This window comes from Rhizobium sp. BK313, assembly GCF_014193655.1.
Lineage (GTDB): Bacteria > Pseudomonadota > Alphaproteobacteria > Rhizobiales > Rhizobiaceae > Rhizobium.
Window position 1 is genome coordinate 2,167,427 of sequence record NZ_JACHZQ010000001.1, and the last position, 111,681, is coordinate 2,279,107.

Genomic DNA, 111,681 nt, shown 5'->3' on the forward strand with positions numbered 1-111,681 from the left:
GAACCGTCCGTAGAGGGCATAAATGCTGCCGATCAACGGTATGGCCGTGACAATATCGTTGGTAACTTCCCCCTGCAGGGCCGGCGGAAAATCCACATGGAACCGCGCAAGGATGACGCCGACAACCGCGACGCTCGACCCCCAGACGACGCGGGATTTATACCACGGCTCCTGGTTGGTGGAATGCAGCACGGCGTCTATGACCGGGCCAAGGGCATTGATGATTGCCGGGACCGCGGAGAGATCAGCTTGGACGTTTGGATCTGCAACGGTAGCCGAAACCACCGTTGCCATCTGATCCTTGATCTGAGTTTTTACGTCAGCCATTGGATCGCTCCGCTTTACGCTAAAGGGGCTTGAAGAGCCGCCGACAGCGCCTGGTGGCTCGATTGCAGGGCGGCGCGCTGGGTGTCGGTCAGCGGCTTTTGCAGGAAGACGAGCTGATATAGGGAGGCGATCGCCGGGCCGATATCCTGACCGAGGGCTTCGAGAAGCGACAAGGCGGATACGGCGATTTTGATGTCAGCGAGAATTACGTCGGCGGTAGCCATTATTTTACTCCGTTGTTAGCTGCGATCTGTTCGGCAGCGCTGATTGCGGTCTTGAGGGTGGAATAGGCGGTGGAAATGCCGGTGCACGAAGTCTGGCCGGCGGCCGTGCACGCGTTGAGCTGGTTCTGAACCTCGCCAAGCGCGGTCTCGACGACCTTGTCGGCGTCCTGGAGCTTCTGGACGATCGCCTTCTGAGCGCAGAGGCCATTGGCGTTCGTAACCGTGTCCGAGCCGGTGCAGGCGTTGGTGTCATAGAGAGCACGATAATTCTTGGCCGGCGCCAGGAACACCGTGTCATAGCCAGACATCGCGGTATCGACCGTGGTCTGGTTGATGGTGAAGTCATTGAGCTTTTGAAGCGCGCCGCACGAGGCAAGCGAGATCGTCACGGCGGCGATAGCCACCAGGCTTACAATACGCATGGGTATGTCCTTTGGTTGTGGAGGGGATTAGGCTTCGTTGGTGAGGGTTTTGTAATCGCCCGCTGCCAACGTCATCAGCGGGCCGGTCGGAGGCGCTGAGAATGTGTCCGGCCAGCGCGCACCCTGAAAGCCGGTCTTGGTATGCACTTCGATGCAGATTTCATTGTCCTGATTGCAGCCAAGGCAGACATATCCGCCATTGTACTGCCCAAGGCAGATCGCGACGTGGCCGCCACCATTTCGGGAGAAAACAAGGATCGAACCGACCTGCGGCGTGCACTTCACCCCGAACTTCAGCCAGTTGAGAGCCCATGCCGGATTTTCCGGCAATGGCTGCTTCGGCAGGGAATTGTGGAAGAAGGTCGCCATCCCAATTCCGCACCAGGCGGTGACGGATGGATCGTAGTGCAGCCCGGCGGTTGCGAAGTACGCCATGAGCGCTTTCTTGTCCCGCACTTCCTGCAAACCGACGTGTTTCTTCGCCTCGGAGATCCAAGGTAAATCGGTCATAAGTTTTTTCCTTTTTTTCGGATTTACTTAAGTGTTCGCGGCACCATTGCGCTGGCCGAAATTCCTCGTAAAAAGTCTTCCGCAAACAAAGCATCACTGCGAAATACAGACGAGAAAAGCCTCAAAATTTCAAAATACAGCGCTATAACGGGAGATAAATTCTGTGAATTTTAAGATCGAAGGACTACTCGAATCTGAACAGGCTACGGATATCCCGGCCTATGACGTTGATTCCGCCGAAATAAAACAACTCTTAAAAACCATAATTTCCAAAATTCTAAAGCCAAACTCGTATCGTGGGCCAGATGTGCCGCTAATCCAGTTTAACCAATTTGTTGAATTAGCCAGACGCCAGGATATCCGTATTGAAGGCAAGAAGGTTGTAGACTTCGGATGCGGAGAACCGCGACCCTTCGGTGCTGCAATTTACCACTACCTAGCGGGCGCATCGCGCGTTCTATCCGTCGACCTAGATCCCCTCCGGGACCAAGGCGCTGTATCTGTTGCGGTCCTCGGCACCATCCTTGCTGTACTGCTTGATGAACTGAAATTTGACTTTTCGAGCTTGGACGTCGATGCGCAAACCATCCGTAACCGAGCAGCGAAATTCGATCTCGGGAAGCTCAAAGTTAACGATATTGCGCGCGGCATTCCAGATGCGGTCTGGCTAAGGCAAAGCAGGTATCAGGCATTGCCACAAGAAGAGCGGGAGTTCGATATTCTTGTAGCCAATTCGGTGTTTGAGCACGTTGACGACCTCGGAGATTGTCTTGTCTCTTTCCGAGAGAATATCCGTCCCGGGGGGTGGATTTACTCAGCAATCGATTACAAGGATCATCGAATGTACGCAGGAACGGGGGAAAGCCCGTGGCAGTATTTGATCGATGATTCTGACGTCTCGCCGGGCTACATCAACCGTATTCGTCATACCGAGTTTTTTGAGATGATTGCATCATCTGGCTTTGAAGTCGCGGAATGCATACTTGAAACTAACATGCCGTCCGACACTGAGCGCGAACAGTTTTTGCCTAAGTACAAGGATATGAGCGAGATCGATATTGTGACGACCGGCGCGCGAGTTCTGCTACGAGCGGTATAGGCCGCTCACTTTGAGCAGCCGGGTCTTTCACGCCCGAAATGGAGGTTTTCGCTGCGCATATTATTTTACATCGAGCCGGTGGCATTTCGGTTAGACCCTCTTTTAGTCACACCTTGGCTAGATTGGGTTGCTCGGATTGTGGCCACAAACCCAGGCGTATCGTTTGGATTCGCATCAAGCCAGGTATTGTGTTCTGTATTTTCGAGCCGGCTCGAAACACGCGCCGTTTATCTCTTCAACGTCAGTTCGCGCGACATCTTGGAACCTTATCAGTTTGATCGTCACGAATATGCACAGGACCTATTCGGTTTTCGACCTGGTTATAACGATTCTCTCTGCAATCGCCTGAAAGAGATCGACGCTAGCTTTGAACCCGATATCATCATAAGCTTTACGCAAAACCGATATCTCGAAGCGCTTTTCACTGGCCGCGTACTTTTTTGGGAACTCAGTCCCTTGCCGCGAGTGAATTCATCACTCAGCCTTTTCATGGACCCGTTTGGGCATCAGGTGAATAGTATTCCGAACCTATATAAGGACCGGATAAGAAGCCTTTCGCTATCGGACGAACAACTCGCTGGAATCGGTAATGTTTGGCACGAGAAGATTGTAACCCCCCTGCATTGCCATCCATTGACCCCCGAAATCAAAGAGTGGCTGTCCCCCATTCAATCGACAAAGCAGATCGCCCTTCTCGCTCTACAGCCCCCCGATTGGCCAACCTATGAAGCCGCGTGGAGAAGAAGCGAGATTGACCAAATGATCATGCAGTGCACGTCCGAAATGCCGACTGATTGGGTACTCGTTCCAATATTCCACCCGGACCAGAGCCTTCCAGAGCCATTGTGTAGGGCGATCGAGAGTGATTTTGCGGGTATCAGATTCCCACCCCGCGATCTGTCGTCGGGTAAGAGCGAGCTATTTCTCCCCCATGTTGACGCCGTGATATCTATTTCGTCGTCACTGTCTGTGCAGGGGATATTCCACGGCAAGAAAGTCATAACACTAGGGCAAAGCCAGTTTTCGGCCTTCACCAATGGATCGATATCCAAGCTCGACGAAATCAGCCCATTTCCCTATCCAACAAGCGCGCTGATGCTGGCATTCCTATCCAACAGATATAGCCATCCGCTCGATGCATGCCTGACTGAGCCGAATTATGTCGCGAAGGCCGTTAGGACTCTGGCTGGGAACATCGAAGCCTACTTCGATTTTTCAGAGTGGTCTCCATCTCGACTCGCGCCGTTGCTAGGCCCTGTCAAACCAGGTTGAAATCCCAGGTCACATTTTCTTTGATCGGCTTTGCGGGCGTGCCGCCGGCCAAGATATTTTCGCCAATATTTTTGGTCACCACCGACCGCGCAGCCAAAAATGCTGCCAGACCCCAATGAAACGCCTTTCCTCAAGAAACGCCGGGGCGACTTGCAGATATTTTCTTCAACGCCGATCACTTCAACTGACATTAGGAGGCGCCTAACATGTTGACGGTGACGTGGGTAGTTTTGCCTCCCTCAAGTCCAGATGAAAAGACATAACCACCGTCAGTTGGCTCAAATCCAAAATCCGGGTACATCTTGCGGCAAGGCGTATTAGCCTCAGTCTCTCGGAACTGCGCGGTAATTTTTGTCGCGCCAGTTTGGCTCATTATAAAGTCGATCACGGTGGCGAGAACGGTATTTTCAATTTCCATTCCAAGGACCCGACAACTCATCACATACTGCTGAATTTCGGCACCCTTCACGAAGACGAGTCCAACTGTTCCATATTCCGTGAACTTGTCCTTGACGCTGAAGGAGAACACCTTACCTCCTTCTCCAAAGAAGCTCTTGAAATCCTCGAAGGACCATCTCACGCCTGTCGTGTTGAACTGGTTCGTCTTGTTGACCAGTTCATAGGCGCGTCCGAAAGACGAATGGTCGGTATCCGAAACGGTCCAGATATCGAGCTGGGTATTCAGACCAGCTAGGAACTCTTGTCGCGTCATCTTTGACTTAGCGACTTCGCGTTCGACCTGTGCCTTGAGCATATTCTCTCGGCCGGCCGATTCTTTCGAAAGCTTCACGATATTGGTTTCCGGCGCCCATAGAAGCGTCCGTCGTGTCAGGAACGGGTTAGAACCTATGACCCGTATTCCGGGGATCTGGGAAAGAACAGAGTCTCGCTCCACCGGATTGTCATCTACAAAGACGACGCTCTTTGGTGTGAGCGAAAGCTGCTGCATGGTCTCGCGTATATTCTCAACTTTCGGCAGCCAGTTGACCTTCGGGACAATGAAGTCCTCGTATTTCAGGAAACCTGTATCAACAGCGTTCGCCCATCCAGCCTTGACCAGCTCCTCGTCATTTTTCGATGCGATCGAAACCATGATGCCGCGTCGCTTGAGGTGGTGTACCGCCTCCCAAACACCCATCGGCCAACCATCTGCATATGGCTTTCGTCGATCGGGTTGATAGTGCTCGACCAATTGGCCACGCCACATCGTATTGTCGAGATCGAAGATAACCAGCTTTACCATGTCCATCTGGTGCGCAGTGCGGTAAATCGCCTCGATCTGACGGAAAACCGCCCGGAAAAATTCTTCCGATCGATTCGGATACATTTCCTCGATATCGGGAAGAGGGTCCATGCGCCCCGGCTCTGGAGCAGTCCAGTGAGGCATTCGCTCGTGTCCGGCCCAATCTGGATACACAACCGAGCCGTGCGTGTAGAAATAGAGAATATCGTCAAGAAAATGCATTTTGCCGATTGAGTTGGCGATCATGTCGACGTCAGCAACAAACGCGTTACTGTATGCTTTCACTTTGTCCGTCAGATACCTGTTTAATTCTCGCACCACGTAGGTAATGTCGTCCGGCTCGTTCAAATGCGCGAGGCCAGCGGCCCCCACTCCCTGAGGCACGATGAAGTTTGAGACTATCGTTAGGAGGCCAGTCTGGGCGTTATACGCGAGGGCCTTTTCCAACATCATATCAATGATTTGCTGGCCGTGCCGCAGCCAATCGTGATCAGTAGGGTCGGCTATCCGTACGATACCGTCGCTTAGGATGCTGCGAAGCGGTAGTTGCACGTATTGAAAGCTATATTGCTTGAGGTCTTCTGCCGATTTTTCAGGCAATTCCGCTGCATTATTAAATAGGATGAAATCGAAGGCGGCGCCGGGGAATTCCGTGCCGAACCGCTTGCAATATGCCTCGGACAGGCACGATCCGATAAAGAGCACTTTCCTAAAATCGACCGGCGTCACGTTCAAATCACTAGGGAATAAAAACTCGGAAGTTTGCATCTGGTGAATACCTAACCAAGAAAAATTTGGCGGTATTTAAACGATGCGATGGCAACTCGTCCATATCCAAAAAGGTACGGATGGGTTGCGTTAGCGGCCCACTGGTGTGGTATTGAAGACATCGCAGAGATGAAAATGATGAATTGCCACTCTACCCTCTTGCGAAAATACTCGTTAGGTAGCTAGTAACTCCCTGAAAAATTCTCTTTAAGATAAGTAGCAATTAATTCGAAAATTATCGCGAGGGTTGAAGTGCGTATTCGTGGCCTGTTCAAAGATCGTTCCCGTCCCTCAGCGGGGAAATCCCCCGGAGGTACAACGGAAGTCCCGGAGAGTGAACTAGCACGGGCAATGGCACTCCGCGAACGAGGCGACGTTTGGGGCGCATTCACCATCCTAGCTGCCGAATACAAGAGAAATCCGTCACAAGACATTGCGATCGAGCTTTCCAAGATGATCGGGACGACCACCGATTATGCTGACGTTCTGGCTGCGATGGCTTCAGAGTTCGATAATGCCCATTACTTGCATATCAATTCGGATGTCCGCGGGGCAACGAGCGATGGCGCTACACATTACTTGCTTTACGGTTGGAAGGAAAATCGCCCTCCGTCGCCTTTTTTCGACCCGTATTTTTATCGCCACAAGTACCAGGATCTAGACCCGCGCGTTTTCCTTCTTTCTCATTTCCTCAAGAATGGGAAAGTTGCTGGAACGCCCGCGAACGCGATCAGCGACGAATACTGGTTTGTCCCCACCTCTCCCACATCGGAGGAATGGCGAGACGCTCCGGCGGCGAAACTTTCCGCTAGGACGAAGGCCGTTGTCATCATCCCCGTCTATAAGGGATATGAGGAAACGATGACCTCCGTTTATCAGGCGCTGGTTTCACGACAAAACGATGAATACAGTCTTCTCGTTGTCAACGACAAAGGCCCCGATGAAAAGCTCAATAAGGAATTACAGGCGCTCTCTGATAGAGGCCTTTTCGACTATCATGCGAGCGTGATTAACCGCGGATTTGTTCAGACCTGCAACCACGCGATCAAAGAACTAAGCAATAATCTCGACGTCGTTTTGCTCAATTCTGACGCCTATGTTTTCCCAGGATGGTTTAAGCGGCTCAGTGCCCATGCCAACGATCCGAACGTCGCTACAGTCACTCCTCTTTCGAACAATGCGACAATCTGCAGTTATCCGGTCGTCGACCGCGACAACTTCCTCTCGCTCGAATGCAGCCCCCAAGAGCTGGATGCGTTCGCAAAGAAAGCCAACAAGGGTCTGGCCGTTGAAACCCCTACCGGTGTCGGGTTTTGCTTCTATATGAGCCGCGCCGTCATCAACAAGATTGGCGCGCTGGACGCTGACGCGTTCAAAGTCGGCTATGGCGAAGAAAACGACTTCTGCATGCGGGCTCTAAACCACGGCTACAAGAACCTCATAGCAGGCGACGTCTTCGTTTTTCACACAGGCTCCGTGTCTTTCTCTGCCATAAAAGAAGAAAATTTCAACAAAGGCCAGCGCGCTCTTGAAGGCAAGCACCCAAACTATTCGCCTCTGGTGCGAAGCCACGTCATGGCCGATCCGGAACGGTACATGCGCCGCCAGCTAGACGTAGCCAGGCTTTCTTCCGCGCTCAAGGGTGCCACCGTGTTCGTGACACATGCATGGAGCGGTGGCATTAACACCTACCTCAATCATGAGCGCCGGGAGCTTGACAACCAGAAACTACCCCATGTCACAATCAAGGTTCACAGCGGCTATAAGATCACTGTCGACACCAACTATGGGCTCTTCGTTCCGAATCTGGTCGATATAGATCTCAGAACCGAATTAGGCGTGATCAAAGAGCTGATCGAGTCGATGTCGCCAAAAGAATTCCACGTCAACAGCTTCGCGGGTCTAGACTGGCAATGGCACAAGAAGCTGCTGGAATTCATCCAAAGCAGCGGCAAGCGATACAAGTATGTCTGTCATGACTATTCTTCGATCAGCCACCATTATCAACTGCTTCGGCCAGACAACATCTATAGGCACGCGCCGACCATTGCAGAGCGCCGCGCTTGGTCTACCATGATCGACGGTCGAGATAGCCCTGACGTCTCCGATCCCGATGAGAGACTGGCTGCATACACCGTATTCCTTGAAAACGCTGCAGTGGTGGAAGTCCCGAGCAATGCTGCGAAACGCATTCTCGAGGCAGAATTCCCAAAGGTTGCCTTCAGTATCGTTCCCCACGCCGACCATCTACCCGATGTCCCCATTGCTCAACGGCGCCAGCGTGATGGAAAGATCAGAGTCGCCGTCATCGGTGCAATCGGGCCACATAAGGGAAGCGACGTGTTGGCTTCTCTTGCTGTTGATGCCAGGAACCGAAATCTCGAACTCGAATATGTGCTTGTCGGCTACAGCAATAACGACAACCTGCTTCAATCCTGTGGAATCTCGATCACCGGCCAGTACCGTACCGAAGGAGAGGCCCTAGCTCAGTTGTCCGAACTCAAACCGGATATGGTCCTCATCCCAAGCATCTGGCCTGAGACCTTCTGCTACGCCCTGTCGATGGCGCTGAAACTTAAGATCCCGCCGGTAGTCTTTGACATCGGAGCCCAAGCCGATCGCGTCTCGCCGCTTAGCTGGGGGAAAACTCTCCCCATCAAGCTCGCCTATGATCCTTGCCGTCTGTCAGAGTCCTTGCTACGTCTTGACCTCGACAAAATGTGGCGATCGAGAACGGCCGACCATGCGGCCGATCGGGCAGCGTGATCGCCTCTCAGCAGGGTTTTTTAGGATGGCGGAAAACCGCATTAAAATTTCGGATCAGGATCTGGCTGCCATGATGGCAACTCAGACCGCCATTATGGCGAGACTATGCGACTTGCTGATAAGCAAAAACGTAATGACTCGTGCCGAGATCGCCAACGACCTGCACAAGCTGCTGTCGCATGGTCTTGTCGAAGCTCCGCGAGGAATGGGGCCATTGAAGCATCTTCTTGCATTGATCGACAAATAAGCCAGACGAGCAGGCCCCTCCCGCGCCTCAAATCAACGCCCTTCGCCACGTAATTTTGCGAGCCGCGCTTGAGTGGCGTCGTGGACGATCTGCGGATATTTCATGAGCATCATACCGCGCGCCGCTTCCCGCGACTGATTGATGACTTCCGTGACGACGTCCCGCCGCGTGGTGTCTGGCCACTGCCGATAGTCAGGCGACTTCACGATGGCATCGAGGCGCATTTTGGTCATGCGGCCGGCGATGCGCGTGAAGTCGTCATATTCGCCGTCTGTCAACGGAACGTTCCTGATGCGACGCTCCGGCTGTGACGGATAAATCCCAAGCTTCAACATCGTCTGATTGACAGGATCGTTACTGACCTGGGTCTCGTAGATCGCGGTTATGCCCTTTCCGATCGCGGCGTCACGGTTCGGCATGGGCTCGCCCCAAATATCCCGACGAGGATAAAGCGTCTCCGATAGGCCGGGGATTTTTGCCTTGATCGCATCCATCACCGTGCGCGACTGGCGGGTGTAGGGATCGATCGCGCGGTTCACCTGTGAAATGCCCACTGAATATGGGACGAATGACGACAGGAAGTTGCGGATATATGCCTCGCCATAGCGGCCAGGATCTTCCACGGCCTGCATCAGCTCGGCCGGCCCGCGCATGAAGGATTCATCCAAGACGTTCTGGGTGAACGCGTGCTGAAGACGAGCGGCGGCCTGCAGCATGTCCGCCTGTCCAGCGGCGTGCGCTACTTCGTACATGTCGGCCGAGACGCCCATCAGCATGCCCATGGGGCCAAGACGATGCGTGTCGTACCAGATATTCCCGATCCGGACGGAATGCGCCTGGTTGCCCGCCAAGCGCCACATAGCCGATTCTTTGGGATCGGTCGGGCCGGAGCCGCTAATCAGACCTTCCGCCGCCAGGCTACCGAAGCCGATAGAGAGCGCGGTCCCGACGAGCATACGAGCCTGCGCCCGATCCTGCGCGATGGTTCCATTCTTGCCCGTGAGATCCGCGCGAATTTCAGGCGCAAGAATTCCGACCGGCGTCCGCTGGATAATCGACTGATCGATGACGTTGCCGGCGATGTGCACGAACGGGTCAATGAATTTCAGCAGCGGGAAGCCAAAGACTTCCGTGTTGGTCACGCGGCTGACCGCACGGACGAGCTCGCTGCCATGTCCCATGAGGGTAAGCTGCGTGGCTTCCTTTCGTGCGCCCTCCATCATGTCGGCCGGCGGGTTTTGCCGAATATCGGCTACGCGAGCGTCAAAGTTCGTGCCGCTCAGTCCTTCGCTGGACGCCATACGATACGCGCGGGCGTTCAATTCCATGCTGTAGTTCATGGAACGGAAAAGGGAGTGGATCGCCGCGATGAAGCGACCAGGCAAACGGATGGCCGAACCGACCGGAAGCACCGGAACACCACGGACGGCGAGATCAGGCGTATACCCGAGCGGGCTGTAATGAAGCCCCAAGAGCGGAGAGCCTTCGATGCCGCCTGCTTTCAGGAGCGCGCCGCCGGAAATGATGCCGTCTCGAATGCCCCGCACGAGGCCAAAGGCAGAAGCCATCGCGTCGCCGAAGGTCGCGGCCTCATCCATCATTGCCGGCTGGACAAGCTCACTGCCGGGCTGGAATGGCAATGTGTCAGGCTTTTGCCCTTGAGCGAAATTCTGAAACGCTTGCTTGGCGCCGGGCGGAAGCTTCCGAAGATCTTCACCAGGAAGGAGGGTCGTGACGCCCGTCTTCAACGACTCGATAGAGGCTTTGATCGCCGCCGGCGTGCCAGAGACGAGCCCTTTAAGCTGAGCACCGACTTCACCAAGGCGTACCGTTTCCCCTTCCCGGCCAAACTGACGACGAATGGCGCCGAGCGTAGCGGCCGCGATCGTCTCGGGTCCAGCTTTCTCGAGTGCAAGGATCGTATTGCCGACCATGTACGTGGTGTGGGTCGCCGGGCCTGAAATCAGACCATTGATCCAATATTCCAGCACCATGCGGCCGAAGGAACGCTTCTGAGCATCCCGCATGAATTTGGACACCTTGGCCGGCGTGTCGAGTTGCGCGCCGAGCTTGGCCTCCTGGCGCAACTGGAAGAGCGTCTTGCCCGTTGCAGTCTTGAGGAAAGCGTCGACGCCAGCGGCCTCGTCCTGTCCGGCGATATTCCGAAAGGCGCGGAGCGCGCGGCCAGCTTCCGCAGTGATGCCGGCAACCTGCCCCTGGATCATCTGATGGCGATCCTTGGCCAGCGCATAGGCCATGACATCCTCATCGGTGCCCGTGGCTGCCTTCTTCATGGCGGCGGAAACGTCGGTCGCGGATTGCACGAGAAGCTTGCGGGCAGCGACAATCTGTTCGGCGTTGAACGCCTGGCCGATGCTGCGGCGCTGAAGCTGCTCGAAATCCATACCCAGCGCATCGGCCAAGTCCATGACCTGACCGTCAGTCACCACGCCACGACGATCGCCTATGAAATCGTCGTTCTTGTCGGCTGCATCCCGGATAGCTCGAGCGACATCTTCACTCGTGGTGAGGTTTTCTACTCGGATGTTCCCGGCTTTGTCGAGGAAGGGGGATTGGTCTGGTCCGAAGAGGGTTGTTGGAGAGGGCGCAAGTTCAGACCCAACAGGTTTGCGAGGTACGGATCGCTGTTCGGATCCAGATACGGCGTTTCCTGCTGACCCTGTGGCGGTTCCGCTCCATCCTGGAACGCCAGCGCCTTTTCCCCCAGCCTCATTTCCGCGCGGGATGAGCGGGCCATGTTCCTCGCCACTTGGGCCGCCTGCGGCGAGAGTGTCGGGTCCGCCGCCACCTTCGTCCACTGACCGTAATCCGTCTTCGCTCGGTCCAGCTTCTGCTGAACCGTTAGCTGCGGCTTCTGTGCTGGCTGATCTGAGGGCGTTTTCGAGTTCATTGATAATCTCTGGCGGCTGCTGGGTAATATAAAGCTGTTTTTCGGAATTGATACGGTCAATTGCAGCATCAGCTTCGTGCGGCTCAATCTCTGCTGCGTCTGCCTCATGGATATCAGCAAGCGACGGCTGAGCGGCCCGCTCCGGCGCAAATACCGTCCTCTGCGGTTCCGTCGCAATAAGCCGATCGAAGACATTTCGAATATCTTCGTTGATCGGCTTTCCGAGCCCGCGCAATGTGTCATAGAGCTGCGTCAGCCAGTTCTTGAACTTAGCGAATACGGAAGCGAGTTTCGGCGACGGGGCAACGCCCTCGCGCATATACTGCTCGAAACCACGGGCGAATTTCTCATGTTGTCGGGTTTTAATTCCCTCGGCATCATCGACGCCAAGCCACGAGCGCACCGTCTGTGCGTCGGTCTTGAGATCGGTCGGTGCCAACTCGTGACGGTCGTCCCGCATCAGCTCCTCAAGCCATTGGTGGCCCGTTTCATGGATGAAGGTCGAGGCGTTGGCATCGCGCATCAAAGTGATGACGGGCTTGGCGTCTTCCTTGATATTGATCTTGCCGCGGGCGCGCTGCGCAAGCTCCAATTCCTTCGGCGCCTTCGTCTGGCGTCCCTGGCGGACTTCTGGACCTTCGGTATTATAAAGCTCTTCCGGCGTGCCAAGCGCCCCGCCGAAGCGATCGGCACGGGTCTGATAGCGGGAGGCGAGCAACTGCCCTGCGGCTTCCGCCTCTTCGACAGGTCGACCGGCCTTCACGAGCTTCTGAGCGATGTCATTGGCGATGTAGGCAACCTGCTCTTCCACGGGGCGCGGCGTGGACGCTGGAAGCTCCGTCGTCGGTGTCGTGGCGGCCGTCTCTGGATTTACAGCCGGTGCTTCCGCTTCAGGCGTCACGGCCGGCTCTGCGGCAGGCTGCGCAGCGGCTTCTTCCGGCTGAGCCACTTCAGGCTCAATCCCCTGCCCGGCATATTCAGCAGCACGGCGATATGCTGCGGAAACCTGAGGAGCGAGATCGCGCATTTCATAATCGACGGCCAACATATGTTGCCGTGCCATCTGCAGGTCAGGCGTTTCCTGTGCCCTACCCTCGGCAAAGGCTTGCTGACGATCTTGCAGCGCCTGGTACTGCGATTGGGTGTCCCTGATCTGCGCGCGCAATCTGCGGGCCTCGGCGCCGCCGCTGTAGCCGTTCTGGCTTTCAACGTGGGCATCAAGCTGAGCCTGCAATTCCTGCTGCCTGGTCTGAAGGGCGTCAAACTCTTCCTGCGGCGGATTGTTATATTCGGCAATCCAGTTCCGGAATTCCTCGCGCTGCTGTGATAGCTGGTCGTACCGTGCGAAGGTGTCGGGATCGATACGACGGGCGAGCGAATGCAGATCCGCCTCCGGCTGTTCGCCGATGACGGATTGTTCCGTGCGCGCGGTATCCTGCGCAGTCATCGCGGCGGCCGGGTCCTGATCATGGACGCCGTGGAAAACATCTTCGGTGATGCCGGGTCCCATGACCTTCGTATCTGCGGCTTGCGCAACCGTGGGGCCGCTCTGCTCGACTGGCTCCGCGGCTGCCGGCGCTTCAAGACGAGGTCCGATCGCGGAAAGGACAGGACGCGCGCCTAAGCCAGTCAGTGCCTCGCCAAGTCTTGTCGGCTGATTGAAGACGAGCCCGAAACCGGTCGCCACAGCGATCTTGCGCCAATCGAGATCGCCGCCCTCAACCTTTTCATTGCCGATTTCCATACCGCCCATGGCAGCGCCGCCGAATACACGGGCCGTCATCGGGTTGGCGAGGATGCGTTGCAGGGCGGTCGAGTTCTCCGGGATTGCGCCGCGCGCGAATCCGCCTGGGCGCATCGTAAGTGCATAGGGAGCAATGCCGCCGAGGAAGGACGCAACCGGGTGCTGTTCCTGATCTAGCTTCTGCTGGCGGTCGTCTTGGCCGATGGCCTCGCGCCAGGATTCGGGAAGCTTGGAAAGTGCCCAATCCTGCGCAGCCGAAATAGCGGACGCGCCGCCAATGCCACCGACTGCGCCACCAACGATACCGCCAACAACAGCGCCGGCGGCCGTACCGAGGACCGGGACCGCGCTACCGATCGCAGCACCGGCGCCGCCGCCAACTTCCGCACCGGCGCCAACGGCGGGAAGGCTGCCAAGAGCCGGGGCAATCCCGCGTTCAGCCGCACGGGCAAACGAGCCCATAATGCTCGAGGCTTCGTGCGTGTCAGGCCCGATGGCATCAAACGGATTGCTCGACGCCGTGCTGCTGGGATCTGGCTGGCCGCCGCTCTCATTCCCCCCGATCTGATCGAACGGGTTTACGGACGTGCCATCATCAAGGCTATCTGCCATTAGCGAACGTGACCTATGCTGTTATGTAGAATTGCACCATTTTGACGATCCTCCTTCGATAGGACCTTGACGGGTGGCGGCTTCTCGCCCGCGTCGGTGTGCAACTGCTTTATGATTTCAGACCCTTCGTATCCGGCCTTGCCGAACTTCGAATTGTTGAACATCTGGATATTCTCGGGCGTCGGATTTGTGAGGAGCAGATTGACGGCAGCCGCCCATGCTGGTCGCGGGAATGGTGTTCCGTCCTGCGCCGCCGGCGGCGTCCCGATGATCTGTGTCCAAGCCTGCGGGTTGACATTGGCAGGCGCCGCGGGGATCGGAGCGTTCGGTTGCTCGTTGGCGCCGCCGGATGACTGATCGGTCGCGGCGATTTTATCCTGCGCCATCTGCGTCGGACTGCGCATGCCATCGATCATTTTATCGATGTTGTCTTTCGTCAGAAATTGCCACGGGTCTTTCCCTTGCTTTGTCCAGGCATCATAGGAAGCCATGAACTTCGGGACGAACTGGCTATTAAAGATCGCCTCGCCCTTTGGGTCGCGGATCTTGATCGGGCCCGTATCGTCTTCGAATGAAAGGCGGCTCTTTGCGTAGTTGATGAATGACGCGCGAGAGGTATTGACCGCCTGATCGTCAACGCTCTTCTGCCCCATCTGGAGCGTACGCGTCAGCTCGCTAACGCCAGATAGCGTAAGATCGCCGCCTGGACCGGCGCGCTGCATGAGCTGCACCGGATCGCTGATGCGGTTCGGGTCACCGACCGGCGCGGTTACCTGCTTGAATGCACTCCAGAACCCGGGGCCATAACTCTGCGTGGCTTCCTGCACGTCACTGCCGCTGCCTTTGAGCGCCATCTGATGGAGAGCATCACGCGTGCGCCAATCAAGAGTCGGATCTTGCGCGATGTTCTGGACAATGCCGTTGTAATTTCCGGCCTGCATCTGCTGGACATACTGATCTGCGGCGTGATCGTTCTGGGCTTTCTTCGCGCGTTCGTCAGCCTCCTGAGCGATCTGCTGGGCGGCCAAGGTCTGATTGATATAGGTCAGAGCGTGGGCGCGCGCCTCCGGCGACAGGTCCTTGTTATCCATGACCGTCTGGTACGCATCAGCTTTCAGCGACAACGGCTGAATAGGCTGCTGGGCTGCCGACGATGTTGCGGCCGGGAGTTGCGGCGCCTGATCGGCGGCCGTGCCAGTCGGCGCCCCAGGCAGCGGAGTGACGCCGGACAACGCCAAGAGCTGAACGGTGGAGACATCGGGGGCCGCCGTCGGCGTCACGCCCATGTTGGGAAGCGCGGTACCTTGCGGCGAAGCGCCTGGTACGACGTGGGTGGCGCCCTTGACCCCATTGTATTTGTCCGCCCACATCTGCGTGAACTGAGCCGCGGTCATATCCTCACGGCCACCGTTCTGAATGATGGCATTGGTGCCGACGAGGCTAGCAGCGTTGGCGTTCGGATTGTTGAGGAGTTTCGTCGCGCCGCCCGCGCCCTGCTGGTGAGCAAGGTACAAGTCCGCTCCAGTAGGATCGCGGCCAAGACCAAGGCGAAGCTGTTTGCCATTCTCTACGGCGAGCCGAGCGGCCCCATCAGCGGAAGATTGCAAGTCATTTGGGTTGACGCCCATGTGCGCGGCGGTGGACGGGACGAATTGGAAGTAGCCACGCGCGCCGGCGCTATTCGCGCCGAGATTTCGCCCGCCGCTCTCGATCTGCATCGTCTTTCCCAGGAAGCCAGCCGGCAGGCCATATTGCCCCTCGATGCCCGAAAAGAGTTTGCTTGCGGGCGTTGCGCCGCCGGTAGTCGTCGCGGCCTGGTGCGCGCCCTCGATCGCCTTCGCGCCGGCCTGCTGGCCAATCTGCTGATCAGCTCGAGCACGCAAGGAGTTGGCGACGTTGTCATACAGAATTCCGGCGGTTTCCTTGTTCTGATCAAGGATACCAAGTGCTTTAGCCGGGTCTTTCACGCCGATCGAATTGACCTGGGCAACGAGTGCATCGCGCTTGCCGCCCTCTACCGCGGCATTCCAGACGGGATCGCCTTTCGTCGCGCCCTGCAATTCTGCATTCTTCACGCGGGCGTTGATGAGATCAGACGTTCCATTTGCGACAAGAGTCGGGTTGTCGGCATTGGCCGCGATATGCCCGATCGCAAGCGTCTCAGTATCCTTATTGACCTGACCGTACCAAGCGTTCGCCTGCTGGTCCGAATGCTCCCCGATCTGACCGATCGCCATGGCGCGATACCGGCGCGAGAAGTTATCGAACTGGAGCTGTTGCTCTGGCGTGGTCAGCGTCTTGCGGGTGTTGGCAAGAGCCTCGTCGAGTGCGCTCGATACGGCCGGTCGCTGATCCAGCGCCGCGCGGCCTTTCGTCCCTAGAAAGCCGGTATCGGGCACCATCTGCCCATCTTGGCCCGGGACCATCTTATTAGGATCGCCGTGGAGGAGCTTATTGACCGTATCCTGATAATTGTTCGCCGCATTGTCAGCAGCAGCCTGCCCATAGAAAATGGAAGCCTTGAGCGCGCCCTGGCCGAACTGCTGCAGCCCCTGCGCGATGTCGCCACCGAACTGGCCCGCATTGGTCTGGATGTGCTGATAGTCATCCGGGGCCTGAACCTGCGGCGCGACCTCGGGAATACCACCCTGATATGGAACTTCAGCCATGGATTATGAACTCGCCTGCGCGCCAGTCCACTTGGAACTGATGCTTGAAGCATTGCTGAGAAATGAGCCGGTCGCGCCAATTGCCGCGGCGATCGGAGCCTCGGCGGCCTGCGTCTTGTCGAGCTCGGCCTGCGCCTGGTAATTGGTGGATTGCGTCCGATAGCCATAGGCCGATAGTTCGGCGTTGTGCATAACGGTGTTGGTGTCGAGCTTGCTCTCTTCGCGCTGCGACTGCTGGACATCCACCGCGGAACCACTGTTCACGTCGATACCGTTGGCCGCCTGCGCCGCGATGATGCCGCCGGCGACTTGCGCACCCTTTTCGCTTTCGGCCTGCGCCTGGGCTTCTCCAGCCTCGGTCGCTTGTGTGGCGTTCTGCTCGGCAATCTTTGCGTTGTTCTTTGCGACTTCGGCCTGATAGTTGGCCTGGTTCGCTGAAGCTATGCCGCCGAAAACCGATCCGACGGCCGACGTCGCGGCGCCGACAATTCCTAGTGTGGCCAAGCACATTTAAGCGGCTTCCTCATGATGATAGCCCATGGCAATTGCGAATCCATTCCCGACGGGCACTCTGATGTCTTGACGATTTTCCATGTGCCGCATCAGGACTTGGCGATCTTTCTTCGAGTTCGCCGGGGCGCCCGGGCCATCGTCCGCGACGTGAAAGCCAAGGAAAATTGCAAGCCTCTTTGCGGCCTCGTCGCCTTCAATGATCGTGGTCGCCAGCTCTCGCTTTACGACCATGATTTCGGCAAGCTGCTTTCGCGCTTCCTTGACGATGGCAACCGGGTAGCGGAGCGCTTCATTGGAAAGCGCCAGCCAGACAAAGCCAGTCGGCGAAGCCACGGTACCGATGATCCCGCCGAGACCGGCCAGACGACCTTCGATCATCCACGCCTTGCGGAAACAGGACGCATCGAAGCATCCTCGCATCTGCCGGTGAGTGCCGAGTTGAACCCGCGCGATGGCCTGCTGATGCTCTGTTCTCAGGATGCGGACCATCTGGCCACAATGATATGGCTTCGCTTCCTCGATCGAGAATACCGGCATCAGCGGCCTCCCTGTCTTTGGCGTGGCGCTGCTTGCGTCTCCGGCGTATCTCCACCCAATACTTCAGGAATGAACGCTAAGACATTCATAGGTAACGGAAAATCCTGTTGGATAGCAACCTGTCCTGGTGTCTGGAAACCGCCACTGACCGGGATGCGAATATCTCCGGTAAAGAGAGGTTTTGTGGTACTGTTGTAAGGCCTCTTCGGCGCGCTTGGCGGCGGAATGACATCAGCCATCTGTGACCATGTTGTCGCGATCCGCGCCGGGCTTTGTGTCGAGCCATCCGGTTGATTGGAGCCGATCACCATTCCCTGTGACGCTTCAACCCTCGCGGTTACATCGCCGATCTTCTTTCGCTGGCCCTGGACCGTCGGCTGCCCGACGTCAAGATAGAGGCTTTGCAACTGTGCCTGATATCCAAGCCCTACCGTCGCCGACGTGGCGGCCTCGGGAAGCGTCACGATGCCATTCGCCGGAACGACTGTCGGCGGGATGACATTGCCATCTGCGATCCCCGTCACGGTAGCGCCGGCGAGATGCGTCAACCCGCCGAGGGTAGTGGTGGGTGCGGTCAGCGTCCAATTGCCCGCGGTCTGCGGTTGAATCTGCCCATTGCTATTTGGAAGCAAAACCGTGATCGGCGTCGAAATATCGGCGACGACCTGCGTGGCACTCACAAAGGTTTTGATCGTCGCAATGCCGCCGCCTATGCGAATAACGTTGCCGACATTGCCCGAAGAGAAGATTCCGGCGCTTGCCGTGAACGTCGCGCTATTGTCGAGCAGCAATGTTGCCGAAGCGCCGGAGCCGCTATTCGCCGGGTCGGAGATGACCAAGGCGGGGTAGACGTACCCAGATCCTGCACTGGCAACTGCCGCCCCCACGATCACACCGTTGGTGATCGTGAGATTGACCACAGCGCCAGAGCCTGGGCCGTTGCCATCATCATCGACGACCGTCGCGACAGTGGCGGGGGAATAACCCTCGCCGCCGATGAGACCAGTCACGCCAGAGATGGCACCGAGTCCCGTTGCTGACGAGCTCGTCAAAGTGGCGTTCGGCGTTGGCTGCGTCAGTGACAGGCCGCAATCCACGCACCATGTATCCTCGATCGCGTTCCAGATGCGATCATTCATCCGCTCGATCATGTATGCGGTCTTGCCGGCGATAAATCTCTGGACCCCGACATAGAGCGCGTCGACAGGGGGCTCCGTAACCGAGCACACGGTCTTATAGAGGCCGTAGGTATCATGGCGCGACCAGCCGGCGACTTCCTGCGGCTTGTTATAGGTCAGGCTGAGAAGAACGCCGTCATTCCGAACAGACCACAGGATCTTATAGGGCTCTTCGCACCAAGCATGCTCTCGGATCGTGAAGCCCGTGAATAGCTGTGACGAGTTCTGCGTAAGGTCTTCACCGGTATAGATATTCGTGAAGAAGTTATAGGAAAGGTCGCGGTAGATCGAACCCTTTGCCTGCACATAGATCACGTCATAGTCGATCTTGATCGGCGGGACGGTCGCAGAGCAACCGTTATATGCCTGTGGCTGCGCCTGCTGGTTCGATGGCGTGATGGGCTGCGGATTGAGCGAACTGCCGCCAGCGCCCGTCAACTGCCAGGCAGAAAGGCCGGTCAGGACGACGAGGCCGCCCGGCATACTTATCATGAACTGAATGCCGTTCACTTCCACGGACCAAGGCGTTCCGATGATGGCATCATTCGGGATCGTCGGGATACGGGAGTCGAAATTGCGGAACGATCCCGGTTGAGACATGAAATAAGTGTCGGGCTGGTTCAGCGTATAAGCGTAGACGCGCCTCTCCTGAAAATAGGCGACGACTGCGGGAAACGTCCCGGTCTCGGGGCCGACGATCAGGGTGGCCGTAGCGCCCGATCCCGTGGTGTTGGGAACGATCGTCACCGTGTCGGTCGGAAGGTAGCCTTCACCAGCCTGAACGACGATAAAGCCCGTGACCACGCCGCCTTGAGTGATCGTCTCGATAATGGCGCCGGAACCGGTAGTCGTATTGATGACGGCGCCGGCCGCATCATAACCAGATCCCCCACTGGTGAGATTCAAGCCAATGATCTGCCCGCGGGCGAACGGATTCTTGTGGGTCGGCGGAACTTGCGTGAAGTCCGGCAGGATATTGCTGTCGGTAAAAGAAAGGCCGAAGGAGCGGCCGGCAAAACCAAACAGCGAACCAAGGGGCGGGAAATCCCCAAAGCGCGGCGAGGCTTTGTAGACGTTGTATTCCGTGACGCTCGGCACATAGCTATAAGTGATCGTCACGCTCCCGGCAGATGTGGCGATATCTCCTACAGGGCCAAGTGTTCCAATGTTCGAAGCGATACTTTCCGAACCGTCTTCGGGGCTAATGGCTGTGACGACATATTCGTAGAAGGTATTGGTTCCGTCGCCGCCGACGATCGTTATCGTGGGCGTGCCTGAAGGTGGGGAGATATTCGGGCTGGTATCGAGAGCGGTCAGCGTCCAATTATCATCCGCCAGGCGTGTCAGCTCTTGCGGCGGGTATTCAACGAGTGTCTGCTGATTGACACAGCATAGCGACATGACGTCGGCCGACTGCGTGAACTTCAGATATTCAAGGTCGGCTTCCGAGTAGATCGTCGCCAAAGTGAAGATGCGCGCTGCTGCGCCACCGCCGGTGAAAGCCGGGGCTGCAGTCGTGTCGATGGGATTGCCGTATGCATCGCTCAGAGCAAACGTCGTAGCATTCAGTTCGGTCAGAACAACGATATCGCCGTTGAGCTGCGTCATCCCACCGATGCCTGACAAGGAGACCCAATCGCCCGTGGCATATCCCACAGACGCAACCGTCAGGACTGCGGGGCTCGCCTGCGTTATTCCCACGATGGCTTTGGACGGCTCGACAACATAGGCGCCATTCGATATGACGCGCATGTAGAAGTTGCCGAATTCCAGAGCCAAGCCCTGGTTGATATTGAACTGGAAAGGGATCAGGCGGGGAGGAAATGCGCGGCCTGTCTGCTTGGAGAAGCCGACGAACGCTGTACCGGCGCGCGAATAGGAGCCGCCGCGGTAGCCGACAAACATGTTCCGCATCGTTGACGCGCCGGAATGCGTTCGCGCAAGGTCGACATGTCCGAACAGGCTCGGGGAGACCTCACCAGTGGTGAAGCTCGACTGAATGACTGAGGTTGCCATGTTTAGAAGGTGGCTCCATCAGCCAGCATCAGACCGTCCCAGCCACCGCTAAAGCCGCCACCTCCCCATCCGGCATTGTCGGGGCCATGCCAGCCGGCGCCGCCGCCTACGTTGCGCGTGCGCATCCAATCGACAGCGATATCGGAGGACGAGGTAGATTCGTTGCCGTCGGTGAGACGCGCCTCGGTGATCTTCTGTTTAACGATGGCGATCTGTTGGGCGCGAACCGTCAAACCGAACTTCTTGTCTTTCGCCAACGGAAACGCGATCTCGCTCGCTAGATAGGCGACGAAAGCCGATCGGAAGAGCGGGTCCCAGACGCTCGGGTAGAGCATGAGAGCGGTATAGACGAGCTGCGCGTTCTGGACGTTCGTGAGAATGACGGTGCGGCCGTCAGGGCTGACGCCCTGCGTTTCCCAAAAGATCTGACCGGACTGCGGTGGATAATTGTAATCCGTCGCAATCTGGAAGCGTGCCGGACGGATGCGCTGGCCTGTGAGCGGGAATGTGCCGAGACCGGTCATCAGCGGAGTGCCAGGGATCTGTATATTTTCGGGAGGGGGAGCGGATATCTGCGAGGCCGGATTCCACGGGATGAAGCGGGCCTTCATGCAGTCGATCGGGTACTCGTATTCATAGACCCACGGAACAGGAACCTTCGTCCCGACGTCGGGAGTGTTGCCCGTGGCATCTGCGAGAAGAACGAGATCCGTCGTCTTGCGAGCGAAGGACCAATTGGCCGCGCGCAGAAGCTGGCGCAAGCACTGGCCATAGGCGCGAAGCGTGACTTGAGCCGGACGTGTGCCCTCTTCGAGGTCGCCGAGGGTAAAGTCTATCCCTGCCGCGTCCAGTGCCTGGTTCGCGACATCTTGCGGCAGATAGGCCATTGGGTGCTTATCCCTGTTCTTGCTCGGCGATGATCATGGAGGCGCTTTCGTCCGACGCCTCCAGCTTGGCGGCATCGAGACCGGTCAGGACGGGTGCGAGCCTGCGTCCCAGAGCGCTCGCGAGAACTTCCACAAAGTCAGCTTCCCAATCAGCGGGATCGGTGACTTGGCCCGTATAGGTGAGGATGGCGTTCGGGATATTGCAGAGGATGACTTTGGCGGCCGGCGTCAGGGATTGGTCGTTCTCGACCGAATAGACGTGCGGCTGGGGATCGAATGTCATCGTGAACATGGGCACGGGCTTCACGGCCCGAACCTTGAGGCAATCCGAGGGATAGGCATATTCAAACACCCACGGCGGCGGCGGAAAATCCGAGCTCCATGTCACCGGCGGGAAATATCCGCCCTCCGGCGCCTGTTTCAGGAGGGTCAGGCTGACGTTGCGCTCTGCGAACCCCCAATCATTCTGGCGAAGGACTTCATCGCGGGTCTGCGAATAGATGTCGAGTGCCTTCTTGGAAGCTGCGGAACCGTCGTACAGGTTCCCGATTCGGAGCTTGTATCCGATGCGGACGAGCGCCAGATTGACGACGTCGGCCGGCGACTTGACGGAGGTAACCATTAGCTATCTCTCCCCTCGCCGGCGGACTCGAATGCGCCGCCACTCTCGAGCAAGCCCTGCGATGTCTCGGGCCGCCCGGCGAGCGCCATGGCCATTTCGCTCGCAAGGAGACGAACGACGGCTTCGCGGAACAACGCATCCCAAGAGTTTTCGCTTGGATTGTTGTTGTAGACGGCGGAGGCGGAGGCGAGATCGGTATGAATTACACGCTTCTGCGCACCAGAAACGACAGCATTCGCGACCACCCAAGTGATCGGGAGCGGGTTGTTCGGGTCATCCAAAGAAGGCGGCAGCAGTTGCCAGATCTGCACGCCGTTCGCGGGGTAGACATACTCGAAGGCCCACGGAAAGGGTGCCGGGTTGCCGCTCAGCGCAAGCGCGACGGTATTCCGCGCGAAGTCCCATCCGAATTGACGGCCGACGGTCTGGACGCATGGCGCATAGAGTGCGGCCGCAGCTTTGCCGGACGGGGAGTTGTCGAAGTTCGGCGCCGTCCCAGTGACTGGGGTCTGATTGTTGCCGATCAGTTGGATGGCCTGATTGACGATATCCGTCGAGGAGGTCATGTGGCTCTCCCGATTTAGTACAATTCAATCCAGGCTAGACCATGGGCCGCCGAGAATATCCAAGACCGACCTTGGCTATTTGAGCAGGTGGACGATGTGGGGCCTGTGATTGTGTCGCCACCCGTCACAGCGATCGTAAGGGCGGTGACAGTCTGGGTGCAGGCCAACCGAAAAATCTGCCCGTCTGTTTGACCAGCCGGAAGAGTTACCGTCCCGCCGGCTAGAGTCCCGGATGGCGATAAGATCAGTGAACCTATCCCAACCCCAACCGATATGGAAAAGCCGTTCGTTGGCGATTGAAAGCTATAGGTCGTGTCAGCTTCCACCCCTTTATACTGGATGGGTGCACCAGTCGCCCCAAGGGACACACCGGTATCGCCCCATTGGAGCAGCGGGTTGCCGGCAAAGTCCTGTAGTTGCCCAAATGCAGCGCTCGAGGCAGGTCGCGCAAACAAAATATTTGCCGGGCTCACACCTATTGTCGGATGGAATGAGCCGCTGCCATCCGCCCATTGCAATGTCGTATTGTTTGGGAGAATGAAGCCGTTGGACGAGAAATTCAGGCCGCGGTCGTTGTATGCTGTGGCAGCAGCACGCGCAGAAGTACCGATAGTATTTACTTGTGCAGCTCCGGAAAATGAATTGCCAGTTAGGATCAAATTCGAGAGGTGGGTGGAGCCATCGGCGTCGATTGCAGTTGCCGCATTGTTATCAAAAAGCGAGTTTTGAATGTTGATATTGGCGATGACATCGCTATTTGCGATCGCATTCTGCGAAATGAAGACCGCCGAACCGGCTTGAGCGCCACCGTTTCCTACGAACTTATCGCCGTTGATACTGATCTCGCTCGGCGGAAATCCAACGGATGGAAAATTGCCACCCACGACGTAATCGATGAACACGCCAATCCCCGGTATCGAGGGAGAAAGGCCAGGATTATTGGACCAATTATTTTGCGAAAAAGTATAATGCGTGCCTGTCGCTATAAGCGCGCCGGTTCCGAAATTGGAAACCGACATATTGTGCACGCTGATATTGTCGCTGGCATTATAGGTTATGCCGGTATGATTATTCGCAATGTTCGGTGTGTCTGTGACAAACGACACGCATTTGTTACCGACTTGGCCAGAACCGCTTACGCCGTTTGTGTCAGCACCGTTCGCTGTCCAATCGCTCAAAGTGAAATTTCGCAGATAAGCAAAGTCAGAACACTGCCCAACCGCGTCCATCACAACGTGATCAATCTTGCCATTGACCAGCCAATCACCGGCAAATCCGGCACCTTGGCCGCCGAAATTTCCGGTGAAATGGAGATCATGAACATGAAAATTCACATCGCTGGAAAATCCTATGGCGACGTTTTCGTCACCGGGATTTAGCGCCGAACGCGTTCCTTGGATTGTAAGGCCGCTAACCTCAAAATTCCTGTCCTGGTCGAAATGAAATGCGGTGCTGAGCGCAATCGCCGGATCAATGACGATGGTCGCGCCGGGGCCCGTCATTTTGAAGTTGGATAAATTTTGCACCAGCACGGCGGGCGCGTTGAACGCACAGCACGGCGCGGTAACAGTCGACGCGAAACGATACGTACCCTGAGGCACGATAATTAAGCGATTGCTCGCCATGGCGGCGCGAAAAGCCGGCGCGCTGTCGGCAACGCCCGTCGGGTCAGCTCCAAATTGGGTGACCTTGAATTCCTCGAGTAGCTCGGCGTTCACCGTACGAGGAACGGCCGACGGGCCAGTTTGTGAAAACGTTATCGAGGATGACGGGAAGATCGGGGCGCCGCAATCCTTCAGAAGCGTGCCAGCCGTATTGTTCCAGCAAGCCAGGTCGTTGACTGTGCTGGTGTTCGGCCCGACGATCCCACCGATAACAAAGGGGAAGGTATAAAGGGTGCCGTTGATGTTCATATTCAACGGCTGCACTGCTGCCGACCCAGCCGCACCATAGGCGATCAGACCGCCGCCACCTTGAGCGTTGGGGCTGAAGCAGAGGAAATGATAGCCAGTGGCGTTCGTTGTCGGCGCGTCATAGTCGCAGAGGTTCGTGCCGAATGGGCCCGTGCCAGTGCCGGAAAATGGGGGCGTGCCGGTCCCGCGCGCGGCAAGCCCGAGTTCGCTCAGCCCTACGCCAGCTGGACCGCCGCCGGCCGGCCCACTATCCTGGACAATCGGCTGCGAAGAGCCTGCCCCGACATACATCGGAGCATGACCGGGTGTCCAAGGTCCACCCTGAAGGATTGCCTGCTGAGCAAGGGCGAAGCACGGGAACGCCACCATCGCGAGGATGGCAGCCGCAAGACGCAGCAATTTCATGATTGTGACCTTAAAGGAGGGAAAGAGCCTCAGGCTTCTTCGTTCTCTTCGTCTTCGCTTTCGATCGACATCGATTCGATCTGGATCTCCACACGGCAGGATGAACCATATTCGCCATCCGAAGCGCTGACGCTGGTGATCCGTCCGAGAAAGTGACCGTGAATGATACCGCCGACAAAAGCGTCGGAGGGATCGAGATTGAGCTTGTCGAGCTCGTCACTGCAAAGGCAGATGCGCAGACCATAGGGATAGTCCGGCTTGTCCTTCATCGGGATCGGCATGACGGCGTCCATCTTCTGCTCGTCATCCATCTCCATTGAAACCATGGGCATGACCATGATCAACCCTCCCCGGCGGGAACCTGGGGAGCAGCAGCGGCCGCAGCGCCGGCGCCGGGAGCCGCAGGAGCGTTTCCGCCTGGCTGGCCTTCCTCGGCCATCATCTCGGCTTCCTGCTTGTCGGCAAGCTCCTTGTGGGCTTTCTCATGCCGAGCGGCCATCTTGCGATGTTCCTCGCGGTGATTGCCGTGCAGATCGCGACGCTCGCCCTCGTGAGCCTTGTGCAGGTTCTCACGCTCCTGGCGATGGCGCGAATGGACAGCTTCGCGGCCGCCCTTCTTCTCGGACTTGTCGGACTTGCCGGCCGAATCCTTGTGCTCTTCGGAACCGCCGCGATCGCCAGAGGTGTCTTTCTTCTCGGCGTCCGGACGTTCCTTCGGCTCTTCATCCCGCTTGCCGCGGTCATACAACGGGCTCTTCGCCATCGGTTCAGTCCTTTTTGCTTCTCGGGTGATCATAAAGCGGGGATTTGCGCTTCTTCGACATGCCCATGAGGGTCTGGGCCAGACGGGCTTCCTTGCCCAATGTGCCCTTATCGCCGGCATGTTCCGAAGCAAACTCGCGCGTGGTCTTGCCGGCGCGCTCAGCCTTTTCCTTGAAGACGCCCTTACGGGATTCAGGAACGGCCTTTTGAACCCATTTCTTTTTCTTCTCAGCCATGGACGTTGTCCTTGAGGCCATGTCGGCCATAGAGAGGGTGGACATCAGGAAGAGCGCTTTTTGTCGTAGAGGACGCTGCCGCGCGATTTCTTCTTGGCCGCGTCAGCCTTCGCGAAATCCTGGCCGACGCTCTGAGGAACGCCGGCTTGCTTTGCGAATTTCGGATTGTGGGCAACAGCTTCCATAAAGCGGTGCTGTTTGGGGCTGACGCTCGGCATTACTGCGTCCGAATCCAGCCGGCGAGCGGGGCGTTGTAGTACCAGCAAACGCGGGTATTCGCGACCAATGCGGTGACGGCACCGAGGCCGATCGACGTCAGCATCGTCTGGCCTGTATTGGCGCTGACGGTGATAGCCGTCTGGGTCTGGGTATCTTCGACACAGAAACGTTGGCCATCGCTCGGGGTTGCAGACATTGTGAGCGTGCCGGTCGCCAGCGTGCCCGCCGGGTTCAGGTACAGCAGCGACGTGAAATTCGGAACGGTGATCGCGAAACCGGTGAGCGGGATCTGATACGAATACTGGTCAACACCAGCGATCGAACCGACTGTCGCATAGGTGGATTGCGCCGACGGTGCGCCGCCCTTGATGACCTGCACGAGATCCGACTGGCCGAGAGAGGCCAGCAGCGGAACTGAGATCGTTTGAGCAACCGCCGCCGTGGCGATGCAAAGGGCCGCAATGGCGCCGAGAATGTACTTGAGTTTCATTGTCGTGATCTCCGATCAACCGATGATGACGTATTGGTAGGTCTGGGTATCGCCGGCATTCTGGGCGACGATGTTGAATCCAGTGCCGGGCGACTTCAGAATGACGTAAGGCGTCGGGAACTGAAAATTGCCGCCTAATGCCAAGGTGATGAAAATCATGGAATTTGGCCCGACCGCCGGCTCGGGAACCGACACCACGAACGAACCATTTGCGGCAAACGTGCCGCTGGCGATGGGAAGATAGGCATCGGGGGCAGATCCGTTGTCCATCGGGAGCTTGCCCTGCGTCGGGAAGCCAGGGAGCTTGGTTTGACCGGGCTGAAACGGCATGGGCTTAGCCGATGATCACATAGTTATAGATGCTGGTGTCGAGCGCAGTGCCCGCGACGGTGAAGCCGGTGCCGGGCGTGATTGTCTGGATAGCCGGGATGGCGCCAACCGTGCCGCCCACGGTTTTGAGCGCGAAGGCGATGACAGATCCTGCCGTGACGTTGGCATTGGCCACCACGACGGGCGTGGCGCCGTTCAACGTGACCGTGCCGCCAGCGACCGGCAGCGCCGCGACCTCAGCGCCGCCATTATCAATCGGGATCAGACCCTTGGCCGGGGTGCCCTGGAGAACATTCTGTCCAGTTTGGAAAGTGGTCATCTCGTATCCTTTCGAGATAGGGTTAGGTGTTGGCGATGACGGCCACTTTCTGGCCAGGAACTACCGCGAAGAGCATGGGGAAATTCGCCGGTATTCTCATGTTGACGACGGCTGCAACGGGATTTGCCGCGAAAAGCACCGAACACGCGACGTCAGCGGAAAGCAGAACGAGGCGCGTGTTGGCGCTGAAGGCGTTCGACTGAACCGAACCAGCACCGATTGCTATTGCCTGATCCGCGATCGAGGGCTCGCCCGGTATGGCGGCAATAGTCGTTCCGATTGTCGCCAGTCCTGGAAACTCGCTGATGTAGAGTGTGGCCATGGTGGGAGATCCTTATGCGGTCTGACGGGCAGGCCGGGCGACTGTGCCGAGGATGTTGGTCTCGACGAACTGGCCCGGTGCATCGCGGTGCTTGACGCGAAGGCCGCCATCAATCTGGCCATTGCCAACGCTTTGCGGTTCGGCCGGACCATTCGAGCGACGGGCCGGCGGCCGGCCATGAACGACGACGCCGCCGGTGGTGACGTAAAGCGGGCTATCTTCGATGACCTTTTCAGAGGTGCCGATCGACGCCATGAAAGCGGAATAGATACCGTCGGCCACTTCGTTGACCGGCTTCATCGCTTCGTTCGGAACGCCGGGGTAATCGATGACGGTCGGGCGTGCGACATGATCGGCCGTGGTGAACATCGGCTCGATCAACTGCTCATCGATGTAGATCTTGTTGCGAAGCTGGTAGGTCGGGACAATCCCATTCCGGCGCGCTTCGGCGATACGCTGGAACATCAGTTCGCGAGCATCCTCACGGGCCTTGATGACCTGCGGAGCAACCGGCTTGCGGCCGGTGCCCTGGTGCGAGATGTCGGCGATCGACATTGCGAGCGCCTGCATCCAGTTGGTATCCGCTGGCCCCGAGTGGGAGGAGGAGGACTCGGGGCCAGCTTCTTCCCGCATACGTGCGAACTCGGCCAGAAGCCCGTCACGCATATTGGCGAGTGCTTCTGCCGTAGCTTCGGCAAGCGCCTTGCGGAACTCCGGTGTATCGGTGACCGATGCAGTCGGCGCGTCAGATTGCTGTTGCGCGCCCTCATCTTTGAGAGGGACGAACGTGGTATGTCTTTCAGTGCTGGGCTGCATGTGTTTGTTTCTCCGATACTGGCCGCGGGACATTGGTTGCTGGTCCTATCAGGCGACGGTGTAGTTACGAGCCGCGTATTTATTGGCGAGATCGTCGCGAACTGGCGTCGGGATGGCGAAGGCGATCGTGCCGGCCGTGAAGTTCGTGCCGGCGGCCGGCGAGAACAGCAGACGCAGGAAGCGCGCGCGCAGGTTGGCCGGGAATGCCGGAACCCACGGGAAGCGCGCGATGATCTGATTGGCCGTCAGGTTGGCGACTGCCATCGGACCGGTTTCTTCCAGCGTAGTCCACGTACCCGGCTGGTAGCCGCCGGCTGCGCCCTGATCGGGAGCGGCCTGGAAGGCTACGTTGAGGGTTGCGGCGTTGCCGGTGGTGAACGCGGTACCAACTGCCACTTCGAGTTCCGGACGGAAACCGCCGATACCCATGTCGGTGCCAAAGTTGGTCACGTTGCCGATGATGCTCTGCGGAGCCTGGCCGACGCCAAGACCGAGCATATCGATGACGTTGGTCGACGGGATGGCTACACCCGCGCCGCCTACGATGGAGAGAGGTGCCCCAAGCGGGACAAATGCAAGCATTGCGTCGAGACGCATGACGAAATCCTTTCTAGAGTTGGGTCTCGCCTTACGAGACGGTTGCCTCGGTGTTCAGGAGCTGATCCACGACCTTGATCGGGATGCCGCGGTAGCTATCCACGGGCATGCCGGCGTAGTCGTCGATGCGCAGCAGAACGTTGCGATCACGCATGGCCTGCACGTCCATCCAGTGACGGACGGTGCGGTTGCAGTAGAATACCGGGCGGATACCCGGCGACGGATCGTTGACGGCGTCGGTCTTGGTGATGCCGGACGTTCCCTTGCCGAGGGTCGGCGGGAAGAGCATCATCTGCGCCATGCCTGCGAACAGGTCATAGGCGTTCGGACCGGCCAGACCGGCCGTGGTGACGTCGATGTTGGCGAGACGGACGCCATAGCGCCAATCCTGCGGGCAAAGACCCATCTGGTGACGGAACCACGAGGTGTAAGCCTCGAAGCGGTTGCCGAGGGCGTCGAAACCGGGAACGGTGTCGCCCTTGTCTTCCATGGTCAGACCGGCCTTGGAACCGCGCGGGTAAAGACCGAAGATGGTCCGCTCGCCCCAGCAGAGCAGCCACAGCGAAGCGTTGGAGTTACCCGAACCGCCGGCACTGATGACGTTCTGCGCATTCTGGGCGTTGCTCGTGTTCAGCGTATTGTAGAACGGCGAGAAGCCCATGAACTCGGCCGGGGTGATGGTGGTGTTGCCGTAGAAGAGCGTCTGAACCATCGTCTGGCTCATGCCTTCCAGGAAGGCGACGTCCTCGTTTTCACGGAACTGGTCGATGTCGCCGGAGTCTTCCGCAAGCATGCGGTCGATCTGCGAGTAATCTTCCAGCGAGCCGAGCGAAACGCGGGCCTTCGCGGTGGTCGACTTCGCGTAGGGAACGCCCATATTGTACTGGCGCCAAGCGCCGGCAGGAATGGACGTGCGGAACACGAATTCATGGCCGCCGATTTCGTTTGCTTCGATCATCGGCAGATCGTCCCAGACGTCATTGGACTGGGAAAGCTGTTCAGAAATATAGACCTGCTTCTGCGCACCATTGATGCGAGTAGTCAGGTCAGCGAGGGTGGGCCAGGCGCCTGTTGCCAAGGTAGTTCTCCATTTTCAATGGGGTTTAGAAGTGGGTCACCTACTGCCGCCCGAACGCGGGTGATCGTAGATGGCATCGCGGAACCGTCCCTTTGGTGCCTGGCCGTTGCTGGGGGATGGTTTCGGATTCGGTGGCGGCATGCCCGGCTCATCGAAATGACGGGCAGCGCTGTGAAGCATCCGCAGAAAGGCCGGGTGATCCCCTGCCCCTGTGATGCGAAGGAATTCGTCAAAGGCTGGCATATCCTTCTCGGACACGAACATATCGCGCATGCGGGCGATTGCGCCCATGGCGGTCTGATGACCGGCGCCGCCGAGCTGTTCGTCTGCCATGACCTGCTTGCGCCAATCGGCGCGGGTGTCGTTCCAGACCTTCATCTGGTTCTGGGCGACCTGTTCTGCATAGCTCTGCATCGCCGTGGCGTGCATATCGAGCAGCTTTTGGCCGGCTTCCGGTGGAACGCGATGCTCCGCGAGAACGCCCGTATAGGCGCCCATCTTGTCGGAGTCGTCTTTCAGCGCCTCGGGGAGCTTGAATTCATAGGTGATCGGCGGAAGGTCGGCGGCCGGCGTTTCGGCCGGCTTGGCTTCACCCGGCTTTTCTTCCGGTTTGACCTCGGCCGGTTTCGCTTCCGCGCCCGGTTCCGCTGGCTTTTCCTCGGCCGGTTTTGCCTCTTCGGCCTTTACCTCTGGCTTATCCTTAAAGCCTTCGAGCAGGGTCGGAGTTTCATGCGGGTTCGGTTCGGCGGGGGCTGCCGGCGTCTCGACCGCAGGGGCTTCAACTACCGCCTCGGGAGCGGCAACAACGGGGGCTTCGACCGCTGCCGCAGTCGGCTGTTCTGCGCCTGGAATTGCTTCGTCGGCCATGACCTGTCCTATTTCTTTCTGGATGATGCTTGGCCGCCGAACGCGGGGTCATGCTCGTCCTGCATCAGAAACACTCCATCGCGATCGAGGATGGTCCACGATCTAAGCAGCGTCTGGCCGAACTGCTGTTCACCAAGCTTGTACCAAGTGGCTTCGGGCTGCGGGGTCCCGTTGGGACCGCACGCGAAGACTGTTTCGTTGATGTGCGCCGCGCGAAGGATCGACCACATTTCGCGGCGACCGATCGGATCGGCAAAGACGGCCTGCCAAAAAGCTTTCGCCTCGCGCTTGTGGCGGTTTTGCTTCTTCTTCGCCGTCTCTACGGTCTTGCGAGACGATGCGTTCGGCTGTTCCGGCAACGGCTCTTCGGTCCCGTCTTCGAAAGGCGGGATGTCGTCGTCGTCATCTTCCATGATGATCAGTTCGGCAGAAGAATGCCGCCGTCGGATGCACGCCAGCCGACAGGCCGCGTGTCACGATGCGGACCGGGCATGACATCGGGCAGAATCGCGCCGCGCCGGCCGGTTGCTCTGGTTCGAATGTCCTCTGCGTTCGCCTGCGCAACAATGAGTGCCTTGGCCAACAACAGGAAAAGCTTCGCCGGCTGCTTGGCGCGCAACCAGTTCCCTGCCCGCTTATGAGCCTCGGAGACCAGCAGACCGATTTGCAGCCAGCGGCTATCCTCGCGCCAGTGTGCGGCCTGCCGTGATGCGCCCTCGATCAGCTTCAACTCGTTGCGGAGGGTGCTGTATGTCGGGCCCTTCGCTGGCTTGACGGCCAGATCCTCGCAATGCTGGATGGCCTTCTTGAAGTTGTCCGTGAGGCAGTCAAAGATTTCGACTTCGGTGAGGTCGCTCATTGCTTCTTCCCCATTGCGTCGACGGTCATCCGCTGGAGCGGCGACATGATTTGCGAATTAGGACCAATGGCCATGTTCGCCTGTAAGCCATTAATGCTTACGGTAGCACCATTGAGGTTGAGACCGGGCGGAAGCCCGATGAACTGGAATGGCTCCTTGCAATCGGCGCATTCAACATTGATTTCCGCCATGAAGCGACCGGAATCCTCCAATCGCGCCACAGCGACCTGTGCGTTGAAATTGAAATGCTTGCAATTCATTGGAGTGCTCATGCCTGGCCTGCCGGAGTTCCGAGCAACGCGCTCAACGCACTGCCGTTCTGAAGTGGGGTTTCGGAAAGGGTCTTGGCGGCCGTGACGCCTGCCATCGCTGCGCCCGGCGCCTGTGCGGCTGCCTTTGCCTGCTCGCGGGCTTGATCGTGCTGCTCGACTTCCTTATCGGTGAACAGGCATTCGCTCGGGAAGTTGACGAGATCGCCATATTTCTCAAGCGCCTTATCGAGATTCACCTTGCGAAGCGGATCAGGAACGCCGGCGGCCTTGGAAGCGGCCGACAACTCACCAGCGGTGACGAAGAAATCCTTCATGGACACAGAGCCGGCGGCGCGCTGCGCGAGACGCATCAGCGAGACGAACTCGATCTTGAGCGGAATGCCCTTGAGGGACGGAGGCATCGGGTTGAGCATCTTGCGGCGCTCGAGGATGGCCATCACGCGCCGGATGGCAAGCGACAGCTCGTTCTCAACCAGATTGATGACTGGCCCCAGCTTCTGCAGGCGTTCCAGGTCGCGCTTGGTGAGCTCGAGCTCGTTGCGCGGCTGGACGCCCTGCATCTGCGTGATCGCCATGAAGACGTCGACGAAGAGGCACTTCTCGATACGGGCCGAGACTTTCTCAATATCAGCCGTGATGCCATTCAACCATGCCGGCTGCGGCTCGAACAACGGCCAGAAGCCCTTCTTGCCGCCGTCCGTGTTCATGTAGGTGATCATGCCGGGGATGATCGAGGACGGCTCATTCTTGAGCTCGGGATTGGCGCCCATCGGCGGACGCACACCCTTTTCGATGAACTCGGCCTTGCGACGTGTCTCCACCTGGATCTGCTTGGTATCGCCGAGCGCATCCATGCACGGCGAGCGGCCGTAGGGATCATTGCTGACCTTCGACCAGCGCATTGCCATGAACGGCTTTTCGTGAAACCCGCGCTTGCTCAGCGGCTTGTCTGTCTTCTGGCCCTTCAGCCAGTAGATTTCCCGATAGGTGAACTTACCGGGAACAACCTTGACTTCTTCGCCGGTGTCTTCGCGCTTCGAGATCGCAAAGTTGGGCTCGATCGAGTGAGCCACAACGAATTCATTGTCGAGCGATGCGCCGCCGGCCTGCCAAAGCTTGGTGACCTGTGGCGGGCAGTTGTCGGCGCCAAACATCTCGATCAACTGAACGACGGTGAGAACGAACTCACGATAGAGCGTGTCGACCTCGAAGCGCGCGCCAGTCGCGAGATAGTATTCGCCGGCGCACGGCAGATAGACGCGGATGACGTCTTCGAAGTCCTCATAGATGATGAAAGGCGCGGTACCGAAGACGGTCAGATCCTCGAATGCCTGCGCCATCTCGGTATAGAAATTGGACTGCGCGAGAACGGTATAGACGCGCTCCTCGGCGTCTTCGAGCCATTCCTTTGCATCAGCGTCAAGCTCCACGCCTGGCATGGAGATGCCGAACTTCAGCCACGGCCGCGACGGATTGGTGAGACCTGCCCACATACCAGAGGCACATGTCTCGACAGCAAGCGTGCCGGTGGAGTCAACGATCTGGTCATTAATCGGATTGCCACGGCTCATCTTGTTGGCGACGACGAGCCAATGATACCGACGGGGCAGGAAGAACTCAGCCAGTCGGGCCCAATGCGACCACCACGAATAGCGCCATGCACGCAGGAAGCCGAGACGAGCCTCAAGGTGCGAGAACACAGCACCCCATGACCGATCTTCCTTGCCGCGCTGGGCGGTAGTCGTCAGTGGCTGCTCTGCCAGCAATGTCGGCGACATACTGGTGTAGGGAGCGTCGGCGAAAGCGTCAGCCATTCGTTATTGCCCCAGCAATTGCTTTTGCGCCGTCTGCGGCGTCGGTGCGCCCTGCGATGACGACTGCACGGTGTTGCTCACGCCTGCGCCGGCTGCGGCCGCTGCTCGAGCTGCGGCTGCCGATCCAGCATCCTGAACCGATGCATCCGCTTGAGTCGGCGGTGCGGGTGGCGGGGGCGGTGCCGCTGGTGCCTTGGGGGATAGAAAGGACATTTAGACCACCAAAAGTACGATGCCGGCGGCAAAGCCGGAGACGATCGACAGCAGAAAGAAGAGAATGGCTGCGTTGCGCAGCACGTCAGACGGTTCCATGCCGTCCATGAACTGGGACAGGTTCGTCAGGTAGCAGAGCGCGCCGGTGACGAGCGCCAGCTTCCAAGCCCATGCGTTATGCAGTGCAATGCCGGCGGCGAAACAGCCGATGACGTAAATCCAAGCCCACACGGAGCCGATGATGACGTGAAGACGTTGGTTGTCGTTCATGAAACTGGCCTATCTGAACGGATCGTAGCTATCGGACACAGCGCTGTTCAGGCCAGCGCCGGCGAACGGGTCATATTCGAATGTGTGACGCCCGCGGCCGGCCCCCCGGCTCTTCGGAGAGACCGGAAAAGCGAATGTTAGGATGAAGGCGTCAGTATCATCGGGCGAGTAGCCGATCTTAGCCTTCACATCCTCTTTCGGTTCGAGCAGCAACCGATCCTTGCGGATGGAATAGGTCGTGTTGACCAGACCCTGCAGGAGTTCCTCGCTCTCGTGGAGCGCACCACCGCGCTTGATCCAGTCGGCGGCTTCGAAATACATTTCGGCCCGCTTGTTGAAGTAGCGTTCCTTCTTGATCGCATCGCTTGAGAAGTGCACGCCTGTCGGCGCAAACCCCAACACCCCGAGCTGATCAAGCCAGCCCGCACCAAATCCGCCGGTCGCATCCACAAAGCATGCATCAATGCCGTGGGTCTGCCATTCGCGAGAAACGATTCCGGCGCCCTGGATGGAGTTGATGTTGCGATGCTTGATTGACTTAAAGCCTTGAAGCCCTTGGCGTCGGAAGATCACCGACTGGTCATCGCCCATCTGCGCCACGTCGACACCAAGGACTTTCGGCGAGTTCTCGATGTCGTATTCCCGGTAACTGCGAGCGAATGCCGCCCTCACCTCGTCTTCAGAGATCAGTGCGTTGAAGTCAGTGTCGGGAAACTCCCCGAAGATCTTGACCTTCACCCATGGATTATCTCGACCGTATTGCGAGATCATCGCTCGGGCATGCTCGACCGAGACACGAGGCGTTCGCGACGGGCTGTCCGGATCAGCCGTGATTTCGATCAGATGCCACAGCTTATTGATATTGCGCCACGCAGAGTACAGCGGACCGCCGCGCCTTGTCGGGTTCCCAGCCTGCACGATGTGCGCTTCTTTAGGGCTACCGGCAAAGATGCCTTCGCACGTCGGCATGATTGCGTCAGGATAATCACCAGACTCGTCAAGCAACCACATAACGTAGTCAGCGTGAACACCGGCCAGTGCATTACCGATCTGCTCTGCGTTGGCGTCTCGCGCCCATGTGCGGGCTTCGAGCTTCCATGTGGCTTCAGCGTCGTTGTTGTAGATCTTGTTGCCGGTCTTCGTGAACGCCTTCTTCAGCAGAGGAGAGCGATCGTACCAGCGGGCAAGTTCCGTCCACAGGTTGGCGTAAAGGTTTTGACCTGTGATCGACGTGCAAGCGATATAAGGATGCGGCCGAGTGAGCAGAAAGTTCCAACCGAGCCACGCAAGGAGTGCGGTCTTGCCTGGGCCTGCGCATGCCTTCATTGCCAACCGCGGGCAGTTCGGGAACGCCTCAAGCGCTTCTTGCTGCCAGAGGTCTGGCTCGACTTCGAACAGCTCGCGCACCATCGTAACGGGGTGCTCGCGCCACCGCCGTATTTGATCCGATGCGGAATTCATCAGTCGTCTGAATTTTTCATGCTGGACGCGACCAGGGCGGCAAGCGTGTCGCCGATGTCATGTTCCTGCTTGTCACGAAGGCCGAGGTCGCGCGCGATAATGTTGGCGTTCAGCAGATCGGCCGCAGCTCCTTCGAGCTTTTGAGAGTAGATGATATCCTCTACGCGTGTTGTGACTGCGGTATAATCTTCACGCGTTCGATAGGCTTCCCACGTCGAACGATCGATATCGAGGAAAAGGCGCAGCGCGGTAAGCGTCATCGCGCGCATCTTGGGAAGCTTCTCGACGGTCACCGTGCCCTGGAATGCGAATGCCTTCGATTCCCACAATGGGTGTTTTTCAACCCATTCGAAATATTCGCAACAGGCGTTCCAAAGAGCTTCAGGGGTCTCGAAGAGCGGCTTGCGCCCGTGGCTGCTTCGAGCCTTCCAGAACTTATTTCCCTTCGGGGCGGGCATTGAATTACCGGACGCCTGCCGACTTCAGAAGGTCTTCAGCTGCACGAATGACGCGAGCCCATTCTTCCTGATTGGACGGCTCGGATTTCGTGGCGTCCATAACTGCTTGTTTTGCCTGATTGAAGGTTTTCATTTCTGGCCTCATTTGGAAAACTGTTCTGGCTTTGCGGATACAGGGCAGCGAATTTTGATACCGACAGAAAATATATTCTACGGTTTCGGGGGTATGCGCCCCATGGTGATATTCTTCTGGAACCGGATCTCGGGATTACGCCACGTCCAGCATTCGCCAGTCGCGTCGATGGCGCATACCCACTGCAGATCCTGCTCTTCTCCATTATCGATGAGGAAATGAGCTAGTGCGGGGCCTTTAGGGGTATCGAGAGGGATTGATGGGAGGAGACGGAGGATCATTGCTCAGCCTCACTCGCTGACGACCCTCAAGTCGTGGTCAATGCGCCACAGCTTCGCATTGGAAGCTCTGAATAAAGCAGCCACTTGAGGTCCGATAGCATCCATCAGATCCCGAGTATAAGGGCTTACTTTCTCCGTCACCTTCCCGATCCTGCAATGCCTAATGCAGCGGTTGACGGCGTTTTCTATCTCTAGCCGGCGGTCGTCTGTGATGGCGGTGTGGGTCATTGGGCCACGGCATTGATGTTGCGGGACAGGTTCTCGCGAAGCAAATAGCCTTCGAGCGCCCAAATCTTGTTCCGGGCATTCTCTCGGGCGATCTTGCGGCCGATTTCCTGATTGAAGTTCTCAGGAGACGCTGCGGCGCTCTCGCCGGTCACGATGTATCCATTGCGCAGCGTAAGCGCGCAGACGGTCAACGTCGTGCTGGGGAATACGTGGTATTGCTCGGAGACAACCGTATCATCGATCATCTGCGGGTTCAGACGTGTGGCGTTCAAGCCCTTGGCCTGGATCTCGGCTTCAATCTGCTGTTCATCCTTGGACATCTGTCTATCCTTCAATCTGGGCTTCAATCTGGAATCAAAAAGCCCGACCAGCAGTTACGCCGATCGGGCTGGATGAGGCGACTTCCACGTCTCTCCGGGTATAGCGCTCCCGGTGCTTCTCGGCGGGAAGGAACGGCTGGGACCATTCTCCCTTTGCCTTCACGAACCGGCTACAGTCGCCGTGCCCGCCTTCCCGATCTGTGTGAGGCTATTGCCTCGAATTGGTGCCGGCATTCTGTTACGAGGCCGCCGACTGCCCTAGAGCAAATTGCTCAATGGAGACAGCATATAGCTGTTCGCATGCCCCTCATACCGTCTTTGCGGCTCCGAGAGATCGTTGAAGCCTAAGCTTCGAATTGGCTCCAAGGGCCTCGGCGACACCGTATCCTTGGCTTATGGCGCCCCGGTTAAGGGGATAGGCTACACCCGCGTGTAGCTGTCTGGAGCGGCGACCCGGAATCGAACCGGGCTTGTCACCTTGGAAGGGTGATCCCTCACCTTGAGGACCGCAGCGTGTCTCTATGCCGCCTGCTCACGCTCAATGACCATCGAAATGGTCGCGAAGCCTTCCAGATAAACCAGATGCTTCACAATGGGCTCTATCTCTAGCAGGTAGCTCGTTTGCAGATCAGCAAACTCCCGCGGTGTGCGCGGGCGACGGATCGCAATCAAGGCCGTGAGGTCGCCGCTCGGGTTGATGATCGCCTCATACTTGAGGCGCGTCGCCTCGATCAGAGACAGCCACTGTTCGCGCTGCGCTTCGATTTCAACTGGATAGGTCTTGATGATTTGCATCACGCGACCACCACGTTCAATTTTTGAGAAAATCCGCACGCGCCAAAAGCCGGAAGACCGGCTTCAAGTGGCGCACCCCTCGGACGACATTTAGAGCCCCGATGGAACAGGCGGCAAATCAGTTGCGCTGACATTACGCGACGGCCTCGAGATTTTCAAGCGGGATGTCAAGCTCTAGCATGCTATCAAGGGTTTCGATAACAGCTTTTACCTTGCCGCGAGACGACGGCCCGATAACCCTGGCCACCAGGCCGCTGAACGGGCTCTTGCCGCAGATAGTGGCGATCGTATCCTTCGGCAAAATCTGCTCGCGATCCTTGCGGGTGGTCTGGTGAAGTGCCCTGCGGTCCCTCGCCTCGCGCTCGGCGCGGCGTTTATGGATCAAAGCCCGGTTTTCTTCCTCGATCGCTATGAGTGCGGATATATCACGCTCCGGCATCATGTACGGGCCCGAGGAGACAGAGCGACGAAGGAAGCACATGACGCCCTCGACGCGCCTGACGTCTTCGAATTGCTTTCCGAACATGTCGACGAAGGCGTAGCCTACCAGTAGCGGGAAACGGCGCTCTACCCATTTCTTCGTTCGGCTATGCCTAACCTCGTAGTGGACCGTCGGCATGAAGACGCGGAAGCCCTCATTGCGGAGATTGCGTTCGATCACGCATTCAAGCAACCCCGGCGTTCCTTCCGGTGCCTTTGCGTTTCGTTGCGCCCCGGGTGCCGTCCGGATGCAGTACCAAAGTTCTTTCGCCGCCATTTCATTGCCCTCGTTTCAATTAGGTGAAGTCATGTCGGCGAAGCGCCTTGACGACGCCTCTGCCATGCGAGCCTCAATTTTGTTGACCGCGTACAGCACGGTGGTGTGGTCTCGACCTCCGAACATCCGTCCGATCTGCGGGAGGCTAAGATTGAATTTGTGGTATATTTCCCACATCAGGAGATGGCGGATCTCGACGACCCTGTTTCGCCGTCCGGCGCCGACGACGTGGCGAAAGGAGATATCCAGTTCAGCGCACCGGTCTTTGAGATAGGTAAGCGCCGGGTTGACCTGTCGTAGCTGCCACTCGACAACGTGAGCATCGAAATTGAGGCCGCCGAATTCCCAGAGAGGAGCAATTTTTGCTACAAACTGCGGCGCTGGAACGGCCATGGCGGGTTCCAGTTCCTTGCGCTTTGGATGCTTCCCGGCGTGCTCGAATCTCAGCCGGCGCGCGGCCGCTTCTGCGAAAATATCCGCGGCGCTCCCATACTGCTTGACGTTTAGCTGGATGTTCATCGTTTGAAACTCCTCTCGGAACGCTCACGCTCTTGCTGCAAATACTCTTCTCGGGACTGGGTTTTCAGAAGATGGGGGAAGCCGTTTTGCTTGGGAGGCGGCTTCTCCGGAGCCGGAGCTGGTACATCGTTCCAGCGATCTTCCGACAGCCATTTAACGGGATTGCACCACTGGCGATCGTCGGTCTTGGCGGCGTAAGCGATCACCCCGACCATGATCTGGTCGACGCTTGCTCGGTGAATGGCTTTGGAAAACGCCTTCTCAGCCGCAGGCCTGCCGATCTTGCTCGGATAGGCTTCCCAAAATTTTTCGAAATCGGGCGCGCTCGCGTCTTCCGAACGAAGTGAGGAAGATAGGTTATTGGTACTAGGTGGCACGCCCGTATCACTGCATTTGCTGTCCACGTGCAATGCAAGTGCATCGCTTTTGCTTTTCCCATGGCGGACGGATGCTGCAGAACGGCGCTTTTCAATGATCTCGTCCGCCTTCTCAAGCTCGGCATCGATACGCTTGTGCGACCACCCGTCGCCGAAAAGCATGGCGAGAACGTCGCGGCTCTCCTCCCACTGATCAGCGGAAAGCTTGGCTATGCGGGCGATCAGACGTTCATTGTCCGGTAGACCACCGTTCTGCCAGTAGTGCATTATCATGAGCAGGTAGGCACCATGCTCGGCGGCCGTCAGGTGACCGGTGTCGGCAAGATAGTCAGCAATGTGGAGAGGCATCCAGGCGCGGTTGCTCATAGAAATAGCCCCTGCTGCTCATCATACCGCTCGACGGTCTTGACCGATCGGCGGTAGCGTTCGAATGGCGTCTTGCGCCAGATCTGAGGTGAGTTTGCCCAGCGTGCGACATCCCGGAGGAGCTGCTTGTTCCAGTCGAAGCGCGGGAATGGCGAGCGATCAAGGGCGTTGAGCTTCATGTAAGGCTGAACGTGCGGTTCGCCGCCCCAGGCTATGACTTCGCGAATCCGCTCCATGCAGGCTTCGACCGGCTCATTCCCGATCAGGACATAAACCCGCTTCCGACGCGGCGAGACATCGCGCAGCATCTTCATCACGCGCTCGACGTAACCGCGTTCTTGCTGGTCATCGTAGGCAAAGCGCCACGGTCCCTTGTTGATGACGCTCCAACGGTGGAAGCAGTCATCATCGAACGTGCGTGGCTCAAAGCCAGAATTCGCGTCCAACAACTCGACACCTTCGCCGATGTATCGGCTGATGATGAAATCCTGATAGTCTGCCGGCAAGCCGGAGAGATTGTTGTCGCAGAGGATCGGGCGGACCGGGAATTCCGGCAGGAGGGTAAATTCCTTGCCTTCCATCTTTGGGACGATGCAAAACCAGCACCCGACCGGGCAACCGCGACTTGCGATCGTAGCGTTTGGATTATGGCGCGCGACCGCATCCGGCATATCGCCGCCGATCTCAGCTACATCGGCAAGGAAGTGCTTGCGAGTGAAGATTCCCGGCCCACCGGCGCGAACCTTGTAGCCGAGCGATCGCCAGTAGACGGCGCGCTGATAGGCGTCATTGAGCTTCCACGTAAAGGCAACCGACAGATACGCCGTGTCGCCCTCCGTCCACTCCGCCAATCCACCGACCCACTTGCTTTGAAGGCTGCTCATTTGTAGCCCTCGATCTTCACGAGCGGGCCATTGCGCACCACGCCGAAACCCTTCTGCAGCTTGCGCGTCTTGGTGCACCAATCACACATGGGCTCTTCCTGGCCGGGATTGTTGCCGGAGGCGCATGTTTTGATGTAACGGGCCTTTCGGGTCTCGTAGGCGCCACAGACGCAGCGCACGACCCAATTTGTGCCGTTCGACGTGATGTCGACGGCTATCCCTGTGACCTTCAAACGACCGATCGTGGTACCAGTGAGGTCGACGAACGTCGGCATCAGCATTTCGGCGGCCGACGGCGCACGAGCTCGAAGCGGCACATCGGAATGGACTTTGCCATTCGACGGCGTGAAATCGAAGTGCTCGCCGCGACCGGCAACGCGCGCAGCAACCTTGTCGCCGGGGAGAAGAGGCGCGACGGCGTTTAGATCGACTTGGGCGAATCTTGTCATGCGAACCTCCTGCGGATCTCGCGCAGCTCGGCACGAAGGCGGAGATTATTTTGGCGGCGATATTCGGCAGGATCAAAAACCGGACGATGCGCTTTTTCGTACCGCTTGTTCATTGCGGCGTTGATGAGCCGATCAGCCTTGTGGGGCTTGATGCCCATGGCTTCGGCTATCTTTTCAACATCGGGGCCATAGAGGGTGAAGGCTTCTTCGAATTTCATGCTGCCACCTCGAACTTGCCTGTTTCATCACCGAAGTGATCCCAGCCCGGGCGATTGGTGCGGCTGAAAAGCTCAAGGCGACGGGCACGCGGCATCAGGCGCTCGGCGGCGCGGTACGCCTCTTCGGGCTTGCGGGAATGCTCACGAGCCAAGCCCGTGAAACCAGACCGGACAGACTTCGATGTCTTCGGGTTGCCGCGGGTTCCGATCAGGAACGGCTCGCTGCTCGACCGAAGAATATAGCCGGTCCCGAAAGAGATCTTGCCGTGAACCGTGGTCTTTAGCCATGTTCCGGCGGTCTTGTATTCAAAACCCTGCGCCTTCATGACCTCGATGGCCTGAGGCAGCATTGGGTTCGTCGCCCACATCCAATGCACCGCGTTTTCGGCACACAGGTCTAGGACCGGTAGATCCTTGATTTCAGCCAGCGACATGACCTTGTATTGAGCCTGCGCCGACTTCGCTTCGCCCTTGCTTGAGCGAAGTGCGAACTCCCATGCGAAGTCTGACATGATGAAGTCGTAGGTGTGAGGCTGGAGGTCACCCCATGGCCAGTTAAAGAGGATCATGTCGGTCTCCGAATTTTCAGGATGCCGGTCGGAACGTTCGTGCCGACTTCGGAGAAGCTGCCTACAGGGAGGTCGGTCCACTGCCCTTCGAGCTCTTTATGGTCGTAGTGGGCTGTCGCCGGCAGGATCGACACGAGCGTCCCGCCGGGCTTTAGGAATTTCAGAGCATGGCGGACATGCTTGACGTAGTGCCGGCCGTAGAATGGCGGGTTCATGATGACGAAATCGAACTCCGGCCGAGCCGGCTGCTCTAGGAAGTTGCCGGTCAAGACTGAATGGCCCTTCGCTCTCGCCTCGGCGGCGCGACCGGCGTGCACCTCAATCCCGAACGGCCTGCAGCCCCTCGCCCGTAGCTCGTCCAGGATACGCCCATCGCCGCAGGAAGGCTCAAGCACACGATATGCTGGCGCTTCCGATCGGCTGTAGTCTCTCGGCATGTAGATGCCGGCGACATCCATCGCCTTGGCAATGACCTCAGGCGGCGACCAGTAGAACTGCAAATCCTTCGAAACCGCCGTGCTCGTCTGAGGCTTGGCGTCTTCCTCCTCGGCGTCGGGCAGCACCTCGCCGTAGAACTCCGCTAGAGCTCGGTTGATGTCGAGAAGTGCAGTCGGGCTGAAGAATATGTGAGCGTTGCCGTTTGAGAACTTGCGAACAGTCAAGCCGCGGTTCGGCGGGGTGACAACCTCATCCTTGCCGCCGCGGTATTTTTTCAGCTCACGGCCATCGAGTACGGCATCTTGGCCGGCCCGGTGGCAAGCTTCGATCTCCGCAATTTCCTCGTATTCTATTTGTGGATCACCACGGTAGGCAGCGAGAGCGTTGGCGATGTCTCGGAACTTGTCTCGCCCATATCCACTATATTCGCCCCAGTGGACGATAACCCGCTTGGGAAGGCCTTTAACGCCGATCTTCACCTTGGAGTGCGACTTGTAGGCGGGGTCCAGGTCCGCGAACACCTCCGCCAGGCCGCGCAGGATATGGTAGCGCGGGCGCATGAGGTAGTCGCCGAACGTCGCCTTGGCATTGTCGAAGGTCAGTTCAGGCGGCTGCTCAAGAGTCCGCTCGAAAAGCTTCTTATCCTTTGCGCTAGCGATGCGATCGATCTGGAGGCGGTCATAGATTGCCTTCCATCCCGACTTGAGGAGATTGGACCGTAGCTCGCGAGCGGATAAGTGCGGGCGATGTCTGGTGACCGGCGCCACATACTTGCCTTGCACACTCGCGGCGAGCTCTAGCTGACTGAATGCAGCTTCAAAAGAAGTTATCGCGTCATCGATCGCTGCGTTCTTCTCTTCGTACTCGTCAACGAGATCGAGTACCGTGCGTTGGGTGACGAGTTGGTTCATGCCGCCTGCCCTCTCCGCTCGAGAGCCTTCACATAGGCCGCCTTGATCTCCTCAAACCGAGCGATGTCGTACTCTTTGGTCGCGATCTCGCCTTCAGCACGGGGCTTTTTCGAGCCCTTCCCATGGTCATCAAGCCAGGTCATGGCGCTGGCAATGCGGCGGTCGAGCCATGCGATCATTTCAGATGGGTCTGTCATTGCTCGTCCTTCAATTCCGGACATACCCACTCAGCCAGGCCGGCGGCCTTATCCCTGAGCCACATCGCGATCGAGTGCCGCCGATCGAAGCTTAGCCATCTGACGAAGATGCTCGGTCTTGGCTTTGTATTCGGCATGCTCGTCCCTCGCCCTACGGAGTGCTTCTGCTGTTTCGAAAAGCTCAACCATTTGGAAATGCTGCACGGTTTTGCTTTCATGGTAGCGCCATGCTTTCAGGCGCTGCTCTGTCCATTGATTTTCAGGATCTTCGCGATGGGGAAACCGCTGGCGAAGTTCCCGGCAAGCAGCACGGAACATTTCGCCGATATGGCGCTTTGCTCCGATCTGCTCGATTAGGAAATTTGCTGTGGCTACATCAGACATTTTCTTTGCATTTCCCTGTATTAGTTTTTCTGAATCTCCGGAAAACTTTTCGGTCACTTCGAAATCCTTTCGGTTCATCTTGCTCTTGTTGAAGGAGCCTACAGATGAGCCACGGATCGAAGTTCGATGATCGCGACCAAGGAAAAGACCCGGCAAGGTCTTCGCCCTTGGTCGCCGGCCCGCCGCCTGGGCAAACCGTAATTCCATTTCGCAGAGCCGCAGCAACGCCGCAGCCCGGCTCTGCTGCAGCCGGCAATCCCTCCGCCAGGGAGCCGGCTGCCCTTTCATTCGAAAGTCTCGGAACCGCTACTCAAGCCGTCGTCATGCGACTGGCGAATAAGAGGCTCCGGATCAAAGTGCTGGCCTCGACCTCTCGGGAGGAGGAGGAAGACGATCGAGGCCAGCCTTGAGCGCGTGGAGCTTGGGAGGAGACGCGCTCAATCGAAATCAAAATTCCTCGCGCAGAAATTCGTCCTCGATGGAACGAATGTGGAAATGACGAAGGTCGCCCTCAGCCGCGCCACGCTCTTCCGGGCTGGCAGCGGCTTTCCTGATTTTTGAGATGGCGAAAACGCCAGCAAAGAAGAAAAGGCCGGTGAGAAGTGCGATCAGAAAACAAGCGCCAGATAAGCTCATTCCGCTGCCTCCAGTTCACGAATTGCTCTCAGGCACGTGGCGCAATGCTTCGAGCCATATCCGCCGCAGCGCTCCTCGCCCGGGTGCTGACAATGAGGGCGCAGCAGATAAGCGGCCGGGGGTTTACTGACGGGGTCCCCGGCCTGTGCGGCGGTCGACGGTTGAGCGGTTACATGGTCGCCTCCTGTGTTGGCGGCGGCGCGATCTCGTTCTACCGCCGCATCGCGGTCGGTCTCGCGCTCGACGCTAGGGGCAACGGCTTCGCCTTGAGTGGCCGTTGCAATGGGGGCGGACGACGACGGTTCAACGCCAGCGGCGTTCGCAAGTCGGGCGCTGCCCTTCACTTCAGCGATTGCGTCGTCATCCGATTGGGAATTGGGTGCCGGGGAATCGTCGCCCCGGCTCGACCTACTCGCATCTCCCGTCACGCTGTCGGCTGCCACTTCATTGGCCTGCCCTGTCGCGCCGTTGTCGCCGGATGCTTTCGCTTGGAATTCTTCCGCAGCCTCTTCGCGCTCGGTCATGATATCGACGGCGGCGATCAGCGCGGCGCGACCGGCTTCGGTCTGCATGCCGTCGACAACCTGCTTGGCGAGGCGCCGGCTGATGTCGTCCTTCGGTTTGCCGCCTCGCGCACGTGCACGTGTGAGGAGCGAAACGTAATCGTCGATGCGCTCGCCGCGCTGCTCGCGCTTCGTCTTGGACTTTTCGTCGAGACGCATCTCGGCAATAGCGCCTTTCAGGGCCGCGACCTCGGCGGAAACGGAAGCGCCGTTCCATCCAAGACCCTTCAGCTCTTCGCGCAGGTCGGCATAGATCTGCTTCAGATCATCGGCGGCCTGCTGACGCATGTCTTCGGCCTCATTGATGAGGCGAGCCGTGCGGGAGGCGATTTCGTCGGGGATGGTGTGAGCGTCATCGGTCATGACCTACGCCTCCCCCCGAATTTTTCTGGCGATAGCAAGCTGAACGCTTTTGGCGCCGACGGGCAGATCATCGCCCTCAGCAAAAGCTCGCTGAAAGTCGAAACTCTTGGCATTGCCCTCAGCGATCACCGCGCAGCGCTCGCGCTCGGCGAGGATGACCTTGGAAATCTCGGCAACGTAGATGTCTCTAACCGTTTTGTTGCCGCTCCTGGTCCGCTCGATTATCTCGACGGTGATGGCTCTGTGTGCGCTCTCAAGAACTGCTTCCGCCGCAACGCGAACGTCTTCGGGGATGATCTGGCCGTCGGCGCTCATGCTGCGTTCTCCGACCTAGGAAGGAAATCTTCCGCAGCCAATTCGACGCCGTTCTCTCTCGCCGCAGCCAATAGAACCGGTACGTGCTTGAACGGAATAATGCCGCCTGTCCCGCCGGATTTCTTATCGCGCGCCCAATTGGACACGCGTGTGCGATGGACGCCGGCAATGGCGGCTACTTTGTTCGGACCGCCCAAGCGGTCAATGATTGTGCGTGCAGGTTCCATGCAAAGTACTGTAGCTATTTTGGCTACAAATGCAAGAGGGGTGTAGCGATATTGGAAACTGATTTGTTGCTACGAAATCGCTACACTATGTTCATGGTGATAGATTGGGTAAAAAACGCGGTAGACCACAGCGGCTTGTCACAAGCCGAGATAGCCAGGCGCCTTCATAAGCGGTTCGGCTGGAGGGACGATCGCACCATCATCAATAAAATATTAAAAACAAACCGCGGCGTAAAAGCCAAGGAGATGATGGATATATCGGACGTCACCGGATTCCCTCTCCCTGCCGAAGAAATGGAACTGCAGCAGTCCATCCACCTTGTATCGTGGGTAAGTGCTGGTCGGCTTTCGCGGGATGAAGTGGCGGACGAAATCCTTGGCACTCTCACCGTCTCCGATCTGCCGAAAGGTGACTGGATAGCCTTACGTGTCGAGGGCACGTCGATGAACAGAATTTCGCCTCCCGAAAGCATAATTTTCGTCGACCGAAACGATAAAAAACTGGTCAGCAACGCTCTCTATGTCATTGATGACGGTGAAGGAAACGCCACTTACAAGCGTTTCAGGCCGGGGCCGCCCCAGAGATTCGAACCTGTTTCGACTGATATTGCGCACGATCCTATCTATTTCGACAATGAACCGAATGTCATTGGTCGAGTGCGCAGATCTGTCCTGAATATGTGATTTGCCGGCTTTAGGTGGGCGTCAGAAAGTATTTCAGGGCCGCTGAGACCAGCGGACCGACGAGACAGTAATCTCCGTCCCGGTTTGCATCATAGGCAAGCTGCAGCGCCGCAAGCGCGCCGTTCCTGGTTAGCGCCGGCCGGCACCATTTCTCGAGCTTTGCCATTGGGGCTATGTAGGACGTGTCTGCATAGGCGTTTGCCGCTTCGTCCTCTTCCGGTGCATTTGCAAGAAAATCGGCGATCCCCGCTTTGTAGTCATTGATCGCGATTAGAAGTGGCTCGGGTTCCTCATCCGCCATTGGCGCATGGGAAGAATGTACGGATTGATGAATGCAATCCCCGTCTGACATTTTATCCTCCAACTCAAAACACTCGGCTGAATACGGCGTTGAAGGGCTGCAAAACTCCAACTTGCGAAGCCCTCTAATTTTGCGAAAATTCGCGTCTATTTTTTAGAATTATATTAGATTCAATTTTACTCATTTGCTTTAATTCCCCGCAGGTTACGTGAAAAATCTCTTTGGTTTTTACCCGCATATTACATTCCACAAACTGCGTTCGCGCAAGGCGAAAGTGGTGCATCTGTGGTGCATATCAGGCAGTAAATTTTTATGTCATCAGTGCGTTATGTCGAAAGATGATCCACAATTCAATTTGCGGATGCCGTTGACCCTTAGGCGAAAGGTCACGGCCGCAGCCAAGGACAACAATCGGTCCGTCACCGCCGAAATAAATTCCAGGCTGGAATCCACCTTTCTACAAGACGCAGAAAGATCAGAAGTCGGAAGAGTGCGTGCGATCATAGAGAACGCCACTTCGCTGCTGAAGATGCTTGAAAACTCTCGCCGGTCCTAAGCAAAGCCACCCGCCACATTCAGCTCTCTACCCCTACCGGATATCGGCCGACGGCTAACGCCTGTTGAGCTGGATCTGGCTTCGCCTTTTTTTGCATATGATTCGTAGCGATGCAATAAAATGTCGCCGAAATCGCTACAAGCCTATTTACAGCCGTAGCGATTATAGCTACAACATCCTCGTACCAAACACGAACGAGCCGCCCGGCTCTGAAGCGAAGAGGATGAGGGAAATGGCAAGAGGCATCACACAGGTAGACAAGCAGATCGGGGAAACGATCAAGGGTTTCCGTCGTCTGCATGGCTTATCCCAATCGGACTTGGCCGAGAAGCTGGGTGTTACATTCCAGCAGGTTCAGAAATACGAGAAGGGCTTGAACCGGGTTTCGGTCAGCACCTTCATCCTGATTTGCAAGACGCTGAACGTCGAACCGATGGATATCATCGGCAAGTACTTCGGCAACGACGAGGACAGTCAGGCTCCGGCGCTGATTGCGCAAGCCAGGGCAGCCCGTTCCGCTCTCAACCAGATCAAGCAGCTCGTCGACAACGCCTACGCGGCGGCTTGAGCCCGATCGCCTTCGGCATCCGCCCTTCAATGTGGCGGATTTCGAAAGTGATCAGATCCGAGGACGGAACGATGACAACCCTGCAATTCACATTCGAGCAAGTGACAATCCCCCTCTATGGCGAAGGCGCGCTTTTCTACGGCGAAGCCACGCTTGAGAGCGCGAGCGAAGACGACAGCGAGTTTTACGTGTCGTCGGTCCAGCTCGGCAAGAAGGCCACGCTGACGCGCCCGAGCCGGATCAACAGTGCCGATCCAGTTGGCGGCTTCCTCTTCACTGAGATCGTCAAGCAGATCGAGAACGACAAGACGGTTGTCGGCGGTCAAGCCGCTCAGGAATGGGCGTCGGCGGTCGAAGATCAGGCGTTTGAGGCTCGTTCCTATCGCATTCCGGAGGTTTCCCCGACGAGCTCCTACATCATGGAGGCAGCGGAATGACACGCTGCGATCTTCGCTCCTACGGCGAATGCGATTGCCCTGCTGGGATATGCCAGCAGGAGCCCGCCCGGACCGCGCCGGTAATCACCTTCACCGCCAAAGAGCAGTTCTTTGCCATGGCGATGCTCGCCCTCTTCATGACTGCGATCAGCTACGCGGCACTCTCCCGCGCCGAGCGCGTCATCAAAATCCAAGATCAAGACAACCAGGAGGCATACGCTCATGTCAACCGCCGCTGAAAATGTATTGGATTTCTTTCACGGCGAGGCTGTGGCCGATGTCGTGTCGCTCGTAAGCGAAAATCCTGGTTCCGTCCTGACCGACGACAACCTTTATGATCGCTTCCTGGATCACCTGCGCAAGGATATTGCAGCCTTCGTCCCGGATCTGTCGACCGCGACCAGCCGGAAGAAGATCACTTCCGAGGCTTTCCGGATCACGCGTTTCAAGACTGCGATCGACGAGGCCGGGAAAAAGCTGAATGAAGACGCTCGGAAGTCGATCAATGCTATCGACGCCAAGCGACGCACCGTCAAGGCTGATCTGGAAGAGCTGGCAGAAGATGCTCGTCGCCCATTGACACAGTGGGAGAAGCAGGAACAGGCGCGCATCGATTATTGCCTGTCGATCATCAAGCATATCGAAGATTGCGGCAATGGCTTCATCGGTGGCGAACCGCAGCCATACGGCATTCTCTTCCGCGAACTGGAGGAGAAGATCGTCATCAACTCCGAGCTTGGCGAGTTCGAGGAGCAGGCCCGCGTTGCCCATCGTATCGCGACCGACAAATTGAAGGCAGCTTTCGAGGCTCACCAGAAGGCCGAAGCCGACCGGGCCGAGCTCGAAAAGCTTCGCGCCGAAAAGGCGGAACGTGACCGCATCGAAGCCACGCGCGCCGAGCAGGAGCGCATGGCGGCCGAATCCGCTGAACGCGATCGCCGCGAAAAGGAACGGCAGGAACGCGAAGCCGTAGAGCAGAAGGCACGCGAGGAACGTGCAGCTCAAGCCGCTCGCGAACAGGCCGAGCGTGAGGCCAAAGCCGCAATCGAGCGCGCTGAGCGGGAAGCTGCCGCCGCTGTCGAGAAGGCGAATGCCGAGGCCAAGGCCGTCCGTGACGAAGCCGAGCGCCAGGAACGCGAGCGCATGGCAACTGCCAAGCGCGAGCAGGAAGAGCGGGAAGCCCGTGAACGCGACCGCGATCACCGCGGCCGCCTGATGGGCGAAGCCAAGACCGCGCTCATGGCGCAGGGCGCTGGCGAGGCCACGGCCAAGAAAATCGTCCTAGCGATCATCGCCGGCGAAATCCCCAACATCAAAATGGAGTTCTGATCATGAACCAGATCGCGAAAGTGACGGAAGAGCGTCAGGCCGCCCGCTACGATGAGCCAGCCAATCAGGGTGATGGGCTTCTTGGAATAATCGAACGCCTGGCAAGCAACAAAAGCATGGATGTCGACAAGTTCTCGGCAATTGTGAAGATTCGCGCCGACGAACAGGAACGTCTCCGCCGGATCGAGCGCGAAGACCGCGAGGATGCAGCCCGCCGTGAGTGGCTTGCCGCTTTCTCTGCTGTTCAATCTGAAATCGGCCCGATCTTCCGGACCAATGACAACAAACACACCAGGTCAAAATACGCCGATCTGGCAGATATCGAGCGCATTGTCACACCGATCCTGACAAGGCATGGCTTCTCGACGACGTCGGCCCCGATCGCCTGCGATCTTCCAGGTCATATTCGGATGCGTCTTACACTGGGCCACGCCGGCGGCCACGAGAAGGTCTATGAAGATGACTTCCCGTTGGATGCCGCCGGATCTGGCGGGACGGTCAACAAGACCGCGATTCAGGCCAAAGGCAGCACGCAGACCTATGCGCGCCGTTATCTCAAAGCCAGCGCACTTGATCTCGCCTTCATGGACGATCGGGATGGCAACGCGCCGCCGGCGCCAAAGGACGAAAGCAACATCAGTCAGGAGCAGTTGGCGAAGCTTCGCGAAACGATCGACGCTGCTGATGCTGATGTCGAGAAGTTCTGCCGTTTCTTCCGCATTGAGGCGTTGCCGGATCTCCCGGCCAAGGAATTCGATCGCGCAATCTCGATGATCGGCCAGCGGAGGGCGCGCGCATGATCTTGTTCTTTGACACTGAGACCACGGGTTTTTTCCAGGATCGCCTCCCGGTTGATCATCCTGACCAGCCTTATATCGTCCAACTTGCCGCAGAGCTTTGTGAGGATGACGGGAAGCCAATCTCCGGCTTCTCCTTCATCATCGACAACGGCGTTGATATTCCGGCCCAGGCTTCGAACGTTCACGGCATCACGACAGAGCGCGCAGCTCAGTTCGGAATGAGTGCGGTTTCGGCACTGTCGGCGTTCACTCACCTGTACCAGCGCGCTGATCTGGTCTGTGCTCACAATATCAAGTTCGATCGTGGCGTCATCGAAACCGCAATCGCCCGGCATTACGAGCGCATTATGCCGCTTCGCAAACCCCTGTTTTGCACGATGGAAGCGGCAACACCGATCGTCAATCTTCCCCCGACCGAGCGCATGCTCGCTGCAGGCTTTAATAAGCCGAAGGCGCCGAAGCTTGAGGAATGCGTCCGTCACTTCTTCAATGAAGGTCTCGATGGCGCGCACGACGCAATGGTCGACGTTGTCGGCTGCCGTCGCGTCTACTTCCACCTGAAAACCTTGGAGATGGCCGCATGATACAGATTTTCAGCTGCGACCAGAACACGCCAGAATGGTATGCGGCCCGCGCCGGCATCCCGACCGCTTCCGAGTTCCATACTGTCATGGCCTCCGGCCGTGGAGGCGGCGAGAGCAAGACCCGCAAGACATACCTCTACAAGCTCGCCGGCGAGATCATCACCGGCGAGACCGTCGACGGCTACAGCAACGCTCATATGGAGCGTGGCCATGAGATGGAAGACGAGGCCCGCGAGATGTATTCGTTCATCGCGGATGCTGAGGTCCAGCGCATCGGGTTTGTCCGCAACGGTGAAAAGGGCGCGAGTCCTGACGGCCTGATCGGCGATCGTGGAATGTTCGAGGCGAAGTCTAAGCTGCCTCATCTGCTGATCGAATGCCTGATGCGCGACGATTCCCCGCCAGAGCATAAGGCTCAGTGCCAAGGGGCGCTATGGGTGGCCGAACGTGAATGGATCGACATCGTCGTTTACTGGCCGAAGCTCCCCCTGTTCGTGAAGCGAGCATATCGTGATGAGGCCTATATCGCCTCGATCGCCACGGCCGTGAAGCAGTTCAACGAAGAGCTTGCCGAGATCGTAGATAGGGTGCGCCGCTATGGTGCGCCGCCTGTCGCGACAAATCAGAACGTGGCGGCTTGATCATGAGCAAGAAGCCCTCCGAAAACCCACCGATCTACGTCGTCCGCAACGGCGACCGCCTCGTCGGCGAAATGGAAATGGACCGCGATCTTATCCGCCAGTTCCCCGACGGACAGAGAATCCGCGTCGATCTGCGCACCGGCCGCGTTCCGGACCGTCTCCGCTTCTATTGGGCGTTCCTTCGGGAAGTCGTGAAATCGACAGGCTGCGCGCCGACCGAAAAGGCGCTTCATCAGATGGTGAAGCTCCGGACCGGCTTCACCGACGACATCATCATGGGCGGCTTCATCGTCAAGGTTCCGTCCTCGATCGCCTTCGAAAACATGGATGAGCCGACGTTCGGCGAGTTCCTTCGGGAAGCGCTCGCTTTCATCGCATCGGAATTTGGCATCACGCCGGAACAGATCAAGGAGCTTGCAGCATGACCGACGCCGTACGCCTTTTGCCAGGAAGCATGTCGGAAGTGGACGCGCTTACCTGTGATGATCCGATCGCAGCGCTGATCGCGCGTCTGTCCGTCACCGCCGTTCCTGCTGCACTAGCGGATTTCATCAATGCCGAAGCCCAGCGACCGGGCGCGGATGTCAACCATATTCTAATCGGCACCGCAGCTTTCATGGTCCAAATGCACTCAAGTTGCGCCGCTTACATGATTGACGCGCAGCACGTGGATGTCGTTTTGGCTCAATTCCAAGCGGTAGTCGATCGGACATACCGCTCTCACTTCGTCGACAGCGCGAACGAGGTGTCGGCATGAGCAAAACGCGCGCTCTCTTCTGCTGCGGCTGCCAGGGCGACGTATCGGCTCGCCTAACCGACGGCAAGGAAATCTATCCGCGCCGGCCCGACCTCTGGGATCTTCCATTCTGGAAATGCGATGCCTGCGGCAACTTCGTCGGCTGCCATCACAAGACCAACAATCGGACCCGTCCGCTTGGCTGCATTCCGACGCCCGAAATCAAGGAAGCGCGTCGTCATATTCATCGCATCCTTGATCCGATCTGGAAGTCGGGACGTCGTGCTCGCAGCGAGCTCTATTCGATGATCGCCCACGTTATGGACCTGCCAGAATACCATACGGCAGACATCCGCAGCGTCGAGCAGGCGAACGAGATTCTTCGTGTCGTGAGAGAGTTGGAGGTGGCGATATGACCTGCACCTGCGTCGAAACCATCAACGAAAAGCTCAAAGAGCACAACACGCGCCTCACCCAGGCATGGGTTCTTGGTGGCACAACCCATCCTGGCCTCATGCTCCAGACCGATCAGATTGAGACCGGACGAGGCAAGCCGAAGGCCGTCGCAATGTTCCTCACCTATTGTCCGTTCTGCGGGACGAAGTATGCGGCTGATGAGGTGGCGGCATGAGAAAGCCAATCAGCGTCAACATATACGATTCCCATCTCGGCATCTGGCAAGACGACGCGCAGGACGAGACGCTCCGCTCGGAAGTTTACGCCGAGCTGATCCGGCGCATGCGTGGCCGGGGCTGGTCGATCAAACGCGATCCTCGCGTTCATCAGCATCATCGGTGCATCAGTCAAAACTATCGGCTTGGCGCGCGCGGGACGCTTCGGTGCGAAATTGAATTGGCCGGAAGGACGGTCAAGGTTGAGTTCTGGTCGACCACCGCCAAGCAGTACAACCGAAACGGCCGGCGCTACGACTTCGACAAGATAAAGCGTATGGCCAAGCTCGATCGCCTGCGGGTCGAATTGGAGTTTCGCCGCATCATTGCGTGGCTGGAAACCATCTCGCCGATCAAGGTGGAGCGCCGCGACGATCAAGACCTGCCGCCCATGAAGCGCATCGAGAAGGGATATGCAGAGAGCTGGCACAAGGATAAGGAGCTTGGCCGTCCGGTCTGCGACCGAGACTATAACCGGAAATCAGCTGACGGGCTTTTGCTAGAGCATGGCCAAACCGTCTGGTTTCCCGACTATCACGGACGGATTTTGCGCGGGACCGTGTTCTACAACATCAACAACATGTGGTGGGTCGTTGCCGGCGGGCAGCTTTTCAACAAAGGCAGTTTTGAAATCTACTCCGCGATGCCTGCAGATCTTCGCAAAAAGCGAAATGGCCGAAATCGACGCAATCGGCTTGAAGCAGAACTACAGATCGCCGTCCAGCGCATGGACTATCAGCGCGCGCAAGTTCTGAAGATGATCATCTTCGGCACCGAGCAGACTTACATGATCTGGGCTCGGGACAATCAGGCCTATTACCGGTCGCAATATGCCGGATACTCGACCGACACGGCTGGCGCTGGACGATACACCCGCGCGGAAGCCGAGGCCGAATGCCGTCGCGTTCCGCATGAGCTTGAGATGGTCTGCCCAGATGGCACGCACGTCTCCTTTGACAGGAGCGCTGCATGAGCCTCGATGATTTCTACTGCAGCCGCACCGTCAAGGCTATCCGCAAGCCCCACGAATGCGAGCAATGCGGCCGTCAGATTGATGTCGGATCTCCGGCCGAATACGGCGCCGGGAAGTACGACGGCTATTTCTACGCCCGATACCAGCACATTGAATGCCGAGCCGCCGGCATGGCCTACGCAGAAGCAACCGGCCTTTGGGGCGAAGACTTCACCTGGTTCCAGCACGCGGACAGTGATCAGCGCGACGATATCGGCGAGTGGCTGCTCGAGCATCACCCGATCGTCGCCGAGCGCATCAATTACCAACGCGAGGAGGTCTCAGCATGAACTCCGTACACCGGCATCTCACCCGCTATCCCAAAGCCAGAAGAGAAACCATCGAGTTTCTGAACAAGCGCGACCAGACGCTGCAGCAGCTCAAGGCTGAGATATCGGCCACGCGCCGGCGGAAGTTCTTCGACCGGCTGCTATCTTGGATGTGGAGGCGATAATGGCTGAAAATAGCAAGATCGAATGGACCGATCACACTTTCAACCCATGGATCGGCTGCACGAAAGTCTCCCCGGCGTGCGACGGTTGCTATGCCGAAAACCTCATGGCGAACCGATACCACCGCGTGGAGTGGGGGGCCGGAGAAGATCGTCAGCGCACTGGCGCCGCGAACTGGCGCAAGCCCGTCGCATGGAACAAGGAAGCCAAGGCCAGCGGCAAGCGGCCCTTCGTGTTCTGTGCCTCGTTGGCTGATGTGTTCGACAACGAGGTCGATCCAATGTGGCGGGTCGATCTCTTCAACCTGATCACCGCAACGCCGAATCTCATTTGGCTGCTGCTGACTAAGCGCATCGGAAACGTCGTCAAAATGACCGATCCCTTGCGGGGCAATCCCATGCTCCCAACGAATGCCGCGATCGGCGCGACGATCGCCAACCAAGAGGAATATGATCGCGACCGGCTCAAGCTATACGATGTTAAGGGCAGCGTTGGGCCGATGTTCACTTTCGGTAGCTTTGAGCCGCTTCTCGGACGCATCACTCTCGACAAATACGCACCGGATTGGATCATCACCGGCGGCGAGACCGACCAGGGTACTCACAAGGCGCGCGACACCGATCCCGAAAACTTCCGGTACCTGCGTGACCAAAGCCGCGATCTCGGCCGTGCCTTCTTCATGAAGCAGATGACGCGTAAGGCGCCGATCCCGGCCGACCTTCTCGTCCGTCAATATCCGGAGGCAGCATGAGCAACCGTCAGCAACGCCGGGCCAGCCTCGCATTCGAACGCCGAGGACTGAAAGGTGATTGGGGCCTTTGGCGTATCACCGACCTGCCCGACGGCATTCCGGGCGGTAACGGCTGGTGCAGGCAGGTCAAGCGCGCCCAGGCGAATAACCTCTATGTCGTCCTGATCCGGCCCTTCGTCGACGAGCAGGGCAACGAGGTAATCCACCTCGCCATCCGCACGGCCTCAAACCTTGAGCCGCCGTGGCGCGACATGCAGCGCATCAAGAACGAAATCTGTGGGGAGGAATCGACGGCCGTGCAAGTCATGCCGCCGGCCGCCGAGCTCGTCGACGAGGCCGACATGTATCACATGTGGGTGCTGTCCGATCGCCTTCCCTTCACCTTGGCATATCGGAGAGCAGCATGACCGCCTTCCGTATCGCAAATACGAATTTCGATCCGGCGCCAAAGCGCAAGCCGGCGAAGTCCAAGGGGTATTTGTCCTTCATTCATAGCCTGCCGTGCGTAGTCAGCGGCGCCTACGGCGTCGAGGCGGCGCATCTGTCGTCGCCGGCGCTTCACTTCGGCCACTACGGCCGCGGGAAAGGCTCGAAAGCTCCCGACCGCTGGGCCCTTCCTCTGTCGCCAACGCAACACCGTATCCAACACTCCATGAACGAAATGGAATTCTGGCGCCGAGCCGGGATCGATCCGCATATTCTCGCCCTGACGATCTTCGGCCTCTGGTCGGATATGAGCGACGAGGCAGAACCCTTTGCCGCAGCGATCATCAATCAACGCCTGGCGCGCGCCGGACAGCTTCGCGAAAGGGAAATCTGATGCAGATCACGAACGAAATGATTGACGCATTCAAGGAAGCATTTCATCGGGAATATCACGCCCGTCCTGACAATAGCTATGACGACAATATCAAGGCTGGGTTGATCGCCGCTCTTACCGCCGCCCCCGCATCCCCTGCGCGCGAGCCAGAGCCGAAGGTGGAAGACAATCTTCTGTCCTACTACGAGAGACAGATTGCATGGTCCCGTCAGACATTCGGCCCAGCGCTCCGCACCAAAGGGGTAATCGATCACATTCGCAAAGAACTGTGCGAGATCGAACAAGACCCGCATGACCTGTCAGAATGGGTTGATGTGGTCATTTTGGCGATGGACGGTTTCTGGCGGCATGGCGGCAACGCTGCCGACCTGTTCGCGGCCCTCCTGGCAAAGCAGCAAAAGAACATGGCTCGCACTTGGCCAGATTGGCGCACCATGAGCGAAGATCAGGCGATCGAACATGACCGCTCGAATGATGCCACCCTCGCCAGCATGGAGAAGAAGGGATGAACACCGAACCGATGTTCCCGATCCTCAACGACCCTTGTATCAAGGCAATCCCGTGGTCTGCGATCGCACCACATGAGACACAAGCGCTGAATAACCACAGTCAGACGCTTCGCGGTCTTGCGGGCCGTGGCGGGCTGGACATCTACGAGGCATATTACATCATGAAGGATCAGCCTTGGCCGACGCTATGGGCAGGACGGTCACGTGATCGCGATGCAGCTTACCGGGTATCTCTCATGCGCCTTGTTCTCGATTTCGAACGAGCAGACGCCGGCCGCTCTTCCCTTGCTGAGGAGCGGAAGCCATGAGTGACCTGAGACTGGCAATCGGAATAGCCAACAGAGCCCATGCCGGCCAGTTAGACAAAAACGGTGAGCCCTATATCCTTCACCCGCTCCGCGTCATGCTGGCGATGGAGACGGAAGAGGATCGCATTGTAGGCGTCCTGCACGATACAATAGAGGATACCTATGTCACGCCGGAGCTTCTATGGCGTGTTGGATTTTCCCAACGCATCATTGACGCCGTGTTGTCAGTCACGCGGACCAGAGGCGAATCCTATGAAGAATTCATCCTTCGCGCCAAAGCCAATGAAATCGGTCGTCGCGTAAAGCTGGCTGACATCGCCGATAACCTGTCTCCCGATCGGGCTTCCGGACTCAACGCGGAAAGGGAACTGCGATATCGGCGTGCGTGGCTCGTTCTTGCTGAGGGGCGGAAGCCGTGACAGCGTCCGCCCTCCCATATATTTTTCGTTGGAACCGTCAGGACCGCAAAGGCCAGCCCTGCGAAGTCTTGGCGCGCGGCACCATGAATAGTTGCTGCGTCCGGTTTGCCGATGGATACACCATGATCACGAGCCGGAACGCCCTTGCAAAGGCCAAGGAGACGAAATGACGATTCTCGACGAAGCCATATCGCCGGCGATTGCCGTTGCCAAACTTCAAGCCGCAGGCATACAACTTTCAGAACGCACTCTTCGTGAGCGAGCCCGCGCGCTTGGCGCCTGCCGCATTATCGGGAAGGCAATGTTCCTCATGCCTGCCGATCTCGACCTGATTATCAATGCCGCCAAACCGGAGCCGTCACAATGCCAGAACTCTACAAGCGAAAAGGGAGCGACGTCTGGCAATACGATTTCACGGTGGACGGAATCCGATACCGAAAATCTTCTAAAACGAGTGACAAGCGGCTCGCGGAAGACATTGCGATCAAGCACGAAGACAGGGTCCGTCGTGCCGCTGTCCATGGCCAAGAAGCGATCCTAACCTTCCCCGAGGCCGTCGCTGAATATCTGAACGACGGCAAGGATGGACGCTTCACTGCGCCACTCATTCGGCATTTCAGAAAGTGGAAAATAAAGGACATCACCGGTCCAGAGATCCGCAAGGCCGCCAAGATCCTCTACCCGGAGGCTTCACCGGCTACGTGGAACCGACAAGTCATCACGCCGATGCGTGCGATCATAAACCATGTCGCAGAGGCAAAGCGTCTGCAAAAGATTTCGGTCAAGCGGTTCAAGGAAGACAAGAAGAGACGGCCGGCCGGGAATGTCGAATGGTTGAAGGCTTTCAGCAAGACGGCAAAAAAGCTCGACATGCCGGAAACCGCCGCGCTCGCGAGGTTCCTGTTTGAGACTGCCACGCGCGTATCCGAAGCGTGCCGCCTCACCTGGGATGACGTGAACCTGCAGCTCGGGATAGCTTATCTCGAGAAGACGAAGACGACACCGCGCAAGGTGTTTCTGACGCGCGCCATGGTCATCGATCTGGCGAACATCCGGAGCCGAAATCCGGTCCTGGTCTTTGGAGCCGCGAACCGATCTACGGTCAAAAAACGCATCGACAAGGTTATCACGGAAGCTGGACTGGTGCGCCTAACCAGTCACGAATTTGGCCGGCATGGCTTCGCTACCGAGATGATCGTTCGCAATGGCGTGGACGTTGCCACGACCGCAGATCATGGCGGGTGGAAGTCACGCCGGCTGTTGATGGAAACCTATGTGGAGGGGGATGCCGACCGGGAAGTTATCGACCGGGTTTTTGGCAAAAAAGGCGGCGTTTGACACAGCCACGGCACACGCTGTGCCACAAAAGATTTTTCTTGACGGAATATCGCTTGAAAAACAAATGGATGGAATGGAGAGAGAGGAAATTGAAAACTCCCTTAGCAGGGGAGCGCCTTCGACCACTCGGCCACCTCTCCGGTGCGGCCCTGATACGGCCAATCATTTATCGACGCAAGCGCTTTTTCGCCTCCGTGCACGTTCTCCCTGCATTAGGCTACGCGTGCATCCCGCAAGGAAGAACCCGGTAGCTGGCTTGCAGTTCCCTCAAGCCAGCAACTGCTTAAGGTCTGCAGCAGGGTCGGCCAGAATTGCCTTTGTCGGGTTGGTGTCGGTTTCCAGCAGCTTCTTGCCGGTCACATAGGCCTTCGCGTCGTTGATGGCGTCAACGGCGATGAAACGGCCCTTTTTGAAATACCAGACCGAAGCCGATCCCTCACGGGTGCCGGCGCGCAGTAGGGTTTCGTCATAGCCAAGGTTGAAACCGGCGATCTGCAATTTCACATCATATTGATCCGACCAGAACCATGGCTTCGGATCATATGCTTCATTGCCGCCGGCGATGATTCCAGCTGCGGCTTCGGCCTGGTCGACGGCGTTCTGTACAGATTCGAGACGGATACGGCCGCCGTTCCAGGGCAGCTCGGCGCAATCGCCCACGGCGTAGATGGAGGAATCAGAGGTGCGGGCGAACGAATCGACGATAATGCCGTTGCCAACTTCCAGGCCTGCCTCCTTGGCGAGCCGGTCATTCGGGGCAACGCCGATGCCGACGACGACGAAATCAACGTCTATGGTGGACCCGTCTGATAGTTCGGCGGCAACGACATGACCGTTCTTGCCGATGAGTTGCTTGAGGCCGGTCTTTTCGCGGATGACCACGTCATGTTCCCGGTGAATCAATCTAATGATGTCAGCGGTCTCCTTGGCGGCGACGCGCTGAAGGATCCTTTCGGCCATTTCGATGAGCGTGACTTCAAGGCCGCGATGGCGGGCAACTGCGGCCGCTTCGAGGCCGATATAGCCACCCCCGATGATGAGAACACGGCGGCCCGCACGCATTTCGCGGGCGAGCTGATCGGCATCACGCTTGTCACGGGCGAGATAGACGCCCTCGAGAGCGCCGCCCACGGCGGGTGGTAGGCGGCGCGGCGTCGCGCCGGTTGCCAGCGCCAGTATGTCATAGTCCAGCACCGAACCGTCCTGCATGGCAATCTGCTTTGCAGTCCGATCGATCTGCTCGACCCAAGTGGACAAACGGATCTCGACATTGTTGTCGCCGTACCAATGCTCAGGGCGGAACAGCAGGCGGTCGAAGGCCATTTCGCCGAGAAGGTATTTCTTGGTCAGTGGCGGCCGCTGATAGGGGAGGTTTTCCTCCGCGCCAATGATGGTGATCGGCCTCAAATCTCCAAGCGCCCGCAATTTGGCGGCAAGCGCGAAACCGGCCTGTCCGGCCCCGACAATGACCAATCTGCCCGTCACGATCCTTACTCCATTATAATTATAGCGGCTCGTCATCCTGATATAGGACGTCGCCCTCACGGATTTCAGGGGTAACGCCTACCCTTGCAAGCGTCAATCATAGCTGACCTTGCGCCAGAGATCGGGAGAAAATTAGGGCGGAACTCAGGCTGGTATCTCGACCCAGCGGCGCTCATGAAACGATTGCGCCATGGCGTGCACCGACCTTTCGATGCGCAAGCCGTCCACGAAGCTCACAACCGACGCGGCGTCGCCGGAAATGGCGCGGATCAACTCCCGGCATTCGATGATCTTCAGGTCATTGAAGCCGAGCCCATGGCCGGGTGCCGGGATGAACCGGTCATAGGGTCTGTGAGACGGTGCCGCGAGAATCCTGCGAAACCCCTGTTCGGTGCCCCTGCCGTCCGCCTGATAGAGCTCGAATTCGTTCATGCGCTCCTGATCGTATATGATCGAGCCCTTCGACCCGAATATCTGCAGCGCGATGCGGCCCTTGCGGCCCCAAGCGGAACGATTCGCCATCAGAACGGCGGAAATGCCGCCGCCGAGCCGCATCAGCACATTGGCCAGATCGTGATTCTCGACGGCGCGTCGCCCGCCCTCCTTCAAGGGCCGTTCGGCATAGGGCTTCACCATGTCGGTGATAACGGCTTCGACATGGCCGAACAGAAACCAGAGCAGCGACAGCGGATGCACGGCGAAATCGTCGAGTGCGCCATAGCCGCCGGCAAGCTCGCTCTTCCAATAGAAGAAGCCCTCCGGATCGGCCATGAAGTCCTCGTCCATTTCGACACGGACATGATTGACCTCGCCGATCGCGCCTTCGCCGATCAGCGCCTTGATATGCCGCATCACCGGGTTCTGAATATAATTGTAGCCGAGGATAGCGACCTTGCCCGAGGCTTTGGCGGCGCTCAACATGCGTTCGGCGTCGGCATAGGCAGGCGCCATCGGCTTTTCGCACCAGACATGCTTGCCGGCTTCCAACGCTGCGATCGCCATTTCCGGATGGAATTGGTTGGGTGTAGTGACGGAGACGACATCGACCTCGGGATCGGCGATCAATTCACGCCAGTCGGCGGTCGCCTTTTCGAAGCCGAATTCGTCGCCACGCTGTTTTGCCAAGTCGGAATTGGCTTCCGCAAGATGCACGAGGCGCGGCCGTTCGACATCGCCGAAGACGGTCTTGACCGCATTCCAAGCCAGCGCATGGCACTTGCCCATATATCCGGTTCCGATCAATCCTATGCCCAACGGCTTCATATCTACCACCCTCCTCAAGCCTTCTCCCGAAACTCAAATGATTTTTGGAATATTTGGACCGTTTTGACAAGCGGTCTCACCGATCGATCACGGCGCAGAACTGGAGGAATAGAATTTATTCTCGTAAATTCATTAGCTTAAAAATAATCGTGCCGAGTTATTCAAAATCCGTTATCGTGCAAAATATGGAATATTTGTTTCATTAACGGGCATGACGTCGAGAAGGGCGAAGGCATGGACAACGAAATCGAAACGCGAACCAAGGTGCCGCGGGATTTTGAAAGTCTTCGCAGCACCATTATCGAACGCAAGAATTCCATGCCGAAACGTCTGGCCCAGGTCGCGGCTTTCGCGCTCGGCAATCCCGATGAAATCGCCTTCGGGACCACGGCAAGCATCGCCACAGCCGCGGATGTTCAGCCTTCGACGCTCGTGCGTCTCGCCCATCATCTCGGTTATGAGGGTTTCTCCGACCTGCAGAGCATCTTCCGCGAGAGACTGCGCGATCGGACGCTGAGCTATGAGGAGCGGCTGATCACGCTGGAACAATCCGGCATCGAGGATGAAGAGGCCGGCATACTCTCCGGCTTTCTCTCGGCCGCCAGCCAGTCTGTCAATAAACTTGCCGCCACGATCGAGACGGATACGTTTGCCAAGGCGGTGGATGTGCTCGCCGCGGCCGAGACGATCTATCTCATCGCCAAACGCCGTTCCTATCCGTTGACGGCGCATATGACCTACGCTTTTTCCAAACTGAACATCCGCCATCAGATCGTCGCTTCGCCGAACGGCATTGATGGCGAACTTGCCCGTTTTGCCACCGAACGGGACGCGGCGATCGCAGCCAGCTTTTCGCCCTACGCCGCCGACAGCCTGGCGCAGGCACAGGATCTCGCCGCACGCAACGTGCCGGTGATTGCCATTACCGATTCGGCCTTCTCGCCGCTGACGGCCTGCGCCACCCACTGGTTCGAGGTGGCTGAGGCTGACTTTGCCGGCTTCCGCTCACTGTCGGCATCCATGGCACTGATCATGGCCTTCCCCGTCGCCATTGCCGAACGGCGCCGAAAAGATGCGGTCGCAAAATCTCACAAAACCAAAATGGAATAAATATTCCGAATTGACAAAATGACGGAACCAATGTTTCATTGCATTCATGATCGCGGCCAGGGGAGATGGCCGTAAAATCTACCAGAGCCCGGACGAAAATAAAGACGGACCGGCACTTTCAATGACGCATGACCCCATCGAAAATTGAAGAGTTATCGGGATCATGCCTGGACGGGAGGACATCATGGCACACGACAATCCTGGCGCCCAGCCGGAGGCGACACTCGATGTGATCACCATCGGCCGCTCCTCCGTCGATCTCTATGGTCAACAGATTGGCTCACGCCTGGAGGATATTGCCTCCTTTGCCAAATCGGTCGGCGGCTGCCCCGCCAATATCGCCATCGGCACGGCGCGCCTCGGCTTGAGGTCCGGCTTGATCACCCGCGTCGGCGACGAGCAGATGGGCCGTTTCATCCGCGAACAGACGGCACGCGAAGGCGTAGCGACTGAAGGGATTGCCACCGACAAGGAACGGCTGACAGCGCTGGTGTTGCTTGCTGTTGAGGCCGAAGGCGTTTCGCCGATGATCTTCTATCGCACCGATTGCGCCGACATGGCGCTCGACGAAAACGACATCGACGAGAATTTCATCCGATCGTCCCGCGCCGTGCTGGTTTCGGGCACGCATTTTTCCAAGCCGAACACGGAGGCCGCGCAACGCAAGGCGATCCGCATCGCCAAGGCGAACGGCCGCAAGGTGATATTCGATATCGACTATCGGCCGAACCTCTGGGGCCTTGCCGGCCATGCCGAGGGCTTCGAGCGCTATGTGAAATCGGATCGCGTTTCCTCGAAGATGAGGGAGACACTGCCGGATTGCGACCTGATCGTCGGTACTGAGGAGGAGATCATGATCGGCTCGGGAGTCGATAACGTCCTCGGTGCGTTGAAGGAAATCCGCCGCCTTTCTCCGGCAACGATCGTGCTGAAGCGCGGCGCCATGGGCTGCATTGTCTATGACGGGCCGATCTCCGATGACCTCGAAGCCGGCATCGTCGGCCAGGGTTTCCCAATCGAAGTTTTCAACGTGCTCGGCGCAGGCGACGCCTTCATGTCCGGTTTCCTGCGTGGCTACCTGCGCGACGAACCGTTGAAGACCTGCGCCACCTGGGCCAATGCCTGCGGTGCTTTTGCGGTCTCGCGCCTGCTCTGCTCGCCGGAATATCCGACCTGGGCCGAACTCGATTTCTTCCTGAAGACGGGCAGCAAACATCGGGCGCTGCGCAAGGACGAGGCGATCAACCATATCCACTGGGCGACGACACGGAACGGTGAGATCCCGCTGTTGATGGCGCTTGCCATCGACCATCGTTCGCAGCTCGTCAGCGTCGCCGACGAACTGGGCGTTGCCCATGACAGGATCGTTGCCTTCAAACGGCTTGCGGTCGAGGCGGCGGCGCGGGTTTCGGGCGGACGTGCGGGCTATGGCATGCTGATCGACGAGCGCTTCGGTCGTGACGCCTTCTTCGATGCCGCCACCAAGCATTTCTCCTGGATCGGCCGGCCCGTCGAATTGCCGGGCTCGAAGCCGCTCAAATTCGAATTCAGCCAGGATATCGGCTCGCAGCTCGCAGAATGGCCCCTCAACCATTGCATCAAATGCCTCTGCTTCTATCATCCCGACGATCCGAAAGTGTTGAAGGCGGAGCAGCAGGAAAAGCTGCGCAGCCTGTTCGAAGCGGCGCGCAAAGTCGGCCGCGAACTGCTGGTCGAGATCATCGCCGGCAAGAACGGGCCGCTCACCGACGACACGGTCGCAACCGCGATGGAAGAGCTCTATGCGCTCGGCATCAAACCCGACTGGTGGAAGCTGGAACCGCAGGAATCGACCGCGGCCTGGAAAAAAATCGATGCCGTGATCGCCAAAAATGATCCATGGTGCCGGGGTATCGTGCTGCTTGGCCTGGAAGCGCCGGCGGAGGAATTGATCCGTAGCTTCGAAGCCACGCTGGCCGCACCCTCGGTCAAGGGCTTCGCCGTCGGGCGGACGATCTTTTCCGACGCGGCACGCGCCTGGCTATCGGGCGGCATGAATGACGAGGAGGCGATTGCCGATATGGCCGGCCGCTTCCGGCAACTGACCCAGGCGTGGCTGAAAACCCGCGGTCTGGAATAGCCGGCGCATCGCTCCGAAAAGTGGATACCGGTTTTCGGGTAAAGCGATGCGCAAACAATGGACTAAAATGCATTTGGGAGGCGCCCCATGGGCAAGACGATCCGATTGACGATGGCACAGGCCGTCGCACATTTCCTCAAGAAGCAGATGACTGTGATCGATGGCCAAAAGCTGCCGATCTTCGGCGGCGTGTGGGCGATCTTCGGCCACGGCAACGTCGCCGGCATGGGGGAAGCGCTCTATCAGGTTCGCGAGGAGCTTCCGACCTTCCGCGCCCACAACGAACAAGGCATGGCGCATGCCGCGATAGCCTATGCGAAAACCAGCTTCCGCCAGCGTTTCATGGCCTGCACCACATCGATCGGTCCGGGCGCGCTGAACATGGTGACTGCGGCCGGCGTCGCGCATGTCAACCGCATCCCGGTGCTCTTCCTCCCTGGTGATGTCTTCGCCAACCGCGCGCCCGATCCGGTGCTGCAGCAGATCGAGGACTTCGGCGACGGCACAGTCTCGGCCAATGATGCCTTCCGTCCGGTGTCGCGCTACTTCGACCGCATCACCCGCCCCGAGCAGATCATGACGGCGCTGAAGCGCGCCATGCAGGTGTTGACCGAACCACTCGATTGCGGTCCGGTGACGCTGGCGCTTTGCCAGGATGTGCAGGCCGAGGCCTTCGACTATCCGGAAAGCTTCTTCGAGGAGCACGTCTGGACACAACGACGTCCGCAGCCGGATGCGGACGAGCTGGCAAACGCCATCGCACTGATTCGCAAATCCGAAAAGCCGGTGATCGTCGCCGGCGGCGGCGTGCTCTATTCGCGGGCGACGAAGGAGCTTGCTGCTTTCGCGGAAGCACACGGCATTCCCGTCGTTGTCACCCAAGCCGGCAAGTCGGCGATCGACGAGACGCATCCGCTCGCGCTCGGTTCGGTCGGCGTCACCGGAACGTCGGCTGCCAACGCGATTGCTGAGGAGACCGATCTGGTGATTGCCGTCGGCACCCGCTGCCAGGATTTCACCACTGGCTCCTGGGCGCTGTTCAAGAACGAAAAATTGACCATGATCGGCCTCAACATCGCGGCCTATGATGCGCTGAAGCATAATAGTCACCCCTTGGTGACAGATGCGCGCGAGGGACTGAAAGCCTTGTCTGCAGGCCTTTCCGGCTGGAAAGCGCCAGCAGTGCTTGTGGAAAAAGCAACACGAGAAAAGAAGGTCTGGTTGGAGGCTGCCGCCAAGGCGATGGCGACCACCAATGCCGCCCTGCCCTCCGACGCCCAGGTGATCGGCGCCGTCGCCCGCTCGATCGGCGGCGAAAAAAGCATCTTGCTGTGCGCTGCCGGCGGCCTGCCCGGCGAATTGCACAAACTCTGGCCGACGACCGTGCCAGGCAGTTACCACATGGAATACGGCTTCTCCTGCATGGGCTATGAGATCGCCGGCGGGCTCGGCGCGAAGATGGCGCGGCCCGACAAGGAGGTTGTCGTCATGGTCGGCGACGGCTCCTACATGATGCTGAATTCGGAGCTGGCGACCTCGGTCATGCTCGGGCTGAAGCTCACCGTCGTCCTCCTCGACAACAGGGGCTATGGCTGCATCAACCGGCTGCAGATGGCGACCGGCGGTGCCAACTTCAACAATCTCTTGAAGGATGCGCGTCATGAGGTGATGCCGGAGATCGATTTCCGGGCGCATGCCGAAAGCATGGGCGCCGTCGCCGTAAAGGTCGCCTCGATCGCTGAACTGGAACAGGCAATCGAGGCTTCGAAGAAGAACGACCGCACCTCCGTCATCGTCATCGACACCGATCCGCTGATCACGACGGACGAAGGCGGGCATTGGTGGGATGTCGCCGTGCCCGAGGTCAGCCCGCGCGCCGAGGTCAACAAGGCCCGTGCGGACTACGAAGAAGCCCGCGCCGCCCAGCGTCTCGGCTGATCGATTTCTGCCATTTTTCTGGAGGAGCGGGCCTGCTCCTCCAACAATGCTTTTAAGGAGACCATTGATGAAGGCCAAACTCGGCATGTCGCCCATCGCCTGGTGGAATGACGACCTTCCAGAGCTCAGCGACGACGTATCCCTCGAGGAATGCCTGTGCCAGTCGCGCAGTGCCGGCTTCACCGGCATGGAACAAGGCCGGCGTTTCCCCAGCAATCCTGATGAAATGTTGCCAATCCTGCGCGCCGCCGACGTGACGCTCTGTGGCGGCTGGTTCTCCGGTACGCTTGTTAATGAGGAGCTTGCCGCCAACAAGGACCGCATCGCTCCGATGATCGAGCTGTTCAAGGCAGTGAACGCACCCTGCATCGTCTATGGCGAGGTCGGCCGCTCCATCCAGGGCGACCGCTCCAAGCCGCTCGCCACCAAGCCGCGTCTTTCGGATGACGAGATGAAGGCCTATGCCCGCCGCGTCACTCAGTTCGGCGAATGGTGCGCCGAGCAGGGCATGCCGCTCTCCTATCACCATCACATGGCCGCAGTCGTGGAAACCGAGCCGGAACTCGACGCGTTCATGCGCAATTCCGGCGAAGGCATTCCGCTTCTGCTCGATGCGGGTCACCTGGCCTTTGCCGGCGGTGACGTCCTGCGCGCCATCGACAATCACCACGCCCGCATCAACCACGTTCACGTCAAGGATATCCGCAAGCCGGTTGTGGACGGGCTGGATCGTAGCCGACAATCCTTCCTCGACGCGGTGGCGCTTGGCGCGTTCACAGTGCCGGGCGACGGCTCGCTCGATTTCGGTGCCATCGTCCAGCGCCTGGCGAGTTACGGCTATGAAGGCTGGTTCGTCGTCGAGGCCGAACAGGATCCGCGCAAGGCTCCGCCGCAGAAAATGGCCGAGATCGGCCATGCCGAATTGATGCGCGTCATGACCGCAGCTGGCTATACGGTGGAAACTGAAGGTTTTCCTAAGGGATAGAGGCAACCGAAGACCTCTCCCCAAGCAACGGAGGAAGAACGCCCATGCCAAATCTCAAGGTCAAACCTGATGGCTCCCATGGTCGCGTCACCCATGTCACTCCCGGAAACGCCGGCTGGACTTATGTCGGCTTCGACCTTTTCCGGCTGAAACCCGGCGAAACGGCTTCGGCCGAAACCGGCGATCGCGAGGTTTGCCTGGTCTGGGTCAGCGGCAAGGCGAGTGCCAAGGTTGGCGAAAAGGATTTCGGATTGCTTGGTGGCCGCATGAGTCCCTTCGAGGGTGCGCCGCATGCTCTGTATATTCCGGCCGGCTCCAACTGGTCCGTCGTCGCCGAAACTGATCTGGAGCTGGCCGTGTGCTCAGCCCCCGGCGGCGGCTCGCATGAGGCCCGCGCCATTCCGCCCGGCACACATCCGGCGCTGACGCGCGGCAAGGGCACCAATGTCCGTTATGTCAACAACATCATGCCGGAGGATGACGGCGCAGCTCATTCCCTGCTGGTGGTCGAAGTCATCACGCCGGGCGGTCATACGTCGTCCTACCCGCCGCACAAACATGATCAGGACAATTTGCCGAACGAAAGCTTTCTCGAGGAGACCTATTATCATCGCCTGAACCCGCCGCAGGGTTTCGGCTTCCAACGAGTCTACACCGATGATCGCTCGCTGGATGAAGTCATGGTGCTCGAGGACGGCGACGTGACGCTGGTGCCGAAAGGATACCATCCCTGCGCCGCCTGCCATGGCTACGACCTCTATTATCTCAATGTGATGGCCGGTCCGAAACGCGTCTGGAAGTTCTACAACGCGCCAGAACATGAGTGGCTTCTGAAGGCATAAACTCCCAAGAGCATGGCAAGGCCGCGCCTTGATGGCGCGGCCTGTTCATCATGCCGGCAGCAATCCGTATCGCCAGCCGCGGTCTCTGGCATTGCGCGACAATACAAGCCAGGCGAGCACGAACATTCCCGCCTCCGCGAAGACCGGCACCATCCAGATTCCAGTTTCGCCGAAAATGAAGGGCAGCAGGAATGTCAGCGGCAGCGTGAAGAAATAGGGCCGTGCCAGGCCGAAGATCGCCCCCCCCTTCGCATCGCCGATCGACTGGAAATAAGACGACAGCACGATCATCTGCCCGAAGAGGAAATAGGCGCCGACTGTCCATGGCAATATCCGTCCCACCTCCGCAACGATGACGGAATCGCCAACGAAAACGCCCCCCAGACTACCCGCAAACATCTCGACGACCAACTCCACCACGCTGCAGTAGATCAGCGCCGACACCATGGCGATCTGCAGGCTTCGGCTGACACGGGCGGGAAGTGCGGCGCCGTGATTATGACCGGATATCGTCTGCAGGGCGATGCTGAGGCCGAGGAGCGGCAGATAGGCGAAGGTCATCACGCGGGTAATGATTCCATAAGCGCCGACGGTCGCGACATAGTCTCCCTGGTGCCAGATCGACAGGTTGAAGAGGATTGCTGCCGAACTCAGGGATATGCCGATGAAGCCTAGGCTCATCGGCGCACCGAAGGCGACGATCCCGCGCCATTCAGCGATCGGAAATGACGTCGACGGCCTCAGCGCGCCGGGCCGCCGCCAGCGATAGGACAGGATGATCGCCAGGCAAATGAATTGCGCCGCGATCGAACCGGCGGCTGAGCCGATGACACCCCAATGCATCACCGACATCAGCAGCCAGTTGGCCACGATATTGAGGAGTGTCGAGGCAAGCGTCACAACGGTCATGAAGCCGATCTTGCCCTCGCAGCGCAGAGCGTCGACATGCACCGACAACAGGAAGCTGATTGGCGCGAAGCCGACCATGACGCCCATGAAGGCGGCGGCATTGGCGGCAACAGCGGTGTCGCCCGCCGCGCTCGCGACGATGACTTGCCGCCCAGCTGTCCAGTACGCGGCGTTGACCAGGATCACCACCGCCAAGGCCAGGCCATGAGCGGCTGTGAAAACCCGCCTTGCCCCAGCCCGATCTCCGGCTCCCAGACGACGGGCCAGGATGCTCGCCATGCCATTGGAGACCAGGGATTGCAGAGCGATCAGAAGCATGAGCGCCGGAAAAATGAGGCTGACCGCCGAGATGGCATCGGCACCCACATAGATGCCGAGGAAAAAGGCATCGACGACGGCAAAAAGGCCGTTGATGGTTGTGATCAAGATGATCGGCGCGGCGGTGCGGGCAAAGACGCCCGGCAGCCAGCCGCTCAGGAATATGTTGCTTTCGGAATGATTCGTCATGGCAAAATCCACGCAGCATCACGGCCCGCCAGATGACGGCCGCAATCGATTGATGAAAGGATGGATGCTAGATGTCCAGCACCAGATGCGGCACGCCATCGGAGGTCTTGCGCGGTGAAATGCCGTTGACGTCGATCTGGGCGTTGATGCGCTGGCGGAAGGCAGAGAAGCTCTCGAAAGTCACGACATCCACAGGAGTGTCAAAATGGATCGTGATCCTGTAAAGCCCACCGGACTGCTCCGAAAGCGCCAGAACCTTGCCGGTGAAAGGCTGATTCAGATAGCGGCCACGAACTGCGGTCCCAACAGCGACCGGCGCGCTGGGCACCGCATTCGGTTTTGCCGCAAGCACCGATAGGGTGTTCCAGTCGCGCAGCCCGTATTGCTTGGCAAGCAGCTCCAAAGCTGCGCTATGGGCGACATCACCACCGCGCGCGGCCATAGCCTGTCGCAGGCGTTTGGCCTGCTCTTTCAGTTCATTGATGGACGGATAGATCGTCGTCACGGAGTCAGCCTCTCAGAAGGCATGCGTTTACGACTGCAGATCGGGGCTCGCATTACCGCCAGTCAGCATGCGCCAGATGGCTGTGACCATATTCGCAAGGGCTTCACCATGGATTCTCATCCGCGAGCGGCCGGTGCCTCGAACCGGGTTTCCGTATGATCGAAGCCAAAGCCGATGTCAAGACAAGGCGGCGGTGCTGGAAGAAACGCTGTGCAGGCGCAGGCATCGAGGATGGCGGTATCTCGCACCGTCATTCCTCAAGCGGCAAGATAGCGCTCGATCTGATCAACCGGGAAATTCGTCAGGTCCTTGGCAACCTCGGCGACGATGGCCATCTGCGAATGAGCCCCGAGATGGGGCCGCAGGATGCCAAGCGCGCGCGGCGGCGCTACGAGGATGAGGCGGTTGACGCCTTTCTCCTGCACGAGCGCATCGACCTTCGCAGCAATACCCTTCAAAAACTCCGCCGCTGCCTGTTCATGCCATGCCGTTTCTTCCACGGCGCTGCCTCCGAAACCTTCGGCCTGATGCGTGCGCCCCGGTTTGTCTGCGCCGAGTTCCCGATCCGGTGCGTGCGGCTGTTCCATGGTTTCGCGCGTTTGCAAGTCCGGATGCGGGCTGCGATTCGAACTCTCCAGGATCAGCGCCTTTGCGCCGTCGCAAACAACGATCCAGGTTCCTCGTGAAATTTTGATATCGACCATCGTCCCGTCCTCACGCTCCATGTCACGATCAAAACCGTCGACAAAGAGAACGTCTCATGACGCGAAGGGTTCAAAAACTTCATATTTGGCGCGCAATATCGCTCAACCGGCTGAAAAACGCCGATTCGTTAAAATTCGATTGGCGCAGTTGACGCTTACGCAAAATCTCCGTGCAAGGTTCATGCTGTAACCGAGATGAATTCGGCAGCCTCAAACCGGGGAATGACAATGCTTCGCGCAACGCATCTGGCGAAAGTCAAATCCGAAGTCTACGAGCACAGGTGGGAACGGTTCTTCGTTCAGCGGCCGGCCCGTATCATTGCCGTACGCCCATGTCTGACAGGCATTTCGATCCGCAGCGCCGAAATCGTCGACATTTCGCAGGGCGGCGCCAGTTTCATCGTCGGCACGACCGTGGGCCTGCCAACACACTATTATCTGAACATCCTCGGCCTTGCCTATCGCATCGGCTGCGCCGAGATCAATCGGATAGACAACCGCGTCAACGTTCGCTTCATCAACCTGATCGAGCCGGAAACATTGAGACGTGTCGTGCGCGCCGATTTCATGATCGGCAACACCGAGGCGCTTGCAGCGCGCGGCAAGCGGCAATAGGCGTCGGCATCAAGCTTTTCCGCCCTTGCAACGGCCCGCCAAGCGCCTATTGTGCTGCGCCTTGCAACAGAATTCGGGAAAATTAGCCAGAATGTCCGCCTTTTCGCGCTTCACGCCGCTGATCAGCGCCCTTCCCTCCACCGTGCCCTTCGTCGGCCCGGAAGCTCTCGAACGCCAACGCGGTTTGACCGTCAAGGCACGTATCGGTGCCAATGAAAATGGCTTCGGCCCCGCCCCCTCCGTCATCGAGACCATGCGCGAGCAGGCCGGCGATATCTGGAAATACAATGATCCGGAAAATTTCGCGCTGAAAGAAGCGCTCGCCGCGCATCTCGGCGTCAAGCCCGCGAATATCGCCGTCGGCGAAGGCATCGACAGCCTGCTCGGTCTCATCGTGCGCATGGTGGTCGAGCCGGGGGCACCCGTCGTGACCTCGCTCGGCGGCTATCCGACCTTCAATTTCCATGTCGCCGGATTCGGCGGGCGGTTGGTAACCGTACCCTATATCAACGATCGCGAGGATCTCGACGGCCTGCTGCAGGCAGTAAAGCGCGAGAATGCGCCGCTCGTCTATTTCGCCAACCCCGACAACCCGATGGGAAGCTGGTGGGATGCCGACAAGATCGTCGCCTTTGCCCGCGCTCTGCCGGAAAGCTGCCTGCTCGTTCTCGACGAAGCCTATAGCGAGACCGGGCCTGCCAGTTCGTTGCCCGATATCTCTGCGCTGATCGACCTGCCGAACGTGCTGCGCACACGTACCTTCTCCAAGGCTTATGGCCTCGCGGGTGCCCGTGTCGGTTATGCCATCGGCGTGCCGGAAACCGTGCTTGCTTTCGACAAGATCCGCAATCACTTCGGCATGAACCGACTGGCGACGGCGGCCGCACTCGCGGCTCTGAAGGATCAGGCCTACCTTGCCGAAGTCGTGGCTAAAATTCACGCTGCCCGTGAGCATATCGGCATGATCGCCCGTGACAACGGGCTTTCACCGCTTGCCTCCGCGACCAACTTCGTCGCCGTCGATTGCGGGCGCGACGGTGTTTACGCACGCGCCATCGTCGATGGGCTGATCCAGCATGGCGTCTTCATCCGCATGCCAGGTGTAGCGCCGCTCAATCGCTGCATCCGCATCAGCGTCGGTCCCAAGCACGATCTCGATCTTCTGGCCGAGGCACTGCCGAAAGTATTGAAGGCGATCGGCTGAAGCTTGGAAGCAACGAAAAACCGCGCCGGCCTTGTTCCCGGCCGGTCGCGGTTTTCTTGATGTTGACAGCGCGTCTCTCCGCCGTGCTGTCGTTCCCTCTTCCGGGGTTATTGCTTTAGATTAGGCCTAACGCGCTTCAGTGCGTGGTCATCCACTCGCGGGCGGCTCGGAGCGCTGCGGCGAGTTCCATCTTGGTCAGCGTGGCTGCGACGTCGGCGCGAAGCTCGGCGGCGCGGTCGCTGCCCTTGATGGCGGCGATGTTCAACCATTTGTGGGCGGCAACGAGATCGGGCTTGCAACCCCTGCCGGTCGCATAGATCACGCCCAGTTCACAAAGAGCGTCAGCGCTGTTGCCACCCATCATGGCCATTTCGGATGTTGGTATTTCGAAGCGTGCCATCGGTTTAATCCCTGTTTCAGTCTATTCGTTATCGGCCCTGTTTTCCTTCCGGACCTTGCCATCTATCGCGGCTTGATGATCCTTCCGGTCGGCGGGTTTGCCCGCTCGTTTGATGGCTTCACTATCGCAGACGGCTTTCAAAAAACGGCTAAAATGCATGCTTAATTCGATGCAAACAAAGTGCAAATGCTTGGTAAACTTGGGATTTTGTTAAACATCGCTTCCCTTGCAAATTAAGGATTTTTGCGCGAGTTTTACACAATGTTAAGGTTTGGATTTAAACCCTTTGTTCACCACGAAAACAGTCGCTGACAGACGGAACGTTATTTTTCGGTGGGATGAGGGCTGCCGAGAAGCCGGGAAATTCGCACTCACAAGGGGTATTTACCTTTGCATTCGCGCTGGATAATTTCACCTCAATCTCGGCCCCAGCGCCGGAAAACCTTTGGGGGAAGGAAAGATATGATCCGTGTCACCATTCTCGTCGCCGCGCTGGTCTTCAGCGCGAGTGCGGTTTTGGCCGACGAGCCAATCGTCGGCAATTGGAAAACCGGAGAGGGCGATACTGCTGCCATCGCCCCTTGCAGCAGCGGCTACTGCGTGACGCTGAAGACCGGGAAGTATGCCGGCCGGCAGATCGGCAGGATGCAGGGCAAGGGCAGCATCTACTCGGGCGAACTCACCGATCCCGTCGACAACAAGACCTATAACGGGTCCGGCACGGTCAGCGGCAATACCGTAAGAATGCAGGGCTGTGTATTGAAGGTCTTCTGCAAATCGCAGACTTGGACGAAGCTTTAGAAAGTACTTCGCGCGAAGGACGTCGGACCAATCAATACGTTCTTGCCCGGGGAAGATCTTCAGTTCCACGATTTGTCCGCGGTAATCTTTCTGAACGCCGGATGAACCGGTACCTCAGCACCTGTTCAGCCTGACCATGGCAAAACAGTGTCCAGTATAGGGCACGGTAGGGCCAGGAATATGAACACGATCATCATGGCGCGGCGTTTTGGCATCATCATGTTGTTTGCCGCCATCTTTGCGATAACATTTTCGATGGCGGTAGAACATACCGGCCGCAGTGGTGCGCAATCGCATTTCGGTGCAAGCTTCACTTGCCTGCAGACAGGCAGCCCCTATTGCACGACAGTGCAATAATCGGGAACCTTTCACCAATTTATTCGAGAGTCGAACGGCGAAACAGCATAAAAATAGCTGCGAAAATCTCGGATCGTGCCTTGCAACGTCGTTTGCTTGTTAAAGACGACACTCTATAATGGCGCATGAGCAACCGAATCTCTCCTTTTTCACCTCTTGATATTTCTTCACCCAGTCCGTTTCAGCCGCAGAGCTTTGACGATCCTGCCAAGGCTGTCGATGCTCTGACCGAGCTTTACGACCGCAACACGGCGTTTCTGATCGACAGCTTCACCAAGCTCGCCAAGGGTGTGCCGATCACGGCGCGCTACCGCGCCTTCTACCCGCAGGTCAGCATCGAGACGACGAGCTTCGGCCATGTGGACTCGCGTCTTTCCTACGGCCACGTCACCGCGCCCGGCGTCTACACCACCACCATCACCCGCCCGCAGCTCTTCCGGCATTATCTGAAAGAACAGTTGGCGCTGTTGATGCGCAGCCATAATGTGCCGGTGGTCGTGTCGGAATCGACGACGCCGATCCCGCTGCATTTCGCCTTTGGCGAAGGTGCACATGTGGAAGCTTCCGCTGCCGCTTTCGACGACATTCCGCTGCGCGATCTCTTCGATACGCCGGACCTGAACACCACCGACGATGAGATCGCCAATGGCGAATATATTCCGCCGCCGGGCCAGCCCTCGCCGCTCGCGCCGTTTACCGCGCAACGCATCGACTACTCGCTTGCCCGCCTGGCACACTACACCGCAACCAGCGCGTCGCATTTCCAGAACTTCGTACTTTTCACGAACTATCAGTTCTATATCGACGAGTTCGGCAACTGGGCGCGCGACCTGATGGCCAAGGGCGGCGGTGACGGCTACACCGCCTTTGTCGAGCCCGGCAACATCGTCACGCTCGCCGGTTCCAGCCAGCCGGAGGCCGGCGCCAGCCCGCCGCGGCTGCCGCAAATGCCGGCCTACCATCTGAAAAAGAAGGGCCATGCCGGCATCACCATGATCAATATCGGCGTCGGCCCGTCCAACGCCAAGACGATCACAGACCACGTCGCCGTGCTGCGCCCGCATGCCTGGCTGATGCTCGGCCACTGCGCCGGCCTGCGCAACAGCCAGCGGCTCGGCGACTATGTGCTGGCGCATGCCTATATGCGCGAGGATCACGTCCTCGACGACGACCTGCCGGTCTGGGTGCCGATCCCGGCGCTCGCCGAAGTGCAGGTGGCGCTGGAAGCGGCGGTTGCCGAGATTACCGGCTACGAAGGTTTCGAGCTGAAACGCATCATGCGCACCGGCACGGTCGGAACGATCGACAACCGCAACTGGGAACTGCGCGATCAGGCAGGCCCGGTCAAGCGCCTGTCGCAGGCCCGCGCCGTTGCGCTGGACATGGAGTCGGCGACCATTGCCGCCAACGGTTTCCGCTTCCGCGTCCCCTACGGCACATTGCTCTGCGTGTCCGACAAGCCGCTGCACGGCGAACTGAAGCTGCCGGGGATGGCCACCGCCTTCTACCGCACGCAGGTGAACCAGCACCTCCAGATCGGCATCCGCGCCATCCAGAAGCTGGCGGCAATGCCGCCGGAAGCGCTGCACTCGCGCAAGCTGCGCAGTTTCTTCGAAACGGCGTTTCAATAGGAACAAGAGACGCTTTGAAACTGGACACCGAATGCGTTCAGCGGCTCGTCCAGAGTCTCGATTCTGCCCTGACCGTCAGTGGTTTTGCCCGGCTGACGGGCGGTAGCACAGACGTTTTCAGAATCGATCTTTCGGATTCTGATTGTGGGTCGCTGGTCCTCAAGATCTATCCGAATGAGCCCGAATGGGGGCCGTCGAAGGAAGCGGTCGTCGCAGGTTGGCTCCAAGGACTAACGCCGTCGGTTCCGAAGTGGCTGCGTCTTGACGACTCGCGAACCCTGCTGCCACTGCGCTACGCCTTGCTGACGCTGCTGCCCGGCCGTTCGCTGCGCAACTGGATGGCAGCACCGGATATCGAGCAGGCCTATCGGCAGATGGGAGAGCTTCTGTGTCGCATCCATGCGGTGCCCATGCCTGCCTATGGCTACATACACGGCCACGGGGTCGAGAGGCCGATATCCACGAACGCGGATTATATGACGGTGGCGTTCGAAGACGTGTTTCGCCGTTTTCGCGATCTTGGAGGCGACGCCGATCTCGGGCGTCGTCTGCAGCAGCTTGCCGAAAAGAGCTTCGGTCTTCTGGATGAAAGCGATGGTCCGGTCCTCTGCCATGACGATTTCCATCAGGGCAATGTGCTAGCGCGGCGGAACGACGTAGACAGACTTGAGCTCAGCGGGCTCATTGACTTCGGAAATGCACGCGCGGCAGATAAACTCTTCGATCTGGCCAAGGCCCTGTTCTGTTCGGCGCATGAAGACCCCCGCAGCTATCGGCCGATTCTTGAGGGTTACGGCCCAGTCGATCACACAGACACCGAATGTGCGCTCTGGCTCTACATGCTTTTCCATCGGGTCAGCATGTGGTGCTGGCTGACGAAGCTCGGCGTAAATGCAGGGGCAGAAAACGGACCCGGTGACCTTATCCGGGATCTGCGCGAGATGACCGCCGGTGATAGAAAGCGACTCTCGCGAAAATCGTGACGCATGTCGCGCAAAAGTGCGCGGTGGTTTGCGACAACGACATGCGCAAAATCAAGAGTCTGAGGCGCAAAGAGCGAATCCCGGAGATCGCGATGCGATTTGAGTTTCGCGACAAAATCGCTAGCGTTGAGCTCTTCAACTAATTCCTGTCGCAAACCTATTCGCAAAAATCGTAGTTTCGCGACGGGAATTTACCGGAGAACTCAGCGTGACGGCTTTTTTTCGCGGAGTTTAGGAATTATGCAGCCACTGCGATCGCCGTAGTGGCCTGGTCTGAGAACCAGACGTCCCGGAAAATTGCAATTGCACTCTCGTCTGGGTCGCGATCTTTGGTCAGCCAGAGGGAGCGGATGGTTTGTGCGCCAGCTCTATCTGGCGCCTTGAGGCTCTGGAGAGGGTCGCTTGCGCCAATGCATGGAATGAACCAGGCCGGCATCAACGGCCGCGCAGAGAATCCCGTTTGGCCCCGGGTGATCAGCATGGCGAAGGCAACATCCTCGCTCGGGCGCCAGGGAAAGATCATCCGACCGCCTGGACGCAAGGATTCTAGCCAATGCACGGGCGGGACCACCACGCCGGCATTCACATAGATCAGGTCGGATGGTGGCAGCGCCAGCACAGTAGCATCGCCATGTGTAACCGAAACATCTTCGAAGGGAACAAGGTTCTCGTGCGCCCGCCCAGCAAGACGCTCATCGATTTCGAAGGCATGCACGTGGCCATTCGGAAGCGTCAGCATCGAGAGGATCGCGGTGTAGTAGCCGGTACCTGCCCCGATATGGGTTACCACCTCTCCACCCTGCGGATTGACGCTGCCGAGCCAGGCTGCATGCAACATGGGCTCGCCATTGTTGATGCCCTTCGCTCGATCCAGCGCTACCAGCACGTTCTGATTAACATGCACCGGATTGTCACTCGGCGTTTCAATGTAGCGATGCCGATAGGATTTCTTCCAAGGGTGGACGGCGATATGCCAGGGACCGGGACCAAGGAAGGCTTCGCGAGGCACAAGCTCGAAAATGCGTTCGAACCGCTCATCCGGGGAGCCTGTGGCCACCGCCATCATCTGTGCGTGAAACCGACGGACTTCTTCCAGCACGACACCCGATTTCCTCACCATTGAGCATCTCTCCTTCACGATCTTAAAACCACTAGGCCAAGCGAGTGTATCACCTGTTTTCCGTCATTTAGCCGACGCCGCGTCTGGCGCGAGAGCGTGCTGGTTAATTTGGCAAGGACATAAGGGTAGTGTCGCAAAAACGGACATTCTGCGGCAGTCGAGCGCGCAGGATGCTTCACGAAGAGATTTCCAGCAAGGTAAAACGCCTGTCGCAATCGGATTAGGCACCAATCTATGCCTGGATTCTGCATTTCGGTTAAAGGCTGGAGGTCTCTCGCCCCTTATTTTTTTGCCTCCGGCATCGGCCGCATCTGATCGGCGACCGCCACCTGCGGCCGATTGATCATCGGATCTGCCGCCCAGTTGAGGCAAAGGATCAGAACCGCAAAGGCGGCAAAGCCGATCGAGGTACGAAGAACGACCTTGCGAAGCTCGATCGGCTCCATCAGATCCTTCTCCGACAATGTCTTCCTGCACCAATAATTCACCAGAGCTGTTTCCAAGGTGTGCATGTCCGTCTCTCCTTTGGTGATGACGGAACTTGTCGAGCGGCCTCGCCCATTTTCGACAGCGATGAAATTTTTTGTCATGCTGCCGATCTGGATGTCGATTTGCGTGCGGCCCGCTCGTCTATGGCTGTCAGCAAATGGAAAGAGGAAGAGCAGCGATGAAATATCTTTGTCAGGTCTGGTTCGACGGCACGAAGCTCGATGCCATGACGAAAGAGGAAAAGCAGAGACTCGATTCGGATTCGCTTGCCTATGACCGGGATCTCGCCGCAAGCGGGCATATGATTCATGCCGAAGCGCTGCAATCGCCACGCTCAGCAGTGACGGTGCAGGTGCGTAACGGCGAGACGGCGGTGACGGACGGCCCATTCATCGAGACCAAGGAGCATCTTGGCGGCTTCATCCTGATCGATGCCAGGGACCTGAACGACGCGATCCGCGTCGCGGCCGGTATTCCGCTGGCAAAGCTCGGCAGCATCGAGGTGCGGCCGATCTATTCTTTCGGTCCTGAAGTGTAAGGAGGCGACGATGAAATTTCTCTGCCAGGTCTGGTTCGAAACCGCCGAGATCATGACCATCACCGAGGAAGAAGGACGGCGGCTGACGCAAGAATCCATCGACAACGACAACAGGCTGCGCGACAGCGGACATATCGTCGTGGCAAACGCGTTACGGGCGCCGCAGACTGCCAAGACGGTGCGAGTGCGCAAAGGCGACGCCACAGTCACCGACGGTCCGTTTGCCGAAATGAAGGAGCATCTCGGCGGCTTCGTACTGATCGAGGCGAAGGATATCGACGAGGCGACTGCCATCGCCGCCACCTTCCCTGTGGCCCGGTATGGCATGATCGAGGTCCGCGCGGCCTATGACATCCGGTTTCCGAACGAATAGACAAAGAGCAGGAGGACATGGACATGCGGTTTCTATGCTTGATCTACACGTCCGCCGACGTGGACGGCACGCTGACCTCCAGCGAGGTCGATACCCTGATCGCCGAGCATTTCGAATATGACGAAGGCCTAAGACGCAGAGGCACGATGATCCTGTCGGACGCGCTGGAGACGCCCGACAAGGCGATCGTCATCCGCCCGCGCGGGTCGGCGCTTTCCACAACGGATGGCCCATTCGTCGAGACGAAGGAACATCTGGCCGGCTTCTATCTTATCGAGGCTGCCGACATGGCTGGCGCAACCGAAATTGCGCGGCGCATCCCCTCGGCGCGCTATGGTGCGGTCGAAATCCGCCCAGTGCGGATACTGACCCTTCCCGGCACCTGACAGGAGAACAGAAGACGTCCGTGTCGCTGAACGAAACCATCGACGATATCTACCGCAGCCAGTCGCGCCGCGTGCTTGCGACGCTTATCCGCGTGCTCGGCGATTTCGACCGGGCGGAGGAGGCCCTTCACGACGCCTTTGCAGCGGCGGCGCAGCAATGGACGGAAGAGACGATGCCGGCCAATCCCTATGCCTGGCTGGTTTCGACCGGCCGTTTCCGGGCAATCGACCACATCCGCCGGCGAGCGCGTTTCGATGCCTCCGAGGCCGACATCGTCGACAGCCTGTATCCGGAGGGCGAAATGATCGAGTCCGCCGAAAGCGAAGAGATCGAAGACGATATGCTCAGATTGATCTTCACCTGCTGCCACCCGCTCATTCCTGCGGAGGCGCAGATGGCGATGGCTCTGCGTGAGGTCTGCGGCCTGACGACGGAAGAGATCGCCCACGCTTTCCTCATCTCCGCGCCGACCGTCGCCCAGCGTATCGTTCGCGCCAAGAACCGCATTCGCACCGCCCGCATTCCCTATGAGGTTCCAGCAAAGATGGAGTTGCCGGAGCGGCTGGCGCAGGTGCTGCATATCATCTATCTCGTCTTCAACGAAGGCTATTCCGCCTCGTCCGGAGCAGCGATCGTCCGCGCCGACCTCGCCGGCGAAGCCATTCGTCTCGGCCGCCTGCTTCTGAAACTTCTGCCCGACCCGGAGGTTGCCGGACTGCTGGCGATGATGCTCCTGCAGGATTCGCGGCGGCTGGCACGGGCGAGTACATCAGGCGATCTCATCTTGCTTGCGGATCAGGACCGCGGGCTGTGGGACAACAGGAGAATCCGTGAGGGGCTAGCCTTTGCGGCCGAGGCAATGGCCGGTGAAAGCGTTGGCAGCTATGCGCTGCAGGCGGCAATTGCCGCCGAGCATGTGCGCGCGGCAACGGCGGACCAGACGGACTGGCGGCGGATTGTGACACTCTACGATCTGCTGCTGGTCGCACATCCGTCGTCGGTGGTCGAGCTTAACCGGGCGGTGGCGGTTTCGATGTGCGATGGGCCGGCAGCGGCACTTGAGATCGTCGATGGCCTGCTGAGCGAAGACCGGCTGGCTCGATACCATCTGGCTCACGCGGCAAAGGCCGATTTCCTACGGCAGCTCAATCGCAACGATGAATCGCGACAGTCTTACGAGACGGCGCTTTCGCTTTGCCACCAGGCGCCCGAGCAAGCGTACCTGCGCAAGCGACTGGCGGAGCTTGCCGGCAAGACCGGGCGATAGGCCAGATCAGGGCCGCTTTCTGGAGGCCAGCAAGGCAAGTGCCGTCCCTGTCAGAGCCGAAACGACGATCAGAAGATGCGCATTGATGCTTGCCTGCGCCAGGTTGTCGAGCGCGGCTTTTTCTCCCGACGCTCCGAAAGCCATGGCGCCGGCTGTGATCCCTGCCGGATAGGTGCCCACTCCTCCGGGCGCATGCACCGGCAGCACGGAGGAAAGCTCGCCGCCGAGCGCGCCGCCGAAGCTTGCAGACAGCGGCGTGACATTCATCAGGCGAAGCGCCCAGGCGAGCACCAGGACCTTCACCAGCCAATTGACCACGGTCGTCAGCCAGGCGCGAGCAAAGGCGCTGGCATTGGCCGGCAAACCACGCTCCAGCTCATGCACCAACGTCTGCGCCTTCTTCGGCAATGCCTTGGCGGCAAATTTAATCAGCGGCCGGCGCTGGGCGAAACCCGCGACCGGCAAAAGCACGAAAGCAAGCCATGCGACCCAGGCAAGAACGCGGTAGGACGAGGCGAGCGCGAAACCGCTGCCCGCCGCGGCGAGCAGCGCATGCAGGTCCAGCAGCCGCATGACAAACAGCGCCGAGGTGCCGCGCGCCAAGGGAATCCCGAATTCGGAACGCATCAGCACCGGGAAGCTGGTCTCCCCGGTGCGGAAGGGCATCATGATGTTGAGGAGATTGTGAACCTGCGTCACGCGGAAGAGCGCGGTGAAATGGCCGCCGGTCTCCTTCGGGAAATAATCGTAGATGCGCCAGGTGCGCAGGAAGTATGTGCCGGTCAGCAGCGCCAGTGCCAACAGAATGGGCAGGATACCGACTTTGCCCCATTGCGCCAGGATCGAACTCCACCCCCAGAACCACTCGATGAAGGCGGCATAGGCCAGAACGACGGCCAATGTCAGCAGCGTCATGCGATTGCGAATAAACCAGTTCTGTCGGCTGGCAACCATCGGAGTCTTCATGTAGTTAAGGCACCCAATGCGAGCGGAGGCTGATGCCGGACATGTCGCTCGTTCCGTCCGGCAGGATCTGCCGGTCTTTTAGGAGAAAGAAGAGTTGCAGACAACGGCAGAGTCGATCCGCCCCCTGACCGATACAGCAAGTGCCATTGAGCTTTCGCTGGTCGTGCCTGTCTTTAACGAGGAAGAAAGCGTCGGACCGCTGATCGAGCGCATCTGTTCCGCCATGGTGAACTTTACCAAGCGCTGGGAACTAATCCTGATCGACGACGGCAGCACCGATGCCACGCTTGCCAATGCACGCCGCTCACTCGGGCGCGAGGGACTGACGCTACGTATCGTCGAGCTTCAACGCAATTTCGGCCAGACCGCCGCCATGCAGGCCGGCATCGACACCGCCACCGGTCGGCTGATTGCCACCATGGACGGCGACCTGCAGAACGACCCGAAGGATATTCCTTCGATGGTCGAAGAGTTGGAGAGGCGGCAGCTCGACCTGCTCGTCGGCTGGCGCAGGAATCGCCAGGACGGGCTTTTCCTGCGCAAGATTCCCTCCTGGTGCGCAAACTATCTCATCGGCCGCATCACCGGCGTCAAGCTGCACGACTATGGCTGCAGCCTGAAAATCTACCGTGCCTCGATCATCAAGCAGGTGAAGCTGATGGGCGAGATGCATCGCTTCATCCCGGCCTGGGTTGCCGGCGTCGTACCGAGCTCGCGGATCGGCGAAGTGGTCGTCACCCACCATGCGCGCGAGCACGGCACATCGAAATATGGGATTTCACGTACTTTCCGCGTCATTCTCGACCTGCTCTCGGTAATGTTCTTCATGCGCTACAAGGCGCGGCCGGGCCATTTCTTCGGCTCTCTCGGCCTCGGCCTCGGCGCGCTCGCCGGTCTCATCCTGCTATGGCTCTTCGTCGACAAGTTCATCTTCGGCGACGATATCGGCAACAGGCCGCTGTTGCTGGTGGGCGTCGTGCTCCTGCTGTCATCGGTGCAAATGATCACGACAGGCATCTTGGCCGAGATGATCGCGCGCATCTATTATCGCGATGATCTGTCGCCGAACTACATCGTCCGCAAGATCTTCGATCGGGATAATCAGGATGCATAGGCTTCTGGTCCGCCGACCGGATACCATCATCCTCTTGCTTGCCGGATACTTCGTTCTGGAATTTCTGGTGCGGCTCGCCATGCCACATGGCATGCGCTACGACGAGTCCCAGCAGGCGCTTTTCTCGCAATGGCTGACACTCGGCTACGATTCCCAGCCGCCGCTCTACAACTGGGTGCAGGCGCTGGTGGTCTCTGTCTTCGGGCTGTCGCTTGCGACGATTTCTATCGTCAAGAACATCGTGCTGTTCCTGGTTTTCTTCAGCTACTACAAACTGGCGAAACTGGTGCTGTCCGACAAGGTTTTCGCGGCGATCGCCACGCTGTCGTTGCTGACGATACCGCAGCTCTTCTGGGAGGCGCAGCGCGATTTGACGCATACGGTCGCGCAACTGCTGACGATCAATCTCTTCCTCTACGGCGCGATCCGCACGCTCAAGGCGCCGAGTACGGGTTCCTATATATTTACCGGCATCGCGCTCGGTCTCGGCATGCTCTCGAAATACAATTTCGCGCTGCTCGCCGCCGCCGCGGTCGTCGCCGTCCTGATGCATCCACAGGGACGTGCGCGCATCTTTGACCGGCGTTTTCTGCTGACCCTGCTGATCTCCCTATTGATCTTCCTGCCGCACGGGCTGTGGCTAATCCACAATCTCGATCTCGCCTCGGGACGCACGCTGGGGATCATGGAGCAGGATGCGCCGCAAAGCGCCTTTGCCAAGCTGGTGCAAGGACCTTTGGAATTCGTGAAATTAGTCGTCGTCATCTGCGCGCCGACGCTCGTCATATATTCGTTGGTCTTCGGCAAGAGCCTCTTCAAGAACCTGGGGCGATCAAATGAATGGACCCGTTTTTTCGAGGTCCTGTTTGCTGCTATCGCCGTGTTGGTGCTGATCCTGATCGTCGCCATCGGCATGACCGCGCTGCGCGACCGCTGGCTGCTGCCCTTCCTGTTCCTGCTGCCGATCTATGTTTGCCTGAAGATGGAAGTGGCCGGCATCAAGGCCGCGGATTTCGGCAAGCGCTTCTTCTATATCCCGCTGGCGATGATGCTGATCATTCCGGCGCTGCTTTTGGTCCGCGTCACCTTCCCAGCGCTCTTCGGCGCCTATGACCACTACAACACGCCCTACCCCGCCTTCGTGAGCCAGGCCGTGGCGATGGAGGGCAAAAAACCCGGGTTAGTGCTGACGGACAATTGGTTGCCGGCCGGAAATCTGCATTTGCAACTGCCTGACGTGCCGGCCATGTCGCTGTTCTTCGGCAATCTGAAGGCAAACTATCAGTGGAGCGCCGACAAGCCGATCCTCATTGTCTGGCGGCCGGGCAAGAACGACAGCGGCGTGCCGGCGCCATTGGCGAGCTGGTTGCACGATACGCTCGGCCCGCAATATGCGGCGCCGAACATCAAGCTCGCGGACGTTCAGTACATCCACGGCAAGCCCGGCGACATGGCGTCCTTTGCCTATTCCTGGGTCTATCCGAAATAAACGCCGATCACCCGATCTGCGAGAACTGCTGTCCTTTTTCAACGCCGGAATCGTTTATGGACTTGACTGACAAACTGGCGAGCACCTTGCCTGACCCTGCTGATCTTCCGCCATGGCAAGTCAAGAGCTCCACCCATCTGCTTCACGACCGATGGCTGAAAGTCAGAGCCGACGCCTGTGTTACGGCCGAAGGCGTGGAGATTGCCCCCTACTATGTGTTGGAATATCCCGATTGGGTGGAAGTGGTGGCGCTCGATGCGGAGGACAACATCTATCTCGTCCAGCAGTATCGTCACGGTCTGGGCGTTGTCGCGTTAGAGGTGCCGGGCGGTGCAATGGATGCGAGCGACGCAAATCCGATCGAGGCGGCAGCCCGCGAGCTGAGGGAAGAAACCGGCCTCACGGCGTCCGAATGGGAGTATGTCGGCGCCCTTTCACCAAATCCGGCCACCCACTCGAACCTTTCCCACATCGTGCTCGCTCGCAATGTCGAGATATCAGCGAAACCCGCAGACGATCCAACGGAACGCATTCGGCTTATTCGCATACCGATCCGACAGGCCATCAAACTGGCGCTGGAGGGCAAGATGATTCAAACGATTCATGTCGCGGGGCTGACACTAGCTCTGCACAAAGCGGGCAAATGGGATGCGCCATCCCCGGCGGACAAAAGCTGACTAAGCTGTCGTTTCCGCCCACACCGCGTCGAGCGCCAGCCGGGTGATACCCACCATCGCATCCACCTCTTCGTGGCTGATGATCAATGGCGGCGAGGCCAGCATTCGGTCGGCGGTGGCGCGAAGCACGAGACCATTGGTCAAAGCATGATTGCGCACAGCTGAGCCGATCGCATCCGGCTTTTCGAAGCGGCGGCGCGTGGATTTGTCGGCGGCGAGCTGCAAAGCGCCCATCAGGCCGATGCTGACGGCTTCGCCGACCATATCGTGATCGGCCAGGCTGCCCCAGGCCCTGGCGAAATAGGGGCCGATGTCGTCGCGAACGCGCTCGATCAGTCGCTCATCCTCAATGATTCTGAGGTTCGCGAGCGCCGCAGCGGCGCAGACCGGGTGGCCGGAATAGGTGAAGCCGTGGTTGAACTCTCCGACCTCGTTGATCAGCACATCTGCGATGTGGTCGCTGACCAACACGCCGCCGATCGGCAAATAGCCCGAAGACAAGCCCTTGGCGATCGGCGCGAGATCGGGCTCGACACCGAAATGCTGATAGCCGAACCAGGAACCGAGTCTTCCGAAACCGCAGATCACCTCATCGCAGACTAACAGGATGTTTCTCGCCCTGCAGATGCGGCCGATTTCCGGCCAATAGGTCGAGGGTGGAATGATGACGCCGCCCGCCCCCTGCACCGGCTCGGCGATGAAAGCCGCAACATTATCCTCGCCCAGTTCATCGATCTTCTCTTCCAGCTCGCGGGCGACCTTGAGGCCGAACTCTTCCGGAGAAAGATCGCCACCATCGGCGTACCAATAAGGCTGGTTGATATGAACGACGCCAGGGATCGGCAGGTCGCCTTGCTCGTGCATATATTTCATGCCCCCCATGCTGGCGCCGGCGACGGTGGAGCCGTGATAGCCATTCCTGCGGGCAATGACGATCTTCTTCGTCGGCTTGCCCACGGCGCTCCAATAGACGCGGGCCATACGGAACCATGTGTCGTTAGCTTCGGAGCCGGAGTTGGTGAAGAAGACATGATTGAAGTGCGGCCCGGCATGGGCGCAAACCTTCTCCGACAACAACGTGGCCGGCGTCGTCGTCGTGCCGAAGAACGTGTTGTAATAGGGAAGTTCGTTCATTTGCCGGATGGCGGCATCGGCGATTTCCGTTCGCCCATAGCCGATATTGACGCACCAGAGGCCGGCAAAGCCATCGAGATATTTCTTGCCGTTGCTGTCGAAGATGTAGACGCCCTCGCCGCGCTGGATGATCCGGGCGCCGTCAGCGTTCAACTTCTTCATGTCGGCGAACGGATGGAGATGATGAGCGGCGTCGACGGCGGCGAGATTGGAACGGCTGGAAGTGTCGGACATCGTTTGCAGAATCCCTATCGGATTGAAAGGCTGGCCTCGATCGTTTACGACCATGACGTGAGCATCGGGGATTGACAAGGGCATGGCGGCTGACAACGCAACCGAAGGCACGGCACGCATCGAGGTGTTGATATCAGACATGAACGGCCGGCTGCGCGGCAAACAGATACCCATGGAAGCCGAAAAGAAAGTCTGGTCGGGCGCGGTACGCCTACCGACCTCGACGCAATCGCTCGATATCTGGGGCGACGACAATGACGACCTCACCGGCCTTTCGCTGACGATCGGCGATCCCGACGGCACCTGCGTCGCCGATCCACGCACGCTCACGGATATACCCTGGGCGCCGCCAGGATCGAAGCAAGTGCTGGCCACGATGCACGAACTCGACGGCAGCCCCAGTTTTCAGGACCCGCGCGCTATTCTCTCCGCAGTGGTCGATCGCTATAAGGCGCTCGGCTTGACGCCGGTCGTTGCGACCGAACTGGAATTCTACCTTCTCGCCGGCGACTGGCGCGAGCGCGGCCTGCCCTCGCCGCCGCCGGCGCTGATGTATCGCAACGAGCCGAACGGCTACCAGCTCTACGATATGGATGCCGTCGATCTGCTCGGCGATTATCTCGAAACTTTGCGCGCCTATGCCAGAGCGCAGGGCCTGCCGGCGGAGGCGACAACGGCGGAATTCGGCCCAGGGCAGTTCGAAGTCAATCTGCTGCATCGCCCGGACGCGCTCGCAGCCGCCGATGACTGCATTTCCCTGAAACGGATCGCCGAGCAAGCGGCACGCAAGCACGGCCTCAAATCGACCTGCATGGCGAAGCCCTACACCGATCACGCGGGCTCCGGGCTACATGTGCACGCCAGCATTATCGACGATCAAGGCCGCAATATTCTCGACGCGGCGGGCGGAGAGCCAATGAGGCTGAAATCGATCTGTGCTGGTCTGCTGCAGACCCTGCGAGATGCGCAATTGGTCTTTGCGCCCTATGCCAATTCCTATCGCCGGTTCCAGCCGGGCTCGTTCGCGCCGGTCGACCTCACCTGGGGCTATGGCCATCGCGGGACTGCCGTGCGCATCCCCGAAAAGGACGGATCGGGCGCGCGCATCGAGCACCGCGTCGCCGGCGCCGATGCCAATCCGTACCTGATGCTGGCGGCGATCCTCGGAGGTATGTTGCTTGGATTGCAGAACGAACTCGATCCCGGCGAAGAGACTACGCCAAGCCACGCGCCGGCAAATGCGCCACGACTGACGCATGATTTCCTCACTGCCGTCGATCGCTTCCGCGCCTCCCCCTTCATCGCCGATATTTTCGGAGAGCGCTATCAGAAGCTCTACGGCGATACGAAGCACAAGGAAGCGATCCGCTATCTGCGCACGGTGTCAGATTTCGACTACCGCACATATCTGCCGCGCCTTTGACGGATTTCAGACGACCGCGCTGCGGACTGCGTCTTCCTCGGCGGCCCGTGCAGCCGTACCCTGCTTGATCATCACCTTCAGCTCGCCGGCATGAAGTTTGAGTACGATATCGCGCTCCAAGGGCAGCAACTCGCCATCTACGACACAATTCGCCAGGCTGCGCAACTTCGGGAAATGCAGATGCACTTCGCGCGTATGCATGACCATGACATCGGCGTTCTCTTGAAACCGGCCACGCAGCATATCAATGGCGAGCCGCGCCACGCCGAGCGGCCGCAATGGCCTTGCCGTATAGAAGCCAAGTTCGCCGCCGCGCAGATCGTCGGCATAAAGCAGCGTGTTGGGGCCGAAGGGATTGTTGGACACGGAAATTGCCGAGACATGCCGGCGCTCCCGAACTCCCTCGGCTTCGAAATCGACATCGAATTCCGGTGGATTGAAAACGACACCCAAGGCGGCGCGACTGCTGGCCGACAGCTTGCCCAAACGTGAACGATAGGGATAGGCGTCGCGATAGCGCACCATGCGTGCGTGCAGCCCGGCGGAAAACTGATGGATGAACGGCCGGCCATTGGCGCTGCCGATATCCACGTGATCCACCTCGCCTGTCGCGAGCACGTCGAGCACCTGCCAGATGTCGAGCGGTAGCCGAAGCGAGCGTGCAAAGAGGTTCATGGTGCCGGCCGGAATGACGCCGAGTGCGACGCCGTTTTTCCAAGCGACCGCGGCAGCGGCAGAAATCGTTCCATCACCGCCGCCGGCGACGATTCCATCGATATCGTCGCGCCGCGCCGCGCGTTCCATAGCCGCAACGACTTCGTTACCCGACACGACCAAGCCTTCGAAATCATGGCCGGCGTCCCGGAAAACCTGCTCTGCCTTCATTTCGTAAGCGGCCATGTCCGTCGTCTTGAACGTGCCGCCATCGCGATTGAAAAAGCCGATCAGTTTCATCGAGGCTCCCGGTTTTCCCGCTGAATGTGTCTCAAGAAGGATCTGATCCCCGCCTGCTTATTGAGAGATGGCTCCTGCCAAGGCGATTTCAAGCATTGTGAGATCGCCCGCGGCAATCATTGCGGGTGAACAGGTCGAGAGAAGGCCGCCGCAAAGACTTATGCAAGGGGCGATATGCTGCACTGCAAAAAATGCACGCGACAGCGATATCACGCTGATTCATATTATTAATCGGGGCATCTCCGTGCCTTTCCAGTCTTTCATTCCGTATCATGTGCCCGAGGCCTGCATCCCGGTTTTCCCTACCCGGTTTGCCCGCTCCGCGGCACTTTTTGCATGATCGCCGCCAAGGAGTTTTCGTGAGCGATATCGCTGCCGACGTCATCGATTCCCAATCCATCCTCGAAGCGCCGTCGCGCACGGCGATCGCCCTTGTCACGCTGGCGCTTGCAGTCGGCAGCTTCGGCATCGGCACGGGTGAATTCGTCATCATGGGCCTGCTGCCTGAGGTCGCCGATACCTTCGGTGTCACGACTCCGGAAGCGGGCCACGTTATCAGCGCCTATGCGCTCGGCGTCGTTGTCGGCGCACCGATCATCGCCGTTCTCGCCGCGAAGATGGCGCGGCGGACCCTGCTTCTGCTGATGATGGCGATTTTTGCAGCCGGCAATATTTCGAGCGCGATGGCTCCGACCTTCGAAAGTTTTGCAGCTCTGCGTTTCATCACCGGCCTGCCGCACGGCGCCTATTTCGGCGTCGCAGCGCTTGTGGCCGCCTCCATGGTGCCCGTCCATCGCCGCGTGCGTGCTGTCGGCCAAGTCATGCTCGGCCTCACTATTGCCACCCTCATCGGCACGCCAATCGCGACCTTCCTCGGCCAGCTTCTGAACTGGCGCGCGGCCTTCATGATGGTCGGCGGCGTCGGCCTCGTGACCATGCTCCTCATTGCCCTATTCCTGCCAAAGGACAAGGTCGAGGAAGGCGCGAGCATCACCCGCGAGCTGGGCGCGCTTCGCCGCATTCAGGTCTGGCTGACGCTCGGCATCGCCGCGGTCGGCTTCGGGGGCATGTTCTCGATCTTCAGCTACGTGGCAACGACGACAACGCAAGTTGCCGGTTTGGGAACAAGCATGGTGCCGGTCGTACTGGCGCTCTTCGGCATCGGCATGAATGTCGGCAATATTGTCGGCTCGCGCCTGGGCGACCTGTCGCTCAAGGGCACGATCGGCGGCATGATGGTCTTCAACGTTGTCATCATGACGCTGTTTTCGTTGACGGCCGCCAATCCTGTGATGCTGTGCGTCTGCGTCTTCTTGATCGGCTGCGGCTTTGCCGCCTGCCCCGCCGTGCAGACACGTCTGATGGATGTCGCGGCGGATGCGCAGACGCTGGCCGCGGCCTCCAATCATTCGGCCTTCAACATCGCCAATGCGCTCGGCGCCTGGCTTGGCGGTCTGGTGATTTCCTGGGGCTTCACGGCAGCGTCGACGGGCTATGTCGGCGCGGTGCTTTCCGTCTTCGGCCTGATCGTCTTTGGAATATCAGTTGGTTTGGAGCGCAGCGGCCGGAGTGCATGAAGCCGGCAATGGCCGAACTTCCTGCTTGCCGGTATGACAGAAGACATTTTCCTCACCCCAGACCGCCATTGCTTTGATGATCGGCCCAAGGCTGGCGCCAAGTGGCGTCAGCGCGTAGTCGACGCGCGGGGGCACGACCGGGAAAACGGTGCGTGAGACCAGTCCGGACTCTTCGAGCTCGCGTAGCTGTTTCGTCAGCATGCGCTGTGTCACCGCCGGCAGCTTGCGGCGGATTTCGTTGAAACGCAGCGTTCGCTCCATCAGGTGGAACAGGATCACGCCTTTCCATTTGCCATCGAGCAGGCTCAGCGTCGCCTCGACCGGACACCCGGGAAAATTCTTGACCAGCTTGGCGCGCGGTAGCGACATCGACAGTATCCTTTTGGGTACTACGTACAGAATTTGTGCATTCTTGCGTACTTTCAGCATAAGACGCATCTAGGTCCCGTGCAACAAACACTGGAGTTTTCCCATGCGCGCCGTCGCTTACAAGATCCCGCAGCCCATTTCCGCCGAGACGTCGCTTGTTGATATCGACCTGCCGACGCCGGAAGCCAAGGGTCATGATCTCCTTGTCGAAATCAAGGCCGTGTCCGTCAATCCCGTCGACGTCAAAGTCCGTGCCAACGCTGCCCCCACCGAAGGCGAATACAAAGTGCTCGGCTGGGATGCCGCCGGTATTGTCAAGGCAATCGGCTCTGATGTCACCATGTTCAAGCCCGGCGATGAGGTCTTCTACGCCGGCGCCATCAACCGTGGCGGCTCGAACGCCGAGTTTCATCTGGTGGACGAGCGCATCGTCGGCTTAAAGCCGAAAAGCCTCGATTTCGCTGCCGCTGCTGCTTTGCCGCTGACCTCGATCACAGCTTATGAGGCTTTGTTCGACCGCATCAAGGTGCAGGACCCGGTTCCGGGTGCCGCCAACGCCATTCTCATCATCGGCGGCGCCGGCGGCGTCGGTTCGATCGCCATCCAGATCGCCCGCGTGTTGACCGGCCTGACGGTGATCGCTACGGCCTCGCGGCCGGAAACCCAGGCTTGGGTGAAGGAACTCGGCGCCCATCACGTAATAGATCACTCCAAGCCGTTGGCTCCGCAGATCGAAGCTCTCGGCATCGGCGCCCCTGCTTTCATCTTTTCGACCACCAACACCAGCGATCATATTGCGTCGATCGTCGAAGCGATCGCACCGCAAGGCCGTTTCGGACTGATCGATGACCCAAAGGTGCTCGACGTCGCCCCCTTCAAGCGCAAGGCGGTTTCAACCCACTGGGAATTGATGTTCACCCGTCCGCTCTTCAATACGGCTGATATGATCGAACAGCACAAGCTGCTGAACAAAATTGCCGAACTGGTCGATGCCGGCAGAATCCGCACGACGCTGACCGAAACGCTCGGCACGATCAACGCTGCGAATCTGAAAAAGGCGCATGCACTGATCGAGACCGGCAAGATGAAGGGCAAGGTCGTTCTGGCTGGTTTCTGAGCCCATCCATTCCCTTCGTTTGGCCGGGTACATGCCGCCCGGCCAAACTATTTTTGACATTTTTGCAACGGCAATTGCTGCGATGCACAAGCCGTTAGCCACGCAACAAAAAAATACCTGCGACATTATGGCATTAACCACTGGCGCCACTTGACTTTTCACCACTTCGGAGCGACTTCTCCCGACGTGGGGAACAACGTTTTCCATACCGATTAACCGGAGCCATCTTACGATGCCTAGCGACAGTAGTAGTCGATTGCCTTTGCCGTCAGTGGCACTCGTGCTGTAACCGACTCCTGTCGGCTCGCCACGATCTGCCACGACGGCGGATCGACCGGAAAGGCGAGCTATAATGAATATCAACAGCTTCCCCATGCGGGCTGGCAATGCCGCTCGTGCATTCATCAATAACAACCGCGCCGTTACCATTGCAGAACGCGTTGAGTCGCTGAACGCGATCGAGGCGAGCGAAGCTGCACGCATTCTGGCCAAGATGCCGGAGGAACGCGCCGTTCGCATTCTCGACCGGCCGGAACTTCGCAACGCCGCTGCCATTCTCGAGGTCATGACCGATGCAGACGCTGCACGGCTGCTGCACGGCATGTCCAACGACCGCGTGGCCGACATTCTTCTCGAATTGGACGGCGACGCGCGCGCGCGTCTGTTTGCCACCCTTGAGGAGCCGGTTCGTGTTGCGATCCAGGGCTTGATGGGTTATCCGCCGCGCACGGCAGGCGGCATCATGACGACGGAATATGTCAGCGTGTTCGCCAGTTGGACCGTTGCGCAGACGCTCGATCACGTTCGCCAGGTCGAGCGCTCCCGCGAAACTGTTTATGCCATTTATGTGCTGGACGACGACACCCATACGCTGCTGCGTGTCGTGACGCTGCGCCGTCTCATCACCGGCCAGCCCGATGCCTGCATCCTGACGGTGGCACAGAAGGGTGCGCCGGTCACCGCGCCTGCGCTGATGAAACAGGAGGACGTGGCCCGGCTGATTCGCCGCCACGACCTGCTCGCGCTGCCGGTTGTCGACGAAAACGGCCTCATGCTCGGCATCGTGACGGTCGACGACGTCATCGATACGATGATCGCCGATACGACCGAAGCCGCACAGAAATTCGGCGGTATGGAAGCTCTCGGCCAGCCTTACATGAAGATCGGCTTCGCCGGGATGATCCGCAAACGTGCGGGCTGGCTCGCCGCCCTCTTCCTCGGCGAAATGCTGACGGCAAGCGCCATGCAGCATTTCGAGGGCGAGCTGGAGAAGGCAGTCGTGCTGACGCTGTTCATCCCGCTGATCATGAGCTCGGGCGGCAATTCAGGCTCGCAGGCAACCTCGCTGATCATCCGGGCACTGGCGCTCGGCGAGCTCAAGCTTTCCGATTGGTGGCGGGTAGCGTTGCGCGAACTGCCGACGGGCATCGTGCTCGGCTCGATCCTCGGTCTTGTCGGCTTTGCCCGCATCGTGCTCTGGCAAACCATCGGTCTTTTCGACTACGGTCCGCACTGGCAGCTGGTCGGCGTTACGGTCTTCGCCGCCTTGATCGGTATCGTCACCTTCGGCTCCCTCGCCGGCTCCATGCTGCCCTTCATTCTGCAAAAGCTGCGGCTTGATCCCGCCAGCGCATCGGCCCCGTTCGTCGCAACGTTGGTCGACGTCACCGGGCTGGTGATCTACTTCTCGGTTGCGCTGCTGATCCTCAGCGGGACCATGCTTTAAGGACAACGGAATTCCGAAATCGAAGGGGGCCGGCGACGGCCTCTTTTTTTGTTTTCAGGCCGGCTGCGGCAGCTTCAGGACGCCGTTGGTCTTGATGCTGCGGATTGCGAAATTCGATCGCAGATCGACGACCCCGGGGAGGACCAGAAGCTTTTCCGACATTACCTTCTCATAAGCGGCAAGGTCTTCGACGACGACTTCCGCCAGAAAATCCGCAGCGCCCGAAATCAGGTGGCAGGACACGATTTCCGGGATAGCGAGCAACGCCGCCTGCTGCGCCTCTGAATTCTCCTTCGAATGATGGCCCACCTTGAGCTCGACGAAAACTGTCAAGCCGAGACCGGCCTCCTTGCGATCGATATCGGCGCGATAGCCGCGCAGCAGACCGGATTTTTCCAGGTTGCGGATGCGCCTCAAACAGGGTGAGGGCGACAGGTTCACCCGCTCGGCAATCTCGACATTGGTGGCGCGCGCATCCTCCTGCAGGCAGTTGAGGATAGCAATATCGAATTTATCCAGCTTTGGCATTTTTGAAAACCTTCTTCGCCTAGATTGGCAGATAGTTGCTCATAACATGTTCCTTGAGCTATAACTAGCAAGGACATGCCCCGGCCTTCGGCGCTATCTTTTCTTCAACCGGATGATGATCCGGACGGTTCGAAAGGATACGTCGATGACTGCTTTGACCTTCTCCTCCCGCAAGACAATGCCCGCCGCAATCGGCTATGCCGGCGCCATCGTTACGGTCTTGATCTGGGCCAACTGGATTCTTGCTACCCGCCACACGGCGGAGACGCAGATGAGCACGATCGACCTGGGCTTGATCCGCTATGGCATCCCGGCACTGGTGCTTTCCCCCGTCTGGCTGCGCACCGGGTTGTTGCCAAAAGGTGTGCCACTGAAGCTGCTGGCGCTGATGGTCTGCGGCTCAGGCGCGCTTTTCTTCCAACTGACGACTTTTGCCATCCACTCCACGCCCGCTGCGTCGGCCGGTATTCTGCTCGGTGGCTCGATGCCGCTTGCAACGGCGTTGATCGGCGTGCTGCTGTTTCGCGAGCGGCCCGACATCACGCGTTGGCTTGGTCTCGGCGGTATCGTTGCCGGCGTTATCATCCTTTTGGTGCGTAGCCTTTCGGGCACGGAGATTTCCTGGGTCAGCTTCACGCTGTTGCCGCTCGGCGCTTTGCTCTGGGCCGGCTACACCCATGCCTTCCGGCGCTCCGGCCTGAATGCCATCCAGTCAAGCGCTGTCATCGCCATCTGGTCGTTCCTCATACATGTCGGTCTGGCCTTCGTCTTCGGCAGCTCGCTCGCCTCCGTCCCGCTACCGGAAATCGGCCTGCAGGTCGTCAGCCAAGGTCTGCTTTCCGGCCTTGCCGCCACGCTCGCCTATGGCCTCGCTGTCCAGGCCCTCGGCGGCACGCAGGCGGCCGCCTTCACCGCCATCACCCCGGTGCTCGCCACCTTCGGCGGTGGGCTGCTGCTTGGCGAACCGATCGGCGGTGCCGAAGTCGCCGCGGCGGTTGTCACGGGAATGGGCGTCGCGCTTTCGACAGGAGTCTTGTCGAGGAAATGAATGCAGTAGTCAGCAAGGTTAAGTTGAAGGCTGCCGACGGCAGCCTTCCGCAGCGAAGCAACGTTATCTCATGATAATTTGCAGAGAGTCTCAGAATTGCCGTTCTGTTGTAGCCCGTAAATTCCTGCTCAGAACCAACGCGCCATTGCGACCCGTCTCTCGGGGTCCGCGCCATGTTCGATCTCGAACCTGAGAATCTCAGACAATCCCACGGACATCTCGCCCGATTCCAGCACGCGAAACCCAAGTGAAGCGTAGAACGGCGCATTGAAGGGTACAAAGCGATCCGTCGTCAGCGTGACGCCCGATGCGCCACGCATCTGCGCCGTCTCGATTATGGTTTGCATCAGACGCCGCCCGACGCCCTTTCGTTGCCATTGCCTGACGACATCGATCTCAACTACATAGATAGCCCCATCAAGCTCGGTAGCGGCGAGGAATGCCAGGGGGTGATCCAGATCATTCACCGCCACGAGCAGCAGCTTCGCATAGAGCGAATGTTCCAGCTTGTCGCGCGGCACGGTCCTGCCATCATCCTCCACGCCCAGTGCCTGGCGGAGAGTTACGAAGGCATCGATCTCGATCTCCGCCATAAAAACCACGTCAGCGGAACGCGCCAACCGTATCGTATAAAAGTCCCGCGCGATCTCTCCCATGCCCATCACATATTCGGATAGACCGGTCCCTCACCACCCTGAGGCGGCACCCAGTTGATGTTCTGGTTCGGGTCCTTGATGTCACAGGTCTTGCAGTGGACGCAGTTCTGGGCGTTGATGACGAAGGTTTCCTTGCCGTCCTTTTCTACCCATTCGTAGACGCCGGCCGGACAGTAGCGGGTCGACGGACCGGCATAGATGTCGAATTCCGAGCTCTTCTGCAGCGCCATGTCCTTGACCTGGAGGTGGACCGGCTGGTCTTCCTCATGATTGGTGTTCGACAGGAACACCGAGGACAGCCGGTCGAAGGTCAACACGCCATCCGGCTTGGGGTAAGCGATCTTCTTGTGCTGGGCCGCGGGCTCCAGTGAGGCCGCGTCGGTCTTGCCGTGTTTCAGCGTGCCGAATAAGGAGAAGCCGAACAAAGTGTTCATCCACATGTCGAAGCCGCCGAGCACAATGCCGAGGCCGGTGCCGAACTTCGACCAGAGCGGCTTGACGTTGCGGACCTTCTTCAGGTCCTTGCCGATATCGGTTGCGCGCCATTCGTTTTCGATCTCGATCACTTCGTCATTGGCGCGGCCGGTCGCGATCGCCGCGGCGATCTTGTCGGCTGCGAGCATGCCCGAGAGGACCGCATTGTGGCTGCCCTTGATGCGCGGCACATTGACAAAACCGGCCGAACAGCCAATCAGCGCGCCGCCCGGGAAGGAGAGCTTCGGCACCGATTGCCAGCCGCCTTCGGTAATAGCACGGGCGCCATAGGAGATGCGCTTGCCGCCTTCGAATGTGCCGCGAATTGCCGGATGCGTCTTGAACCGCTGGAATTCCTCGAAGGGGTAGAGATAGGGATTCTTGTAATTAAGGTGGATCACGAAGCCCACGGCGACGAGATTGTCCTCGAGGTGATAAAGGAAGGAGCCGCCACCGGTTTTCATTCCAAGCGGCCAGCCGAAGGAATGCTGCACGAGACCCTGCTTATGGTTCTCCGGCTTCACCTGCCAGAGTTCCTTGATGCCGATGCCGAATTTTTGCGGTTCGCGGCCCTTCTGAAGGTCGAACTTGGCGATGAGCTGCTTGGCGAGCGAGCCGCGCACCCCCTCTCCGATCAGTACGTATTTGCCGAGCAACGCCATGCCGCGCGTATAGTTCGGGCCTGGCTCGCCATTGCGCTCGATGCCCATGTCGCCGGTGGCGACGCCGATGACCGCGCCGTCGTCATTATAAAGCACTTCGGTCGCGGCAAAACCGGGATAGATCTCGACGCCCAGCGCCTCGGCCTTTTCGGCGAGCCAGCGACAGACATTGCCAAGTGAGACGATATAGTTGCCATGATTGTTCATCAGCGGCGGCATGAAGGCGTTCGGCAGGCGGACGGAGCCGGCGGGTCCAAGGAACAGGAAATGGTCGTCCGTCACCTCGGTCTTGAAGGGATGCCCCTCCTCTTCGCGCCAGCCGGGCAGCAGGCGATCGATGCCGATCGGATCGACAACCGCGCCTGACAGAATATGCGCTCCGACTTCCGCGCCTTTTTCGAGCACGACGACGGTGAGATCGGGATTGACCTGTTTCAGGCGGATCGCCGCCGACAGACCGGCCGGCCCGGCGCCGACAATCACCACGTCGAATTCCATGCTCTCGCGTTCAGGCAGCTCGCTAGCGTCAGTCATTCACTCTCTCCGATTGACCAGGCTCCGATTGAATTGGGCGCGCGGCCTTGTCCCCTTTGGGCGTCTTCCCCATTTCGGCTATCTCTTGTCAAAACGGGAGAGGATTGTCGAGCCGGGAAGCGACAGTTGATCCTCCAATTCGCACAGCGCAGCCGCGAAGTTAAGTTACTCTTACGTCAACGTCAATAATTGCGCGCATTTCACTCGCTGTTTGTCGGCATTCAACTTTCAAATATGGTTCACAGCACTCTATAGATCCGAATTGAAATATCCGGACAACGCAAAGGATGGACATCATGGATCTCGGCATCAAAGGAAAGCGGGCGCTGGTTCTGGCTTCGTCGAAAGGGCTTGGTCATGGCATAGCGGTGGCACTGGCACGCGAAGGGGCGAATGTCCTGCTTTGCGGCCGCAGCGGCGAGAGGCTCGAATCCAATTGCAAGGCAATCAATGCCGAAGGAAAGGGCCGCGCCGACTGGATCTGGGCCGATCTCAACGACGAAGGCTTCGTGGAAATCGTCAGCAAGGCGGTTGCCGACAAGCTCGGCGGCATCGACATTCTTATTAATAACACTGGCGGACCGACGCAAGGGACATCGGAGGATATGACCGCCGAACGGCTGGAGACCTATTTCCTGTCCATGGTGGCTCGCGTCATCACCCTGACCAACGCCTTGTTGCCGGGCATGAAGGCCCAGGGCTGGGGTCGCATCGTCACCGTCGCATCATCGGGTATCATCGAACCGATCCCCAATCTGGCGCTTTCCAATACGCTGAGACCCGCCCTCGCCGGCTGGAGCAAGACGCTGGCCACAGAAGTTGCCGCCCACGGCATCACCGTGAACATGCTTCTGCCGGGCAGTATCGTCACCGACAGGCTGACCGAGGTCGAAAATACGATCGCGAAACGCACGGGCAAAAGCCCGGAACAACTGCGCGACGAACGGCAGAGGCTCATTCCCGCGGGCCGTTACGGCCGGGTCGAGGAATTTGCGGCAACAGCGGCGTTTCTTTGCAGCGAACCTGCGAGCTATGTCACCGGCTCGATGGTCCGTTGCGATGGCGGTGCTGCGCGTTCGCTCTGAAGGCAAGTATCAGGGTACGAGGAAAGCGGCTTTAAGGGGCGTATTGAACACAATTGCGTGAGAAACGACGGGGCTCCGCACCGAGCCCCAACCCCGTTAATTCAGAATAGCCGGGGTAAAAACCGGCATTGTTGCGCTTTCATTGCATATCGGTGGTCAAAAAATCGCCAATTCGACTATTTGTTGCACTGCAAGAGGAACCGCACCGGCAAAGCTTTCCAAGTGTTAATTTTTCACCCTGTCGAACTGTGTTAAGTTGCTGCAGATTGGCGTTCATAAATTCACGTTATAGGGACAGAATTACCGAACGTTAGCGGTAACGACGATGTGATGTATTGCGGCGACCCCCGTCTTTTTTTGCGACGCAATAAATCCACGTCAATGTCATCGCATTTCCTGCAACTCGCCTCGACCGGTTCTCAAATATGAAGAAATTCTGGCTCTCTCTCGGCCTTCTCGTTGTTGCAGCCCTCGTAGTCTGGGGCTATCGCGACCGTATTCCCTTTGTTTCCGCATTTGTCGACAAGGCTTCCGCCAAAACGGAAGACAATAGCAAGACGGCTAACGCCGGTGGCCAGGGCAAGCGTCAGGTCGGCCCCGTCGCCGTAAAGACGGTCGCCGCTGTCAAAAGCACGCTTCCGATGGACGTCTCGGCGACAGGCTGGGTCGTGCCGATCGATTCAACGACGATCGCCGCGCAGGAAGCTGGGCTGATCACGCAGATCGCCGTCAAGGACGGCGTGACGGTCAAAGCCGGCGATCTAATAGCCAAGCTCGATCCGCGTACAGCGCAGGCTGCCGTCAGCAAGGACCAGGCGAACCTCACGAAAGACCAGGCAAACCTTGCCCAGGCAGAGACCGCGCTGACCCGTGCCAATAGCCTGCTCACGAGCAGTGCCGGCACTCAGGCGACAGCTGACGAAGCGCGCGCGACCCGCGATGCCGCTGTTGCCACTGTCAGCGCGGACCAAGCGCAGCTTGCCTCGGATCAAGTCCTGCTCGGAAACACCGATATACGCGCGCCCTATGACGGCCGCCTCGGCGACGTTCAATTGAGCCTGGGCGCCTATGTCAGCGCCGGCACGCCAATCGTGACGATCAGCAAATATAATCCGGCCTACATCAAGTTCACTATGCAGGAAAACAACCTGCGCGAACTGCAGGAGCAGCTGGCCGCAGGTCCTGTCCAGGTCACCACCGTTCCTCGTTCCGCAAAGGGCAAGCCTCGCACCGGAACGATCACCTTCTACGACAATACGGTCGACCAGGCTTCCGGAACGATCGCCGTGAAGGCAACCTTCGAGAACGCCAACGGCGCCTTGTGGCCGGGACGCTCCGCGAATGTCATGGTTCACTTTGCCGACAACGAGCAACTCGTCGTCGTGCCGACGGTCGCCGTCAGCCCGGGGCCGGACGGCTACATCGCCTTTGTGGTGAAGGACAACAAGGTCAAGATCACGCCGGTGACCATTGCTCGCGCCAACGGCAGCCGCACGGCCGTCGCCACGGGCCTCTCGGTCGGCGACCATGTCGTTGTCGAGGGTCAGTCGCAGCTTAACAACGGCAGCGAGGTCAAGGAACAGTTCAGCGACAATCCGAGCGAGAAGGTCGCCTCGGCCGATGATGGCAAGACCGAAACCATCGCAGTTGGAGCGCAACAATGATCCCAACATTCTGTATCCAGCGACCGGTCGCCACCACGCTTCTCGCCATCGGCGTGGTTCTTGCCGGTCTCGCCGGCTACCGGCTCATCCCTGTCGCGGCGGTGCCGCAGGTGGACTTCCCGACGATCAACGTCTCGGCCCAGCTGACGGGTGCCTCACCGCAGACCATGGCCACCTCGGTCGCCACGCCGCTGATCAAGCAGTTCGAGACGATCCCTGGCATCAGCGAAATTTCCTCGACAAACTCGCTTGGCAATACCAGCATCGTGCTGCAGTTCAACCTCGACCGCAGCATCGACGCCGCCGCCGGTGACGTGCAGGCGGCGATCTCGACTGCGCAGAGGAAACTGCCCAACAACCTGACTACCCCGCCGAGCTACAGGAAGACCAATCCGGCCGATGCGCCGGTCATGCTGATCGCCGTACAGAGCGACACACTGCAACGCAGCAAGCTCGACGATATCGCCGAGAACATCATCGCTCCGTCGATCTCGACCCTGCCGGGCGTCGCCGAAGTGACCGTAAACGGCGCGCAGACCTACGCGGTGCGTATCGACGTCGACCCCGACAAGCTTCTCGATCGCGGCATCGGTATCGACACGGTCAATACGGCCGTCGTCAACGCCAACAACCAGGTCCCGGTCGGCACGTTACAAGACGCCGCTCAGAGCATGACGATCAATGCGGATACGCAACGCGTCAACGCCGACGAGTTTCGCACTCTCGTGATCGCAAATCCCAACGGCAATCCAATTCACCTCGGCGATGTCGCCGACGTCCAGGACAGCGTCGAAAACCAGAATATCGGTAGCTGGTACGATGGCCAGCGGGCGATCATCCTGGCGATTCAGCGCCAGCCCGACGCCAATACCGTCGACGTCGTCGATGCCATCAACAAGACACTGCCGAAGCTGCATGCCGAAATGCCGGCTTCCGTCAAAATGACGGTCATGAACGACTCGGCCCAGCCGATCCGCGAGGCCATTTCCGACGTCAAGTTCACCCTGATGCTGACCATCGGCCTCGTCGTTCTCGTCATCTACCTGTTCACAGGCCATGTGACGGCAACGATCATCCCCGGTCTCGCCGTGCCTCTTTCGCTGATATCAACCTTCGGCATGATGTATGTGCTCGGCTATAGCGTCGACAACATCTCTCTACTCGGATTGACGATCGCGGTCGGACTCGTGGTGGACGACGCAATCGTCATGCTGGAGAACATTCTGCGGCATATGGAAGAAGGCATGCCTGTGCTGCAGGCTGCCATCCAGGGCGCGGCCGAAGTCAGCTATACGATCATCTCCATGTCGATCTCCTTGATCGCCGTGTTCATTCCAATCCTGCTGATGGGCGGCGTCGTTGGCCGCATCTTCAACGAATTCGGCATGGTCGTGGCGATCGCCATCGTCTCCTCGGCCGTGGTCTCGCTGACTGTCACGCCGATGCTTGGCTCGCGCCTCTCCAGCGCCCACAGCCATCCTCCCCTGCCGGTGCGCCTCTTCAACAAGGGCTTCAACTGGACCGAGGTCAATTACGGCAGGGGCGTTGCATGGTGTATTCGCCATCGCTACATCGTGCTTGGAAGCTTCCTTGCCTCGGTGGCGCTCTCGGCCTACCTCTTCGTGACACTGCCGGCCAGCTTCTTCCCGCAGGAAGACATCGGACGCCTGCAGATTTCCACGCGCGCCCGCCAGGATATTTCCTATCCGGCCATGCGTGACCTGCAGAACCAGGCCGCTGCAGCCATCAAGGCGAACCCTGCCGTAGAGCACGTGATGTCGGTCGTCGGCGCCAGCGCCCGCCAGACACTCAACAACGGTACGATCTACGCCCAGCTGAAGGACAAGAAGGATCGCGAACCGCTCGACCAGACGCTGCGCGAAATGCGCGCCGCCGTCGCCAAGATCCCAGGCATTCAGGTCTTCATCAACCCGCAGCAAAGCCTTCGCTTCGGCGGACGCCAGACCGCCAGTCAGTATCAGCTCATCATCCAGGCCCTCAACGCCGATCTGACGAACCAGTGGGCCAACAAGATGTTGCAGGAGATGCGCAAGGATCCGCGCTTCACCGACGTGACCACCGACGCGCAATACAACGCGTTGCAGGCCAATATCGTCGTCGACACGGAGAAGGCCGCCGCCTACGGCATCAACAACAACCTGCTGCGCACGACGCTTGAAGAGGCCTTCAGCGACTTCGCCGCCGCCCAGATCCAGTCGACCGGCGACAGCTATGACGTGATCATCGAATATGATGCGAACCAGCCCTGGGACGACCAGAAGCTGTCGCGCATCCATGTGACGTCTTCGAAGGGCGAGCAGGTTCCATTGTCGGCCTTCGCGCACATCGTACGCAATACTGGGCCGGTGACGATCAACCAGACGGGCCAGCTCGTTTCGACCACCGTGTCCTTCAACCTGCCGGCAGGCGAAGCGCTTGGCGACGCCACCGCCCAGATCGACCAGATCAAGAAGGACATCAATATGCCGGCGGACGTTTTCACGTCCTACGGCGGTACCGCACAGATCTTCCAGCAGTCGCAGGGCAGCACGCCTTACCTGATCCTCGCGGCCGTCCTGACGATCTACGTCGTTCTGGGCGTTCTCTACGAAAGCTTCATCCACCCGCTGACGATCTTGTCGGGTCTGCCGGCCGCCGCCCTCGGCGCCCTGCTCGCCCTCAAGCTCTTCGGCTTCGACCTGTCGATCATCGCGCTCATCGGCTTGCTGATGCTGATCGGTATCGTCAAGAAGAACGCGATCATGATGATCGACGTGGCGCTGGAAACGCTCCGATCCGGCGGCGTGTCGCCGGCGGAAGCGATCCACGAAGCTTGCGTGCGCCGTTTCCGGCCGATCATGATGACGACCTTCTGCGCGCTCCTAGGCGCTCTGCCGATCGCTCTCGGCGGCGGTGCGAGCTCGGAACTGCGCCAGCCGCTGGGTATCGCCGTCGTTGGCGGTCTGGTCGTCTCCCAGGTGCTGACGCTGTTCATCACGCCGGTCATCTTCCTCGAAATGAACCGTCTGAACGACTTCGTCAGTCGGCTCGGGAAGCGCAAGGTACAGCATGCGCACGCGGAAGAAACGCCGACCGCGATCGCGGCCGAATAAGACGCAGCGGGCGCCGAGAGGCGCCCGTTTTACTTTATCCTTTTTCAAGTCTTGCGCTTACAGCTCAGCCATGCCATGACGCGCCCTCTCTGAGACAAGGGCGCGTCTCGCGTTTCCCAAAAGGGGCTTCGCCCCATTCCAAAAAATTTGACAGAAAGGAGTGCGGGCATGGCTCGAGCGCTTGGTTTCGACTTCGGCACAACGAACACGGTTTTGGCGCTTGCCGATGGTCCGGCGACGCAATCAGTCGCCTTCACCAGTGCCGCCGGCACCGCTGACAGCATGCGCACGGCACTGTCCTTCATGAAGGATCCAGGACTCGGCGCTGCAGCATTGAAGGTCGAGGCGGGGCATGCTGCCATCCGGCAGTTCATCGACAACCCGGGCGATTGCCGATTTCTGCAATCGATCAAGACTTTTGCCGCGAGTGCGCTTTTCCAAGGCACGTTGATCTTTGCCAAGCGCCACACGTTCGAGGACCTGATGGAGATCTTCGTGCGCCGGCTGCGCGCCTATGCTGGCGACGGCTGGCCGGCGGATGTCAGCCGCATCGTCGCAGGCAGGCCGGTGCATTTTGCCGGCGCCAATCCGGATGCATCTCTCGCTACGGCACGCTATAACGCGGCGCTATCGCGCTTCGGCTTTCCGGAAATCCATTACGTCTATGAACCGGTCGCGGCTGCATTCTATTTCGCCCAGCATCTGAAAGCGGACGCGACCGTGCTGGTCGCCGATTTCGGCGGCGGCACGACGGACTATTCGCTGATTCGCTTCGAGACCCATGGTGGAAAACTAACGGCGACGCCGATCGGCCATTCCGGCGTCGGCATTGCCGGCGATCACTTCGACTTCCGCATGATCGACAACATCGTCTCGCCGGCGATCGGCAAAGGCAGCTTCTTCAAAAGCTTCGACAAGCTGCTGGAGGTGCCGACTTCCTATTACGCCAATTTCGGCCGCTGGAACCAGCTATCGATCTTCAAGACCTCGCGCGAATATGCCGATCTGAAAAAACTGGTGCGCAGCAGCCTGGAGCCGGAAAAGCTGGAGACCTTTATCGATCTCGTCGAACACGACGAGGGCTATCCGCTTTATCAGGCCGTATCGGCGACGAAGATGGCGCTTTCGGCTGACGATGAGGCCGAATTCAACTTCCCGCCGCTTGGCAAGGCTGGCCGCAAGACCGTGCGCCGCGCCGATTTTGAAAGCTGGATCGCTGACGACCTCGGCCGCATCGAAGGTGCGCTGGACGACGTGCTGGCGACGACTAATACTTCTCCGGAATCCATCGACAAGGTATTCCTCACCGGCGGCACCTCTTTCGTGCCGGCGGTGCGCCGCATCTTCACCGAACGTTTCGGTCAAGAGCGGATCGAAACCGGCGGCGAGTTGCTGTCGATCGCCCATGGTCTTGCCTTGATCGGCGAACGCGACGACATCAGCCAGTGGACGGCATAAGGGTGAAGCACACCCTGCCCTTTCGTTCTCCCGCCGCTTTGGCTAGAGTTCGCCAATGATCTCCGCCAACGATCTCACCCCAGCCGAACTTGCCGCCCTTCTGCATTTTCATGTGGAGGCCGGTGCCGAGTGGCTGCTCGAAGAGGAAGCGGTCGATCGCTTTGCCGAATTCGAGGTGATGAAGGCCACTCGCCAAGGCGCCCGGGCAGTCCAGCCGCGCGTCGAGGTAGCGCCGCCTGCGACACCGCCGGCTGTGCAGGCGGAACGTCGTCAGGCGGCACAGCCGACCGCCTCTGCGATGCCGCCGCGAAACGCACCGGCCATCCCTGACGAGCAAGCTATCGAACAGGCTCGGTTTGCGGCCGAAAGCGCACGGTCTTTGAGCGAACTCAAGACGGCGCTGGAGGCCTTCAACGGCTGCAATCTGAAAAACAGCGCCCGCTCGACAATCTTTGCTAGCGGCACCGCCGAAGGCCGAATCATGGTGATCGGCCCGATGCCGAGCGCCGATGATGACCGCGAAGGCACGCCCTTTGCCGGGCGAACCGGACAGTTACTCGACAAAATGCTGGCCGCCATCGGTTTACAGCGCGACGGCATCCTGCTCACCAATATCATTCCGTGGCGACCACCGGGCAACCGTGCACCCTCTGCGCCGGAAATCGAGATATGCCGTCCCTTCATCGAACGGCAGATCGCGCTCGCAGAGCCGAAGGCCTTGCTGCTGCTTGGCAATTTTACCGCGCGCCACTTCTTTGAAAGCAACGAAACGATTCATGGCCTCCGCGGGCAATGGCGAGAAGTGACGATATCCGGCCGGCCGATATCAGCGATTGCCAGCCTCCATCCGCAGGAATTGCTGACTGCTCCTATCAATAAGCGATTGGCCTGGAACGATCTTTTGATGTTCAAAAGTCGTTTTGACGCCGAGCTTTCAGTCTAATTTTTCATCAATGTTAACGGAAGATGAAATTTGCTATGCGTCCTTTGCATGGCAGCGTTCCAACTGTGCGCATTGCAGAATCAATGCTGCACTGCAATATAGACAGTGTGTCTTGGGAGGAACTTGAAAGGAACCAAGGCCATGACTGCTCGCTTCCGTCCTATCCATTGCGGGTTTGATACCCTGCGCCGCGCCCTTGAACCTGCGCGCGCCACCAACGGCCATCGTAGCCTCGGCATTGCCGCCAATGAGCAGATGACTGCTCGCGGTACCGGGATTTCTGCCCGTGTCGCCCGCCCGACCGCGATATTCGCCGATTTTCGCGAGTGCTGACCAACGGAAAAGCTGAGACAAATCAAAGCTTAGCTTTGCAATTTGTACAAGCCAGGTTTTCCGAATTGTGTATTGATACACCACAAAATCCGCTACAGCATCATGCGTGATTTTGTTTCCAGGGATTGCATCTTGTCTTCAGGCTTGCGTTCATTTTTCACTCTTCTCGACTCCGTGGGGCATATCGGCTCAGCGGTGCGCGCCGCGGAGGAATTCGAGCGCTCCCGCGGCCTGCGCAAGGCTGGCAAGAGCGACCTAAGCCCTACACAGGCAGCGGCTGTGGGCATACCTTTATAAGTTGGGAAAGGGCGGGATCAACGATCCCGCCCTTTTTTGCTTCGGATTTTCATCAGAGATTTTCATGAAGAGCAGCGCCGGGCTTAGCCCGGCGTTTTTTTTGCGCTTCATTATTCTGAAACGGTGCCCGCCTTTACAGACTGCGCCCACGTGAAAGCTTCATCCACAGCAGCGAGTTTCACGGCCTGCCACCGGCAATATTCGTCGAGAAAGTCACGAGACATCCACAGACGTGTCTTCTTCGGTTCGTCATACCAGCCAAGACTGCCGCCATCGGCAGCCTTACGCAATAGACGCTGCAGATGAGTGCGCGACATCATGAACTGCGCGGCGATTGCGCGTGTGTCGATGCGGCCGAGATTGACGCGCCCGTCCGTTTCCATACTCAGATCCACCCGGGAGATGAGATGGTCCATCACCAGGCCGCCCGCCTCCGTCCAGAGAAATAGGCCGACACGCTCCGGCGGCTCGCGCCAGGCGGCCACCTCCAGACAGCGGCGCGCCATACGCGGCTGCGCCAGATCGACCAGCTCTGGATGAGCGGCAAGTGCGGCGGCACGGCCACCATTGTCAAGCAGGTCGAGTGCGGCGAGATTGGCGAGATACCAACTTATCATTGCGGCGTGACTGACCTCGGCCGGCTCGTAGCGGCGTGGACGTCGGACAGCGCCAGCGGCGGGAGCAATGAAGCGATACGTCAGCAGTTCCTCGATATAGCTCAGCACGGTGTTGCGGCTAGCGACGCGGTAATGTGTGATGACATCACGAAGCTTGACAACGGTCAGGCCGGAGCCGGGTACGGTTGGATCGTATTCGAGATGAAGTGCATAGGCAGTTTGGGTCAGAAGCCAGCGCTGTTGTGAAGCCAACAGACGTGCGATCCGCGGTCCACTGTCGTAACGGTCCCGCAGTGCCTCCGCCAAAAAACGCAGAGAGGATATGAATTCGGGATGGCGAACAAGTTGCTCGACGGAAAAGCTCAAGCGGGCCTCCTTATGGCGCCCTTCTAAAATACGAAACGGAAGGAATTGTTCTAAATTTTTTGGATAAATCTGCCGCCACAGACCACAGCCCCGGAATCACATAGCATGCTATAATTGTGTAAAAACACTGCTATCGCAAGAAGTTAAACAAATAATTTAACTTTAAAACCATTCTTTCTCCATCATCTTTTCCCATGACCGGGCGCGACGGCGGGACACAGAATAACCACCCGCGTCACATGCCGTCGCGATTGATCGCGCATCGTTGCTGCGTTAGAGCAAGATGCGCTTTCGCAATCCGCAGCCCCTTCAATCCAATCGACCGGAATCCCGCTCCAATGCTGGCCAGCCTCGTCTCGATCGCCAGTCTGATGTTATCAACGCTGTTGATGATGGTCGGCTATGGCTTGATGAACTTCGTCGTTCCGATCCGCTCTGTGGCGGAAGGCTGGTCGACCTTCACCATTTCGGTGATTGCCACCGGGTACACCTTCGGCTTCACCATATCCTGCATCATCACACCGCGTTTCGTGCAACGGGTGGGACATGTGCGGGTGTTCGGCGCTCTGATCTCGCTGCTCAGCATCGGCATTCTGCTTTGCGCATTGATGGTCGATTGGCGTGCCTGGCTGGTTTTCCGCTGCATCAGCGGCTTCGGTATTGCCGGCGCTTATCTCATCATCGAAAGCTGGCTGAACGAGCGGGTCACCAACGAAAACCGCGCGACTATCTTCTCGGTCTATATGATCACCTGTTTGGTGGGCTCGATCGGCGGGCAATATCTGGTGCCGCTCGGCGACCCCAGCAATACTTCCCTTTTCATTCTCTGCGGCGTCATCTTCGCGCTCGCGATGCTGCCGACGGCCCTGTCGACTGCAAAGTCGCCGACGCCGATCCATCAGGCCAAATTCGACCTTCCGAAGCTTTACCGGCTATCGCCGATCGCCTTCATCGGCTCCCTGCTGTCGGGCGCCCTCTCCGGCACCTGGAGCAGCCTTGGCGGCGTTTATACCCAGAATATCGGCATGAACACGGCGGAGGGCGCGACGCTGCTGGCCTGCGTGCTCGCCGGCGGCGCAGTATCGCAAATGCCGATCGGCCGCATATCGGACCTGATGGACCGCCGCTACGTGATGATCGTTTGCGGCGTTGTCGGCGTCCTTGCCTGCGTCATCATGACGTTGTTCAACGTGCATGCGCAATTGACGCTCTATATCGCCAGCTTCTTCATCGGCACCGTGCTCTATCCGATCTATGCGCTCAATGTCGCTCATGCCAACGACCGCGCGGCGCCCGACGAATATGTCACCATTTCCAGCGGCATCATGCTGCTCTACGGGCTGGGCACGGTGTCCGGCCCGTTGGTCGGCGGCGCGATGATGGAACTCGCCGGCCCGTCCGGCCTTCTCTGGTTCCTGGCTCTCGCCTTCGCATTGTATGCCGGCTATGCCGGTTGGCGCATCGCCATGCGCAAGGCAAACGAGGGGCGCGTCGAAAAAACGGACTTCCAGTCCATACCCCTGCCCGTACGCGGCAGCGAACCCACCGTCCGCCAGCTGCCGTCAACCGCCGACTGATCGGCTCAAAGCTATCGGCCAAGACTTTTTTTGGTCCAAAAACGGTATGGTTACTCCATAGCGGGCCATATTAACCTTTTTAAAACCATAGCATTTCAATTTAATTTCACCGCAGTCAATAATTCCTGCGGTGCAACATGTATTTCCGACAGCCACTTCAGTTTTTACTATTTCCGAGGTTTGCATCCGATGACAGCAGCCCAATCGATGGGACGGAGTCCCCAGCAGCGTGCCGTAACACCGCGCTCTATGCGGGTCGTCACCGACGGCATCGGCAAGGACCTGGAGCGCTTCAGCACCGACAACACCCATGTTGTCAAGCAGATCAAGCTGCTGGCGATCAACGCGCTCATCGAGGCCGCCCGCGCCGGCGAAACCGGCAAGGGCTTCGCGGTGGTCGCCAACGAGGTACAACGCCTGGCGCAGATCGCCACCGATATTGCGAGCAAATTTCAGGATAACGTGCTCGGCCGCATCGGCGTCAGCCGCGACATGGCCGAAGCGCTGGTGGAGGAAATGGAGGGCGTCCGCCTGACCGATCTGGCCCAGACGCTGGTGCAGCTCATCGTCCGCAATCTCTTCGAGCGTACCGCCGATGTCCGGTGGTGGGCGACCGACACGGCACTGTGGGAGGCGCTTCAGGACCCGCAGCCGCAGCGCGTGGCTTTCGCTGCCGAGCGGCTGGGCGTTATCAACCGTTTCTATACGGTCTATCTCGATCTCGTCGTGACCGACATGAAGGGACAGGTCATCGCCTCGGCCAATCCCGCCTACCAGCGCAAGCTCACAGGCGCCAATCTCGCCTCGGACCCCTGGTTCAGGGCGGCGGCCAGCTGCCGGTCGGGCGATGACTATATTGTCGACGAAGTTCAGCCAAGCGAGTTTCACGACCAGCGCAATGTGCTCGTTTATGCCACCGGTATCCGCGAAGGCGGACGATCGGATGGCAAACAGATCGGCACGCTGGGTGTCTATTTCGACTGGCAGAACCAAGGGCAGGCGATCGTCGACAAGGAAGCCAACCTCCCGCCGCAGGTCGCCGAAAAGACTGTGGTGATGCTGCTCGACGGCAAGAGGCGTGTCATTGCCTGCAGCGATCCGAAACTGATGTTCTCGCATTTTGCGCTTGCCAATCCCGAGGGCATGACGCGGGGTAGCTATTACGACAATAACGGCGCCATCGTCGCATACGCCAAGACGCTCGGCTATGAAGACTATGATGGCCTCGGATGGTATGGTGTGGTCGTACAGCAAACGGAAGCCGACGACGCGATCAAGGCGGCCTTCAACCTAAAATGAAACGTGACCTTCTTGATCAAATACTTCCCTCGCCA

At 58.7% G+C, this 111,681-nt stretch carries 124 protein-coding genes and 2 tRNA genes (1 of these 126 running past the window's edge); 58 read left to right on the forward strand and 68 right to left on the reverse strand.

Annotated elements, in window-relative coordinates; translation table 11 throughout:
• The 4 genes in view from FHT86_RS10395 to FHT86_RS10410 are tightly spaced (at most 27 nt apart) and all read right to left on the reverse strand, a layout consistent with a single transcriptional unit that may run on beyond the window.
• Positions 1-327 carry the 5' portion of a hypothetical protein gene (locus FHT86_RS10395; RefSeq protein ID WP_183868582.1) on the reverse strand. It extends 45 nt beyond the left edge of the window, so 327 of the gene's 372 nt are visible here — the first part of the coding sequence; the start codon lies at positions 325-327; its stop codon lies beyond the left edge, outside the window.
• 14 nt (positions 328-341) lie between these two features.
• Positions 342-551: a hypothetical protein gene (locus tag FHT86_RS10400; protein WP_183868584.1), complete on the reverse strand. Its 210-nt coding sequence runs from the start codon at positions 549-551 to the stop codon at positions 342-344.
• The gene (locus tag FHT86_RS10405; RefSeq protein WP_183868585.1) at positions 551-973 is read right to left on the reverse strand and encodes a hypothetical protein; all 423 of its coding nucleotides are present in this window, start codon (positions 971-973) and stop codon (positions 551-553) included. Before FHT86_RS10405 ends, FHT86_RS10400 begins: the two co-directional genes overlap by 1 nt.
• 27 nt (positions 974-1,000) lie before the next feature.
• Positions 1,001-1,483, reverse strand: coding sequence for a CHAP domain-containing protein (locus FHT86_RS10410; protein ID WP_183868587.1), 483 nt, complete (start codon positions 1,481-1,483; stop codon positions 1,001-1,003).
• Between the two features lie 163 nt (positions 1,484-1,646).
• Between FHT86_RS10410 and FHT86_RS10415 the strand changes: the two genes are divergently transcribed.
• Positions 1,647-2,582, forward strand: coding sequence for a class I SAM-dependent methyltransferase (locus FHT86_RS10415; RefSeq protein ID WP_183868590.1), 936 nt, complete (start codon positions 1,647-1,649; stop codon positions 2,580-2,582).
• 138 nt (positions 2,583-2,720) lie between these two features.
• A complete protein-coding gene (locus FHT86_RS10420; protein WP_183868592.1) occupies positions 2,721-3,854 on the forward strand; it encodes a hypothetical protein in 1,134 nt (377 codons plus the stop codon).
• A gap of 190 nt (positions 3,855-4,044) precedes the next feature.
• Here FHT86_RS10420 and FHT86_RS10425 read toward each other — a convergent pair whose 3' ends face one another.
• A complete protein-coding gene (locus FHT86_RS10425) occupies positions 4,045-5,865 on the reverse strand; it encodes an HAD-IIIC family phosphatase (protein ID WP_183868599.1) in 1,821 nt (606 codons plus the stop codon).
• A gap of 351 nt (positions 5,866-6,216) precedes the next feature.
• Between FHT86_RS10425 and FHT86_RS10430 the strand changes: the two genes are divergently transcribed.
• The gene (locus tag FHT86_RS10430) at positions 6,217-8,631 is read left to right on the forward strand and encodes a glycosyltransferase (protein WP_183868601.1); all 2,415 of its coding nucleotides are present in this window, start codon (positions 6,217-6,219) and stop codon (positions 8,629-8,631) included.
• 25 nt (positions 8,632-8,656) lie between these two features.
• Positions 8,657-8,878, forward strand: coding sequence for a hypothetical protein (locus tag FHT86_RS10435; RefSeq protein WP_183868603.1), 222 nt, complete (start codon positions 8,657-8,659; stop codon positions 8,876-8,878).
• Between the two features lie 32 nt (positions 8,879-8,910).
• On the opposite strand, the gene FHT86_RS10440 is transcribed toward FHT86_RS10435, so the two are convergent.
• The 45 genes from FHT86_RS10440 to FHT86_RS10655 all read right to left on the reverse strand — a co-directional run bounded on the left by FHT86_RS10440 (position 8,911) and on the right by FHT86_RS10655 (position 46,537).
• Positions 8,911-14,145, reverse strand: coding sequence for a hypothetical protein (locus tag FHT86_RS10440; RefSeq protein WP_183868785.1), 5,235 nt, complete (start codon positions 14,143-14,145; stop codon positions 8,911-8,913).
• Positions 14,145-16,814, reverse strand: a complete 2,670-nt coding sequence (locus FHT86_RS10445; RefSeq protein ID WP_183868605.1) for a hypothetical protein — start codon at positions 16,812-16,814, stop codon at positions 14,145-14,147. The genes FHT86_RS10440 and FHT86_RS10445 overlap by 1 nt, the downstream gene beginning before the upstream one ends.
• 3 nt (positions 16,815-16,817) lie before the next feature.
• Positions 16,818-17,324 (reverse strand): hypothetical protein, encoded by a 507-nt coding sequence (locus FHT86_RS10450; protein WP_183868607.1) that lies wholly within the window; start codon positions 17,322-17,324, stop codon positions 16,818-16,820.
• On the reverse strand, positions 17,325-17,864 hold the full coding sequence (locus FHT86_RS10455) for a hypothetical protein (RefSeq protein WP_183868609.1): 540 nt from the start codon (positions 17,862-17,864) through the stop codon (positions 17,325-17,327).
• On the reverse strand, positions 17,864-21,058 hold the full coding sequence (locus FHT86_RS10460; RefSeq protein ID WP_183868611.1) for a hypothetical protein: 3,195 nt from the start codon (positions 21,056-21,058) through the stop codon (positions 17,864-17,866). Before FHT86_RS10460 ends, FHT86_RS10455 begins: the two co-directional genes overlap by 1 nt.
• 2 nt (positions 21,059-21,060) lie before the next feature.
• Positions 21,061-21,945: a hypothetical protein gene (locus FHT86_RS10465; RefSeq protein ID WP_183868613.1), complete on the reverse strand. Its 885-nt coding sequence runs from the start codon at positions 21,943-21,945 to the stop codon at positions 21,061-21,063.
• 7 nt (positions 21,946-21,952) lie between these two features.
• Positions 21,953-22,567, reverse strand: a complete 615-nt coding sequence (locus tag FHT86_RS10470; RefSeq protein WP_183868614.1) for a hypothetical protein — start codon at positions 22,565-22,567, stop codon at positions 21,953-21,955.
• Positions 22,567-23,133 carry a hypothetical protein gene (locus tag FHT86_RS10475; RefSeq protein ID WP_183868616.1) on the reverse strand — a complete coding sequence of 189 codons (567 nt, stop codon included), beginning with the start codon at positions 23,131-23,133 and terminating at the stop codon, positions 22,567-22,569. The genes FHT86_RS10470 and FHT86_RS10475 overlap by 1 nt, the downstream gene beginning before the upstream one ends.
• Before the next feature lie 14 nt (positions 23,134-23,147).
• Entirely contained in the window at positions 23,148-25,451 is a 2,304-nt protein-coding gene (locus tag FHT86_RS10480; RefSeq protein ID WP_183868618.1) for a glycosyl hydrolase family 28-related protein, read from the reverse strand.
• Positions 25,452-25,480: 29 nt separating this feature from the next.
• Complete coding sequence (gene gp10 / locus FHT86_RS10485; RefSeq protein WP_183868620.1) at positions 25,481-25,789, reverse strand: capsid staple protein; 309 nt, start codon at positions 25,787-25,789, stop codon at positions 25,481-25,483.
• 2 nt (positions 25,790-25,791) lie between these two features.
• Entirely contained in the window at positions 25,792-26,214 is a 423-nt protein-coding gene (locus tag FHT86_RS10490; protein WP_183868622.1) for a hypothetical protein, read from the reverse strand.
• A 4-nt stretch (positions 26,215-26,218) separates the two neighbouring features.
• Entirely contained in the window at positions 26,219-26,449 is a 231-nt protein-coding gene (locus tag FHT86_RS10495; protein ID WP_183868624.1) for a hypothetical protein, read from the reverse strand.
• Positions 26,450-26,493: 44 nt separating this feature from the next.
• On the reverse strand, positions 26,494-26,667 hold the full coding sequence (locus tag FHT86_RS10500) for a hypothetical protein (protein WP_183868626.1): 174 nt from the start codon (positions 26,665-26,667) through the stop codon (positions 26,494-26,496).
• Positions 26,667-27,158: a hypothetical protein gene (locus FHT86_RS10505; RefSeq protein ID WP_183868628.1), complete on the reverse strand. Its 492-nt coding sequence runs from the start codon at positions 27,156-27,158 to the stop codon at positions 26,667-26,669. The genes FHT86_RS10500 and FHT86_RS10505 overlap by 1 nt, the downstream gene beginning before the upstream one ends.
• Positions 27,159-27,173: 15 nt before the next feature.
• Positions 27,174-27,488: a hypothetical protein gene (locus FHT86_RS10510; protein ID WP_183868630.1), complete on the reverse strand. Its 315-nt coding sequence runs from the start codon at positions 27,486-27,488 to the stop codon at positions 27,174-27,176.
• Between the two features lie 4 nt (positions 27,489-27,492).
• Entirely contained in the window at positions 27,493-27,807 is a 315-nt protein-coding gene (locus FHT86_RS10515; RefSeq protein WP_183868632.1) for a hypothetical protein, read from the reverse strand.
• 22 nt (positions 27,808-27,829) lie between these two features.
• Positions 27,830-28,129: a hypothetical protein gene (locus FHT86_RS10520; RefSeq protein WP_183868634.1), complete on the reverse strand. Its 300-nt coding sequence runs from the start codon at positions 28,127-28,129 to the stop codon at positions 27,830-27,832.
• A gap of 12 nt (positions 28,130-28,141) precedes the next feature.
• The gene (locus FHT86_RS10525) at positions 28,142-28,945 is read right to left on the reverse strand and encodes a hypothetical protein (protein WP_183868636.1); all 804 of its coding nucleotides are present in this window, start codon (positions 28,943-28,945) and stop codon (positions 28,142-28,144) included.
• Between the two features lie 48 nt (positions 28,946-28,993).
• Positions 28,994-29,542: a hypothetical protein gene (locus tag FHT86_RS10530; protein ID WP_183868638.1), complete on the reverse strand. Its 549-nt coding sequence runs from the start codon at positions 29,540-29,542 to the stop codon at positions 28,994-28,996.
• 31 nt (positions 29,543-29,573) lie between these two features.
• Positions 29,574-30,620, reverse strand: coding sequence for a major capsid protein (locus FHT86_RS10535; RefSeq protein WP_183868640.1), 1,047 nt, complete (start codon positions 30,618-30,620; stop codon positions 29,574-29,576).
• A 36-nt stretch (positions 30,621-30,656) separates the two neighbouring features.
• Positions 30,657-31,487, reverse strand: a complete 831-nt coding sequence (locus tag FHT86_RS10540; protein WP_183868642.1) for a hypothetical protein — start codon at positions 31,485-31,487, stop codon at positions 30,657-30,659.
• Positions 31,488-31,495: 8 nt separating this feature from the next.
• On the reverse strand, positions 31,496-31,900 hold the full coding sequence (locus FHT86_RS10545; RefSeq protein WP_183868644.1) for a hypothetical protein: 405 nt from the start codon (positions 31,898-31,900) through the stop codon (positions 31,496-31,498).
• Between the two features lie 5 nt (positions 31,901-31,905).
• On the reverse strand, positions 31,906-32,346 hold the full coding sequence (locus tag FHT86_RS10550; protein WP_183868646.1) for a hypothetical protein: 441 nt from the start codon (positions 32,344-32,346) through the stop codon (positions 31,906-31,908).
• Complete coding sequence (locus FHT86_RS10555) at positions 32,343-32,537, reverse strand: hypothetical protein (RefSeq protein WP_210297605.1); 195 nt, start codon at positions 32,535-32,537, stop codon at positions 32,343-32,345. The genes FHT86_RS10550 and FHT86_RS10555 overlap by 4 nt, the downstream gene beginning before the upstream one ends.
• 77 nt (positions 32,538-32,614) lie before the next feature.
• Positions 32,615-34,432, reverse strand: coding sequence for a portal protein (locus tag FHT86_RS10560; protein ID WP_183868648.1), 1,818 nt, complete (start codon positions 34,430-34,432; stop codon positions 32,615-32,617).
• A gap of 213 nt (positions 34,433-34,645) precedes the next feature.
• Entirely contained in the window at positions 34,646-34,915 is a 270-nt protein-coding gene (locus FHT86_RS10565) for a hypothetical protein (protein WP_183868650.1), read from the reverse strand.
• 9 nt (positions 34,916-34,924) lie between these two features.
• Positions 34,925-36,376 (reverse strand): hypothetical protein, encoded by a 1,452-nt coding sequence (locus FHT86_RS10570; protein ID WP_183868652.1) that lies wholly within the window; start codon positions 36,374-36,376, stop codon positions 34,925-34,927.
• Entirely contained in the window at positions 36,376-36,834 is a 459-nt protein-coding gene (locus FHT86_RS10575) for a DNA-packaging protein (protein ID WP_183868654.1), read from the reverse strand. The genes FHT86_RS10570 and FHT86_RS10575 overlap by 1 nt, the downstream gene beginning before the upstream one ends.
• Positions 36,835-36,838: 4 nt before the next feature.
• Entirely contained in the window at positions 36,839-36,967 is a 129-nt protein-coding gene (locus FHT86_RS38425; protein WP_281413646.1) for a hypothetical protein, read from the reverse strand.
• A gap of 505 nt (positions 36,968-37,472) precedes the next feature.
• A complete protein-coding gene (locus tag FHT86_RS10580; RefSeq protein WP_183868656.1) occupies positions 37,473-37,796 on the reverse strand; it encodes a Gp49 family protein in 324 nt (107 codons plus the stop codon).
• A gap of 441 nt (positions 37,797-38,237) precedes the next feature.
• Positions 38,238-38,309: transfer RNA gene (locus FHT86_RS10585), tRNA-Gly, on the reverse strand.
• Between the two features lie 6 nt (positions 38,310-38,315).
• Complete coding sequence (locus FHT86_RS10590) at positions 38,316-38,591, reverse strand: hypothetical protein (RefSeq protein ID WP_183868658.1); 276 nt, start codon at positions 38,589-38,591, stop codon at positions 38,316-38,318.
• 133 nt (positions 38,592-38,724) lie between these two features.
• Positions 38,725-39,348, reverse strand: a complete 624-nt coding sequence (locus FHT86_RS10595) for a transcription termination/antitermination NusG family protein (protein WP_183868659.1) — start codon at positions 39,346-39,348, stop codon at positions 38,725-38,727.
• Positions 39,349-39,363: 15 nt separating this feature from the next.
• A complete protein-coding gene (locus tag FHT86_RS10600) occupies positions 39,364-39,867 on the reverse strand; it encodes a helix-turn-helix domain-containing protein (protein WP_183868661.1) in 504 nt (167 codons plus the stop codon).
• Entirely contained in the window at positions 39,864-40,610 is a 747-nt protein-coding gene (locus FHT86_RS10605; RefSeq protein WP_183868663.1) for a YdaU family protein, read from the reverse strand. The genes FHT86_RS10600 and FHT86_RS10605 overlap by 4 nt, the downstream gene beginning before the upstream one ends.
• The gene (locus FHT86_RS10610) at positions 40,607-41,494 is read right to left on the reverse strand and encodes a hypothetical protein (RefSeq protein WP_183868665.1); all 888 of its coding nucleotides are present in this window, start codon (positions 41,492-41,494) and stop codon (positions 40,607-40,609) included. Before FHT86_RS10610 ends, FHT86_RS10605 begins: the two co-directional genes overlap by 4 nt.
• Positions 41,491-41,943: a hypothetical protein gene (locus FHT86_RS10615; protein ID WP_183868667.1), complete on the reverse strand. Its 453-nt coding sequence runs from the start codon at positions 41,941-41,943 to the stop codon at positions 41,491-41,493. Before FHT86_RS10615 ends, FHT86_RS10610 begins: the two co-directional genes overlap by 4 nt.
• On the reverse strand, positions 41,940-42,161 hold the full coding sequence (locus FHT86_RS10620; protein WP_183868787.1) for a hypothetical protein: 222 nt from the start codon (positions 42,159-42,161) through the stop codon (positions 41,940-41,942). The genes FHT86_RS10615 and FHT86_RS10620 overlap by 4 nt, the downstream gene beginning before the upstream one ends.
• Complete coding sequence (locus FHT86_RS10625) at positions 42,158-42,730, reverse strand: MT-A70 family methyltransferase (protein ID WP_183868669.1); 573 nt, start codon at positions 42,728-42,730, stop codon at positions 42,158-42,160. The genes FHT86_RS10620 and FHT86_RS10625 overlap by 4 nt, the downstream gene beginning before the upstream one ends.
• Positions 42,727-44,079: a DUF4942 domain-containing protein gene (locus tag FHT86_RS10630; RefSeq protein WP_183868671.1), complete on the reverse strand. Its 1,353-nt coding sequence runs from the start codon at positions 44,077-44,079 to the stop codon at positions 42,727-42,729. The genes FHT86_RS10625 and FHT86_RS10630 overlap by 4 nt, the downstream gene beginning before the upstream one ends.
• Positions 44,076-44,276, reverse strand: coding sequence for a hypothetical protein (locus FHT86_RS10635; RefSeq protein ID WP_183868789.1), 201 nt, complete (start codon positions 44,274-44,276; stop codon positions 44,076-44,078). Before FHT86_RS10635 ends, FHT86_RS10630 begins: the two co-directional genes overlap by 4 nt.
• A gap of 48 nt (positions 44,277-44,324) precedes the next feature.
• A complete protein-coding gene (locus FHT86_RS37940) occupies positions 44,325-44,948 on the reverse strand; it encodes a hypothetical protein (RefSeq protein WP_246779423.1) in 624 nt (207 codons plus the stop codon).
• Positions 44,949-45,107: 159 nt separating this feature from the next.
• Positions 45,108-45,296 (reverse strand): hypothetical protein, encoded by a 189-nt coding sequence (locus tag FHT86_RS10645; protein WP_183868673.1) that lies wholly within the window; start codon positions 45,294-45,296, stop codon positions 45,108-45,110.
• A complete protein-coding gene (locus tag FHT86_RS10650; RefSeq protein ID WP_183868675.1) occupies positions 45,293-46,222 on the reverse strand; it encodes a hypothetical protein in 930 nt (309 codons plus the stop codon). Before FHT86_RS10650 ends, FHT86_RS10645 begins: the two co-directional genes overlap by 4 nt.
• A gap of 3 nt (positions 46,223-46,225) precedes the next feature.
• Positions 46,226-46,537: a hypothetical protein gene (locus tag FHT86_RS10655; RefSeq protein WP_183868677.1), complete on the reverse strand. Its 312-nt coding sequence runs from the start codon at positions 46,535-46,537 to the stop codon at positions 46,226-46,228.
• Positions 46,538-46,692: 155 nt separating this feature from the next.
• Between FHT86_RS10655 and FHT86_RS37945 the strand changes: the two genes are divergently transcribed.
• Positions 46,693-47,448, forward strand: coding sequence for a helix-turn-helix transcriptional regulator (locus FHT86_RS37945; RefSeq protein ID WP_246779424.1), 756 nt, complete (start codon positions 46,693-46,695; stop codon positions 47,446-47,448).
• Between the two features lie 10 nt (positions 47,449-47,458).
• Here the strand turns inward: FHT86_RS37945 and FHT86_RS10665 are convergent, their stop codons facing one another.
• A complete protein-coding gene (locus FHT86_RS10665; RefSeq protein WP_183868679.1) occupies positions 47,459-47,800 on the reverse strand; it encodes a hypothetical protein in 342 nt (113 codons plus the stop codon).
• 277 nt (positions 47,801-48,077) lie between these two features.
• Here FHT86_RS10665 and FHT86_RS38855 point away from each other — a divergent pair, with 277 nt between their 5' ends.
• The 22 genes from FHT86_RS38855 to FHT86_RS10775 all read left to right on the forward strand — a co-directional run bounded on the left by FHT86_RS38855 (position 48,078) and on the right by FHT86_RS10775 (position 59,680).
• Complete coding sequence (locus FHT86_RS38855) at positions 48,078-48,305, forward strand: Arc family DNA-binding protein (protein ID WP_409527585.1); 228 nt, start codon at positions 48,078-48,080, stop codon at positions 48,303-48,305.
• Between the two features lie 232 nt (positions 48,306-48,537).
• Positions 48,538-48,873 (forward strand): helix-turn-helix domain-containing protein, encoded by a 336-nt coding sequence (locus FHT86_RS10675; RefSeq protein WP_246779425.1) that lies wholly within the window; start codon positions 48,538-48,540, stop codon positions 48,871-48,873.
• A gap of 71 nt (positions 48,874-48,944) precedes the next feature.
• A complete protein-coding gene (locus FHT86_RS10680) occupies positions 48,945-49,310 on the forward strand; it encodes a hypothetical protein (RefSeq protein ID WP_183868683.1) in 366 nt (121 codons plus the stop codon).
• Positions 49,307-49,549 (forward strand): hypothetical protein, encoded by a 243-nt coding sequence (locus tag FHT86_RS10685; protein ID WP_183868685.1) that lies wholly within the window; start codon positions 49,307-49,309, stop codon positions 49,547-49,549. The genes FHT86_RS10680 and FHT86_RS10685 overlap by 4 nt, the downstream gene beginning before the upstream one ends.
• On the forward strand, positions 49,533-50,639 hold the full coding sequence (locus FHT86_RS10690; protein WP_183868687.1) for a hypothetical protein: 1,107 nt from the start codon (positions 49,533-49,535) through the stop codon (positions 50,637-50,639). Before FHT86_RS10685 ends, FHT86_RS10690 begins: the two co-directional genes overlap by 17 nt.
• 2 nt (positions 50,640-50,641) lie before the next feature.
• Positions 50,642-51,439 (forward strand): ERF family protein, encoded by a 798-nt coding sequence (locus FHT86_RS10695; protein ID WP_183868689.1) that lies wholly within the window; start codon positions 50,642-50,644, stop codon positions 51,437-51,439.
• Entirely contained in the window at positions 51,436-52,023 is a 588-nt protein-coding gene (locus FHT86_RS10700; protein WP_183868691.1) for a 3'-5' exonuclease, read from the forward strand. The genes FHT86_RS10695 and FHT86_RS10700 overlap by 4 nt, the downstream gene beginning before the upstream one ends.
• Positions 52,020-52,664, forward strand: a complete 645-nt coding sequence (locus FHT86_RS10705; protein WP_183868693.1) for a lambda exonuclease family protein — start codon at positions 52,020-52,022, stop codon at positions 52,662-52,664. Before FHT86_RS10700 ends, FHT86_RS10705 begins: the two co-directional genes overlap by 4 nt.
• 2 nt (positions 52,665-52,666) lie before the next feature.
• Positions 52,667-53,089, forward strand: coding sequence for a hypothetical protein (locus tag FHT86_RS10710; RefSeq protein WP_183868695.1), 423 nt, complete (start codon positions 52,667-52,669; stop codon positions 53,087-53,089).
• Positions 53,086-53,421: a hypothetical protein gene (locus tag FHT86_RS10715; RefSeq protein ID WP_183868697.1), complete on the forward strand. Its 336-nt coding sequence runs from the start codon at positions 53,086-53,088 to the stop codon at positions 53,419-53,421. The genes FHT86_RS10710 and FHT86_RS10715 overlap by 4 nt, the downstream gene beginning before the upstream one ends.
• Positions 53,418-53,816 (forward strand): zinc-finger-containing protein, encoded by a 399-nt coding sequence (locus FHT86_RS10720; RefSeq protein WP_183868699.1) that lies wholly within the window; start codon positions 53,418-53,420, stop codon positions 53,814-53,816. The genes FHT86_RS10715 and FHT86_RS10720 overlap by 4 nt, the downstream gene beginning before the upstream one ends.
• The gene (locus FHT86_RS10725) at positions 53,813-54,031 is read left to right on the forward strand and encodes a hypothetical protein (protein ID WP_183868701.1); all 219 of its coding nucleotides are present in this window, start codon (positions 53,813-53,815) and stop codon (positions 54,029-54,031) included. The genes FHT86_RS10720 and FHT86_RS10725 overlap by 4 nt, the downstream gene beginning before the upstream one ends.
• Positions 54,028-55,044, forward strand: coding sequence for a hypothetical protein (locus FHT86_RS10730; RefSeq protein WP_183868703.1), 1,017 nt, complete (start codon positions 54,028-54,030; stop codon positions 55,042-55,044). The genes FHT86_RS10725 and FHT86_RS10730 overlap by 4 nt, the downstream gene beginning before the upstream one ends.
• Positions 55,041-55,373 (forward strand): hypothetical protein, encoded by a 333-nt coding sequence (locus FHT86_RS10735; protein WP_183868705.1) that lies wholly within the window; start codon positions 55,041-55,043, stop codon positions 55,371-55,373. The genes FHT86_RS10730 and FHT86_RS10735 overlap by 4 nt, the downstream gene beginning before the upstream one ends.
• Positions 55,370-55,537 (forward strand): hypothetical protein, encoded by a 168-nt coding sequence (locus FHT86_RS10740; protein WP_183868708.1) that lies wholly within the window; start codon positions 55,370-55,372, stop codon positions 55,535-55,537. Before FHT86_RS10735 ends, FHT86_RS10740 begins: the two co-directional genes overlap by 4 nt.
• Positions 55,537-56,286: a DUF5131 family protein gene (locus tag FHT86_RS10745; RefSeq protein ID WP_183868710.1), complete on the forward strand. Its 750-nt coding sequence runs from the start codon at positions 55,537-55,539 to the stop codon at positions 56,284-56,286. The genes FHT86_RS10740 and FHT86_RS10745 overlap by 1 nt, the downstream gene beginning before the upstream one ends.
• On the forward strand, positions 56,283-56,693 hold the full coding sequence (locus FHT86_RS10750; protein ID WP_183868712.1) for a hypothetical protein: 411 nt from the start codon (positions 56,283-56,285) through the stop codon (positions 56,691-56,693). Before FHT86_RS10745 ends, FHT86_RS10750 begins: the two co-directional genes overlap by 4 nt.
• Positions 56,690-57,106 carry a DUF968 domain-containing protein gene (locus tag FHT86_RS10755; RefSeq protein ID WP_183868714.1) on the forward strand — a complete coding sequence of 139 codons (417 nt, stop codon included), beginning with the start codon at positions 56,690-56,692 and terminating at the stop codon, positions 57,104-57,106. Before FHT86_RS10750 ends, FHT86_RS10755 begins: the two co-directional genes overlap by 4 nt.
• Positions 57,106-57,615, forward strand: coding sequence for a dATP/dGTP pyrophosphohydrolase domain-containing protein (locus FHT86_RS10760; RefSeq protein WP_246779426.1), 510 nt, complete (start codon positions 57,106-57,108; stop codon positions 57,613-57,615). The genes FHT86_RS10755 and FHT86_RS10760 overlap by 1 nt, the downstream gene beginning before the upstream one ends.
• A complete protein-coding gene (locus FHT86_RS10765; RefSeq protein ID WP_183868716.1) occupies positions 57,612-57,923 on the forward strand; it encodes a hypothetical protein in 312 nt (103 codons plus the stop codon). The genes FHT86_RS10760 and FHT86_RS10765 overlap by 4 nt, the downstream gene beginning before the upstream one ends.
• Positions 57,920-58,342 (forward strand): GTP pyrophosphokinase, encoded by a 423-nt coding sequence (locus FHT86_RS10770; RefSeq protein WP_183868718.1) that lies wholly within the window; start codon positions 57,920-57,922, stop codon positions 58,340-58,342. The genes FHT86_RS10765 and FHT86_RS10770 overlap by 4 nt, the downstream gene beginning before the upstream one ends.
• A 363-nt stretch (positions 58,343-58,705) precedes the next feature.
• The gene (locus FHT86_RS10775; protein WP_183868727.1) at positions 58,706-59,680 is read left to right on the forward strand and encodes a tyrosine-type recombinase/integrase; all 975 of its coding nucleotides are present in this window, start codon (positions 58,706-58,708) and stop codon (positions 59,678-59,680) included.
• Between the two features lie 74 nt (positions 59,681-59,754).
• On the opposite strand, the gene FHT86_RS10780 is transcribed toward FHT86_RS10775, so the two are convergent.
• The 3 genes from FHT86_RS10780 to FHT86_RS10790 all read right to left on the reverse strand — a co-directional run bounded on the left by FHT86_RS10780 (position 59,755) and on the right by FHT86_RS10790 (position 62,428).
• Positions 59,755-59,820, reverse strand: a tRNA-Ser gene (locus FHT86_RS10780).
• Between the two features lie 127 nt (positions 59,821-59,947).
• A complete protein-coding gene (locus tag FHT86_RS10785) occupies positions 59,948-61,165 on the reverse strand; it encodes an NAD(P)/FAD-dependent oxidoreductase (protein WP_133706716.1) in 1,218 nt (405 codons plus the stop codon).
• A gap of 144 nt (positions 61,166-61,309) precedes the next feature.
• A complete protein-coding gene (locus tag FHT86_RS10790) occupies positions 61,310-62,428 on the reverse strand; it encodes a Gfo/Idh/MocA family protein (protein WP_133706717.1) in 1,119 nt (372 codons plus the stop codon).
• A 234-nt stretch (positions 62,429-62,662) separates the two neighbouring features.
• On the opposite strand from FHT86_RS10790, the gene FHT86_RS10795 reads away from it, so the two are divergent.
• From FHT86_RS10795 to iolB, 5 genes are all read left to right on the forward strand, one after another.
• On the forward strand, positions 62,663-63,538 hold the full coding sequence (locus tag FHT86_RS10795) for a MurR/RpiR family transcriptional regulator (protein WP_133706718.1): 876 nt from the start codon (positions 62,663-62,665) through the stop codon (positions 63,536-63,538).
• 184 nt (positions 63,539-63,722) lie between these two features.
• A complete protein-coding gene (gene iolC / locus FHT86_RS10800) occupies positions 63,723-65,657 on the forward strand; it encodes a bifunctional 5-dehydro-2-deoxygluconokinase/5-dehydro-2-deoxyphosphogluconate aldolase (protein WP_133706719.1) in 1,935 nt (644 codons plus the stop codon).
• An 87-nt stretch (positions 65,658-65,744) separates the two neighbouring features.
• On the forward strand, positions 65,745-67,595 hold the full coding sequence (iolD, locus tag FHT86_RS10805) for a 3D-(3,5/4)-trihydroxycyclohexane-1,2-dione acylhydrolase (decyclizing) (RefSeq protein WP_133706720.1): 1,851 nt from the start codon (positions 65,745-65,747) through the stop codon (positions 67,593-67,595).
• A 67-nt stretch (positions 67,596-67,662) separates the two neighbouring features.
• Positions 67,663-68,580 (forward strand): myo-inosose-2 dehydratase, encoded by a 918-nt coding sequence (gene iolE, locus FHT86_RS10810; RefSeq protein WP_133706721.1) that lies wholly within the window; start codon positions 67,663-67,665, stop codon positions 68,578-68,580.
• A 44-nt stretch (positions 68,581-68,624) separates the two neighbouring features.
• Positions 68,625-69,422, forward strand: a complete 798-nt coding sequence (gene iolB / locus FHT86_RS10815) for a 5-deoxy-glucuronate isomerase (RefSeq protein ID WP_133706722.1) — start codon at positions 68,625-68,627, stop codon at positions 69,420-69,422.
• A 48-nt stretch (positions 69,423-69,470) separates the two neighbouring features.
• Here the strand turns inward: iolB and FHT86_RS10820 are convergent, their stop codons facing one another.
• The 3 genes from FHT86_RS10820 to FHT86_RS10830 all read right to left on the reverse strand — a co-directional run bounded on the left by FHT86_RS10820 (position 69,471) and on the right by FHT86_RS10830 (position 72,047).
• Positions 69,471-70,838 (reverse strand): MATE family efflux transporter, encoded by a 1,368-nt coding sequence (locus FHT86_RS10820; protein WP_133706723.1) that lies wholly within the window; start codon positions 70,836-70,838, stop codon positions 69,471-69,473.
• Positions 70,839-70,905: 67 nt separating this feature from the next.
• A complete protein-coding gene (locus FHT86_RS10825; protein WP_133706724.1) occupies positions 70,906-71,343 on the reverse strand; it encodes a glyoxalase superfamily protein in 438 nt (145 codons plus the stop codon).
• A 257-nt stretch (positions 71,344-71,600) separates the two neighbouring features.
• Positions 71,601-72,047, reverse strand: coding sequence for a host attachment protein (locus FHT86_RS10830; protein WP_133706725.1), 447 nt, complete (start codon positions 72,045-72,047; stop codon positions 71,601-71,603).
• A 222-nt stretch (positions 72,048-72,269) separates the two neighbouring features.
• On the opposite strand from FHT86_RS10830, the gene FHT86_RS10835 reads away from it, so the two are divergent.
• Both FHT86_RS10835 and FHT86_RS10840 read left to right on the forward strand, forming a co-directional pair.
• Complete coding sequence (locus tag FHT86_RS10835; RefSeq protein ID WP_166656781.1) at positions 72,270-72,662, forward strand: PilZ domain-containing protein; 393 nt, start codon at positions 72,270-72,272, stop codon at positions 72,660-72,662.
• Positions 72,663-72,753: 91 nt separating this feature from the next.
• Positions 72,754-73,866: a pyridoxal phosphate-dependent aminotransferase gene (locus FHT86_RS10840; RefSeq protein ID WP_133706727.1), complete on the forward strand. Its 1,113-nt coding sequence runs from the start codon at positions 72,754-72,756 to the stop codon at positions 73,864-73,866.
• 136 nt (positions 73,867-74,002) lie between these two features.
• Here the strand turns inward: FHT86_RS10840 and FHT86_RS10845 are convergent, their stop codons facing one another.
• The gene (locus FHT86_RS10845) at positions 74,003-74,266 is read right to left on the reverse strand and encodes a sel1 repeat family protein (protein ID WP_133706728.1); all 264 of its coding nucleotides are present in this window, start codon (positions 74,264-74,266) and stop codon (positions 74,003-74,005) included.
• A 462-nt stretch (positions 74,267-74,728) separates the two neighbouring features.
• Here FHT86_RS10845 and FHT86_RS10850 point away from each other — a divergent pair, with 462 nt between their 5' ends.
• The 4 genes from FHT86_RS10850 to FHT86_RS10865 all read left to right on the forward strand — a co-directional run bounded on the left by FHT86_RS10850 (position 74,729) and on the right by FHT86_RS10865 (position 78,038).
• Positions 74,729-75,067, forward strand: a complete 339-nt coding sequence (locus tag FHT86_RS10850) for a DUF2147 domain-containing protein (protein ID WP_133706729.1) — start codon at positions 74,729-74,731, stop codon at positions 75,065-75,067.
• A 180-nt stretch (positions 75,068-75,247) separates the two neighbouring features.
• A complete protein-coding gene (locus FHT86_RS10855) occupies positions 75,248-75,424 on the forward strand; it encodes a hypothetical protein (protein ID WP_166656782.1) in 177 nt (58 codons plus the stop codon).
• A gap of 125 nt (positions 75,425-75,549) precedes the next feature.
• Positions 75,550-77,055: an AMP nucleosidase gene (locus tag FHT86_RS10860; RefSeq protein ID WP_133706730.1), complete on the forward strand. Its 1,506-nt coding sequence runs from the start codon at positions 75,550-75,552 to the stop codon at positions 77,053-77,055.
• Between the two features lie 14 nt (positions 77,056-77,069).
• Entirely contained in the window at positions 77,070-78,038 is a 969-nt protein-coding gene (locus FHT86_RS10865) for a phosphotransferase family protein (protein WP_133706731.1), read from the forward strand.
• A gap of 238 nt (positions 78,039-78,276) precedes the next feature.
• Here the strand turns inward: FHT86_RS10865 and FHT86_RS10870 are convergent, their stop codons facing one another.
• Both FHT86_RS10870 and FHT86_RS10875 read right to left on the reverse strand, forming a co-directional pair.
• A complete protein-coding gene (locus tag FHT86_RS10870; protein WP_133706732.1) occupies positions 78,277-79,158 on the reverse strand; it encodes a protein-L-isoaspartate O-methyltransferase family protein in 882 nt (293 codons plus the stop codon).
• Between the two features lie 281 nt (positions 79,159-79,439).
• Positions 79,440-79,670, reverse strand: coding sequence for a hypothetical protein (locus FHT86_RS10875; protein ID WP_133706733.1), 231 nt, complete (start codon positions 79,668-79,670; stop codon positions 79,440-79,442).
• Positions 79,671-79,825: 155 nt separating this feature from the next.
• Between FHT86_RS10875 and FHT86_RS10880 the strand changes: the two genes are divergently transcribed.
• Genes FHT86_RS10880 through FHT86_RS10895 form a run of 4 tightly spaced genes read left to right on the forward strand, consistent with a single transcriptional unit; the run spans position 79,826 to position 82,212 of the window.
• Positions 79,826-80,185: a YciI family protein gene (locus tag FHT86_RS10880; protein ID WP_133706734.1), complete on the forward strand. Its 360-nt coding sequence runs from the start codon at positions 79,826-79,828 to the stop codon at positions 80,183-80,185.
• Between the two features lie 10 nt (positions 80,186-80,195).
• On the forward strand, positions 80,196-80,558 hold the full coding sequence (locus FHT86_RS10885) for a YciI family protein (RefSeq protein WP_133706735.1): 363 nt from the start codon (positions 80,196-80,198) through the stop codon (positions 80,556-80,558).
• A 23-nt stretch (positions 80,559-80,581) separates the two neighbouring features.
• Complete coding sequence (locus tag FHT86_RS10890; protein WP_133706736.1) at positions 80,582-80,944, forward strand: YciI family protein; 363 nt, start codon at positions 80,582-80,584, stop codon at positions 80,942-80,944.
• 26 nt (positions 80,945-80,970) lie between these two features.
• On the forward strand, positions 80,971-82,212 hold the full coding sequence (locus tag FHT86_RS10895; RefSeq protein ID WP_133707127.1) for an RNA polymerase sigma factor: 1,242 nt from the start codon (positions 80,971-80,973) through the stop codon (positions 82,210-82,212).
• A 6-nt stretch (positions 82,213-82,218) separates the two neighbouring features.
• Here the strand turns inward: FHT86_RS10895 and FHT86_RS10900 are convergent, their stop codons facing one another.
• Positions 82,219-83,178 carry a lysylphosphatidylglycerol synthase domain-containing protein gene (locus FHT86_RS10900; protein WP_133706737.1) on the reverse strand — a complete coding sequence of 320 codons (960 nt, stop codon included), beginning with the start codon at positions 83,176-83,178 and terminating at the stop codon, positions 82,219-82,221.
• Positions 83,179-83,272: 94 nt separating this feature from the next.
• On the opposite strand from FHT86_RS10900, the gene FHT86_RS10905 reads away from it, so the two are divergent.
• The 3 genes from FHT86_RS10905 to FHT86_RS10915 are packed head-to-tail and all read left to right on the forward strand — an operon-like array spanning position 83,273 to position 86,458.
• A complete protein-coding gene (locus FHT86_RS10905; protein WP_133706738.1) occupies positions 83,273-84,292 on the forward strand; it encodes a glycosyltransferase family 2 protein in 1,020 nt (339 codons plus the stop codon).
• A complete protein-coding gene (locus FHT86_RS10910) occupies positions 84,285-85,781 on the forward strand; it encodes a glycosyltransferase family 39 protein (protein WP_133706739.1) in 1,497 nt (498 codons plus the stop codon). Before FHT86_RS10905 ends, FHT86_RS10910 begins: the two co-directional genes overlap by 8 nt.
• 56 nt (positions 85,782-85,837) lie before the next feature.
• Positions 85,838-86,458 (forward strand): NUDIX hydrolase, encoded by a 621-nt coding sequence (locus FHT86_RS10915; protein WP_133706740.1) that lies wholly within the window; start codon positions 85,838-85,840, stop codon positions 86,456-86,458.
• Here FHT86_RS10915 and FHT86_RS10920 read toward each other — a convergent pair whose 3' ends face one another.
• Entirely contained in the window at positions 86,459-87,826 is a 1,368-nt protein-coding gene (locus FHT86_RS10920; protein WP_133706741.1) for an aspartate aminotransferase family protein, read from the reverse strand.
• 82 nt (positions 87,827-87,908) lie between these two features.
• Between FHT86_RS10920 and FHT86_RS10925 the strand changes: the two genes are divergently transcribed.
• Entirely contained in the window at positions 87,909-89,249 is a 1,341-nt protein-coding gene (locus FHT86_RS10925) for a glutamine synthetase family protein (protein ID WP_133706742.1), read from the forward strand.
• A 6-nt stretch (positions 89,250-89,255) separates the two neighbouring features.
• Here FHT86_RS10925 and FHT86_RS10930 read toward each other — a convergent pair whose 3' ends face one another.
• The gene (locus FHT86_RS10930; protein ID WP_133706743.1) at positions 89,256-90,203 is read right to left on the reverse strand and encodes a diacylglycerol kinase family protein; all 948 of its coding nucleotides are present in this window, start codon (positions 90,201-90,203) and stop codon (positions 89,256-89,258) included.
• A 359-nt stretch (positions 90,204-90,562) separates the two neighbouring features.
• Here FHT86_RS10930 and FHT86_RS10935 point away from each other — a divergent pair, with 359 nt between their 5' ends.
• Positions 90,563-91,780: an MFS transporter gene (locus FHT86_RS10935; protein WP_133706744.1), complete on the forward strand. Its 1,218-nt coding sequence runs from the start codon at positions 90,563-90,565 to the stop codon at positions 91,778-91,780.
• On the opposite strand, the gene FHT86_RS10940 is transcribed toward FHT86_RS10935, so the two are convergent.
• Positions 91,745-92,149, reverse strand: a complete 405-nt coding sequence (locus FHT86_RS10940) for a helix-turn-helix domain-containing protein (RefSeq protein ID WP_133706745.1) — start codon at positions 92,147-92,149, stop codon at positions 91,745-91,747. The two genes, FHT86_RS10935 and FHT86_RS10940, sit on opposite strands and share 36 nt — an antisense overlap.
• A gap of 103 nt (positions 92,150-92,252) precedes the next feature.
• On the opposite strand from FHT86_RS10940, the gene FHT86_RS10945 reads away from it, so the two are divergent.
• Positions 92,253-93,266 (forward strand): zinc-binding alcohol dehydrogenase family protein, encoded by a 1,014-nt coding sequence (locus FHT86_RS10945; protein WP_133706746.1) that lies wholly within the window; start codon positions 92,253-92,255, stop codon positions 93,264-93,266.
• Positions 93,267-93,618: 352 nt separating this feature from the next.
• Positions 93,619-94,992, forward strand: coding sequence for a magnesium transporter (mgtE, locus tag FHT86_RS10950; RefSeq protein WP_133706747.1), 1,374 nt, complete (start codon positions 93,619-93,621; stop codon positions 94,990-94,992).
• Positions 94,993-95,046: 54 nt separating this feature from the next.
• Here the strand turns inward: mgtE and FHT86_RS10955 are convergent, their stop codons facing one another.
• The gene (locus FHT86_RS10955; RefSeq protein ID WP_133706748.1) at positions 95,047-95,520 is read right to left on the reverse strand and encodes an Lrp/AsnC family transcriptional regulator; all 474 of its coding nucleotides are present in this window, start codon (positions 95,518-95,520) and stop codon (positions 95,047-95,049) included.
• A 145-nt stretch (positions 95,521-95,665) separates the two neighbouring features.
• Here FHT86_RS10955 and FHT86_RS10960 point away from each other — a divergent pair, with 145 nt between their 5' ends.
• Complete coding sequence (locus FHT86_RS10960) at positions 95,666-96,568, forward strand: DMT family transporter (protein WP_133706749.1); 903 nt, start codon at positions 95,666-95,668, stop codon at positions 96,566-96,568.
• 128 nt (positions 96,569-96,696) lie between these two features.
• Here FHT86_RS10960 and FHT86_RS10965 read toward each other — a convergent pair whose 3' ends face one another.
• Both FHT86_RS10965 and FHT86_RS10970 read right to left on the reverse strand, forming a co-directional pair.
• Positions 96,697-97,224 (reverse strand): GNAT family N-acetyltransferase, encoded by a 528-nt coding sequence (locus FHT86_RS10965; RefSeq protein WP_133706750.1) that lies wholly within the window; start codon positions 97,222-97,224, stop codon positions 96,697-96,699.
• Positions 97,225-97,229: 5 nt separating this feature from the next.
• A complete protein-coding gene (locus FHT86_RS10970) occupies positions 97,230-98,894 on the reverse strand; it encodes an electron transfer flavoprotein-ubiquinone oxidoreductase (protein WP_133706751.1) in 1,665 nt (554 codons plus the stop codon).
• Positions 98,895-99,190: 296 nt separating this feature from the next.
• On the opposite strand from FHT86_RS10970, the gene FHT86_RS10975 reads away from it, so the two are divergent.
• From FHT86_RS10975 to FHT86_RS11000, 6 genes are all read left to right on the forward strand, one after another.
• The gene (locus FHT86_RS10975; RefSeq protein WP_133706752.1) at positions 99,191-99,979 is read left to right on the forward strand and encodes an SDR family oxidoreductase; all 789 of its coding nucleotides are present in this window, start codon (positions 99,191-99,193) and stop codon (positions 99,977-99,979) included.
• Between the two features lie 425 nt (positions 99,980-100,404).
• Positions 100,405-101,643: an efflux RND transporter periplasmic adaptor subunit gene (locus FHT86_RS10980; protein ID WP_133706753.1), complete on the forward strand. Its 1,239-nt coding sequence runs from the start codon at positions 100,405-100,407 to the stop codon at positions 101,641-101,643.
• A complete protein-coding gene (locus FHT86_RS10985) occupies positions 101,640-104,756 on the forward strand; it encodes an efflux RND transporter permease subunit (protein ID WP_133706754.1) in 3,117 nt (1,038 codons plus the stop codon). Before FHT86_RS10980 ends, FHT86_RS10985 begins: the two co-directional genes overlap by 4 nt.
• Before the next feature lie 168 nt (positions 104,757-104,924).
• On the forward strand, positions 104,925-106,214 hold the full coding sequence (locus FHT86_RS10990) for an Hsp70 family protein (protein ID WP_133706755.1): 1,290 nt from the start codon (positions 104,925-104,927) through the stop codon (positions 106,212-106,214).
• 55 nt (positions 106,215-106,269) lie between these two features.
• On the forward strand, positions 106,270-107,157 hold the full coding sequence (locus tag FHT86_RS10995; protein ID WP_133706756.1) for a uracil-DNA glycosylase family protein: 888 nt from the start codon (positions 106,270-106,272) through the stop codon (positions 107,155-107,157).
• Positions 107,158-107,298: 141 nt separating this feature from the next.
• Complete coding sequence (locus FHT86_RS11000; protein ID WP_133706758.1) at positions 107,299-107,490, forward strand: hypothetical protein; 192 nt, start codon at positions 107,299-107,301, stop codon at positions 107,488-107,490.
• 407 nt (positions 107,491-107,897) lie between these two features.
• Here FHT86_RS11000 and FHT86_RS11005 read toward each other — a convergent pair whose 3' ends face one another.
• On the reverse strand, positions 107,898-108,770 hold the full coding sequence (locus FHT86_RS11005) for a hypothetical protein (protein WP_133706760.1): 873 nt from the start codon (positions 108,768-108,770) through the stop codon (positions 107,898-107,900).
• A gap of 338 nt (positions 108,771-109,108) precedes the next feature.
• Between FHT86_RS11005 and FHT86_RS11010 the strand changes: the two genes are divergently transcribed.
• Together FHT86_RS11010 and FHT86_RS38430 are read left to right on the forward strand one after the other, a co-directional pair.
• Positions 109,109-110,347, forward strand: coding sequence for an MFS transporter (locus tag FHT86_RS11010; protein WP_133706761.1), 1,239 nt, complete (start codon positions 109,109-109,111; stop codon positions 110,345-110,347).
• A 189-nt stretch (positions 110,348-110,536) separates the two neighbouring features.
• A complete protein-coding gene (locus tag FHT86_RS38430) occupies positions 110,537-111,646 on the forward strand; it encodes a methyl-accepting chemotaxis protein (protein ID WP_133706762.1) in 1,110 nt (369 codons plus the stop codon).
• Positions 111,647-111,681 lie beyond the last annotated feature (35 nt).

Bases quoted from the DNA above. Each gene is read 5' to 3' on its own strand.
- FHT86_RS10920 (WP_133706741.1), bottom strand. From the start codon at position 87,826: ATGTCCGACACTTCCAGCCGTTCCAATCTCGCCGCCGTCGACGCCGCT.
- FHT86_RS10580 (WP_183868656.1), bottom strand. From the start codon at position 37,796: ATGTCCAAGGATGAACAGCAGATTGAAGCCGAGATCCAGGCCAAGGGC.
- FHT86_RS10555 (WP_210297605.1), bottom strand. From the start codon at position 32,537: ATGGCGGAAATCAATGTTGAATGCGCCGATTGCAAGGAGCCATTCCAG.
- FHT86_RS10430 (WP_183868601.1), top strand. From the start codon at position 6,217: ATGGCACTCCGCGAACGAGGCGACGTTTGGGGCGCATTCACCATCCTA.
- FHT86_RS10680 (WP_183868683.1), top strand. From the start codon at position 48,945: ATGACAACCCTGCAATTCACATTCGAGCAAGTGACAATCCCCCTCTAT.
- FHT86_RS10910 (WP_133706739.1), top strand. From the start codon at position 84,285: ATGCATAGGCTTCTGGTCCGCCGACCGGATACCATCATCCTCTTGCTT.
- FHT86_RS38430 (WP_133706762.1), top strand. From the start codon at position 110,537: ATGACAGCAGCCCAATCGATGGGACGGAGTCCCCAGCAGCGTGCCGTA.
- FHT86_RS10405 (WP_183868585.1), bottom strand. From the start codon at position 973: ATGCGTATTGTAAGCCTGGTGGCTATCGCCGCCGTGACGATCTCGCTT.
- FHT86_RS10860 (WP_133706730.1), top strand. From the start codon at position 75,550: ATGAGCAACCGAATCTCTCCTTTTTCACCTCTTGATATTTCTTCACCC.
- FHT86_RS10550 (WP_183868646.1), bottom strand. From the start codon at position 32,346: ATGAGCGACCTCACCGAAGTCGAAATCTTTGACTGCCTCACGGACAAC.
- FHT86_RS10730 (WP_183868703.1), top strand. From the start codon at position 54,028: ATGAGAAAGCCAATCAGCGTCAACATATACGATTCCCATCTCGGCATC.
- FHT86_RS10830 (WP_133706725.1), bottom strand. From the start codon at position 72,047: ATGGTCGATATCAAAATTTCACGAGGAACCTGGATCGTTGTTTGCGAC.
- FHT86_RS10460 (WP_183868611.1), bottom strand. From the start codon at position 21,058: ATGGCAACCTCAGTCATTCAGTCGAGCTTCACCACTGGTGAGGTCTCC.
- FHT86_RS10590 (WP_183868658.1), bottom strand. From the start codon at position 38,591: ATGCAAATCATCAAGACCTATCCAGTTGAAATCGAAGCGCAGCGCGAA.
- iolC (WP_133706719.1), top strand. From the start codon at position 63,723: ATGGCACACGACAATCCTGGCGCCCAGCCGGAGGCGACACTCGATGTG.
- FHT86_RS10625 (WP_183868669.1), bottom strand. From the start codon at position 42,730: ATGATCCTCTTTAACTGGCCATGGGGTGACCTCCAGCCTCACACCTAC.
- FHT86_RS10470 (WP_183868614.1), bottom strand. From the start codon at position 22,567: ATGGTTACCTCCGTCAAGTCGCCGGCCGACGTCGTCAATCTGGCGCTC.
- FHT86_RS11000 (WP_133706758.1), top strand. From the start codon at position 107,299: ATGACTGCTCGCTTCCGTCCTATCCATTGCGGGTTTGATACCCTGCGC.
- FHT86_RS10400 (WP_183868584.1), bottom strand. From the start codon at position 551: ATGGCTACCGCCGACGTAATTCTCGCTGACATCAAAATCGCCGTATCC.
- FHT86_RS10425 (WP_183868599.1), bottom strand. From the start codon at position 5,865: ATGCAAACTTCCGAGTTTTTATTCCCTAGTGATTTGAACGTGACGCCG.
- FHT86_RS10650 (WP_183868675.1), bottom strand. From the start codon at position 46,222: ATGACCGATGACGCTCACACCATCCCCGACGAAATCGCCTCCCGCACG.
- FHT86_RS10665 (WP_183868679.1), bottom strand. From the start codon at position 47,800: ATGTCAGACGGGGATTGCATTCATCAATCCGTACATTCTTCCCATGCG.
- FHT86_RS10455 (WP_183868609.1), bottom strand. From the start codon at position 17,864: ATGCCGGTATTCTCGATCGAGGAAGCGAAGCCATATCATTGTGGCCAG.
- gp10 (WP_183868620.1), bottom strand. From the start codon at position 25,789: ATGGTCATGCCCATGGTTTCAATGGAGATGGATGACGAGCAGAAGATG.
- iolD (WP_133706720.1), top strand. From the start codon at position 65,745: ATGGGCAAGACGATCCGATTGACGATGGCACAGGCCGTCGCACATTTC.
- FHT86_RS10915 (WP_133706740.1), top strand. From the start codon at position 85,838: ATGGACTTGACTGACAAACTGGCGAGCACCTTGCCTGACCCTGCTGAT.
- FHT86_RS10870 (WP_133706732.1), bottom strand. From the start codon at position 79,158: ATGGTGAGGAAATCGGGTGTCGTGCTGGAAGAAGTCCGTCGGTTTCAC.
- FHT86_RS10615 (WP_183868667.1), bottom strand. From the start codon at position 41,943: ATGACAAGATTCGCCCAAGTCGATCTAAACGCCGTCGCGCCTCTTCTC.
- FHT86_RS10735 (WP_183868705.1), top strand. From the start codon at position 55,041: ATGAGCCTCGATGATTTCTACTGCAGCCGCACCGTCAAGGCTATCCGC.
- FHT86_RS10975 (WP_133706752.1), top strand. From the start codon at position 99,191: ATGGATCTCGGCATCAAAGGAAAGCGGGCGCTGGTTCTGGCTTCGTCG.
- FHT86_RS10985 (WP_133706754.1), top strand. From the start codon at position 101,640: ATGATCCCAACATTCTGTATCCAGCGACCGGTCGCCACCACGCTTCTC.
- FHT86_RS10570 (WP_183868652.1), bottom strand. From the start codon at position 36,376: ATGAATTCCGCATCGGATCAAATACGGCGGTGGCGCGAGCACCCCGTT.
- FHT86_RS11010 (WP_133706761.1), top strand. From the start codon at position 109,109: ATGCTGGCCAGCCTCGTCTCGATCGCCAGTCTGATGTTATCAACGCTG.
- FHT86_RS10445 (WP_183868605.1), bottom strand. From the start codon at position 16,814: ATGGCTGAAGTTCCATATCAGGGTGGTATTCCCGAGGTCGCGCCGCAG.
- FHT86_RS38855 (WP_409527585.1), top strand. From the start codon at position 48,078: ATGTCGAAAGATGATCCACAATTCAATTTGCGGATGCCGTTGACCCTT.
- FHT86_RS10725 (WP_183868701.1), top strand. From the start codon at position 53,813: ATGACCTGCACCTGCGTCGAAACCATCAACGAAAAGCTCAAAGAGCAC.
- FHT86_RS10410 (WP_183868587.1), bottom strand. From the start codon at position 1,483: ATGACCGATTTACCTTGGATCTCCGAGGCGAAGAAACACGTCGGTTTG.
- FHT86_RS10520 (WP_183868634.1), bottom strand. From the start codon at position 28,129: ATGGCCACACTCTACATCAGCGAGTTTCCAGGACTGGCGACAATCGGA.
- FHT86_RS10605 (WP_183868663.1), bottom strand. From the start codon at position 40,610: ATGAGCAACCGCGCCTGGATGCCTCTCCACATTGCTGACTATCTTGCC.
- FHT86_RS10760 (WP_246779426.1), top strand. From the start codon at position 57,106: ATGCAGATCACGAACGAAATGATTGACGCATTCAAGGAAGCATTTCAT.
- FHT86_RS10685 (WP_183868685.1), top strand. From the start codon at position 49,307: ATGACACGCTGCGATCTTCGCTCCTACGGCGAATGCGATTGCCCTGCT.
- FHT86_RS10630 (WP_183868671.1), bottom strand. From the start codon at position 44,079: ATGAACCAACTCGTCACCCAACGCACGGTACTCGATCTCGTTGACGAG.
- FHT86_RS10885 (WP_133706735.1), top strand. From the start codon at position 80,196: ATGAAATTTCTCTGCCAGGTCTGGTTCGAAACCGCCGAGATCATGACC.
- FHT86_RS10655 (WP_183868677.1), bottom strand. From the start codon at position 46,537: ATGAGCGCCGACGGCCAGATCATCCCCGAAGACGTTCGCGTTGCGGCG.
- FHT86_RS10835 (WP_166656781.1), top strand. From the start codon at position 72,270: ATGACAATGCTTCGCGCAACGCATCTGGCGAAAGTCAAATCCGAAGTC.
- FHT86_RS10645 (WP_183868673.1), bottom strand. From the start codon at position 45,296: ATGAGCTTATCTGGCGCTTGTTTTCTGATCGCACTTCTCACCGGCCTT.
- FHT86_RS10840 (WP_133706727.1), top strand. From the start codon at position 72,754: ATGTCCGCCTTTTCGCGCTTCACGCCGCTGATCAGCGCCCTTCCCTCC.
- FHT86_RS10970 (WP_133706751.1), bottom strand. From the start codon at position 98,894: ATGACTGACGCTAGCGAGCTGCCTGAACGCGAGAGCATGGAATTCGAC.
- FHT86_RS10890 (WP_133706736.1), top strand. From the start codon at position 80,582: ATGCGGTTTCTATGCTTGATCTACACGTCCGCCGACGTGGACGGCACG.
- FHT86_RS10855 (WP_166656782.1), top strand. From the start codon at position 75,248: ATGAACACGATCATCATGGCGCGGCGTTTTGGCATCATCATGTTGTTT.
- FHT86_RS10610 (WP_183868665.1), bottom strand. From the start codon at position 41,494: ATGAGCAGCCTTCAAAGCAAGTGGGTCGGTGGATTGGCGGAGTGGACG.
- FHT86_RS37940 (WP_246779423.1), bottom strand. From the start codon at position 44,948: ATGAAAGGGCAGCCGGCTCCCTGGCGGAGGGATTGCCGGCTGCAGCAG.
- FHT86_RS10765 (WP_183868716.1), top strand. From the start codon at position 57,612: ATGAACACCGAACCGATGTTCCCGATCCTCAACGACCCTTGTATCAAG.
- FHT86_RS10440 (WP_183868785.1), bottom strand. From the start codon at position 14,145: ATGGCAGATAGCCTTGATGATGGCACGTCCGTAAACCCGTTCGATCAG.
- FHT86_RS10925 (WP_133706742.1), top strand. From the start codon at position 87,909: ATGGCGGCTGACAACGCAACCGAAGGCACGGCACGCATCGAGGTGTTG.
- FHT86_RS10635 (WP_183868789.1), bottom strand. From the start codon at position 44,276: ATGACAGACCCATCTGAAATGATCGCATGGCTCGACCGCCGCATTGCC.
- FHT86_RS10575 (WP_183868654.1), bottom strand. From the start codon at position 36,834: ATGCCCGCCCCGAAGGGAAATAAGTTCTGGAAGGCTCGAAGCAGCCAC.
- FHT86_RS10435 (WP_183868603.1), top strand. From the start codon at position 8,657: ATGGCGGAAAACCGCATTAAAATTTCGGATCAGGATCTGGCTGCCATG.
- FHT86_RS10980 (WP_133706753.1), top strand. From the start codon at position 100,405: ATGAAGAAATTCTGGCTCTCTCTCGGCCTTCTCGTTGTTGCAGCCCTC.
- FHT86_RS10480 (WP_183868618.1), bottom strand. From the start codon at position 25,451: ATGAAATTGCTGCGTCTTGCGGCTGCCATCCTCGCGATGGTGGCGTTC.
- FHT86_RS10490 (WP_183868622.1), bottom strand. From the start codon at position 26,214: ATGGCGAAGAGCCCGTTGTATGACCGCGGCAAGCGGGATGAAGAGCCG.
- FHT86_RS10525 (WP_183868636.1), bottom strand. From the start codon at position 28,945: ATGCAGCCCAGCACTGAAAGACATACCACGTTCGTCCCTCTCAAAGAT.
- FHT86_RS10595 (WP_183868659.1), bottom strand. From the start codon at position 39,348: ATGGCGGCGAAAGAACTTTGGTACTGCATCCGGACGGCACCCGGGGCG.
- FHT86_RS10875 (WP_133706733.1), bottom strand. From the start codon at position 79,670: ATGCACACCTTGGAAACAGCTCTGGTGAATTATTGGTGCAGGAAGACA.
- FHT86_RS10475 (WP_183868616.1), bottom strand. From the start codon at position 23,133: ATGACCTCCTCGACGGATATCGTCAATCAGGCCATCCAACTGATCGGC.
- FHT86_RS10450 (WP_183868607.1), bottom strand. From the start codon at position 17,324: ATGTGCTTGGCCACACTAGGAATTGTCGGCGCCGCGACGTCGGCCGTC.
- FHT86_RS10505 (WP_183868628.1), bottom strand. From the start codon at position 27,158: ATGAAACTCAAGTACATTCTCGGCGCCATTGCGGCCCTTTGCATCGCC.
- FHT86_RS10900 (WP_133706737.1), bottom strand. From the start codon at position 83,178: ATGAAGACTCCGATGGTTGCCAGCCGACAGAACTGGTTTATTCGCAAT.
- FHT86_RS10710 (WP_183868695.1), top strand. From the start codon at position 52,667: ATGAGCAAGAAGCCCTCCGAAAACCCACCGATCTACGTCGTCCGCAAC.
- FHT86_RS10690 (WP_183868687.1), top strand. From the start codon at position 49,533: ATGTCAACCGCCGCTGAAAATGTATTGGATTTCTTTCACGGCGAGGCT.
- FHT86_RS10695 (WP_183868689.1), top strand. From the start codon at position 50,642: ATGAACCAGATCGCGAAAGTGACGGAAGAGCGTCAGGCCGCCCGCTAC.
- FHT86_RS10705 (WP_183868693.1), top strand. From the start codon at position 52,020: ATGATACAGATTTTCAGCTGCGACCAGAACACGCCAGAATGGTATGCG.
- iolB (WP_133706722.1), top strand. From the start codon at position 68,625: ATGCCAAATCTCAAGGTCAAACCTGATGGCTCCCATGGTCGCGTCACC.
- FHT86_RS38425 (WP_281413646.1), bottom strand. From the start codon at position 36,967: ATGAAAACCTTCAATCAGGCAAAACAAGCAGTTATGGACGCCACGAAA.
- FHT86_RS10515 (WP_183868632.1), bottom strand. From the start codon at position 27,807: ATGACCACTTTCCAAACTGGACAGAATGTTCTCCAGGGCACCCCGGCC.
- FHT86_RS10795 (WP_133706718.1), top strand. From the start codon at position 62,663: ATGGACAACGAAATCGAAACGCGAACCAAGGTGCCGCGGGATTTTGAA.
- FHT86_RS10960 (WP_133706749.1), top strand. From the start codon at position 95,666: ATGACTGCTTTGACCTTCTCCTCCCGCAAGACAATGCCCGCCGCAATC.
- FHT86_RS10745 (WP_183868710.1), top strand. From the start codon at position 55,537: ATGGCTGAAAATAGCAAGATCGAATGGACCGATCACACTTTCAACCCA.
- FHT86_RS10990 (WP_133706755.1), top strand. From the start codon at position 104,925: ATGGCTCGAGCGCTTGGTTTCGACTTCGGCACAACGAACACGGTTTTG.
- FHT86_RS10750 (WP_183868712.1), top strand. From the start codon at position 56,283: ATGAGCAACCGTCAGCAACGCCGGGCCAGCCTCGCATTCGAACGCCGA.
- FHT86_RS10565 (WP_183868650.1), bottom strand. From the start codon at position 34,915: ATGAACGACAACCAACGTCTTCACGTCATCATCGGCTCCGTGTGGGCT.
- FHT86_RS10510 (WP_183868630.1), bottom strand. From the start codon at position 27,488: ATGCCGTTTCAGCCCGGTCAAACCAAGCTCCCTGGCTTCCCGACGCAG.
- FHT86_RS10845 (WP_133706728.1), bottom strand. From the start codon at position 74,266: ATGGCACGCTTCGAAATACCAACATCCGAAATGGCCATGATGGGTGGC.
- mgtE (WP_133706747.1), top strand. From the start codon at position 93,619: ATGAATATCAACAGCTTCCCCATGCGGGCTGGCAATGCCGCTCGTGCA.
- FHT86_RS10955 (WP_133706748.1), bottom strand. From the start codon at position 95,520: ATGCCAAAGCTGGATAAATTCGATATTGCTATCCTCAACTGCCTGCAG.
- FHT86_RS10880 (WP_133706734.1), top strand. From the start codon at position 79,826: ATGAAATATCTTTGTCAGGTCTGGTTCGACGGCACGAAGCTCGATGCC.
- FHT86_RS10850 (WP_133706729.1), top strand. From the start codon at position 74,729: ATGATCCGTGTCACCATTCTCGTCGCCGCGCTGGTCTTCAGCGCGAGT.
- FHT86_RS10755 (WP_183868714.1), top strand. From the start codon at position 56,690: ATGACCGCCTTCCGTATCGCAAATACGAATTTCGATCCGGCGCCAAAG.
- FHT86_RS10540 (WP_183868642.1), bottom strand. From the start codon at position 31,487: ATGGCCGACGAAGCAATTCCAGGCGCAGAACAGCCGACTGCGGCAGCG.
- FHT86_RS10930 (WP_133706743.1), bottom strand. From the start codon at position 90,203: ATGAAACTGATCGGCTTTTTCAATCGCGATGGCGGCACGTTCAAGACG.
- FHT86_RS10995 (WP_133706756.1), top strand. From the start codon at position 106,270: ATGATCTCCGCCAACGATCTCACCCCAGCCGAACTTGCCGCCCTTCTG.
- FHT86_RS10965 (WP_133706750.1), bottom strand. From the start codon at position 97,224: ATGGGAGAGATCGCGCGGGACTTTTATACGATACGGTTGGCGCGTTCC.
- FHT86_RS10500 (WP_183868626.1), bottom strand. From the start codon at position 26,667: ATGCCGAGCGTCAGCCCCAAACAGCACCGCTTTATGGAAGCTGTTGCC.
- FHT86_RS10945 (WP_133706746.1), top strand. From the start codon at position 92,253: ATGCGCGCCGTCGCTTACAAGATCCCGCAGCCCATTTCCGCCGAGACG.
- FHT86_RS10560 (WP_183868648.1), bottom strand. From the start codon at position 34,432: ATGGCTGACGCTTTCGCCGACGCTCCCTACACCAGTATGTCGCCGACA.
- FHT86_RS10820 (WP_133706723.1), bottom strand. From the start codon at position 70,838: ATGACGAATCATTCCGAAAGCAACATATTCCTGAGCGGCTGGCTGCCG.
- FHT86_RS10620 (WP_183868787.1), bottom strand. From the start codon at position 42,161: ATGAAATTCGAAGAAGCCTTCACCCTCTATGGCCCCGATGTTGAAAAG.
- FHT86_RS10775 (WP_183868727.1), top strand. From the start codon at position 58,706: ATGCCAGAACTCTACAAGCGAAAAGGGAGCGACGTCTGGCAATACGAT.
- FHT86_RS10675 (WP_246779425.1), top strand. From the start codon at position 48,538: ATGGCAAGAGGCATCACACAGGTAGACAAGCAGATCGGGGAAACGATC.
- FHT86_RS10790 (WP_133706717.1), bottom strand. From the start codon at position 62,428: ATGAAGCCGTTGGGCATAGGATTGATCGGAACCGGATATATGGGCAAG.
- FHT86_RS10940 (WP_133706745.1), bottom strand. From the start codon at position 92,149: ATGTCGCTACCGCGCGCCAAGCTGGTCAAGAATTTTCCCGGGTGTCCG.
- FHT86_RS10770 (WP_183868718.1), top strand. From the start codon at position 57,920: ATGAGTGACCTGAGACTGGCAATCGGAATAGCCAACAGAGCCCATGCC.
- FHT86_RS10700 (WP_183868691.1), top strand. From the start codon at position 51,436: ATGATCTTGTTCTTTGACACTGAGACCACGGGTTTTTTCCAGGATCGC.
- FHT86_RS37945 (WP_246779424.1), top strand. From the start codon at position 46,693: ATGGACGCCGGCAATGGCGGCTACTTTGTTCGGACCGCCCAAGCGGTC.
- FHT86_RS10530 (WP_183868638.1), bottom strand. From the start codon at position 29,542: ATGCGTCTCGACGCAATGCTTGCATTTGTCCCGCTTGGGGCACCTCTC.
- iolE (WP_133706721.1), top strand. From the start codon at position 67,663: ATGAAGGCCAAACTCGGCATGTCGCCCATCGCCTGGTGGAATGACGAC.
- FHT86_RS10600 (WP_183868661.1), bottom strand. From the start codon at position 39,867: ATGAACATCCAGCTAAACGTCAAGCAGTATGGGAGCGCCGCGGATATT.
- FHT86_RS10720 (WP_183868699.1), top strand. From the start codon at position 53,418: ATGAGCAAAACGCGCGCTCTCTTCTGCTGCGGCTGCCAGGGCGACGTA.
- FHT86_RS10545 (WP_183868644.1), bottom strand. From the start codon at position 31,900: ATGGAAGATGACGACGACGACATCCCGCCTTTCGAAGACGGGACCGAA.
- FHT86_RS10715 (WP_183868697.1), top strand. From the start codon at position 53,086: ATGACCGACGCCGTACGCCTTTTGCCAGGAAGCATGTCGGAAGTGGAC.
- FHT86_RS10465 (WP_183868613.1), bottom strand. From the start codon at position 21,945: ATGGCCTATCTGCCGCAAGATGTCGCGAACCAGGCACTGGACGCGGCA.
- FHT86_RS10740 (WP_183868708.1), top strand. From the start codon at position 55,370: ATGAACTCCGTACACCGGCATCTCACCCGCTATCCCAAAGCCAGAAGA.
- FHT86_RS10495 (WP_183868624.1), bottom strand. From the start codon at position 26,449: ATGGCTGAGAAGAAAAAGAAATGGGTTCAAAAGGCCGTTCCTGAATCC.